Genomic DNA, 113497 nt, shown 5'->3' with positions numbered 1-113497 from the left:
GACCTGCATCAGCGCGACATCGCTGAGCGGGTCGCCGAGCGTGGACATCTCCCAGTCGAGCACCGCGCTGACCGTCAGGTCGTCGCCGATCAACACGTTGTCGAGCCGGAAGTCGCCGTGCACCACGGTGCCGTCGCCCTCGGGCACCTGCACCGCGAGCCGGGCGTGCAGCTCGTCGATGCCGGCCACGTCGCGGCTGCGGGAGGCGTCCAGCTGCTTCTTCCAGCGGCGCACCTGGCGCTCGTTGAAGCCCTGCGGCCGGCCGAAGTCGCCCAGCCCGATCGCCTGCGGGTCGAGCGCGTGCAGGTCGGCCAGGGTGTCGACCAGGTCGAGGGTGAGCGTGCGCATCCGGTCGGGGCCCAGCGCCTCCAGGTCGGCGACGTCCCGGTAGATCCGCCCGGTCGCGTGTTCCATCAGGTAGAACGGCGCGCCGATGACGTCGGCGTCGGTGCACAGCAGGACCGGCGCCGGGGCCGGGAAACCGGCCGCGGACAGGGCCGACAGCACCTTGTGCTCGCGGGACATGTCGTGCGCGGTGGGCAGCACGTGGCCCAGCGGCGGCCGGCGCAGCACCCAGCGGGTCTCGCCGTCGGTCACCGCGTACGTCAGGTTGGATCGCCCGCCGGCGAACATGGTCGCGGTCAGCGGGCCGGTCTTCAGGTATGCCTGCAGCGCGTCGAGGTCGAGACCCTTCACTCGATGCTCCGCTGGATCTTGTTCATCGCGGCCAGCCAGCGGTCGGGGTCGGCGGCCCGCCGCTGGGCGAACTCGGCCACCTCGGGGTGCGGCAGGATCAGGAAGCCGTCCTGCTGGACGCCCTCGAGCACCACCTCGGCGACCGCGCTCGGCTCCATGGCGCTCTGGGCGAGCAGGGCGCTGCTGGCCGACCGGTCGCCGCCGCGCGACATCATGTCGGTGCGCACACCCTGGGGGCACAACGCCTGCACCTTGATGCCCCGGTGGGCGTAGGTGGCCCGTAGCCACTCGGCGTAGGCCAGCGAGGCGTGCTTGGTCACCGAGTAGGTCGCGCTGCCCAGCAACGTGAGCAGCCCGGCCGCCGAGACGGTGACCAGCAGGTGGCCCTGGCCCGCGTCGAGCCAGCGGGGCAGGAGCGCGCGGGACGCGTACACGTGGCTCATGACGTTGACCTGGAAATCACGCTGCCACGCCTCGTCCGGCGTCTCGGGGCCGCCGCCGGTCAGCACGCCGGCGTTGGCGCAGAAGAGGTCGATCCCGCCGAGCCCGTCCCAGGCGGCGTCGATGAGGCGCGCGACGTCGGCCTCGCGCCCGGCGTCGCCCGGGACGGCCCGCCCCCCGATCTCGGCGGCCACCGCCGACGCGGCCGCCTCATCAAGGTCGTTCACGAACACCTGGGCGCCGTCGGCGGCGAACCGGCGGGCCATCGCGGCGCCGATGCCGCCGCCCGCCCCGGTCACCACGACCCGCTTGGGTGAGCTCACTGAACCGCTCCGGTCAGCGTCACGCCACCGTCGATGACCAGCGTCTGTCCGGTGATCCAGGCCGCGTCCGGTGAACACAGGAAGGCCACCGCGCCGGACACGTCCTCGGGGACGCCCAGACGACGGAGTGGGTACTTGGCCGACACCTCGGCCTCCCGCCCCTCGTACAGCGCGGTGGCGAACTTGGTCTTGACCACCGCCGGGGCCACCGCGTTCACCCGCACCTCGGGCGCCAGCTCGACGGCGAGCTGCTCGGTGAGGTTGATCAGCGCGGCCTTGGTGACGCCGTAGAAGCCGATGCCGGGCGCCGGGCGCACGCCGGAGACGGACGAGATGTTCACGATCGAGCCGCCCGCGCCGGCCAGCCCGCCACGCAGCGCCTCCTGCACCCAGCCGAGCGTGCCGAGCAGGTTGACCTCGACCATCTTGCGGGCGGCGTCCAGATCAAGATCTTCGAGCGGGCCGTACGCCGGGTTGATGCCGATGTTGTTGACCAGGGCGGTGATCGGGCCGAACCGGGCGGACGCGGCGGCCACGACGGCGGCGCGGTGTTCCGGGTCGTCGCCCTTGCCGGCCACGCCGATCGCCGTGTCCGGGCCGCCGAGCTCCTTGGCCGCGGCCTCCAGGGCCTCCGCGTTCCGCCCGGTGATGACCACCTTGATGCCGTCGGCGACGAACCGCTGGGCGATGGCGAAACCGATGCCTCGGCTGGCCCCCGTGACGACCGCGACGCTCATCCATGTCTCCCGTCAAGAATTTGCACTTAGACTGCAAACATTAGTCGCCCGCAGGCCCGCCGCCAACCATCTCCCGCGCGGCGACGGGCCGCAAGCATCCGGTCAGGACGTGGCCGGGATGCCGTTCGCCGGAGGAGTCGCGGGCGGCGTCGTGTACTCGTTGACCGGCCCGTCCTTCTCGTCCGTCTCGTAGGTGGGCCCGAAGTACTCGGCCTTGCCACCGGTGATCTTGGTCAGTCGCATGCCACCGTAACCCGAGTGGTCGTCCTTCGAGAAGCGCAGCGGGGACAGGCCCGGACCGCCGGTGAACCCGTTCTTCTGCACCGCCTCGATGATGCCCTCGCGGGTCAGATCCTTGCCCGCCGCCTGGAGCGCCTGCACGAGCAGGTACGCCCCGGACATGCCGTACACGATCAGGTTGTCGAACTCGGCATTGCCGTTGTGCTCGGCGTTGACCTTCTTGAACAGCTGGATCCACGGGTTGCTGTCGTCGTTGCTCAGCGGCAGGTAGCCGTCGGCGACCACGCCCTCGAGCAGCGCCGGCGCGCTCGCGCCCAGCGACCTGGTCAGCGTAGTCGGATCCGCGCCCACATTGGACACCACGAACTGCGGCTTGTAGCCGATCTTGGCCGCGGTGCCGAGCGAGAGGGCGGTGAAGCCCGGGATGGTGCCCAGCATGATGACCTCGCAGCCGGCCGCCTTGAACGCGCCGATCTGCGGGCCCACGTTCGGGTTGCTGGTCACGTAGGTCTGCTTGGCCGCCACCGGCGCGCCCAGGCCCTTCTCGAAGCCGAGCAGGCTGTCCCGGCCGAAGTCGTCGTCCTGGCCGAGGAAGCAGGTCTTCTTGCCGGCCCAGGTGGTCTTGACGTACGTGCCGAGGATCTTGCCCTCGACCGTGTAGTCCGGGTTGAAGCCGAACGTGCCCGGATACTTCTGCGGCTGGTCCCAGCTGTGGCTGCCCGAGCTGACGAACAGGTCGGGCACCCGGTTGGTCTTGAGGAAGTCGAGGACGCCGGTGTGGGTGGCCGTACCCAGGCCGTTGAAGATCGCGAAGACCTTGTCCTGCAGCACCAGTTCGCGGACCACCTGCTGGGTGGTCGCCGGGTTGTAGGTGTCGTCCATGACCTTGTAGTTGATCTTGCGGCCGTTGACGCCGCCGTTCGCGTTCACGTAGTCGAAGTAGGCCTTGCTGGCCGGCGCGATCTTCGAGTAGCCGGCCGCGGCCGGTCCGGTGAGCGGCATGTGCGTGCCGATCAGGATCTCGGTGTCGGTGACGCCGGGAGTGTTGCCCCCGCTCGTTGCTCCGCCTTGATCATCTCCGCCCGAGCAGGCGGCGGTCGCGAGGATCAGCGCGACGACGGCGACTGGCGCGATACGTCTCATCTTTTTCTCCTGAGGACTTTTGAAGGGAGGGAAGCGATCCCGCCGGGGAACGCGAGCATCACGACGATCAGCACCACGCCGAAGATGGCCAGCGGGAGGTTGCCCTCCAGGCGCTGGGCGACCGCGGCCGAGACGTCGATCGAGTCGGTGAGCGAGTGGGTGGTGGCCGGCAGCACGACCAGCAGCACCGCGCCCCACAGCGCGCCGGCCAGCCGGCCCAGGCCGCCGATGACGATGGCCATGACCAGGAAGAGGGACAGGGCCAGCGGGAACGCGCCCGGGCTGACGCTCTGCGAGAGCACGGCGATCAGCGCCCCGCCCAGACCCGCACAGGCGGCGCTGACGACAAAGGCCATCACCTGGGTACGCGCGACGTTGATGCCGGCCAGCCGGGCGGCGGCCTCGTCGTCCCGCACCGCCTTGAGGTTGCGGCCGAACCGGCTGCGGATCAGGTTGGCCAGGAACAGCAGCGTGAGCAGGGCGCCCGCCCAGGTCAGCCAGGCCTGCCAGCGTTCGTACGGGAAGTCGTAGCCCAGCGCCGGCGGCGGCGGATCGACCGACACCGACAGGCCCTGGTCGCTGTTGAACGTCGTGTCCCAGGTGCTGGTGATCGCCGGCACCACCACGGCGACCGCGAGCGTGAGCCCGGCCAGATACGGCCCCCGTAAACGCGCCGCGGCCAGTCCCACCACCGCCCCGACGGCCGTGGTCACCGCGATCGCGGCCAGCACCGCCACCGGCAGCGTCCACTGCCCGTTCCCGGCGAGCTCGTTCTGGGTCATCGCCAGCGTGTAGGCGCCGACCGCCATCAGGGCGCCGTGGCCCAGCGACAGCTGCCCGTTCAGTCCGGTGAGGACGGTCAGGCCCGCGGTCACACAGAAGTAGGCGCCGACCGTGGCCAACTGGTAGTTCCGGAACGGCGACAGGACATAGCTCAACGCCAGGATGATCGCGGCGCCGACGAGGATGAGCGCAACATTCCGCATGAGAGAACGAACGTTCTTTCGCTCTCCGGCCGGCGCCGCCGCGCGGGCCCGCCCGTCCGGGCCGGCCGCCGGCTTTCGCGTCGTCGCGGTGCCCTCGCTCATGCCACCCTCGCCTTCACCGAGCCGAACAGGCCACCGGGGCGGCCCAGCAGCACCACGAGCAGGAGGACGAGCACGGCGATCGGCGCCACGGTCGCGCCGAGATAGCCGCTGACGTACGAGAGCAGCAGGCCGACCACCACGCCCCCGACCACCGCGCCGACCGCGCTGTCCAGGCCGCCCACCACCGCCGCGGTGAACGCCGACACGAACACCACGTCCATGGCGTTCGGATGCAGCCCCAGCTCGGTCGGGATGACCAGCATCCCGGCCAGCGACCCGACCGCCGCGGCCAGCGCCCAGCCCAGCGTCAGCATCCCGCCGACGTTCACGCCGAGCAGCCGGGACACGTCCGGCGCGAAGGCCGCCGCCCGCATCCGCAGCCCGACCGCGGTGCGGGTGAACAGCAGCACCAGCAACGCCACCACGGCGAACACCGCGCCGAACACGAACAGGTCGAAGCGGGACAGCAGGGCGATCCCGCCGACCACGAACGCGTCCCGGTCGAACGGCGCCCCGGCCGGCCGGAACTCGTTGCCGTAGATCATCCCGAGCACCGCCTGGATCACCAGGACCAGGCCGAGCGCCACGACCACGCCGTTCAGCGGCGACGAATGGTCGACGAAGCGCATCACCACCCGTTCCACCCCGGCGCCCAGCACCAGGCCGCCGACCAGCGCGACGGCGAAGCCCAGCCAGTACGAGCCGGTCGCGTTGGCCACCGAGTAGCCGGCGTACGCGGTCGCCACGGCCATCGCGCCCTGGGCGAAGTTGACGATCCGCGCCGCGCGCCAGATCAGCACCAGGGAGAGCGCGAACGCGGCGTACACCGCGCCGCGGCTCAGCCCGTCGAAGGTGAGGAAGATGAAGCGGTCCACTCGGCCTCCTCAGAAACCCAGGTACGCGTGCCGGAGTTCGTCGTCGGTCCGCAAGGTCGCCGCGTCGTTGCGGGTGACGATGCGGCCCAGCGACATGACGACGCCGATGTCGGCGATGCTCAGTGCGCTGCGGACGTTCTGCTCGACCAGCAGCACGGTCATGCCGCTCCGGTTCCGCAGGTCGCTCAGCAGCGTCATGATCTGGGCGATGACCCGCGGCGCCAGGCCCAGGGACGGCTCGTCCAGCAGCATCAGGCGCGGCCGGCCGATCAGCGCCCGGCCCACCGCCAGCATCTGCCGCTCGCCGCCGGAGAGCTGATGTCCCGGGTGGCGCTTGCGCCGGGCCAGCGGCTCGAACAGCTCGTAGACCTCGTCCAGGGCCTTGCGCGCGTCCGCCTTGTCGGAGCGCCACAGGCCGCCCAGCCGCAGGTTCTCGTCGACGGTCAGCTCGGTGACCACGCCGCGGCCCTCGGGCACGTGCGCGACGCCGCGGCGCACCATCTGCTCGACCTTGGTGGCGCGCAGATCGGCGCCGTCCAGGCGTACCTCGCCCTTGGTCGGCTTGACCAGGCCGCTGAGCGTACGCAACAGCGTGGTCTTGCCCGCGCCGTTCGCACCCATCACGGCGACGATCTGCCCCTGCTCGATGCTCAGATCAAGGTCATGGAGTACGGGCGCAGCGCCGTAACCCGCGGTCAGTCCCGTGACTTCCAGCAACGCGGTCATGCTGTGCCCACCTTTGGCATGCCCTTCTGGCCCTCGCCTGCGATGCCGTCGGCATGCGCCGGCTGGTGCCGCTCGGTGCAGGCGGTCATGCCGCCTCCCCGAGGTAGGCGTCGGTGACCGCGGCGTTGGTGCGGATCTCGGCCGGCGTCCCGAAGGCGACCGGCTTGCCGAAGTCGAGCACCAGGATGTCGTCGCAGATCTTCATCACCAGGTCCATGTGGTGCTCGACCAGCAGCACGGCACAGCCCAGCCCCTTGATCAGCTGGCCCAGCTCGGTGATCTCCTCGGCGCCCAGCCCGCCGGCCGGCTCGTCGAGCAGCAGCAGCCGCGGCTTCGCGACCAGCGCGCGGGCCAGCGCCACCCGCTTGCGAACGGCATAGGGGAGGCCGCCCGGCAGCACGTCGGCGTACTCGGCGACCCCGCAGATCCGCAGCGCCTCCATCGCGTCGTCACGCAGCCGGCGTTCGTCCCGATCGGAGCGCGGCAGCCCGAACAGCGCCGCCGCGAAGCCCGCCCGGGCCGCGTGGTCGGTGCCGGCCAGCACGTTGTCCAGGACGGACAGGCCGCCGAACTGGCCGACCCCCTGCAGCGTGCGAGCGATCCCGATGCGGGTGAGCTGATGTGGTTTCGGCCGCAGCGGCCGGCCGTCGAGGGTGAGGCTGCCGCTGGTCGGCGGTACGAACCCGCACACCACGTTGAAGAGCGTGGTCTTGCCGGCGCCGTTGGGCCCGATGACCCCCACGGTGCGGCCCGGCGGTACACGCAGCGACACGTCGTCGAGCGCCACCAGGCCGCCGAACCGCACGCCGATGCGATGAAGGGCCAGGCCCTGATTGTCGTCGTCGGGATCGTGCTCGGCCATCGACCCACCGCCTCGGCTCTGAGGGCGTTTCCGTGGTACGCCGTTCCGCGATACAGAGCGTCCACAGAGGAGAACGCTCAGTGGCAAACTAATTACACTGAGAGTGTAAGTTTCTCGAACCTCTTGTCAATGGTCTTGCGTCGATGTTTCGTCCCGGCCCCGTCATTCTGCGCCATCCATCGATCAATGGCGATGTATTGATCTTCCGATAGGGTCACGGGGTGGCGTCGAAGCGGCCCTTCTACTCCCTCTACGCCCACGCCTACGACCTGTTGATCACCGACCCGGTCGAGCCCTGGGTGGCCGCGGTGCACTCCTCGCTGGCCCGGCCCGCGGCGACCATCCTGGACGCGGGTTGCGGCACGGGCCGGCACGCCGCCGCCCTGATCGAACTCGGCCACCGCGTCGACCTGATCGATGTTTCGGTCGAGTTGCTGGCGCTCGCCGCGGCCCGATGCCCCACAGCCCGGACTTGGACGGCCGACCTCCGCGCGCTCGGCACTTGGCCGGCCGCCACGACGGCAGCCTCGGGCGATCTTGGGTGTGCCTATGACGCGGTGACCTGTCGCGGCGTGCTCAACGACCTGATCGATGACGACGAGCGGCTGTCCGCGATGCGTTCCCTGGCCGGCTGCCTGATCCCCGGCGGCGCGCTGTTCCTCGATGTCCGCGAGCGGGACGCATCGCGGCGACGCGCGGACGGCGTCCCACGCTCGAAGCGGGTCGACCTTCCCGGCGGCGGCTTGCTCACCTTTGCCGCTCGCACGACCTGGGACGACGGGCTGCTCCGAGTCGACGAGACCTACACGCTGGACGGGCGGGATTCGCACTACGACTTCGTGATGCGGCCATGGACAGAGCCGGAGTTGCGCGACGTTCTCGGCACCTGCGGCCTCCACGACGTGCGGATCAGCGCCGGGGCTGGTCGACGCACGCCCGACCGCCTCTTCGTCGTCGCGCGGTGACCGCCGTCGAGGGCGTTCGGATCGGGGCGGTGGTCACCGATCTCGACGGAACCGTGGTGCGGCGCGACCGGACCGTCAGCCCGGCCACGCTGCGCGCGGCGGCCGCGCTGGAGGCTCGCGGCATCCCGTTGATCGCGGCCACCGCCCGTACCCCACTCGGCCTGAAGTCCTTGTCGACGCTGGTTCCGCACCTCGCCTTCGCCGTCTGTTGCAGCGGCGCCGTCGGACACGTGCCGGCGAGCGGGGCGACAGCCTGGTTCGACGTCCTGCCCCGCGTCGTGATCGCCGACCTGATCCGAACCGTGAAGGCGGCGGCCGTTTTCGACGGCGACGAGTGGCGGATGACCGCCGCCTACCGAACGATGCGCCCGACCGGCCACCAAGGTCGAACCTCGGTGGTGGACGCCGCCGCGCTCACCGAGGTGGAGGCCTGCTCGATGGTGCTGTGCCACCCCCACCGAACCGCCGCCGAACTGGTGGCCGACCTGATCACCGCCGGATTCGGGCCGGAGCGGGTCACGCTGACCTATGCCGGCCCGCGATTCGTCGAGGTGACCGCGCCGTCGGTCGACAAGGCGAGCGGCGTGGCGCGGGCGCTCCGCACCATCGGCGTGCCGCCGGCGCAGACCATAGCCTTCGGCGACATGCCGATCGACATCCCGATGTTCTCGGCCGTCGGGCATTCCGTCGCCATGGCCGACGCGCCGCCGGCGGTTCTCGCCGCGGCGACCTTCCATACCGAGAACGCCGAAAACGACGGCTTCGCCCACATGCTCACCCGCCTCGGCATCCTGCCCGCCTGACCCCGGCACCGCCCACAGCAGAACTCGGCGCCGCCCGACCGAAGCCATGTCGCCCGGCAGAACGCGGCACCACCTGGCGAAAGCCATGCCGCCCAGCAGAACCCAGCGCCGCCCGGCCGAAGCCGCGCCGCCGGCCGAAACCGCGCCGCCCAACGTCAGGCGACGCCGGCGGGGCGGAACTGGACGCTGACCCGGGGCCCGACCGGCCGGGCCGTCTTGGGGATGGCGTGTTCCCACGTGCGCTGGCACGACCCGCCCATCACGATCAGATCGCCATGCCCCTGAGGAAGGCGCAGGGTGTCGTGGCCCCCGGCGCGCGGGCGCAGCATCAGATTGCGGGGTGAACCGAACGACACGATCGCGACCATGGTGTCGTGGCGCGCCGAGCGGCCCAGCGTGTCGCCGTGCCAGGCGACGCTGTCGCGGCCGTCGCGGTAGAGGCACATGCCGGCGGTGACGAACTCTTCGCCCAGTTCGTCGGCGTAGTAGGCGTTGAGCCGGGCTTGAGCCTCGGTCAGCGTCGGGTGGGGCAGGTCTTCGCGAGCCGAATACCACCTGAGCAGCCGCGGCACGTCGACCACGCCGTCGTACATCGGCCGGCGCTCGGCCCGCCAGTCGACGTCGGCCAGCAGTGTCTCGAAGACGGTGTCGGAGCCCTGGACGAAGCCGGGCAGCACGTCGACCCACGCGCCCGCGGTCAGGGTGTGTCGAACGAGACGGCCCGGCAGCGGCTCGATCGCCGCGGCCGGGCCGCCCATCAGGTCGAACATCGACGGCTGGTAGGCGGTCACGCCGCCACTCTACGCCGCCCTCGTACGTCTGTGCTAATGGTCGTCCTTCTCCGGCTCCGGGTGGTGGTAGGTCACCCGGTCGGTCGGCAGCGGGAAGACATGGTCGTCACCGAACGGCGACGGCCCGCCCTGCTTCTGCGACAGGATCTCGGCCACGTCGAGCTTGCCGTCGGGGCCGAGGTCGGGCGGCTCGGGCAGGCGGGCGCTGGAATACGGCGTGGTCGTCCCGGAGGCGACGCCGGTGACGCCCATCGTGTTGCTCGGCGCCATGTTCTCGCTGCGGGAGGCCGGGGCGTGCTCGCGGTCCTGCTTCTCGAGCTCGTCCCGGCGGAAGATCTTGCGGCCCAGCCAGACCAGCGGGTCGTACTTGTTGTCGACCACGCGTTCCTTCATCGGGATGATCGCGTTGTCGGTGATCTTGATGTGTTCGGGGCAGACCTCGGTGCAGCACTTGGTGATGTTGCAGTAGCCCAGGCCCTGGTGGTCGCGCGAGTAGTTCTTGCGGTCGGTGCGCGCGTCGAGCGGGTGCATGTCGAGTTCGGCGGCCCGGATGAAGAACCGCGGCCCGGCGAAGGCTTCCTTGTTCTCCTCGTGGTCGCGGACCACGTGGCAGGTGTTCTGGCAGAGGAAGCATTCGATGCACTTGCGGAACTCCTGGGACCGCTCGACATCGACCTGCTGCATGCGGTATTCGCCGGGCGCCACGCCGGAAGGTGGCGCGAAGGCCGGCGTCTCCCGGGCCTTCTCGTAGTTGTACGACACGTCGGTGACCAGGTCGCGGATGACCGGGAAGGTCCGCAGCGGCGTGATCGTGATCGTCTCGTCGTCGGTGAAGGTGGACATCCGCGTCATGCAGCCCAGCTTGGGCATGCCGTTGATCTCCATCGAGCACGACCCGCACTTGCCGGCCTTGCAGTTCCACCGGCACGCGAGGTCGGGGGTCTGCGTGGCCTGCAGCCGGTGGATGACGTCGAGGACCACTTCGCCCTCGTTCACCTCGACGTCGAAGTCCTGGATCTCGCCGCCGGACGAGTCGCCCCGCCAGACCTTGAAGTGGCGCTTGGTGCCCATTACTTCGCCTCCCCAGACAGGGCGTCGTACGCCGCCAGCTCGTCGTCCGTCATGTACTTCGACAGCTCGGTCCGGTCGAACAGCTGGATCAGCTCGTCCCGCATCTTCGGGACCGCCTTGCGTTCCAGGTGCACATCGCCCCCGGAGTCGAGGGAGCAGATCAGGTTGAGCAGCCGCCACTGCGGGTTCATCCCGGGGAAGTCCTCGCGGGTGTGGCCGCCGCGCGACTCTTCGCGCTCCAGCGCCGCCTTCGCCGTGCAGATCGACACGATCAGCATGTTGCGCAGGTCGAGGGCCAGGTGCCAGCCCGGGTTGTACTTGCGGCCGCCGATCGCGCCGACGTTGGCCACCCGCAGCTTGAGTTCTTCGAGCCGCTTCAGCGCGTCGGTCAGCTCGCCCTCGCGGCGGATGATGCCGACCAGGTCACCCATCACCGCCTGGAGGTCTTGCTGCAACGTGTACGGGTTCTCCCCGCTCTGCCGGCTCAGCGGCGCCAGCGCCGTGTCGACCGCCTGCTCGACGTCCGCGGTCGCGACCTTCGGCCGCTTGGGCAGAGCTTCCGTGTACGCGGCCGCGTGTTCACCCGCGCGCTTGCCGAACACCAGCAGGTCGGACAGCGAGTTGCCGCCCAGCCGGTTGGAGCCGTGCATCCCGCCGGACACCTCGCCCGCCGCGAACAGCCCCTCGACATCGCCGAAGGCCGCGCCCGAGTCGGGGTCGACCTCGACGCCACCCATCACGTAGTGACAGGTCGGCCCGACCTCCATCGGCTCCTTGGTGATGTCGACGTCGGCCAGTTCCTTGAACTGGTGGTACATCGACGGGAGCCGGCGCTGGACCTCTTCGGCGGGCAGCCGGCTGGCGATGTCGAGGTAGACACCGCCGGCCTTCGAGCCCCGGCCGGCCTTGACCTCGCTGTTGATGGCCCGCGCGACCTCGTCCCGGGGCAGCAGCTCGGGCGGGCGGCGGTTGTTGTCCGGGTCGCTGTACCAGCGGTCCGCCTCCTCCTCGGTCTCCGCGTACTGCTTGCGGAAGACGTCGGGGACGTACTCGAACATGAACCGCTTGCCCTCGGAGTTCTTCAGCACCCCGCCGTCGCCCCGGACCGACTCGGTGACCAGGATGCCCTTGACGGACACCGGCCAGACCATGCCGGTCGGGTGGAACTGCAGGAACTCCATGTTGATCAGGGTGGCCCCGGCGCGCAGGGCCAGCGCGTGCCCGTCGCCGGTGTACTCCCAGGAGTTCGAGGTGACCTTGTAGCTGCGGCCGACGCCGCCGGTCGCCAGGATCACCGCAGGCGCCTCGAGCAGCAGGAACTCGCCGGATTCGCGGTAGTAGCCGAACGCGCCGGCCACCCGGTTCCCGTCGAGCAGCAGCTCGGTGATCGTGGTCTCGGAGAAGACCTTGATGCGGGCGTCGTAGCTGCCGAACTCGCGCTTGTCCTCCTGTTGCAGCGAGACGATCTTCTGCTGCAGGGTGCGGATCAGCTCGAGGCCGGTGCGGTCGCCGACGTGCGCCAGCCGCGGGTATTCGTGGCCGCCGAAGTTGCGCTGCGAGATCTTGCCGTCCTTCGTACGGTCGAACAGCGCCCCGTACGTCTCCAGCTCCCAGATCCGCTCCGGCGCCTCCTTGGCGTGCAGCTCGGCCATCCGGAAGTTGTTCAGGAACTTCCCGCCGCGCATGGTGTCCCGGAAGTGCACCATCCAGTTGTCGCGGCTGTTCACGTTGCCCATCGCGGCGGCCGCGCCGCCCTCGGCCATGACGGTGTGCGCCTTGCCGAACAGGGACTTGGAGATGATGGCCGTCCGCTTGCCGGCGAGCCGGGCCTCGATGGCCGCCCGCAGGCCGGCGCCGCCGGCGCCGATCACGACGACGTCGTAGTGGTGTCGTTCGATTCGTGTCGTCACGTCAGGTCGTCCCTCAGCCAACGAACCGCAGGTCGGAGTACCAGCCCGCGGACAGGCCCATGATGTAGAAGTCGGTCAGCGCCAGCGTGCCCAGGGTGATCCAGGCGAGCATCATGTGCCGGGCGTTCAGCTTGGACACGAAGGTCCAGAAGCGGTAGCGCACCGGGTGCTTGGAGAAGTGCTTGAGCCGGCCGCCGGCGATGTGCCGGCAGGAGTGGCAGGACAGCGTGTACGCCCACAGCATCACCACGTTGCCGACCAGGATGATGTTGCCCAGCCCGAACCCGAAGCCGTCGCCGCTCTTGAAGGCGATGATCGCGTCCCAGGTGTTGATCAGCGAGATGATCGCGGCGGCGTAGAACGCGTACCGGTGAAGGTTCTGCCCCAGCAGCGGGAACCGGGTCTCGCCGGTGTACTTCTTGTGCCCGTCCGGCACCGCGCAGGCCGGCGGCGACAACCAGAAGGCCCGGTAGTACGCCTTCCGGTAGTAGTAGCAGGTGAGCCGGAAGAGCAGCAGGAACGGCAGTGTGAAGGCGGCCTCCGGGATCAGCCAGAAGCTCGGCAGCGGGGTGCCGAAGTGAGCCGCCTCGGGGATGCACCGGTCGGTGATGCACGGCGAGTAGAACGGCGTCAGGTAGCCGTACAACTCGACGAAGTACCACTTGTGCATGAAGACGCGAACGGTCGCGTAGGCGACCCAGGCGCTCAAACCCAAGAACGTGATCAGTGGTGCGACCCACCACCGATCGGTACGCAACGTCTTCGCCGCGATCGCGGCGCGCGCACGCGCCGAGCCCGGCCTCGTTGCCGTCGTCGTCATTCCCATCTCCCTGACCTCGCCCAGAACTGCTCCACGCTGGGGGCGCGCAGATCAGCGCAGCCGCCGGGCGTCCACGTGTGTGGCACACGTTACGCCGAGGTTCCGGAACGCACCCGCTAAGGTCTGCCTCGGTTCGTCACATTCGCCGTTTCCGCAGCTCGGGGCCGCTTCAGCCGCTCGCGTTACCGGTCAGGTTCCAGCTGGCCAGGTGCAGGGCGGGCGCGGTGATGCGGTGGCCGGCCCAGCGATCCGGGATCGGGACGGCCTCGGCCCCGATGCCCAGCACCTGACCCGGGCCGAGCGCCTGCGGGTAGTTCTGGGTGAACCGCATGTTGCTCACCGCGGCCACCACCTCGCCGTTCTCCACCAACCAGACGCCGTTTCGGGTCAGGCCGGTCATCACCAGGCTCTTCTGGTCGAGCACCCGGGTGTACCAGAAGTCGGTGATGAGCAGCCCGCGTTCCAGGTTCGCGACGAGCGGGCGCGCGGACGGCGCCGTGGGGCCGCCCTCCACCGCGGCCGTGGCCGCGGCCGGTCCCGGCCGCATCGCCGGCTGGTGGGCCATCGGGCCCCAGACGAACGAGATGGCCGACGAGTGACCGGTGGTCGACGCGCCCGCCTCGGCGGCCGACCGCCGGTCGTGCGTGACGCTCGTCGTGGTCCCCGCGTCGACCAGGGTCAGCGGCCGCAGCGGCGTGCCGTCCAGGTCGAACGGCAGCAGCCCCGAGGGGTCGTCGACGATCGTCACGGCCGGGTCGAACTGGGCCTCGCCGAGCCGCGCGAAGGATTCGCCGTGCGCGAACGACCGGCCGTTGAAGCCGTACATCGCCAGGTTGTTGAGCAGGTCGCTGACCGCGTCGGGCTCGAGCACCACCGGGTAGCGCCCGGGCGGGAGCTCGATCGCCGCGCCCGCCGCCCGGGCCTTGGCCGCGGCCCGGGCGCCCAGTGTGGCGCCGTCCAGGGTGGCGAGGCGCTCACCGGCCAGCCGGGCCACGCCGTCGACGCCGTTGTCCCGGGCGATGCCGTCCATGTCGGCGCCGGCCGCGCGACCCGACACCGACTGGCCGGCCGTGTTCGCGAACGCGCCCGAGCGGTAGAAGGTGCGGCAGTAGCCGGCCGTCTCCAGGCCGCCGGCCGCGTCCACGAACGCCCGGACCCGAGCCGCCCGCTCGTCCGGGCCGGCGCCCGCGGTGGCGTCGTCGAAGCCGTTCTCCGAGCCCAGCGGTGACGGCGGGGTCAGGCCGGCCCAGCCCTCGTCGACCGGGGTCAGCCGGGCCGCCGCGACGGTGCGCTCCACAAGGGACGCCAGGCCGTCGGCGTCGGTGACCGTGGTCGAGCCGGTGGCGGTGCGCCCGTCCAGATGCAGTCGCAGCCGCACGGTGGTGGTCGCGTCGGCCACGTTCTGGTGGATCGCCGAGTTCGCGAACCGGGTCAGCGCCTCGGCCGAGTGGTGCACCAGCGCCTCCGCCTCGGCCTCGGCTCCGGCCGTGGCCCGGACCAGGTCGAGGACCCGGCTCGCGGTGGAGAGTTCGCTCATCCCCGGACCCCCACGCGCACGTTGGTGAACCGGGCCGGTGCGGCCGGGTGGCCGGTGTGCCCGACCTGACCGGGCTGGCCCTTGCCGCAGTTGGGCGTACCCCAGGAAACGATCTCCGACGAGAGCATGTCCATGGACTGCCAGAACTTCGGCCCGATCCCGGTGTAGGTCGGGTTGCGCAGCATCCGTCCCCGCCTACCGTTCTTGATCTCCCAGCCGATCTCGCAGCCGAACTGGAAGTTGAGCCGGCGGTCGTCGATCGACCAGGAGCGGTTGTTGTCCATGAACACCCCGTCGTCGGTGGCCGCGATGATCTCGTCGAGCGTGTGGGGTCCCGGCTCCAGGCCCACATTGGTCATCCGCACCATCGGCAGCCGCGACCAGCCGTCGGACCGCACGCTGCCGGCGTAGTCGAGCCCCGCCATCGCCGCCGAGTCGCGACCGGCCAGCACGCCGACCCACCGTCCATTGCGGACGGCGTCCCGTGCCGCCGCGGGGGTGCCCTCGTCGTCGTACCCGAAACTGCCCAGCGCGCCCGGGATCGTCGGGTCGATCGTGATGTTCATCAGGTCCGAGCCGTACCGCAGCGTGCCGAGCTGGTCGAGGTCGAGCCAGGACGTGCCCGCGAACGCCGCCTCCCACCCCAGGATCCGGTCGAGCTCGATCGCGTGCCCGACCGATTCGTGGATCTGCAACGCCATCTGCTCACCACCGAGCACCAGCGTCGTCTCACCGGACGGGCACAGCGGCGCGGTCAGCAGCGCCCGCGCCTCCTCGGCCATCCGCGGCGCGTTCTCGACCAGGGCCAGCTCGTTGACCAGTTCCCAGCCGCGGGTGCCGTACTGCCCCCGATGGGACGGCCACGACCGCCGCTGGATCTCGCCGTCGCCGAACGCGCTGGCCGTCACTCCCGCGCCACACTCGCGCAGATGTTGGTCGATGCGGTGCCCGTCGCTCGACGCGAACCACTTGCGCGTGTCCCACACCTGGTAGAGGCCCTCGGCCTGGTCGGCGCCGGCCTCCTTGGCCACCTTGGTCGCCTCGACCAGCAGGTCACCCTTGTCGGACAGCGGCACCGACAGCGGGTCGATCTCGCACGGACTGGCCCACGACGCCTCGCCCGCGCCGGTCGGCACCAGGTCGATCGGCGGCCCCGGCACCGACGCGCTGGCCGCCGCGATCTGCGCCGCCCGCCGCCCCGCCGCCCGCGCGGCCGAGTCGCTGAGATCGGGCACCGCGTAGAAGCCCCACCCCGACCCGACCAGCGCGCGCACGCCGATTCCCGCACTCTCGTCCGAGGTCAGCCCTTCGACCTCACCGTCGCGAGCGCTCATCGACTCGGTGCGCCGCACCATCACCCGCGCATCGGCATAACGCGCCCCGGCATCGAGGGCGGCCTGAACCGCCGCACACGCCGCGTCGAACTCAGTCATCCCGCGACCCTATGCGCAACCCTCCATCCCCACACTGTGGGCCTCTCCTCAAGATCAAGTTCAAGGGGATCCTCTTGAAGATCAAATTCAAGGGCCGGTCGTAGCGGGGTGGTGGGTTCAGACCGCTGCTCCCGCCGAGGTCGGTCCGGCGACCGCACGCTCCGCTTCCGCGGCCGCCTCCCTGCGACGTGAGTGGTCCCGCCCACCGCTGTCGCGGCCCCAACCCCGCCCGGACGGCTAACGTGGCGCCAGTTCCGACCAGGCGGACAGGTGGCGTCGCGGTGGTCCGCCAGGAAGAGCGGCTCCGGCATCGAGATCTCCACTGTCAGATGGCAGGGTGAGCGGGTGACGGTGGAGCTGCGGGCGGCGCGGGACGGTGACGCCGAGGCGGTCGGGACGATCTGGGCGGCCGCCTGGCGGGACGGGCATCTCGGGCACGTGCCGGACGAGCTGGTCGCCGTGCGTGCCCAGGAGACGTTCTTGAGCCGGGCCGCCGAGCGGGTCGCGGACACCACGGTGGCCGAGGTCGACGGGGTGGTGGCCGGGTTCATCATGGTCCACCGGGACGAGGTCGAGCAGGTCTTCGTCGACGCGCGACACCGGGGGAGCGGCGTCGCGGCCGCCCTCCTCGACGAGGCGGAACGGCAGGTCGCCGCCGACGGTCACCCGCGGGCCTGGCTGGCCGTGGTCGAGGGCAACGCGCGGGCGCGCCGCTTCTACGAGAGGGCCGGCTGGCGGGACGACGGTCCGTTCCAGTACGCGGCCCGCCACGGCGACACGAGCATCCCGGTGCCGTGCCGCCGGTACGTCAAGGAGCTCTAGCGCCGGACGACGCGGCGGGGCTTGGTGGCGCGGGACTGGGCGAAGGCACTGAGGGAGCGGGAGCGGTAGTCGCGGCCCAGTGCGGTGGCGATCCAGTAGCCGAGCAGCGTGCCCACGATGGCGAAGCCGCCGTAGAGCCAGATCTGGGAGAAGAAGTTGCCGGCGCCGCCCGCGAACGGGCCGTCGCCGCTGATGAACGGGCCGACCAGGATGGTCAGCAGCATGCCGATGACGGCCGCGGCGGCCAGGTCGGGGAGCCACTCGGCGGGCCGGTGGCGCTGGGACCGGAGGAACGTGATCACGGCCAGGGCCAGGCCGATGACGCCGAACATCACCAGGGAGACGCTTCCCTCGGCGGCGTCGTCACCGTCGAACCAGAGCCGGATGATCAGCCGTGCGACCACGTTGATCGCGAACAGCACGACCGCCACCAGCGCGATCGTCATCCACCGTCGCTTCACCGCTACCTCCCCGTACCCATCAAGATTGTGACCCTGAGGCGCCACACACCAACCGTGGCTCGGGATCGTACTTCCAAGTGAACTTCACCCGCTCGACCTCTTCGCCATCCTTGCGGATGACGCGCCAAGCGTCCTGGGTGAAACCTGGGAGTCCGCTGGTCGCGATGCGGGAGTTACAGCTGGGTGCGGCCGAGGATCATGCGGTACGCGAAGACCGCGAAGGACAGGCTGCCGACCAGGATCATCACCAGGGCGATCCAGTCGCTGCCGCTGAGCAGGTAGTCGCCCTCCTCGGTGCGGGCCCCGGCCGCGAACAGCATGATCACGGTCCACAGCACCCACGGCAGGCCGACCGACCAGCGCCGCCGCGTGGTGTGCAGGACGAACCAGGCGAGTGCCCAGTTGGCCACCACGGCGAAGAGCACCGAGGCGCCGATCGGCACGCCGGCGATCCGCAGCGGGGTCAGGTAGAGCTCGACGATCGCGGTGACGACGGTCGCCACGACCGTCACCACGAGCCCGGCCGCCCGCACCAACCCGCTGTCCGACGGTGGTGGTGGCGGCTCGGGCGACTCCTGCGTCGGGGCCAGGGAAACGGACACCGTCATCGACGGTCCGACGCGAACAGGCCGCTGAACAGGTCACGCTCCCAGGAGTGGGTGCCGCTGACCTCGCCCCGCTCGCCCTTGGCCAGGGTGAAGTACTCGATGCCCATGAACTCGCCGCCGAAGTCGCCGGCGATGCCGTACAGCCAGGAGTTGTCCGGGATCTGGGTGGCGTGCGCCCGCATCGCGGCCACCTTCTTCTCGTACTGGTCGGTGCCGTCGATCTGGGCCGCGATCTCCTCGTCCGGGTGCCCGAAGGGCAGATCTTCGACCTTCTCGACGTCGGCGAACGGGTTGTTGTCGAGCCCGCGGAACGCCTCCATGCCGCCCTGCAGGACGCTGCGCGGCATCGCGGTGAAGTAGATCTTCGCCGGGGCGGCGTCGCCGGCCAGTTCGGCCGCCCGCATCGCCACGCGGTGGGACATGATGTGGTCGGGGTGGCCGTAGAAGCCGTTGTCGTCGTACGTGATCATGACCTGGGGGCGTACCTCACGCATGATCTCCACCAGGTAACCCGCGGCCTGGTCGAGGTCGGCCTGCCAGAAGCAGCGCGGGTGGTCGTTGGTCGGCAGGCCCATCATCCCGGAGTCGCGGTAGCGGCCGGCCCCGCCCAGGAACCGGTGGTCGGTCACGCCGAGCGCGGCACACGCCCGCTCGAGCTCGGCGATCCGCCAGCCGCCGAGCTGGTCGGCCTGCTTGGCCTCGAGCTGGGCCAGCTCGGGCACGTGGATCTCGCCTTCTTCACCCAGCGTGCACGTGACCAGGGTGACTCGCGCACCCTCGGCCACATAGTGGGCCATCGTGGCGCCGGTTCCGGTCACCTCGTCGTCGGGGTGCGCGTGCACCAGGAGCAGGCTCCGGGGGTCTTCCTCCATCACCCGGGCAACTCTACGGGCAACACTGCGCAAGGACGGGCGCGGAGGGCCCTTGATCAGGGATGCTGGTTGCCGTGGACTTTCCCGATCTCGCGGGGCGCACGGGGGGCTTCCGGCACGGCGCGCCGCACGACGTGGTCGTCGGCGGCGACGGCGCCCGCGTGGTGTTCCGGCGCTCGGCCGGCCGCTTCGACGCGGCCGCGTCACTCTGGGTGCTCGACGTCGCCGGGGGCGTGGAGCAGCAGGTGGCACCCGGCCCGGTCGAGCGGTTCGGCGCCGATCGAGACGCCACGGTCGCCGCGTACGCGATCGACGGCCGGCTGTTCCGCGCCGACCTGCGCACCGGCGACGTCGAGGCGGTGGCCACCGCCGAGCCGGTCATCGACCCGTGCCCCGACCCGGCCGGGGTGTCCATCGGATACGTCACTCCGGGCGACTGCCTGCGCATCGCCGGGCCCGACGGCACCGACGAGCTGCTGGCCGGTGAGCCCGCGGGCAGCTCCTGGCGAGACCCGGGCGGCGTCCGGTGGGGCGTCACCGACCCGGCCGGGCGCGAGTTCGGGCGGCGGCGGGGCTGGTGGTGGTCGCCGGACGGCGCCCAGGTGCTCGCCACCCGTACCGCCGGATCGGTCTCCCTGCACCTGCTCGACCTGGACGGCGGCTGGGTCGACGTGCACTGGGACCGGGAGACCTATCCCTACCTGGTCGACGTGCAGTGGGCGGACGGCGGCACCCCGCTGATCACCGTGCTGCGCCGGCTCCAGCAGCACGGGCTGGTGCTGTCGGTCGACCCACGCACCGGGGAGACGCAGGTGCACGCCGAGCTGGCCGACGCGCGCTGGGTGGAGCCGATCCCCGGCACACCCCGACATCTGCCGGACGGCCGGGTGCTGGTCGGCGGCGAACTGGCCCACGACGGCTTCGACGCGCGCTGCCTGTTCGCGGACGGCAGCCTGCTCACCCCGCCCACGCTCTACATCCGCCGGGTGATCGGGGTGGTCCCGCGGGCCGACCTGATCGTCGAGGCGACCGAGGGCGACCCGTCGACCCGCGACATCTTCCGGGTGCGGGCGTCGCTCGGCGGGGGCGGCGCCACGGCCACCCGGCTCGGTCCGGCCCGGCCCGCCGCGGTCGGCGGGGACGTGCTGGTGATCGGCGACGAGGTGCGGCGTGGCGACGAGGTCGTGCACCAGCTGCGGTCGTACGCGGAGCCGCTGCCGTACTTTCCGCAGCCGATCCTGGCCCGCGTGACCGACCGGCGCCTGCCCGCGGCCGTCCTCTACCCGCCCGACCACGTGGACGGGACGCGGCTGCCGGTGCTGCTCACCTTCGGTGACGGTCCCGGCCGGCAGCAGGTGACCCGGGACGCGGCCGGGTGGCAGGAGCGCGCCTGGTGGGCGGGTTGCGGTTTCGCGGTGGTCAGCGTCGATCCGAGGGGTACGCCCGGAGTGGCGCCCAGCTTCGAGAAGGCGGTGCATCGCCGGCTGGCCGACGTCGTGCTCGGCGACGTCCTCGACGCGCTCCAGGACCTCACCGGCAAGCACCCCGACCTCGACCTGGCCCGGGTGGCCGCGCACGGCACGGGACTCGGCGGCTGGCTGGCCGGCCTGGCCGTGACCCGCCGCGCCGAGGAGGTCCGCTGCGGCGTGGCCCGCGACCCGATCACCGACTGGCACGACGTGCCGGTCGCGTTCGCCGAGCGCTACCTGGGCCGCGCGTCCGACGCCCCCGAGATGTACGCCCACCACGCCCTCGCCCCCGACCTGCCACACCCGGCGCTGCTGGTCTCGGCCGGCGCCGGTCTGGACGCGGAACTGACCTTCATCCGGGAGCTGCTGGCATGAACGAGATGTGGGACGGCAACGTGGTCGTCCGCCCCGGCCCGAGCCCCCGCCACCAGCTGATCATCGAGGCGCTGGCCGGCGCGCTCCGGGTCGGCCGGAGCGACCTCAACGTCCTCGTCGGCGTCACGGTCCGGCTCAGCGACCAGCGCATCGTCGTCCCCGACATCGTGGTCACCGGCCCGATCGACATCGACGACCCGATCGTCGACGCCGCCGCCGTGCACCTGGTGGTCGAGGTGGTCTCACCGGTCAGCACGTCCCTCGACCACACCCTCAAGATGCACGGGTACGCCGAAGCCGGCATCCCGTGGTACCTGCTGGTCGAGCAGGACAGCAACGCCCTCCGAGGCCACTACCTGGTCGGCGGCGTCTACCAGGAGCGCTCGGTCCTCCAGCTGGAGCAGATCCTCACCGGTTGACCCGTTCCCCGACCTCGCCCGAGTCCCACAGGGCCAGCAGGCGCAGGTTGTCGTGCGACTGGCTGCCCGGGTCGGTGGTGTAGACGAACAGGGTCTGGTCCTCGTCGCCGGGCAGGGCCAGCGCCTCGTAGCGGATCATGATCGGCCCGACGGCCGGGTGGGTCATGCGCTTGGTGCCATGGGTGCGCTCATGGACCTGAAGACCGTTCCACCACGTACGGAACTCAGCGCTCTTGATCGTCAGCTCGCCGACCAGCTCGGTCAGCCGGGCGTCGTCCGGGTGCCGCCCCGCATAGAGCCGCAGCGTGCCGACCACTTCGGCGGCGACCGTGGGCCAGTCCAGGAAAAGCTCACGCGCGGCCGGGTCGAGGAAGACCCAGCGGGTGTAGTTGCGGTGCTTCGGCGGCAGCCGCGTCCAGTCGGTCATCAGGGCGCGGGCCAGGCTGTTCGACGCCAGCACGTCGGTGCGGCGCCCGACGATGAAGGCCGGGTGGTCGGTCATCGAGGCGATCATCTGGTGCATGGCCGGCCGCACCCGCTGCGGCGGCACCTGCTCGGCCCCGCGCCGGACCGGGCGGGCCAGGTCGCCCAGATGCGCACGGCCGGCGGCGTCGAGCCGGAACACCCGCCCCAGCGCGTCGAGCACCGCCTCGGACGGGCTGGCGTGCCGCCCCTGCTCCAGCCGGGTGTAGTAGTCGACGCTCACCCCCGCGAGCAGCGCCACCTCTTCCCGGCGCAGCCCCCGGACGCGCCGGCCCGGCTGCGGACCGAGGACGCCGGCCGCCTCCGGGCTGGTGTCGGCCCGGCACTTGCGAAGAAACTCCCCCAGGTCGGCGCGCATGCGTCCATGGTCGCTCGCCCACCCCCGGCGCGGGTAGACCTTGGGTGGGCACACCGTGCCCAGTCACGCCGCCGGCCCTGTGGGTCAGCGCCGGGCCGGCCGGCCCCGGCCACATGCGAGCGCACCCAGCCCTGACCGGGCGGAGCTAGCTGTCGAACTCGCCGTCCTTGGCGCCGCCGACGAAGGCCGCCCACTCGGCCGCGGTGAACCGCAGCTTCGGCCCGTGGGGGTCTTTCGAGTCGCGCACGGCCACCTCACCGCCGGCGAGAAACGCGACCTCAACGCAGTCTCCGTTGGCCCCGCTGCGGGTGCTCTTGAACCACTTGGCGTCCGGGAGATCCATCTACGCCGCCTCCTCGATGATTTGCTTCGACATCTCGATGCTCACAGCCTGGGCGGTCAGCCGGTGGAAGTGATCGCGGTAGCGGACGACGTCTTGTTCGGCCTCCAGGAACAGGCCGCCACTCGCGTTCTCGGTGTAGACCATCGGCGGGTCGGGCTCGGCGAACTCACCTCCTGCCGCAGCAACCGCACCTCGATCCGGGCCGCGATCTCCTCGTCGGTCGGCGACGTCATCGAGCACCACCTCGGCCGCGTCGTCACCGACGACGAGGCCGCGAGGCACAGAACGCTGCTGGACCGGTTCGTCGCCGATCTCCACGCGGGCCGGCCGCGCTCGGGCGCGGCGGCGATGGTCTGGGCAGTGGTAGGGCCGCGTTAGCGGCGGGCGCGCCTACTCACGCACGTCGCAGGGAGGGCGGCCGCGGAAGCGAAGCGTGCGGCCGCCCGGACCGGCCTCGGCGGGAGCAGCGGTCAGCACCACCCACCCCGCTACGACACGAGGCTCTTGATCTGCAAGAAGAGAGGATCGGGAGCAGCGGTCTGTACCACCCACCCCGCTACGACCGGCGTTTGATCTTGATCGTCAGCGCACCTGGATGGAGCGGATGGAGTTGTTGTGGCGGGTGCTGGCGATCGTCGACGTCGCCGTGGCCGGATCGTCGGCCGCGCCCAGCGTGAGCAGCAACGGCACGTAGTGGTCGGCCGTCGGGTGGGAGATGTGCGCGGCCGGCGCCTTGGCCTGGAAGTCGGCCAGCGTGTCGACGTCGCCGCGGGTGAGAGCGTCGTCGGCCCACTCGTCGAAGGCCCGGGTGTAACCGGCCAGCGCCGGATTCCGCATGGCGGCGAAGCTGTGCGTCATGAAGCCCGAGCCGATCACCAGGACGCCCTCGTCGCGCAGCGCCCGCAGGCGGCGGCCGAGGGTGAGCAGCGCCGACGGGTCGAGGCTGGGCATCGACACCTGCACGACCGGGACGTCGGCGGCGGGATACATGGCCATCAGCGGGATGAAGGCGCCGTGGTCGAGGCCGCGGCCGGGGTCGTGGTGGACCGGGCCAAGCGTGCTGGCCACGCGGCGGGCCAGGTCGGTGGCGTCGGGGGTGGCGTACGGCAACGTGTAGTAGCGCTGGTGGAAGCCGCCGAAGTCGTAGTAGAGCGGGGTGCCGGCCGCGGCGCCGCAGATCGTGACGGGGGCGTTCTCCCAGTGGGCCGAGACCACGACGATCGCGCGCGGTTTCGGCATCGAGCGGCCCCAGGCGTGCAGGTCGTCGAGCCACTGCGGGTCGTCGAGGGTGGGCGGGGCGCCGTGGCTGACGAACAGCGCCGGCAGCGGGCCGTCGGCGGGCTCCCAGACGCGCTGGTCACGGGCTTGGGGCAGGACGCGGGCGAGCAGGGCGTCGTAGGCGCCGGCGGGTCGGGTCATGACGGGGCTCCTTGAAGTCTCAAGTAAGCCTAAACCGGTTCCTCGCGGGTGAGGTAGGTGTGGTGGGTCGCGAAGCCGAGCTTGCCGTACAGGGCGACGGCCGCGGCGTTGCGCTCCTCGACCTGCAGGTAGGCCTTGGTCGCGCCGTGCTGGGCGGCCCACTGGGCCATCGCGCGGACGACATGCGCGGCCAGGCCGGTGCGTCGGGCGGTGGGCGCGGTCTGCAGCAGCGCCACGCCGTGCCAGCGCTGCACGCCGGTCACGGTTCCCCGTGCGACCGCGAGAAGGTCACCCTGAGCGTCCCGGACCTGGGCGAAAACCGTTTCGGGTACGCCCGTGAGCACGCGTTTCGCCGCCGTCGGCAACGTGCCCTTGTGGTCGGCGACCATCGCGTACCAGTCGTCGGACGGGCTGTCGGCCAGCGCGACCGGCGGCAGATCGAGGCGCACCGGATCGGTCAGCAGCCGGGCCAGCGTGGCGGTCTGCACCAGCGTGAGCGGCCGCGCCGACCACCCGCGCTCGTCGAGGGCGGCGTTCACCGGCGACGCCAGCGGCATCGGCGCGTTGATCAGCGCCCGCTGGCCGTGGTCGGCGTACCACCGCACGACCGCGTCGATGGCCTCCTCCAGGGTCCGGTCGGGGTCGCCGACGGCCAGCGCCGAGTTGGCCCGCCCGGTCCAGTTGTCGGCCGCCCGCAGGATCCAGCTGCCCAGCCTGGCCTGCACCGGAGCGGGCCAGGCGTCGTTCGCGGCGAGTTCCAGCCCGATGACGTCGGCGGCCGGCGGGCGGCGTGCGGCGGGCACGCGCTTGGCCCGGTGGACCTCGTGCAGGGGTACGCGTACGGTGCCCTGGGCGGTCGCAATGGTGAGATCCGTCTCGGTCAGGTCCACAAGCTCCCCGAGGGCGTCGGAGAACAGCGTCCTATCGGCAGAAACGCCTACAATTCGGCGCACCACCACCCGGTGTCCCACATCCTGCCGTCGGAGCACGCGCGACCTCCCTCCGGCGAGATACTAGGCTTTGCATTGCTGCCGCATCGCCCGCGGCTGGGTTGCCGAAGGGCCAGAAGGGAAATCACTGCCGTGACCTACATCATCGCTGAGCCCTGCGTCGATGTGCTCGACAAGGCGTGCATCGAAGAGTGCCCCGTCGACTGCATCTACGAGGGCAATCGGATGCTCTACATCCACCCCGATGAGTGCGTGGATTGCGGCGCCTGTGAACCGGTCTGCCCGGTGGAGGCCATCTTCTACGAAGATGACGTCCCGGAGCAGTGGAAGGACTACACCAACGCCAACTACGAGTTCTTCGAGGACCTGGGCTCGCCCGGTGGCGCCTCGAAGACCGGCAAGGTCGAGAAGGACGCGACGTTCGTGGCCGCCCAGCCGGCCGGCCTGAACGGCGAGCACTGACCTTGCCGCTGTCGTCGAAGCTGCCGGATTTCCCCTGGGACCTGCTCGAGCCGGCCAAGAAGGTCGCTTCCGCACATCCCGGCGGCCTCGTCGACCTCTCCATCGGCACGCCGGTCGACCCGGTGCCGCCGGCGATCCGGGCCGCGCTGGCCGGGGCGTCGGATGCGCCGGGTTACCCGCAGACCGCCGGCACGCCGGCGCTGCGGGAGGCGATGGCTTCCTGGGTACGCCGTTCGTGTGCCACCACGGCGCCGGTCGGCGTGCTGCCCACGATCGGCTCCAAGGAGCTGGTCGGGTGGCTGCCGACCCTGCTCGGCCTCGGCCCCGGCGACGTGGTGGCCATTCCGGAGGTCTGCTACCCGACGTACGAGGTGGGTGTGCAGCTCTCCGGGGCCACGGCGGTCCGGGCCGACTCGCTGACCGCCCTAGGACCCGATCCGCGCGTACGCCTGCTCTGGATCAATTCGCCGTCGAACCCGACCGGCAAGGTGCTGCCCGTCGCCCACCTGCGCAAGGTGGTCGCCTGGGCGCGTGAGCGCGGCGTGACCGTGGTCAGCGACGAGTGCTACCTGACGCTGGGCTGGGAAACCGTGCCGGTGTCGATCCTGGCCGACGAGGTGTGTGACGGCGACGTCACCGGGCTGCTGGCCGTGCACTCGCTCTCCAAGCGGTCCAACCTGGCCGGTTACCGCGCCGGGTTCGTGGCCGGCGACCCGGCGCTGGTCGGCGAGCTGCTCGCGGTCCGCAAACACGCCGGAATGATCATGCCGGCGCCGGTCCAGGCCGCGATGGTGGCCGGTCTCGGCGACGAAGACCACGTGGCCGAGCAGCGCGCCCGGTACTCATCCCGCCGGGTGATCCTGCGCGAGGCGCTGCTCGGTGCGGGATTCCGCATCGATCATTCCGAGGCCGGGCTCTACCTCTGGTCGACCCGGGACGAAGACTGCTGGGCGACCGTGCAGTGGCTCGCCGAGCGGGGCGTTCTCGCAGCTCCTGGGGCGTTCTACGGCCCGGCCGGTGCCCGTCACGTGCGGGTCGCGCTGACCGCCTCGGACGAGCGGGTCGCCGCCGCCGCGGAACGTCTCGCCCCCTGATCCACCGGGTTATCCACAGTGGGCCCGGCACGGGTACCCACACCTTCCACGCTGCGGTTACCCTCGATGCGTTGCCAGCTAGACGGCGATCACGGGGAGGCAGCGATGAGTGATCCCTCCATCAATGTGGAGACCGGCGAACTCAACAACTTCGCCAAGGACGTGCGGTTCGAGGCCGACGAGGTGTTCCGTCCGGCGGTGAGCCGCGCGGCGACGACGCTGTCCGGCGTCAACTTCGGGCAGAAGAACGCGAGCGGCGCCGTGCACGCGGCGAAGACCCGCTATTCCCAGGCGATGAGCACCCACATCCGCAATCTGAACGCCTACGTCGAGGCCGCCGGCATCATGGCCGCCGCGGCCGAGATCGTGGCCCGCGAGTTCGACGCCGTCGACGCCAACAACGCCGAGGCCGCCGCACGGGTCAACGCGATGTTGCGCTCGGCCACCGACGAGGCCCACCGTAAGGCGTTCGAGCAGTTCAAGGGCATCGAGGGGGCAGTGTGAGCGACGCGCCGCTGACCTCGAGCTGGTGTACGGCCTGGGGCTCGTTCAACACTCCCCGCCTGTGGGCGATGGTGGCCGAGGAAGACGACCCCGACGCCTGGCGCCAGGTCGCCACCTGGGGTGACATCGCCACGGCGGTGAAAGACCACCGCAGCCGCCTGCTCGCGGCCAAGGAGGCGCTGATCGCCGCCTGGCCGCCGGAACAGAACCTGTCGGCCGACGCGTTCGTCAACGAGCTCGACAACCTGCTCAGCAAGATGGATGGTGCCCGGCAGGACGCCGACGCCACCGCCGACGGGCTGGCCAACATCCTCGAGGCGCTGCGTCAGGCGAAGAACCAGATGCAGCCGCTGTACGACGAATATCGGGAGAAGAACGACGACTGGGTCCCCGGCTGGTTCGACAACGCCGAGGACGAGATCGACGAGAAGGCCCGCCGGGTCATGATCCAGGCCGAGCAGGTCGTCGAGCAGAACGTGCCGTCGATCAAGGTGCCCGACGAATACAAGATGGACCCGACCGCCAAGTCCGGCTACACGCCGCCTCGCGAGAACACCGCGGGCGACGGGAACACGCGCTTCAGCCCGGTCGGCAGCGGCGGCGGTTCCGGCTCGGTCGGTTCGTCGGGCGGCAGTTCCGGCTCCGGTTCCGGTTCCGGTTCCGGCCATTCGGATATTCCGGTGCCACATGACCCGGTGCCGCCGATGCCGGGCATGGATCCCATTGATCCGAGCGGCGGTTCCGGCTCGGGCTCCGGCCCCGGTGGCGGTGGTGGCTCTGGCGTGGGCGGCGGTTCCGGTGGGCCCGGTGGCGGCGGCCCCGACCTCGCCGGCGTCACGCCCCTGCCCGGTCCGCCGCCGATCGCCCCGCCTCCGCCGCCTCCGCCGCCCGGTGTGCCGCCGATCATCGGCCAGCCGCTCCCGCCGGGCCCGCCGCCGCTCCTGCCCGGGCCGCTTCCCGGTGGCGTGCCGCCGTCGATCTCCGGCTCCGGCCCCACCACCGGCGGCACCAAGCCGCCGATGTCGACGAACTTCCAGAGCGTGGGCCGCGGCGGTGGCCGTGGCGCGCTGCCCTCCGGCGCGGTGATCGGCGAGAACGTCGGCCGCAGCGGTGGGGGAGCGGGTCGGGCCGGCAACCTGCCGGCGGGCAACGTCGGTCGCAGCACGGCGGCCGGCGCCCGCACCGGTCAGAAGCCGCCGCGCCCGTCCTGGTTGCCGCCCGACGAGCCGAACGGCGGCCGGAACGTGTCGTCGCAGAACGCGCTGTCCGGCTCCCGCCGCGGCCACCGCGAGGAGGACGGGCCCGAGGGCAAGCGCTTCGACCCCGACAACCCGTGGGAGGTCGAGTCCGGGGTGGCGCCGGTGATCAAGCCGGAGACCGGCACCCCGCGCCACGACCCCGGCCCGAACGTGATCGGCGGCTACCGCGGGTGATTCGTTCGGTACGCCGGCCCGGCGCCGCCCTGGCCGCGGCGGCGCTGGTCCTGGCCGGTCCGGCGCCGGCCCGGGCTGATTCGGTCCGCGACAAGCAGTGGTATCTCGACACCCTGAACGTGGCGGCAGCCCAGCGCATCAGCAAGGGCGCCGACGTGGTGGTGGCCGTGCTCGACACCGGCGTCGACGCGAAGCACCCCGACCTGAAGGGCGCGGTGCTGGCCGGCAACAACACGACCCGCCCCGGCGCCAAGGGCAACGCCGACACCGAGGGCCACGGCACCGGCATGGCCGGCATCATCGCGGCCCGCGGGCGCGGCACCCGCGGCCTGGTCGGCATCGCCCCCGCCGCCAAGATCCTGCCGATCCGCCCCGCCACCGACCCCGAGTTCGCCGCTGACGGCATCCGCTGGGCGGTGCGGAACGGCGCCCAGGTCATCAACATGTCCTTCGGCCTGCCCGACTCGGAAACCCTGCACTCGGCGATCCGCGAGGCCGCCGAGGCCGACGTCGTCCTGGTGTCGTCCGTCGGCAACACCGGCGACAAGGGCAACGCCCCCGACTACCCAGGCGCCTACCCCGAGGTGATCGGCGTCGGCGCGATCGGCCGGGACGGCAAGGTGGCCAAGTTCTCCCAGCACGGCGCCCAGGTCGACCTGGTCGCCCCCGGCGTCGACATCGAACAGGCCGGCGTGGCCGGCTCCTACCGCAACGGCTTCGGCAGCAGCAACTCAGCCGCCGTGGTCTCCGGCGCGGCGGCCCTGATCCGGGCCAAATACCCCGACCTGAAGGCCCAGCAGGTGGTCGACCGCCTGACCGGAACCGCCGACGACAAGGGCGACAAAGGCCGAGACGACTTCTACGGCCACGGCGAGATAGACCTGGTCAAGGCCCTGACCGCCCCCCAGCCCGCGTCGTCGTCGCCAGCGTCCCCACCCGCCGGCGCTCCCGCCGCGGCCCCGCCCGTGCAGTCAAGCGACACCGACGAGGGCGGCATCCCGCCCCTGGTCTTCATCGCCGCGGGTGTGCTCCTGCTGATCATCGCGGGCGGCGCGGTCACGATGGCGGTCCGCCGCTCCCGCACGTGACCGGCCCGGCCGTCGCCTTCACAGACCCCGCCCCGGCGACGTAGCTGACGAGACCCCGCCCCGGCGACGTAGCTGACAAGACCCGTCACCGGGTTCGCGCCCGAGCCCGCGACTCGTGAGCAGAGCCGGCCGGTCCGGCGGCGGGGATGTCATTTGTTCCAAGCCGATCGACGGGCTACGACCGGGACAGAGGCGGGACCGGCCGGGACGACCCGGCGGCGGGGCGCGGAGAGCTTGGATCTCCTGGCCCGCCTCGATGACAGGGCTTTGCTGTGCACGTACTCATACCGGGTTTGGCCTTTGCTGGTAGAAGACGGCCTTTGCTGGTAGAAGACGGCCTTGGCGTGGGGAAGAAGGAGCCCCGGTAGGTTCGGGGGATGGCGGAGAGAGCGGGCGACCAGGCGACCGTGACGGTTCGGGGCGAAGCGATGCGGGAGGTGCCGCCGGAGCAGGCGGTGGTGTCGGTGATCGTGTCGGCGCGGGAGAGCAGCCGGGAAGTTGTGTTGCAGCGGCTGACCGAGCGAGCCGCTGAGCTGCGGAGTTACTTGGATGACGTCGGCGAGGCGATTGAGCGGCGTGAGTCGGGCAGCGTGCAGATTCATCCGGAGCTCAAGCGTGGCGGTGGCAAGGTGGTCGCGTTTCAAGGGGCGGCCACGACGACGGTGACCGTGACCGACTTCGCGGCGCTCGGTGATCTGCTGCTGCGGCTGGGGCGGCTGGAGTCGGCCAGCGTGTCGGGGCCCTGGTGGCAGCTCAAGCCCGGGAGCCGGGCCGGCGCCGATGTGCGGGCCGAGGCGGTGGCGGATGCGTTGCAGCGGGCGCGGGAGTATGCGGCGGCGGTCGGCGCTCGGGTGGACCGGCTGGTCGAGATCGCTGACGAGGGCGCCGGCGGGGTTCAGCCGATGATGCACCGGAGTTTGGCGTTCGCGGCCAAGGCCGAGTCGGCCGATCTGGAGCTTGAACTCGACCCGGCGGTGCAGACCGTGCAGGCCTCGGTCGTCGTCCGGGTCACGATCACCGAGCCGACGGCCGTGCACACCGAGCCGTTGTCCGATTAGGATCAGAAACTACGTGATCACTCTCGGTTGATGTTGTGACCGTTCCGTGACATCTCGGGTGGCACCTTCCGGCCGGTGGACGAGGGTGGCACAGATCGGGCCAGAGCTGCGAAAACGGGCCCCTGAATCAGGGGCCCGTCAGCACGGCGCAGCTCGCCAGAGCGGTCAGACCGCCGTTCAACAGAGCGTGGGCAGGCGATGCGCCGGAGCATATAGTAGCGCCTTGATGCAACTTGCGTTAAGTCCGCACGGGGTTCTGATTCGCCAGACGTTCGACCGGACGTTCGGGCTGTGTCGACATGTGGCGGTATCGAGGCTTATAAGCCGCCACATTGTCGCGGAGCACTGATCGCGCCCGCTCGGTGGCCATCTCGTTGAGCTGTTCGTCCCGGGTGGCCGCGTCCACGCCGCCGGCCACCACGCGCATCGTGGCCTCGCCGTACACCCGCGCATCGGCGACCCCACGCTCGTAGGCGATCAACGCAGCGTGCTCGCGCTCGCGGGCCAGGCGGGCCTCGGCCCGCTCGTACGCGTTGCCCCGGGAGACGAATTTGAGCCCCACCGCCGCGCAGTCCAGGGCGACCAGGAGCAGCGCGATCCCCAGGTAGAACACGCCGATGCCCCAGAAGTCGCTGGTCACCAGGTGGGCCATCGCCTTGGTGCGGGCGCCGAAGCCGGCGTCGGCCCGGATCGCGGCCGCGTTCCGCTCACGCTGGTCGGCGATCAGGCGGGTGAGCGAGACCAATTCTTCGGTACGCGCGTCCCGGCCCGGTTGCTGGCTCACCCGGAGCGAGGCCGCTTGCTTGTCCAGGGCCGCCGCCTGATCGTCCAGGGCGCGGGACCGGCGTACCAGGGTGTCGCAGTCCCCGCCGGCCGGGCAACCCGCCTTGCGCGAGATCCCGTCGCCCTCGGAATCCGCCAGGGCCTGCCGGTACAGCGCCCGGGCGTCGCGGCGCTTCGCGACCGCCTGCACGGTCAGCTTCGCCACCGCCGCGTCGTCCTCGGCGGCGCGCTGCCGCAGCGAGGCCAGCCGCTGGTCGTACGCCCCGAGCGCACCCGACGACGACATCGCCAGGATCTGCTCGTTGTGCACCCGGTTCAGATGCGCGTCGATCTCGCCCCGGTAGCGCGCCAGCATCAGCGGCTCGGTGATGATCACCGCGAACAGCAGCGCCAGCCCGACCCGGCCCAGGTAGAGCCCGATCGTCGGCCGCTTCAACAGGTGGCGCGGGTCGGCCGAGTCGAGGTTCTGGTAGCTGATCGACACCCGGCCGACCACCGCGCGGTCGTAGGCCACCACGCCGACCGCCACCAGCGGCCCGACCAGCCACTGCCACCACGGGTGCGTGTAGTTGGCGCTGGCGTCCACGAACGCCGCCCCGCCGACCGTCGCGTACACGAAGTAGAGCAGCACAAACACGCCGATCGCGCTGTAGAGGACCCGGTCGGAGTGGGTGTTCACGCTGTCCGGGTTGACGTTGGCCACCCGGAGGAGCACGTCCCGGCGCCTCGGCATGCACCCGAGTCTTACCGATTCCCGGTGCGTCCGTCCCCGATTCGGGTAGACGGAGAACATGACCACTGACATCCCGACCATCACCCTGAACGACGGCCGCACCATCCCACAGCTCGGGTTCGGGGTGTTCCAGGTGCCACCCGACGAGACCCGCGACGCGGTCACGATGGCGATCGACGCCGGCTACCGGCACTTCGACACCGCACAGATGTACCGCAACGAGAAGGGCGTCGGCGAGGCGATCGACGCGGCCGACCAGGACCGGGCCGACTTCTTCATCACCAGCAAGCTGAGCAACGCGGCCCACCGGCCGGACGACGCGCGCCGGGCCTTCGACGGCACGCTGAGCGCGCTCGGCACCGACTACGTCGACCTGTTCCTGATCCACTGGCCGCTGCCGACCCTCTACGACGGCGACTTCGTGCAGACCTGGCGCACGCTCGAGGAGTTCTACCGCGAGGGCCGCGCCCGCTCGATCGGCGTCTCCAACTTCACCCCGCACCACCTGCGCCGCCTGCGCGCGGAGACCGACATCCGCCCCGCGGTCAACCAGATCGAGGTGCACCCCTACTTCACCAACGACGAGACCCGCGGGTACGGCGCCGAGAACGAGATCGCCACCGAGGCCTACTCGCCGATCGCCCAGGGCGAGGTCCTGACCGACCCGACCATCGAGTCCATCGCCCGCGAGGTGTCCCGCACGCCGGCCCAGGTCGTCCTCCGCTGGCACATCCAGCGCGGCGACATCATCTTCCCCAAGAGCAAGACCGAGTCACGGGTACGCGAGAACGCCGCGATCTTCGACTTCGAACTCGCCACAGCCGACATGGCGGCCATCACGTCCCTGGACAAGGGCGAGAAGGGTCGTACCGGAGGCAACCCCGACACCAACGCCTGGCTGCCTCCCGCCTGACAGAAGCGTTCGCGCGAAGCATCTTTCAGGGGACGCGGCCGCCGTTCCGGCTTACCCCATTAGGGAGCAAGCAGAGAATTTGGCGTGTCGCGTCCCTTTGATCTGTTCGACTTTCGCCGTGATCGCTTCACACAAAGCTAACGCCGAACCCCATTTTCGTGGTGTTCCCATGATCTTCCCAGCCGCCTCGTGTTGAGAGTGGCGGCCAAACCTGATAGCCGTGCGTTTCCCCAGCCAGCAGGTCTGTGGTTGGGCTCGTGCGGCCTGCCCGGGAATCGATCTTCACCAGCCCGGCCGATGGGTCTTCACCCGGCCGGGCTAAGCCGTGTGGAGCGGACCATCCAACCCACGTTTGCCACAGGGCAAACGGAAGCACTATCGCCAGCGCATCGGGAATTCCGCCATCTTTGTCGCAGCGCCGCACCGATCACCGGGTCGGCGAACACCAACAAGCGAGTGCACCGAAACGCCAGCTTCCCGCTGCGTTCGCGGGAAGCACGAACCCGGTTCCTGGAGGAACTCAGATGCGCAAGATCACCAAGCGGGCCGCTGCCGTTGTCGCCGCGTCGGTCATCGCTGTGGGTGCCGGCGGTGCCGCATTCGCCTACGCGGCCGGCTGGTTCAACGGTTCCGGCACGGTCGTCGCCACGTCTTCCACGATCCAGCCCGTCACCGCGTCGATCAACATCGGCAGCTCCGACTCCACTCGCCTCTTCCCCGGCAAGACCATCGCCGTTACGGCTCCGAGTGTTGTCAACAACAACGACTACCCGGTTCAGATCAACAACGTCACCAGCTTCACCCTGACCTCGACCAAGGCCGCATGTGGCGCGGCCGAGGCTGACCTCTCGTTCGCCGACTTCCCGGACGCGACGGTCCCGGCGCATAGCACGGCGAGCAACGTGAACTTGGGTTCCATGACGATGGCGCAGACGGCTGACCCGGCTTGCGCCGGCGCGGTCTTCACCGTTTCCGCCGTCCTGGGCGGCGAGATTGGGCAGGCGCCGGCCGCTAATGGTGGCGGCCGCTCGTGATCTTGGCGGTCAGGGCGGGCCAACCCGGCCTGACCGTCTTTGCTTCTGCAGATAGAGACGATGATGAGAAGCTGGCGTGATGTCGTGGCGACCCTGGTGATCGGTGCTGTTGCCTCGACCGCCCTGTCCGGTTGTCGTAGCGGGGCCACGGAAGAGATGGTCCTTTCCGCGCACGGACAGAGCTACGGAAAGCTCAGCTTCGAGCTCGAAGGCGGCTCGCTGACGGGCCTCTTCCCGGGCGCGCGGCGACGGATCAGCGTGACGGTGGTCAACAAGTTGGAGCACCCCATCCGCCTTCGCAGCCTGGACGGCCGACTCAAGTCGTCGTCGCGCCGTGAATGCCCGGCCACCTCGGCCAACCTGAACATCGGCGGCTATGACGGCGTCCTGCCGGTGACGGTCAAGGCTCACGCGCGGGCCAAACTCGATGGGGCGGTCCCGGTGACCATGCCGAAGAACGTCTCACCGAAGTGCTCCAGCACGCGGTTCTCCATCGTCCTGTCGGCGACCGGATCGCAGGCGGCCCGATGAACGCCCAACGTAAGGTCGTCTTCGCGGTCGTCACCGCCGGTCTTGTCGCGGCCGGCACTGTCGCCGCTCAAGCGGAGTGGGCGATCCCCGTGTCGGCGTCGGTCAAGGCTCGGGCGGCGACGATGCCGCAAGGCGTGACGCCGAGCGTGGAGAAGGACGGCAAGGCCGCGGTCGTCAGCTGGAGCACCCAGGAGATCGCGCAGGGCGCCGACATGACCGCCTACGTCATCACCGCGCACAGCGTCAACAAGCCTCCGCTGCCCGACGTGGTCCATGAGGTCACCGGCACGAGCAAGAACTCGCAGTCGGTGAAGTTCAAGGCCGCCGAAGTCGCGGGCGGCAAGTGGAAGTGGACGGTCACCCCGAAGTTCCACGCCTGGGTCGGCCCGGAGAGCGACCGCAGCGACCCGCTGGACTTCCCCGGCGCTCCGGCCACGGTTGCTCCGGGCGAAGCCGCACTGGTGGTGGCCGTTCCCGACCCGGCGACAACGCCCGCGACGGTGGCTCCGACAAAACCGGCCGAGACGGCCGACGTGAAGCCGCCGACGACCGTCGCGAGCCTGCCGACGAAGGAAGCAACCACGGCGCCGCCGCCGGTGGTCAAGGAAGAAGAGCCGCCGTCGGCCGAGATCGAGCCCAGCCCGCCCGACGTTCAGGAGACTCCGGCCTCGCCGGGGACCGCGCCACAGACCCCATAGAGACAAAGAGCCCCATGGCGCCGGGGGCTTCGTCGTGTCGAATTCCTTTCACCATCGACACGGACGAGGTAATCCGGTGCGGTAGCCATAACCGTTCAAAGCTCAAAGACCCCCGAACACTCGCCTGATTCCATTCATCCCGGCTCGCGGGCATCATCCGTAGACCGGCAGGTGCGCATGCAAGTGCGGCCGATAAAGAGCCACCTGGCAGTTTGAGCGGGACCGCCCAAAGTGCTAGGCAAGGCCTTTCCGCAGCGTGCCTGGCCTGCGGAAACGGTCTGTCGTGGGCGGCGCCGCCGGTTTCATGTTCGGGATCCTCCCCCGTTGGGGTTAGGCCGGTCAGTTCGCGACGACTGCGATTGTGCGGCCTACTGCGGACGTAATCCCGATCAACAAAGCGGGCCCCATCAGGGAATCTGGAGTCTGCCGCTGGTGCACATCCCTCGCCGGGCGGCGTCGTCTCAGGAAAATCGGAACCGGAACGCAGGAGGAACTCGCCGTATGCGAAATGTCAGCAGCCGGCCTGCGACCACGACGACCGTCCACCAGAGCAATGACATGGCGGTGGTGCCGGAACTGGACGAGCCCACGTGGGAAGTCAGGCAGCCGAATTCGGGACGGTCGGGAATGCGCAGGTTCGACGGCCGTACGCGGTCGATCCTCACCGCGGCGGCAGTGGTCGCCATCGTGGTGAACGCGGGGGTGGCCTGGGCGTACTGGAGGATCACCGGCTCGGACACCGGGGCGCGGGTCGGTGTGGAGCTGAGGCTGCGGGGGCGGTCCGACTTCAACCGGCCGCTGGGTGCGGGTGAGACCGGGAATCTGACCGTCACGCTGACCAACGACTACGACTTCCCGATCCGGATCACCAACGTGAGGCCGGCCCCGGGCGGCGCGGTGGCCGACGACGAGCATCGGGACGCCGGTTGCAAGGACCCGAAGGTCACGATGACCCGGGACATCTTCGACGTCGAGTGGGACGTGCCGCGCAACACGATCGGCGCGTTCACCATCCCGGCGGGCCTGGCCCTGGCCCTGGGCGAGCCGGCCGCCTGCCGTGGGGCCACGTTCACGGTCCCGTTGCAGGTGAGCGGCTTCAGCCAGGGGGAGTAAAAGGGGCGAAGCCGGCACGTGATCAAGGAAAGCCCACTAGCTTTCGGGGCGTGAAAAAGCTGCTGCTCAGCCTGGCTCTCGTCCTGCCGATCCTCGCGCTGCCGCAAGCGGCCGCCCAGGCCGCCAACACGGGGGCGAAGGCGAAGGCCGCCCGGGCCGCCGACCAGGCGGCGAAGGCGCCCGGGAAGGTCACGGTCACCCCGTCCACGGTCCTGCCCAGGGTCGCCCCGTGCAGCGGCGTCAACGACTTCACGGTCAGCGGCAAGGGCTTCAAGCCGTACGAGATGATCGATCTGACCGTGGGCGGCCTGGCCTACGACAGCTTCCAGGCGGACGCGGCCGGCGCCTACGAGCAGGAGAACGAGATCAAGGCGGTGCCGTCCGGCTACCTTCCGGTGAAGCTCACCGGCAACAAGGGCACCAAGGCGCAGGCCGAGATCCGGCTCGGCTGGGCCGGCTGCTGGATGCGCTCGCACGGCGTGCTGACCGTGCGCGGCGCCGGCTTCGCGGCCGACGACCAGATCGACGTGATCCTGGACGGCGAGATCGTCGAGGTGGCCGAGAGCGACGCGCGCGGTCGGTTCGAGGCGAAGGTCGACTGCCCGGCGGGCGATCCCACGCTCGAGGTGGAGGGCGAGAAGCGCAGCCTGACCTTCAAGACCGTCGATTGTTGATCGAGGACTTGACGGCGCCGTTATCGCGGCGTAACCAGAGCGTGCCTGGGAACACGCACAACTGCGGCCTAATCTCGACCGACGTCTGGATACCGTCATACGGTGCAGACGATTCCCGAGTATGACGAGCTGATCGGCGAGGCCGACGGCGTACCCCTGGTGGGCTGGGAGTTCGGCTGGCAGGACGGCCGTGCGGTCGGCTTCGACCCGTCCTGGTCGTTCCCCGCTCTGGCTCGTCCGCTGGTCAGGCGGGCGAGCAGCCTGCTCGACCTCGACACCGGCGGCGGTGAGCTGCTCGCCGAGCTGGCGCCGCTGCCTCGACACACGGTCGCGGTGGAGACCTGGGCGCCGAACACGCCGGTGGCCCGCGACCGGCTGACCCCGTTCGGCGTCTCGGTGCTCACCGAGCTGCCGGGCGGCGAGAACGAGTTCGATGTGGTGCTCAGCCGGCACGGCCGGCTCCCGGCCGACGACATCGCCCGGCTGCTGGCCCCGGGTGGCACGGTCCTCACCCAGCAGGTGGGCAGCGACGACCTGGCCGAGCTGAACGCCGCGCTGGGCGCGCCGGCGCCGTATTCGAAGCGCTGGACGGCCGAGGTGGCGGTCGCGGCGCTGGAGTCGGCCGGGCTCGAGGTGACCGATGTCCGCGAGGAGCGCCCCGATGTGGCCTTCCACGACGTCGGCGCGATCGTCTACCAGCTCCGCGCCGTGCCGTGGCAGGTGCGTGACTTCTCCACCCAACGGTACGACCGCCACCTGCGCCGGATCGACGCGCTGATCCGCACGACCGGCCAGTTCAAGGCAACGGCCCATCGCTTCCTGGTGGCGGCCAGGCGCCCTTGAGCGGCAGTCCGAAGGACACGGGATCCGCGCCGAGGAAGGAAACCACCTCGACGATGGATGAGCCCGAGAACCGCAGCACGTCCACCGAGATCCACACCCATTCGCCGTCCTGCCACCAATAGGTGCCGTGCGCGAGCTGCCCGTTCGCCCGCGCCGGAAGAAATCGCCACCGATTTCGCATCGGTGACGACAGCAACCACGCCCGGATGGCGTCCGGACCGCGGTAGAACTCCGGCAGCGGCGGCATCGAGTAGGTCGCGTCCGCGGCGAGCAGCCCGACGATCGCCTCGACGTCGGCGGCTTCCCACGCGGCCGCGTACCGATCGGCAAGGTCTTTGGTCTTGGGATCTTGCAAGGCGATCTGCTGGCTGACCGCGGGCCGGCGTGCGTCGAGCGTGTGCCGGGCGCGCTGGAGCCCGCTGTTGACCGCCGCGACCGTGGTGTCGAGCTGCGACGCGACCTCGGCCGCGGAGAACCCGAGCACCTCACGCAGCACCAGCACGGCGCGCTGCACCGGCGACAGATGGTGCAGCGCCGCGACGAAGGCCAGCTCGACGCCCTCACGCTGCTCGGCCGTGGCCGCCGGATCAAGAAGATCAGTGGGGTACGGCGTGAGCCACGCCACCTCGGCCAGCGGCGCGCCGGGGCTGAGGTCGGCCGGCAGCTCCCGCCGCGACCGCTTCGCCAGCATGGTCAGGCACCGGTTGGTGGCGATCCGGTAGAGCCACGGCCGGATCGGCCCGCGCCCGTCGAAGCTGTCCAGGCTCTTCCACGCCCGGACCAGCGAGTCCTGCAACGCGTCCTCGGCGTCGTGCACCGACCCGAGCATCCGGTAGCAGTGCGCGAGCAGCTCTGATCGGTGTGCCGCGACCTGCTGCTCGAAGTCCACGGCGGAAAGCCTACGAGCTGGTCAGCCAGGCCAGGGTCTCGGCGATGAACGACGGCTTGTGCCGCAGCGTCGCGCTGCCCACCGACAGTTCGGTGCGGATCACGTCCGGGTCGCCGGTTGGCTCGGCCCGCGGCCACACCCAGAAGCGCTGCTCGTCGGCGAGCTGCTTGGCCCGCGCGGTGTACGCCTCCAAGGTGGTGTCCAGCAGCAGGTGCATCATCGGCGTGTGGGGCGGGTCGGGCACCACGCGCACGGTCGGCGCCTCGGCCAGCGCCGCCGCGATGGCCCGCGCGTGTTCCATCCGGGCCGGCATCTCGGCCAGCGCCCCGGGCAGCAGGTTCAGGGCGGAGGCGGCGGCCGGCCACAGCCCGTAGAGCGTGCCGCCGAGCCGGTGCCGCCATTCGCGCACCTCGGCCATGTCCTGCTCACGGCCGGCGAGGCAGCACCCGGACAGCGCGCCGACGCCCTTGTAGAACGAGACGTACACGGTGTCGAAGAGCGCCGCGATCTCGGCCGCCGGCCGGCCGTACCCGGCGCTCGCCTCCCACAGCCGGGCGCCGTCCAGGTGGGCCGCCGCGCCGCGGTTCTGGGCCCAGGCGGTCTGCGCGACCAGCTCGTCCCAGGCCGGCAGCTGGCCGCCGAGGTCACGCTGGGGCAGCTCGAGGACCAGGGCGGCGACCGGCTCGGCCACCCCGTTCAGGTCACCCGAGGTGAGCACCTTCTCACGGGCGCCGGCCGGCCGGCCGACCAGTTGGTGCAGCCGGGCGTACGCGCCGTTCTCGTGCTCCTGGACGTGGCAGTACGGGTGCCAGACCACGGTCCGGGTGGTGCGCCGGTCGGCGTGCACCCGCAGCATCGCCGGTTGGGCCATGGTGCCGCTGGGCAGGAAGACGGCGGCGGGCTTGCCGAGCAGGCCGGCGACGTGGTGTTCCAGGTCGGTGACCGCGCCGCCGTCGCCGTACACATCCTCGATCGTGTCCGGCGGGATGGACCTCAGCAGGTCGGCGGGGCGCTGCAGGCCATTCCCGTGGAAGGAGTCGGTGCAGTGGGCACGTCGCAGCGTGATCTCGTCGTCCACCGCACCAGTCTGTCAGTGTCGAACCGGCATCAATAGCGAAAACTGATCACCTTCGGGCACCCGGACGGCCAGGGGGTGGATCGGCCCGTCGAGTTCCAGCCGGAGCTGTCCGGCCCCGCCCGCGTCCAGCGCCTGGAGCAGGAAGTCCCGGTTCACCGCCACGTGCCCGTCCACATCGGCGGCCCAGTCCGCCACGGTGGCGAGCTCGACCCGGTCGCCGACATTCAAGATCACCAGGGGGTACGGGGATCCTTCGTATTCCCGCATCACCACCGGCTGGGCCTCGACCGCCGCACGCAGCTCGGCCACCTCGACCGTGACCGCCGGGCCGCTGGGCGAGCGGACCAGCCGCCGGAAGTCCGGGTAGTCGCCTTCGATCGGCGTGACCTCGACCCCGTCGACCGTGACCCGGCCCGGTTCGAGGGTCACCGTCCCGACGTCGTGGTGAAGGGCCGAGGCCGGCACCACGGCCCGGGCCGGTGGCCCCTTGACCTCGGCGGTCGCGGTGGCGACGGCCAGCCGGAAGCGGTCGGTGGCGACCAGGGTCAGCGTTCCCTCGCCGGCCTCGACGAGGATGCCGCCGAGCAGTCCGGCGTCGGCCGGGCCGACGGCGAAGCGGACGGCGTCGACGAGCCGGGCGAACTTGTCGGCCGGCAGGGTCACAGTGGTCATCGGAACCTCCAGGTTCAGCAGGGCGCGGGCGTGGGAGAGTTCCCGGCGGGCGTCGAGCAGACCGTCCTCCAGCCGGCCCAGATGCCGGTCGATCAGCGCGGTGACCGCCGCGGCGTCGGGCAGCGCGCGTACCGCGGCCGTGATCTCCGTGATCGGCATGCCCACCCGCCGCAGGCTGGCCACCAGCCGCGCCGCCCGCACCTGCTCGTCGGCGTAGCGCCGATAGCCGGTGAACGGGTCGACCTCGGCCGGCACCAGCACCCCGGCGCTGTCGTAGAATCGCAGCGCGCTGACGGTCAGCCCACTGACCCGGGCCATCTCGCCGATCCCGCGCATGTCCCTCTCCACCCCGATCACGCTGCCGCCTCGACCAGGTCGAGGGTCAACTCCGCAGTGCGGTCGCGGCCACCTCCTTGACCGCCGCCGTGAGGTCGGTCAGGACGTCGGACTCTATCCGCCAGCGCTGCCAGTAGAGGGGCACGTCCAGGTGCTTGCCCGGGGTGAGCTCGACGAGGCGGCTGTCGGCGCGGGCGATCTGTTCCGGCACCAAGGCCCAGCCCAGGCCCAGGCGGACCGCGTCGACGAACGAGGCCGCCGCGGGGACGTAGTGCACCGGCGGATCAACACCGGGACCCATGAACCGGTGCTGCAGCTCGTCCTTGCGGTTGAGCAGGATCACCGGTGTGGTCGCGAAGCCCTGGAAGTCCAGCGACGGCGCGGCCACCGCGAGATAGCGCATCGCGCCCAGCCGCTCGACCCGGCAGCCCTGCACGGCCACGTGCTGGGAGGTCACCGCGGCCATCACGGTGCCGGCGCGCAGCAGGTCGGCGGTGTACTCCTGGTCGTCCTGATGCAGGTCGAAGACGAGGTGGGGAAGCCGGGCCAGCGCCGGCATGAACCAGGTGTGCAGCGAGTCGGCGTTCACCACCACCGAGACGCGTACGCGGGAGCCGGCCAGCCCGCCGCGCGCCGCGGCCAGGGCCTCCCGCTCGAGCAGGCCGACCTGACCGGCGAAGCGGACCAGCGCCCGCCCGGCCTCGGTCGGCTCGCACGGCTTGGCCCGGCGCACCAGCACCTGACCGACGTCCTGCTCCAAGGCCTTGATCCGCTGGCTGACCGCGGACGGGCTGACGTGCATCGCCCGCGCGGCGGCGTCGAAGCTGCCCGCCTCGATCACGGCCTGGAAGGTCGCCAGCTGCATCGCATCCACGTAAGCAATGCTAATGGCCGGTAAGAAACCTTAGCTGTCCTTACGGCAGGCGAGACCGTAGCTTCGGGTACGTGCTCAGTTCCGCCCTCGCCGGGTTCGTCGCCGCCGTCGCCCTGATCGTCGCCATCGGCGCGCAGAACGCCTTCGTCCTGCGCCAGGGCCTGCGCCGGGAACATGTACTCCCGGTGGTTCTGACCTGCGCTCTTTCCGACCTGGCCCTGATCCTGGCCGGCATCGGTGGCCTCGGCGCGCTGATCACCGCCCACCCCGCCGCGGTGAGCGTCGCGCGCTGGGCCGGGGCGATCTTCCTGTTCGCGTACGCGATCCTCGCCGCCCGCCGCGCCTGGCGCCCGGTCGCGCTCAACCTGGCCGACCAGGCCCCGGCCACCCTGCGCGCGACGCTGCTGGCCTGCCTCGCCTTCACCTACCTGAACCCGCATGTCTACCTGGACACGGTCTTGCTGCTGGGCTCGGTGGCCCAGCAGCACGACCACCGCTGGCTCTTCGGGATCGGCGCCGCCGCCGCGAGTCTGACCTGGTTCACCGCGCTCGGCGTGGGCGCCCGCAAGCTCGCCCCGATCTTGGCGCGCCCGGCCGCCTGGCGGGTGCTCGACGGCCTCATCGCGGTCGTGATGGCCGCGATCGCCGTGACGTTAGTCGTTGGCGTGCAGGGCTGAGTTCAGCACGATGCCGGTTCCCTTGCGGGGGCGGGCCTCGAGCGCGCCGGTCACCGAGTTGCGCCAGAACAGCAGGTTGTCGACCCCGGCCAGCTCGCGGGCCTTGACCACCCGGCCGTCGGGCAGGGTGATCTTCGACCCCGGCGTGATGTACGTCCCGGCCTCGACCACGCAGTCGTCACCCAGCGAGATGCCCACGCCGGCGTTCGCGCCGAGCAGGCTGCGCTCGCCGATCACCAGCTTGTCCTTGCCGCCGCCGGACAGCGTGCCCAGGATCGAGCTGCCGCCGCCGATGTCCGAGCCGTCGCCGACCACGACGCCCTGCACGATCCGGCCCTCGACCATCGACGCGCCCAGCGTGCCGGCGTTGAAGTTGACGAAGCCCTCCTGCATGACCGTGGTGCCGGTGGCCAGGTGGGCGCCCAGCCGGACCCGGTCGGCGTCGGCGATCCGCACGCCGGCCGGGATCACGTAGTCGGTCATCCGCGGGAACTTGTCCACCCCGAACACGGTCAGGTGGCGCCCGGCCGCCCGCTCGATCACCCGCAACTCGTCCACCCGGGCCGGCGGGCACGGGCCGGCCGAGGTCCAGGCCACGTTGGCCAGGTGGGCGAAGATGCCGTCCAGGTTCAGCTCGTTGGGCCGCACCAGGCGATGCGACAGCAGGTGCAGGCGCAGGTACGCGTCCGAGGCGTCCTTGATCGGGTCGGCCAGAGAACCGATCACCACCTGCACGGCGACCGTCTCGAGCCCGACCAGCGGGCCCGGACCGGTCAGGCCCGGAGGCAGCGCGGTCTCGGCGTCGGCGGGCGCGTCGCCCAGGCCCAGCGAGCCGGCCGGGAACCAGGTGTCGAGCACCTGACCCTCGGTCACGGTGGCCAGGCCGATGCCCCAGGCGGGCGAGGTCGAGATCTCGGGAGTCACGAAACCGACCCTACCGGTCATCACGAGAGCGGTTCATCCACGGCCGGTATCGTGCGGCCCATGGCCAACCCGCTTACCCAGGACGTCCTGGTCGACCCGGTGGTGCTGACCCGCGCCCTGGTCGACCTCCAGTCCGTGTCCCGCGAGGAGAAAGAGATCGCGGACTGCGTCGAGGAGGTGCTCCGGCAGTCGCCGCATCTCAGCGTGGACCGGCTCGGCCACACCGTGATGGCCCGCACCGACCTGGGACGTGAACAGCGGGTGGTGCTCGCCGGCCATCTCGACACGGTGCCGATCAACGACAACTTCCCGTCCACCGTGCAGGACGACCTGATCTTCGGCTGCGGCGCCTCGGACATGAAGTCGGGCGTCGCGCTGGCCCTCCACCTGGCCGCCACGCTGCCCGACCCGCGCTACGACCTGACCTACCTCTTCTACGAGGCCGAAGAGATCGACTCGCGGTTCAACGGGCTCCGGCTGGTCGCCGAGGCCCGGCCCGACTGGCTGCGGGCCGACTTCGCGCTGCTGCTCGAGCCGACCTACGGCATCGTCGAGGCCGGCTGCCAGGGCACCCTGCGCGCGCTGGTCCGCACCACCGGCCGGCGGGCGCACACCGCGCGGGCGTGGCGGGGAGTCAACGCGATCCACGCGATGGGTGCCGTTCTGCAGCGCCTCACCGATTACCGTCCGCGCACGGTCACCATCGATGGGTGTACGTACCGTGAGGGGCTCAACGCGGTCCGGATCGCCGGCGGCGTGGCCGGGAACGTGGTGCCCGACGCCTGCGAGATCGAGGTCAATCTGCGGTTCGCGCCCGACCGGACCGAGAAGCAGGCGCTCGAACACGTGCACGAGGTGTTCGACGGATTCGACGTGGAGCTCACCGACTCGGCCGCCGGGGCGATGCCCGGGCTGAGCGCCGCGCCGGCCCGGGAGTTCCTCACCGCGGTCGGCGAACAGCCCGAGGCCAAGCTGGGCTGGACCGATGTGGCCCGATTCGCGGCGCTGGGCATCCCGGCCCTCAACTACGGTCCGGGCGACCCGCTGCTCGCGCACGCGCCGGACGAGCACGTCGAGATCGGGAAGATCCGCGACGGCGCGGCCACGCTCCACCGCTGGCTGGCGGCCACGGACTAGGACCGGCCCGGCCGGTCCGGCCGGGCGGACGGGTCCTAGACGATGGGCAGCTTCACGCGACCGATGGCGCGCGGGCGGATCTCGATCGTCCTCTCGCTCTCCAGGTCGGTGCGTGGCGTGGACATCGCCATGCGGCGTTCCTCCACCACCAACCGGATGCGCCGTTGCATGCGGCGCTGTTCCTTGATGCGTTCGTATCGCGTCGTCACGGTGGCTCCTCTGCCGGCCGGCCGTGGGTTTTAGTTTCCCCAATCTGGCAAAAAGGTATCGGCGCCGCAATCCTCTTACCGAAACACGTCTACTTATTCACCGGGTCATGCACCCTCGCACTACCGTTGGTGCCATGACTGACAGCACCAACGGGCGACCCCGAACGGCACCGGAGCGTCATCGCGGCGCGGTCACTCTGCGGCGCGAATCGATACCGCCGAGCACCGCCGACGAGAAACTGCTCGACTCCCATCACCGCGGTGAGTGGAAGACGAAGGACGCCTGGCGCGCGCTGCGCATCCTGTCCGAGTTCGTCGAGGGGTTCGACACGCTCGCCGACCTGCCGCCCGCGGTCAGCGTCTTCGGCTCGGCCCGCAGCAAACCCGACAGCCCCGAGTGCGAGCTGGCCGCCGACCTGGGCGCGGCGCTCGCCGAGGCGGGCTACGCGGTGATCACCGGCGGCGGCCCCGGCGTGATGGAGGCGACCAACCGCGGCGCCACCGAGGCCGGCGGGATGTCCGTCGGCCTGGGCATCGAACTGCCGTTCGAGCAGGGCCTCAACGACTGGGTCGACATCGGGATCGACTTCCGCTACTTCTTCGTACGCAAGACCATGTTCGTCAAGTACGCGCAGGCCTTCGTCGTCCTGCCCGGCGGCTTCGGCACCCTGGACGAGCTGTTCGAGGCCATCACCCTGGTGCAGACCAAGAAGGTGACCCGGTTCCCGGTGATCCTGATGGGCTCGGCCTACTGGGGTGGCCTGCTCGACTGGGTGAAGCGCACGGTGCTCGACGACGGCAAGATCAGCGCGGCCGACCTCGACCTGATCCAGGTCACCGACGACGTGGACGAGGCCGTGCAGATCATCGTCGACGCGGCCCCGATCTTCTCCTCGAACTCCGCGGTTCTGGAGGAAGACTGAGTGGCCCGGATCTGCGTTTTCTGCGCCTCATCGACCCGCGTCGACCAGCGCTGGCTCGACCTCGCCACCGAAACCGGCAAGGAACTCGCCGCCCGCGGTCACACCCTGGTCTCCGGCGGCGGCAAGGTCGGCATGATGGGCACGGTCGCGGCCGGCGCCCGCGCGGGTGGCGCGTACACCTTGGGGATCATGCCGCAGGTCCTGGTCGACTGGGAGGTCGCCGACATGGACTCGGACGAGATGATCGTCACCGAGGGCATGTCGGCCCGGAAAGACCTGATGCTCGAGCAGTCCGACGCGTTCCTCACGCTGCCCGGCGGGCTCGGCACCCTCGACGAGCTGTTCGAGGTCTGGACCACGGCCACCCTGGCCCTGCACACCAAGCCGATCGTCGTGCTCGACCCGGACGGTTTCTACACCGGCCTCTTCGGGTGGCTGGCCGGCCTCACCGACGACGCCTTCATCCGTCGCGAGGCCCTGACCATGGTCACGGTCGCCGGCTCCGTCCCGGCCGCCTTCGACAGCATCGAAGCGGCCCTCGATCACCCCTGATTGAAACGCCCGGAACGTGGAACACTGCGTCCATGCCGCCCCAACGGCCGACTCTGATCCAGGTCGCCCAGCGAGCCGGTGTGTCCCGGAGTACCGCCTCGTTCGTCCTGGCCGGACGGCACGTCGACATGCGGATCTCCGAGGACGCCCGGCAACGCGTGCTGCGCGCCGCCCAGGAACTCGACTACCGCCCCAACCTGATGGCGCGCAGCCTGCGCACCAAGGTCACCAAGACGATCGCGCTGGTCTCGGACACGATCGCCTCCGACCCGTACGCCGGCCGCGCCATCCACGGCAGCCTCGCCGCCGCCGTCGCCCACGGCCATCTGCTCTTCATCGGCGAGACCGAGGGCGACCCGGTGATGGAGGAGAAGCTGATCTCCGACCTGCTCGACCGCCAGGTCGACGCCTTCGTGTACGCGAGCATGTCCACCCGCTACGTCCGGCTGCCCAAACTGCTGCGTGGCCGCAAGGTCGCGCTGCTCAACTGCCTGACCCGGGCGGCCACCCCCGCGCAGCACACGGTCATCCCCGACGAGGTCGCCGCCGGCTGGAGCGCCGCGCAGGTGATCGTCGAGGCCGGCCACCGCGACGGCATCCACCTCGTCGGCCGCCTCGCCGAGCAGGTCTTCGCCGGCCGGGAACGGGTCGCCGGCCTCCGCGAGGGGCTCGGGCAGGCGAAGGCCCGGCTGGCCGGGACGATCGACTGCGACTGGTGGCCCGAGCCGGCCTACGAGGCGGTTCACGCGGCACTGACCGGCGGGCTGCGGCCCCGGGTGCTGATCTGCCTCAACGACCGCATCGCGCTGGGCGCCTACCAGGCCCTGGGCGAGGCCGGGCTCACCGTTCCGGATGACGTGTCGGTGCTCTCTTTTGATGACTCCGACCTGGCCGCGTGGCTCCGGCCACAGTTGACCAGCATCGCGCTGCCGCATTACCAGATGGGGTGGCAGGCGGTGGAGCTGCTGCTCAGCCCCGAGGCGGAGCCGGCCGTGGTGCGGGTGCCGATGACCGTACGCAGCCGGGCATCGGTCGGTCGGCCGGTCGACCTGACCTAACGGGCGAGGGACACCCCCCATCGACGGCACTACGGTCCACTGTGATTCAACTACCTCCTTGGATCGGTGGTGCCCGGCGTGACCCAGAAGCGCGTACTCCTCATCGGCGCCGTCCTGGTCGCCGCCGGGATCGGCGCGCCGGCCACGTCGGCCATCATGTCGCCGCACAACGCGGTCGAGCACGAGGCGCCGGCCGCGCCCGCCCAGCCGCCACAGACCAACGCCGAACTGGTCGAACCCGGGCTCGAGCCGGTCGTCGCCGGCACTCCGGCGCCGACCTCGAACGCGCCGGTCACCCAGGACGACGTGCCGGTCCAGGTCGCCGAGCAGCCGGTCGCACCCGCCGAGAACGCACCGGCCCCGCGACCGGTCAGGACGGTCGCGCGGCCCAAACCGCGGCCGGTCGAGAAGCCGATCGACAACACGCCGGCGCCGCCCGCCGCCCCGCGCCCGACCGTCACCCACCAGGCGCCGATGCCGATCTCCAGCGACGACGACGAGCCGATCCCCGGGCAGTGAGCAGGGCTGTCGTACCCGCGTGGTCTCATTGACGCCGTGAGTACCCAGGCGACTTCCCCGGCGGCCCGTCGCCCGGCGTTTCGTCTGGTGCGCCGGCCGCCCGCCGCGGTTCCCGTGCTGCGCGCCGACCCGCTCCAGCAATACGTGATCGGCCACACCGACGGCCCGCTGCTCGTCCTCGGCGGCCCCGGCACCGGCAAGACGACCACGCTGGTCGAGGCGGTCGCCGCGCGGATCGCCTCCGGCGTCGACCCCGAACGCATCCTGGTCCTCACCTTCGGCCGCCGGGGCGCGGCGTCCCTGCGCGACCGCATCGAGGCGCGCACCGCCGGCGACGAGCGACGCATCGTGCACGAACCACTGGTCAGAACCTTTCACGCGTACGCCTTCGGCCTGCTCCGCCGCTCTGCCGCCGAACGCGGCGAACCGTCCCCGCGCCTGCTCACCGGCCCCGAACAAGACCTGATCATCCGCGAGCTGCTGGCCGTCGTCGGCGAGGAACCCGACCCGTACGGCTGGCCCGACGGCCTCCGCCCCGCCCTGCCCACCCGGGCCTTCGCCCAGCAGTTCCGCGACCTGATGCAACGCGCGGCCGAACGCGGCGTCGCCCCCGTCGACCTGGCCCGCCTGGGCGAGCGCCTGGGCCGCGACGACTGGCCCGCCGCGGCCCGCTTCATCCGCGAATACGTCGCCGTGCTGGCCCTGCGCGACGTCACCACCAGGGGCTCGACCGCCTACGACCCCGCCGAGCTGGTGCGCGCCGCGTCCGGCCTGCTCACCGACGACCCGTCCCTGCTCGAGGCCGAACGCCGCCGCCTCTCCTATGTCTACGTCGACGAGCTGGCCGACACCGACCCCGCCCAGATCGAGCTGCTGTCCCTGGTCGCCGGCGGCGGCGTGCCCCTGGTCGCGTTCGCCGACCCCGACTCGTCGATCTACGGCTTCCGAGGCGCCGACCCCGCCGTGGTGCAGTCTTTCCCCCACCTTTTCCGTACGCCGTCAGGCGCCCTGGCCGAGACCCTGACCCTGCACACCAGCTACCGCGCAACCACCCCCCTCCTGACCGCCACCACCAACGTCACCACCCACATGCGCGGCCCCCAACGCCACCGCCACCTCCACACCCCACCCCCCGCCACCTCGCCCGAAGCCGCCCCACCCGGCGCGGCCTCGCCTGGAGCCGGTGCGGCCTCGTCGTTGCAAGGCGGTGCCACGGCGCCTGCTCGCATTCCGGGCCAAAGCACCTCACCAGCGACCGACGATCTCTTTCCCTCGGCCGTCACCTCTTCTTCTGCACCCAGCGATGCCTCTGCGGCCACGCCTCCCTCCGCGACGCCCGGCCCTGAGACCGGGGCGGACGCAGGTGACGCTGGTGATCAGACTGCGGCGAGTCCGAGCGGCCCGAGCGTGGCAACTGCTGGTGGCGAGGGTGGCGCGTCGATCGCCCAGGGAGCGTCCGACGCGGCGGGTGGCGCGACGTCGGGTGCGGCGGCGGAAGTGCGGACGTTCCGGTCGCCCAGCAGCGAGACCGGGTACATCGCGCATGTTCTGCGTGAGGCGCACCTCATCCATGGGGTGCCCTGGTCGCGGATGGCCGTCCTGATGAGATCGACCTCGTTGCAGCTGGCTTCGTTGCAGCGGGGGTTGACGGCCTCGGGGGTGCCGACCGTCACCCACGCCGAGGATCTGCCGCTTCATCTGCAACCCGCGGTGGCGCCGTTCCTGCTGCTTCTGCGCTGTGCGCTCGACCCGGCGCTCCTTGACGAAGAGGCGGCGGTCGCCCTGTTGCACTCGCCGCTGGGTGGGGCCGATCCGCTGGCCGAGCGGCGGCTCCGCCAGGGGCTGCGCGCGCTGGCGCTGGCCGCGGGGGACCGGCGACCCTCCGGTGAGCTGCTGCTCGACGCCGTCCGCGACCCGGCCGGCCTGGACATGGTGGAACGCCGCTGGGCCGCGCCCGCCCAGCGGGTCTCGCGCCTGCTGGAGGTGGCGCGGGAAGCCGCCGCCGAACCGGGCGCCTCGGCCGAGCAGGTGCTGTGGACGGTCTGGCGGGCCAGCGGCCTGGCCGACCGCTGGTACGGCCTGAGCACCCGCATCACCGCGATCGACCCGGCGGCGGACGGCGGCCGGGCCCGGCAGTGGCGGGCCGAAGCCGCCGACCGCGACCTCGACGCGATGGTGGTGCTGTTCGACGCCGCGGCCCGTTTCGTCGACCGGCTCCCCGGCGCCCGCGCCGAGGTGTTCCTCGACCACGTGCTCGCCCAGGACCTGCCGGCCGACTCGATCGCCCCCAGCGCCGACCGTGGCGACGCGGTCCGCCTGCTGACCGCCCACGCCGCCAAGGGCCTGGAGTGGGACGTCGTGGTCCTGGCCGGCGTCCAGGAGGGCATCTGGCCCGACCTGCGTCTCCGCGGCAGTCTGCTCGGCTCCGAACGTCTGGTCGACTACCTGGCCGGCCGCGCCGCCTCGGGCGCCGAGGCCGTGGTCGGCCAGACCTCGGCCCTCCTCGACGAGGAACGCCGCCTCTTCTACGTGGCCGCCACCCGCGCCCGCCGCAAGCTGGTCGTGACCGCGGTCGCCTCCTCCAGCGTCGGCAACGCCGACGGCGAGGAACAACCGTCCCGCTTCCTCACCGAACTGGCCGGCCGCCCCGAGGCCCCGCCCCCGGACGACACCACCCCACCACCGATCGACCCGGACGACCCCGGCCCACCCGAACCCCCGGCCCCCGAAGACGGAGGCCCCGACACCCCGGATCCCGACGACCGGGGCCCCGACGCAAAAGACCCCCAGGCAGAAGACCCCCACGCAAAAGACCCCGACGACCGAGGACCCGACGCAGCCGGCGACCCGACACCGGCCGACACCGGCGACGACGCCGTGACCGACGACACCGTGTCCGGGTTCTCACCCGCCGCGGCCTGTGGACAACCGACGAAATCGTCGGAGTCGACGGCTACGTTGGCGCCCACCCAGTGGAAGGGTGGGGGAGGTGGCGGTGCGCGCGCGGCGGATCTTTCCGGCGACGAGCACGACGAGCACGACGAGGGCTCAGAACAAAGAGCGGTCGAGGTCGGGGCGGGCCAGGCGCCACGGGCGCTTACGCTGGCGGCATTGGTGGCTGAGTTGCGTACCGTCGTGGTCGCCAAGGACCAGGCGCCGAGCCGGCGCCGCGCCGCGGCCGAGCAGCTCGCCAAGCTGGCGCGGGCCGGAGTGCCGGGCGCGCATCCGGACGAGTGGTGGGGCCTCAAGGGCCTGTCCGACGACCGGCCGCTGGTCGACCCGGGCGAGCCGGTCAAGGTCACACCGTCGTCCATGGAGTCGGCGTTGCGGTGCAGCCTGCGCTGGCTGCTGGAACGGCATGGTGGCGCGGCGCCGCCGGGCCCGGCTCAGGGGGTCGGCAACCTGGTGCACGCGGCGGCCATGCTGGCTGAGGACGCCAACGTCGATCGGGAGCGGCTGGTCGAGTATGTGTCGGCGCGGTTCGACGCGATCGAGCTGGCCGCCCGGTGGCTGGCGGGGCCGGAGCAGGAACGGGCCCAGGGCATGGTGGACAAGCTGCTGCGCTGGCTGGCCAAGAATCCGCGGCGGCTGCTGGCCATCGAGCATGAGTTCACCGTGCGGCTGGATGACCCGGAGCGGCCGGTCCAGCTGACCGGGCGGGTCGACCGGCTCGAGGTGGACGAGCACGGGCGGCTCGTGGTGATCGACCTGAAGACCGGTAAGTCGACCGCGGTCACCGCCTCCGACGTGGCGGGGCACGCCCAGCTGGCGGGCTATCAGGCGGCCGTGGACGCGGGGGCGTTCGACGGGGTGCACGAGAGCCGGGAGAGTGGCGGCGCCGCGCTGGTGCAGCTCGGGCCGAGCAAGGACGCGCGCGAGCAGATGCAGGTGCCGCTGGCCGAGGCGGACGATCCGGAGTGGGCGTACGCGATGGTCCGCCGCACCGCCGACACGATGGCCGCGTCCACCTTCTCCGCGGTGGCCAACAACCGGTGCCGGGTGTGTCCGGTCCAGACCAGCTGCCCCATCTCGGGGCGGGGCAGACAGGTAGTAGAACCTTGACCCAACCGTCCCTGTTCACCGAGGGGCCGCCCCGCCCGCGACGCCAGGCCGACGCCGGACCCCGCTACACGCCGCTCGAACTGGCCCGCCTGTTGCGCCTGCACGCGCCGACGTCGGAGCAGACCGAGATCATCTCGGCCCCGGTGGAGCCGATCCTGGTGGTCGCCGGCGCGGGCTCGGGCAAGACCGAGACGATGGCGTCGCGGGTGGTCTGGCTGGTCGCCAACGGGTACGTCCACCCGGATCAGATCCTCGGCCTGACCTTCACCCGGAAGGCGGCCGGCGAGCTGGCGCACCGCATCCGGACCCGGCTGGGTCAGCTCGTGCGCCGCCTGGGCCGCGACGACGCCCTGGCCGGTGAGGCCACCGTCGCCACCTACCACTCGTACGCCGCCCGGGTCGTCACCGAGCACGGCCTGCGCGCGGGCTTCGAGCCGTCGGCCCGGCTGCTGACCGAGGCGGCCCGCTGGCAGATCGTGGATTCGCTGGTCCGCTCGTACACGGGCGAGATGACCGGCCTGAACCGCGCCCCGGGCACGGTGACCGACGATGTGCTGGCGCTGGCCGGCGAGATGGCCGAGCACCTGATCGGCCCGGACGAGCTGGCCGCGTGGACCGGCCGGTTCATCGGTGAGGTGCGGTCGCTGCCGGGCCGGGTCTACAAGGACGTCACCGACATGCTCCAGCGGCAGCTCAACCGGCTCACCCTGCTGCCCCTGGTCCGGCGCTACGACCAGCGCAAACTCGACCTGGAGGCGATGGATTTCGGCGATCAGATGGCCCGGGCGGCGCGGGTGGCCCGAGACCATCCGGAGGTCGGCGAGATCGAGCGCGGCCGCTTCCGGGTGGTGCTGCTGGACGAGTACCAGGACACCAGCCACGCCCAGGTGGTGATGCTGAACGCGCTGTTCGGCGGCGGCCACCCGGTGACCGCGGTGGGCGACCCGTGCCAGTCGATCTACGGCTGGCGGGGCGCCTCGGCGGGCACCCTCGACCGGTTCCCGGGCGAGTTCGCGCGCACGGACGGCCGGGACGCCCGGGTGCTGACGCTGAGCAAGTCGTGGCGGAACCGGCCGGAGATCCTGGACGTGGCCAACGCGTTGTCCGAGCCGTTGCGCGCGGCCGGCGCCCGGGTGGCCGAGCTGGTTCCGGCGCAGCGGACCGCCGATGGCGTGGGCGGACGGACGGTGACGTGTGCGCTGCTGCCGACGTACGTGGACGAGGCCGAGTGGATCGCCGACTCGATGCTGACCGCGTGGCGGATCGCCGCCGGTCGGCGGGACGCTCCGGCCGCCGAGATCCCGGTGGAGATGCGGCCGACCAGCGCGGTGCTGGTGCGGGTGCGCAGCCAGATCGCGGTGCTGGAGGAGGCGTTGCGGGCGCGGGGCCTGCCGGTCGAGGTGGTCGGCCTGGGCGGTCTGCTGGACACCCCCGAGGTACGCGACGTCGTGTGCACGCTGCGGGTCCTGGCCGATCCGGCCGACGGCGCGTCGCTGCTGCGCCTGCTGACCGGCGCCCGCTGGCGGATCGGACCGCGTGACCTGGTGGCGCTGCACCGCCGCGCCCGGTCGCTGGCCGCGGCCCGGGCGGCGGCCACCGCGAAGGAGGAGGACGAGATCGTCGGCGATCGGCTGGACGACGCCACCCTGGTCGAGGCGATGGCCGATCTGGGGGCGGCGCAGGTCTACTCGGCCGAGGGCTACGCGCGGCTGCGGGCGTACGCGAGGGAAATGGCCGAACTGCGCAAGCGCCTCGACCAGCCCTTGCCCGACCTGGTCGCGGACATCGAGCGGACGATCGGCCTGGACGTCGAGGTGGCGGTCCGCGGCTGGCAGGCGGGCGACGCCGGGCTGGCCCGCGGTCACCTGGACACGCTCGGCGACGTGGCGGCGCGCTACGCGGGCGACTCCGACGGCGGCACCCTGGCCGGCTTCCTGGCCTTCCTGGCCGCGGCCGAGGAGGAGGAACGCGGCCTGGAGCCGGGCCAGGTCGACGTGGTCGAGGGCGCGGTGCAGATCCTGACCGCGCACGCCGCCAAGGGCCTGGAGTGGGACGTGGTCGCGGTGGCCGGCCTGGGCAAGGGCATGTGGCCGGGCCTGGTCCGCAGCTCGGACCACTACCTGATGGGCATCGGCGTGCTGCCGTTCCCGCTGCGCGGCGACTCGGACGGGCTGCCGCGGCTGGACCTGTCCGAGGCGGTCGACCAGCGTGGCGCCGCGACCGCGCTGGGCGCCTTCGCGGCGGATTGGCGCGAGCACGACGAGCGGGAGGAACGACGGCTGGCGTACGTGGCGGTGACCCGTCCCCGCCGGCTGCTGCTGTGCTCGGCCTACTGGTGGGGCGACGGCGTGAAGAAGCCGCGCGGCCCGTCGGTGTTCCTCGACGAGATCCGGGAGAGCTGCCTGGCCGGCGCCGGGGTGGTCGACGTGTGGACGCCGGAGCCGGCGCCGGACGCGACCAATCCCAGCGCCGAGCTGGTGCCGTCGGCGGAGTGGCCGGCCGACCCGCTGGGCCTGCGCCGCCCGGCGATGCAGGCGGCGGCCGACCTGATCCGCCGGATGATCACCAACCCGGAGGCGGACGCGGCCACCGCCTTCGCCGAGCTGGCCGAGGCCGACCCGTCGATCGCCGAGCGCGCGGGGCTGGCGGCCGACATCGTGGGAATTCCCGACAAAGACGGGGGAACTCCCGAAAAAGCCGACAGCGCGATCGAGCGTTGGCGCACCGAGGCCACCATGCTGCTGGCCGAGCAGAGTGAGCGGGCCCGGCAGGACGGCCCGTTGCCTGTCGCCGTGCCCCCGCACCTGTCGGTGTCCCAGCTCGTGGTGCTGCGCCGCGACCCGGAGCAGCTGGCCCGCTCGTTGCGCCGCCCGCTGCCGCAGCGGCCCACCCCGTACGCCCGCCGCGGCACCGCCTTCCACGCCTGGCTGGAGCAGCGGTTCGGTTCGATCCGGCTGATCGACTGGGACGAGCTGCCCGGCGCGGCCGACGACGACGCGGCCGGTGACGAGGAGCTGACCGCCCTGCAGGACGCGTTCCTGGCCGGCGAGTGGGCCAACCGGACGCCGGTCGAGGTCGAGGTGCCGTTCGCCACCACGGTCGCCGGTGTGGTCGTGCGGGGCCGGATGGACGCGGTGTTCGCCGACCCGGGCGGCCGGTTCGACGTGATCGACTGGAAGACCGGCCGCCGCCCGGGACCGGCCGAGGCGGCCGCCTCGGCCGTGCAGCTGTCCGCGTACCGGATCGCCTGGGCCTCGCTGGCCGGCGTGCCGGTGACTCATGTGCGGGCCGGCTTCCACTACGTCCGGGAGGGCGCCACGGTCCGCCCGGCCGACCTGATGGAGCCGGCCGAGCTGGCGGCGCTACTCGAAGACCTCCCCGAGCAGGCCTAGCAGCGCGGCGGCGTAGGCCTCCTCGGCGGAGGGCCCGGTGAACACCTCGGTGGTCCGGACCGAATAGCCGTCGTCCGTACGGTGAAGGCTCCGGAACGTCCCGCCGAGCAGATCGCGCAACTGGTCCTCGCGCGGGAGCCAGACCGTTTCTTCGAGCTCCACGTCGTCCAAGGCCCACTCGGTGGTGCCGTTGAATCCGATCACCCGTCCCTCGGGCACCTGGTGCACCTCGATGGTCATGTCGCTGAGCACGAACACCTCGTCGTCGAGGTCTCGATCGGGGATGGTGAACCGGTCGCCGGGGCCCGGTTTCCACTCCAGGCCGGCCTCTTTGAGCTGCTGTGCCATCTGCACGCCGATCATCGGACGGCTCCCTTCACCGTGTTACGCTCGCCCCGTTGTCAGTTTGGTTCCCAAGTACCTAGGAGCGCCTGTGGGGATTCTGCCCCAGGTGCTCTTTGTCGTAACCCGGTCTTCCGGTGCGGGCGATCAGTACGACAGCACGAGACTCACGAGGTGTGGGTCTTATTACCTTCGTCCTCGCTAACTTGGAGCTGCGAGGGCGATCGACCGTGGAGGACACGATCATGGTTACAGGCGTTGTGAAGTGGTTCAACGCGGACAAGGGCTACGGGTTCATCACCCCGGAGGACGGCGGCGCTGACGTCTTCGCCCACTTCTCCGCGATCCAGAGCAACGGTTACCGGAGCCTGGACGAGAACCAGCGGGTCGAGTTCGAGGTGACCCAGGGCCAGAAGGGCCCGCAGGCTGCCAACATCCGCCCGCTCTGACCCTTCAGACGAGCAAAACCCCAGGTCGGCGCCGTCTCCCCAAGTGGGGGCACGGCGCCGCTTGCATTTGTTCGCAGTCAGAGGCAACCAACCGCCTCGCTGCGGCGTCATAGGGGTATGCAGACCGCACGCCGTGAGTTGACCTTCGTGCTCGGCCTCGCCCTGTCGGGCGTGACGCTGGTGATGCTGGTGGCTTTTGCCCCCTGGTACAACCTCGTGCTGAGCTGATTAACCTTCGTGGTGTTCACTGGACGACGTGAGTGACGGCACGACACCCCTTGGTCCCTGGCAACGGTCAGGTTCTTCGTGGGCTTCGGGCACGGTCACCGCGCCCCCTCCACCGCCTGACCTGCCGCCGCCGCCCGCTCCGCCGAAGCCCGGCGGCAGCGGCCCGGCCCGGCGCAAGCGCCAGATGCTCATCTTCGGCGGTGTCGCCGGTGCCATCCTGGCCGTCGGCCTGACCATCATCCTGATCGCGGCGTTCTCCGGCTCCAGCAGCCCGTTCGGCGGGGGCAAGGCCGACGCGCCGACCGACGTACGCCCGCCGCTGGCCCAGATGTGCCCCGCGCCGACCGTGCAGCCCAGCGACCCGCCCCCGGCCGGCCCCAGCGCCGCCCCGCCGGCGCCGGCCGGGCCGCGCACGGTCGACGAGGAGGCCGGGATCTCCTACAACGCGTACGGCGCGCCCTGGGAGCGCTGGCACGAGGTGTGGAAGGCCGGCACGCTCGAGGTGCCGTACAAGGTCGGGCAACACTTCGTGACCGAGGAGTACTCGGCCGGGCAGTACCACGCGTCGATCCTGTCGGCGGCGGTCCCGGCCGCGGACAACGACGCGGTGACGTTCAACCTGGAGTGCGTGGGCAAGCAGGTGGCGGCCGACGTACGGGCCGAGTACTACCCGCAGCCGAACACCATGGATCCGCTGCGCGACGGGCTGACCCGGCTGGGCGGCCGGCCGGCCTACGTGGCCGAGTTCCGGTTGCACTTCTCGGCGGCCGGGCTCCAGGCCAAGGACGAGCGGTCGGCGGTCGCGGTGATCGATGTCGGCAAGCCGACCGCGGCCGTGCTCTACATCTCGATCCCGGGCACGCACAAGCAGTTCGACTACGTCATCGACGACGTGCTGAAGTCGGTGCGCCCGCTGTAGCGAACCTCAGGCGGCGGTGAAGGCCTCGGCGGCCTCGTGCAGCGCCTTGACGGTCGCCGGGTCGCCGCTCGACTCGCGCAGCGCGCGGGCCGGAACCACCCCGGCCGGGCCGACCTCGCGCAGCCAGAACGCGGCCTGGGCGGTGCGGTTGACGGTGTGGAAGAGGCTGATCAGCTCGGCCGCGGCGGCCACCCGGCGCGCGGCGGTGTCGCTGCTCAGGACCGGCCCGGCGGCCCAGGCCCGGAACTCGCCGACCGAGTTGGCCCCGGCCAGGTAGGCGGTCAGGTCTTCACCGAGCACCTCGTCGCAGACCTCGACATTCGCCGAGACCTCGCTCGCGCGGAGCGACGGGCGCAACAGCGAAGGGCGTAACGCGGTCGCAGTCATGCCGTCTACGTTATCTCTCCGCGACCATCCGGGCGAGCGCCCAGAAATAGATCATTGACGTGGTCGGCCAGCACGTCGAGGGCCGGTTTGCCCATCTCGATCGCCGCCACGAAGGCCGCCCACGAGTCCAGCGGGAAGTCGTCGACCCGCGGCATGGTCGCCGAGGTCAGATAGACCGGCAGCAGCATCGCGTTGTGGAACAGCCACGGCACGTAGCTGCCGTCCGAGTCCCAGCCGTGCAGCTCGCGCGTGCGGTAGAGGTGTTCCCGCAGCTCCTCGCGGCTGGACCAGCTCAACATGTGCGCGTCGTGCTTCAGGTTCTTGATGTACGGGTTGAAGAGGTGCCCGGGCCCGAAGCCGAACGTCTGCCGCCACGACGCCCAGAGCAGCGCCTCGTCCCGGCCGCCGAGCGTCAGCACGTCGCCGGTCTGGCTCTCCAGCAGCATGCTGTTCAGGTACGGCCACAGGGTCAGCGGGATCAGCAGCCGGCTCGCGTCGGTCCGCAGCATCGCCTGCACGATCGGCCACGCGTTGGCCTCCAGCGCGTCCCAGTCGGCCAGGTGTGGCACCGCCTTCACCGCGGCCAGCATGCTGTACAGCGACGGGTTCCGGTCGCTGTAGAAGAGGCGCCGGGCCACCCCCCACGGATCGGTCGGCCGGAGCAGAGATTCCGGTGATGGGGTACGCGGCAGGCGCTGGCTCTGCTCGACGAACTCGCCCAGGCTGACGAACCGGACCCCGGCGCCCTGCGCGCTGTAGCCGATCCAGCGTTGCAGGTCGGCCCGGAAGCCATCGGGCGACTCGGCGGTGCGGGTGCCCACGTCGTCGAGCACCATCCGCACCTCGACGCCGAGCCGGGCCAGCGACCCGGCCACGAAGGCCTGCACCATGTGGATCACCGAGGCGCGCGGGCGCAGCCGGACCGGCCACAGCACCCGGGCCGGCCGCCGGGTGCCCTGCTGCTGGTTCACCCAGCCGAACCGCCGCTCGAGCTGGAGCAGCAGCCCCGGCACGTCGGCGGGCGGCGCCGAGTCGGGCTGGGTGACCAGCTGCCGCTCCCACTTGTGGTGCCGGATCATGTGCCGCCGCCCGGCGACCCGGGCCGGCACCAGCACCCCGGCGCGGTCGGCCAGCGCCGGGAACAGCCGCTCGGTGTCGATGCCGGGGAAGCACTCCACGTCCGTACCGGTCAGCGCCTTCAACCGCTCGCCGACCCGCAGCGCCTGGTCGGGGTCGGCGTCGAACAGGCCCCACAGCACCCGGATCCGGCGGCGCCGGGCGACCAGCGCGATCGCCGAGGCCAGGGTGCCGGCCCAGTCGGTGCTGCCGAGCACGCACACGGTGTCGCCGCGGATCAGGCTCGCGGTGCCGTCGACCAGGTCGGTGGCGGCCATGATCCGGGCCGGGTCGTGCAGCAGCCGCGGACCGCGGACGTGCAGCGTGGGCCGCCAGAACCCGTGCACGTGGAAGACCCGGATCGCGCCGTCCGCGCCGGCCGACGCGCCGTACCCGCCGCCCAGGTCCAGCGGCAGGCTGACCGCCAGGCCACCGGCGTGCCGGACGGCCAGCTCGATCAGCGGGTCGAAGTTGGTGGTGATCACCCGGTTGTCGAAGGCCACCGCGGTCTGCGCCAGCAGGTGTCCGAGCGCCTGCACGCCGCGCGGCAGCTGCCAGCCGTAGCGCTCGTTCTCCAGCGCCTCGCCGACGCCACGCTCGACGCGCTGGCCGAGACCGCGGGTGGCCAGCGGCGACTCCATCGGGTCCTCCGGCGCGTACGCCTTGAGCACGGCCTGCTGCGCGATCACGTCGAAGGCGCCGGCCGAGACCCAGTCCGAGAAGACCCGGCGGTACGCCCGGTAGATGTCGATCGACGGCGCGTTGCCCAGCCGCGCCCGGGCCTGGGCCAGCGCCCGTTGCAGCGAGCCCTCGTCGTTGCGGCCGGCCGCGTACTGGTCGGCGATCTCCAGCAGCCCGGGCACCCGCGGTACCACGCCGGCCGACACGCCCGAGCCGAGCATCAGCGTGATCTGCTCGGAACCGGTCAGGCTGGCCGACAACCGGGCCAGCAGCAGCGCCTCGCCGGTGCTCAGCTCCTCGTCCGGGCCGTCCACGCCGGTCATCGGCCCGCCTGCAGGTTGTGCCACAGCTCGCCGGGCCGTTCGGTGAACACCTGCCGGGTCGGCCGCCGGCTGACGATCAGCTCGCCGCGCTCGAGGTGGTCCTCCAGCTCGCCGGGCCGCCAGCCGAGATAGCCGACGAACACGCGCATGGTGTCGACGGTGTCGGCCAGGTCGTCCGGCGCCTCGGACAGCGCCATCGTGCCGAGCCGCTCGTCGGAGTCACGCTCGCGCAGCGGGGTGAACCGCAGCGGGTGCGGCGCGCCCGAGCGCAGCATGGTCAGCACGATGTAGCCGTCCCGAGCCACCGGGCCACCGTGGAAGAGCATCGCCGGGGTGCTGATCAACGAGCGCCAGGCGGCCGGGAACTCGGGCGGGACCTCCCGGTCGGGGCGGGTCAGGCAGACGCCCAGCGCGCCGGTCGCGTTGTGCCGCAGCACCAGGATGGCCCGCTGCCCCAGCTCGTCGTCGATGAACCAGGGCGCCGCGTAGAGCACCGTGCCGGCCAGGTCACGCCGGGGCAGGCGAGCATTGTGCACCAGCGCGATGGCGGCGCCGTAGTCGCGGGCGCGCATCTCGGGGCGTTCGAAGCCGCGGCGCAGCATCGAGTCGCGTACCGAACGCCAGATGGTCTCCACGGTCAGAGCCGGCGGCGTCGCCTCCCGCGGAGCGGGCTGGTAGCCCTCACGCAGGAACCGCAGCAGCTCGCCGGTGAACGCGGTGTGGATCTCGCCGTGCGGCGCCCGCGCCCGCCGGTTGGCCGGCGCCGAGACCACCAGGCAGGTGCCGTCGGTGGCGGCCTTGTCGGCCACCGCGTCGGTGCCGGTGAAGCCGGTGCCCAGCTCGGCGTCGGCCCGCCCGGAGTAGCAGCAGTCCAGGATGACCAGCCGGCGCCGGGCCCGGGTGCCGGCCACCGCCCAGCGGATCCAGTCGTACGGCAGCCCCTCCTCGTGCGGCGCGTCCGGGTCGCAGGCGGACAGCGCGAGGATCAGCTTGTCGTCGTCGGCCGGGTCGACCAGCCCGTGGCCGGAGAAGTAGACCAGCAGCAGGCCGTCCCGCTCGGTCGCCGCGGCGGCCTCACGCACCACCCGGCTGACCTCGCCCGGGCTGGCCGGGTCGAGCAGCACGTGGCAGTTCTCCGGCGGCACACCCCAGTAGTCCACGTCCTGCAACAGGTCGCCGAAGCCGGCCACGTTGTTGCGCACCGCGGGCAGCTGCGGCAGGTGCTGATAGCCGGACACGCCGATGAGGACGACCTGGGACAGCGCCGGATTGGCGACCTCGCTCATGACCTATGCCCGCTCCAGCTCCCGAAGCGCGGTCTCCAGCGCCTCCGGGGTGGACGCCTCGATGCGGGTGGTGGAACCGTCCGGGTGAACGTGGGTGACCACCAGCTCGGGCGGGCGCGGCCGGGACTCACGCCATTGTTTGATCGCGAGCACCAGCTGGGCGGCCGAGAACCCGGAGCCGATCACCAGCGTGAGCACGTCGATCAGCGGGCCGAGTTCCTCGGCGTCGTCGTTCTCGGCGCGGGCCAGCCGGCCGTCGGCACGCGCGCCCGGCTCCTCGCGCAGCCATCGGAACAGCGACTCGGCGTCGGCCTCGGCATCGCACGTCAACTGCAGCTGAACTGCCATCGAGAAATTGAACCCCTTCGTTGCCTGGACCCAGCGAAAGTTAGCACCGCGGTTCCAGGCACTTACGTGGCCCGCCGCCGGCCGGGCTAGATTCATGGTGTGGTGCGCAAAATGAAGATTCCCGCGACCAAGTATCCGGTCGAACGACTCACCCTCGACAACGGTCTGCGGGTGGTTCTGTCACCCGATCGCAGCGCTCCGGTGGTCGGTGTGGCCGTGGTCTACGACGTCGGCATCCGCTCCGAACCCGAGGGGCGCACCGGATTCGCGCACCTCTTCGAACACCTGATGTTCCAGGGGTCGGGCAACATCGACAAACTGGAGCACGCCCGCCATGTGCAGGGGGCGGGCGGCAGTTTCAACGGATCCACCCATCTGGACTACACCGACTACTACGAGGTGCTGCCGGCCGGCGGGCTCGAGCGCGCGCTGTTCCTCGAGGCCGACCGCATGCGCGGGCCCCGGCTCACCGAGGAGAACCTCCGCAACCAGGTCGACGTGGTCAAGGAAGAGATCCGGGTCAACGTCCTGAACCGGCCGTACGGCGGCTTCCCCTGGCTCAAGCTGCCGCCGGTGATGTTCTCGACCTTCCCCAACGAACACGACGGGTACGGCTCGTTCGCCGACCTCGAGAGCGCCACGCTGGCCGACGCCGAGGAGTTCTTCGAGCGCTACTACGCCTGCGGCAACGCGGTGCTGTCGGTGGCCGGCGACTTCGACCTGGCCAAGGCGACCGAGCTGGTCAAGAAGCACTTCGGTGACGTGCCGGCGCGGCCGGCCCCGGAGCGCCCCGACTTCGACGAGCCCGACCTGACCGCCGAGCGCCGCGAGGACTACACCGACCGGCTCGCGCCGCTGCCCGCGGTGGCCAGCGGCTGGCGGGTGCCCGACCCGATCGGCGACTTCGCCGGCTACCTGCCCTACGTGGTGCTCGCCGAGGTGCTCACCGACGGCGACGCCTCGCGCCTGGTCGACCGGCTGGTGCAGCGCGACCGCACGGTCACCAGCATCGGCGGCTACCTCGGTTTCATGGGCGACGAGTACGCCGTCCGCAACCCGACCGCGCTGCTGCTCCAGGCCCATCTGCCACCCGGCGGGGACACCGAGAAGGTGCTGCGGACCGTGGACGAGGAGCTCGAACGGCTGGCCGCCGACGGGCTGCGGCCGGGCGAGCTGGCCCGTACCCAGGCCCGCATCGCGACCCACCACCTGCGCGAGGTCGACGGCGTGCTCGGCCGGGCCCAGCCGATGGCCGTGCTCGAGCAGCAGCGGGGCCGGCCCGAGCTGATCAACGAGGTGCCGAAACTGATCGGTGAGGTGACCGAGGAGCAGGTCGTGGCGGCCGCCGCCACCCTGCGCCCGGAACGCCGCGCCACCATCGAGGTCAAGCCGGGAGCCGGAGCATGAGCGCGCACGATTCCTCGACCAGGCACAGCCTTCCCGGCCTGGCGGCGGACGCCAAGATCAAGCTGCCCCGGTCGGCCGAGCGCACCCTGGCCAGCGGCCTGACCGTGATCGCCATCCGGCGGCCCGCGGTCCCGCTGGTCGAGCTGCGCCTGCGGGTGCCGTTCGGCCGGGCCCCGCTGCCCCGGGCCACGCTGCTGTCCCAGGCCCTGTTCACCGGCACCGGCGACATGTCCAGCGTCGAGATCGCGGCCGAGCTCCAGGCGGTCGGTGGCGGGCTCTCGGCCGGCCTCGACCCCGACCGGCTGCTGATCACCGGCAACGCGCTGGCCGCCGGCCTCGACCGGACGCTGGAGATCCTGGCCCAGGTGCTGACCGACCCGGCGTACCCGGCCGACGAGGTGGGCACCGAGCGTGAGCGGCTGGTCGACCACATCCAGGTCGCCCAGAGCCAGCCGGGCCACCTGGCCCGGACGGCGCTGCTCAAGCGGATCTACGGCCGCCACCCGTACGCGGTGCAGACGCCCGAGCCCGAGCAGGTCCGCGGCGTACGCCCGGCCCAGCTCCGCGCCCTGCACGCCGACCGGGTCCGGCCCGACGGCGCGGTGCTCGTGCTGGTCGGCGACATCAACCCGGAGAAGGCGATCGACGCCGCCGACAAGGCCCTGGGCAGCTGGACCGGCCCCGGCAAGGACGGCAACGTGCCGCCCATCCCGGCGTTGGAGACCGGGCCGCTGCTGCTGGTCGACCGGCCCGGCTCGGTGCAGTCGTCGCTGCGGATCGCGCTGCCCGGCGTCCCGCGCACCGATCCCGACTACGCCGCGCTGCTGCTGGCCAACCTGGTCTTCGGCGGCTACTTCTCGTCCCGCTGGGTCGAGAACATCCGGGAGGACAAGGGCTACACGTACGGGCCGGCCAGCTCGATCGAGCACTTCGTGGCCGGGTCGTCGCTGGTGGCCGCGGTCGAGGTGGCCACCGAGGTGACCGGGCCGTCGCTGCTGGAGACGGTCTACGAGCTCGGCCGCATCGCCAGCCTCCCGCCCGGCGAGGACGAGCTCGAGCAGGCCCGGCGGTACGCGCTCGGCACGCTCCGGCTGGGCATGTCGACCCAGGCGGGCCTGGCCGGCCTGGCCAGCATGTACGCCAGCTTCGGCCTCCGTCTCGACTACCTGGTCCAGCACTCGGCGGCGCTGGCCGCGGCCACGCGTGAACAGGTCGCCGAGGTGGCCTCGCGTCACCTGGCGCCGGCCCGGGCGGTCACGGTCGTGCTCGGCGACGCCGACCGGGTCGAGGGCCAGCTCGCCGCCCTGACCACGGTGGAACGCGGGGCCTGATGACGCCGCCCTCCGCCGACCACCGCGGCGAGCGGATCCCGCCGCTGGCCCGCACCACGCTCGACCGGGCCGCCCATCACCGGCGCGACCCGGACTGGCTCGCCGCGGCGGCCAAGTCCGGGCTGGTCCTGGTCGTGGACACCGCGGCCGGCGGGCGGGCGCTGGCCCAGGACAACCCGGACGGCTCGGCCTCCCTGGTGCTGCTCGACCCGGCGACCGCCCCGGACGGCGACCGGTACTTCCTCGGCGTCGACCCGGACGGCACCCCGCTCTTCACCGTGGACGCGCCGCTGCCGGCGATGACCGAGGCCAAGGGCGTGACCCTGCGCGACGTCGGGCACCGGCTCGACGACCGGGACGCGGGCCTGTTCAGCGCGGCCGCGGCCCTGGTCAACTGGCACGTCTCCCACCTGTTCTCGCCGAGATCGGGCAAGGCGACCGAGGTCACCGAGGCGGGCTGGTCACGCACCGACCCGGACGGCAAGCAGATGTGGCCGCGCACCGACCCGGCGATGATCGTGCTGATCCACGACGGTGTCGCCGGGCCGGGCGGGCGCTGCCTGCTCGGCCGCAACGCCCAGTGGAAGTTGCCGGACGGCAGCCTGCGCTTCTCGACGCTCGCCGGGTTCGTCGAGCCGGGCGAGTCGGCCGAGGCCGCCGTCCACCGCGAGGTGCTCGAGGAGGTCGGGGTCAAGGTCCGCGATCTCCGGTACGAGGGCAGCCAGGCCTGGCCGTACCCCGGCTCGCTGATGCTGGGCTTCACCGCCCGGGCCGACGCCGCCGATCCGATCGTCGTCGACCCCGACGAGATCGCCGAGGCACGCTGGTTCACCCGCGAGGAGATAGCCGCGATGCGTGCCGACGAATACCACGACCCGACGACCGGAGCGCCCGTCCGGTTGCCGATGAGCGCTTCGATCGCGCTCTATCTGATCGAGACCTGGCTGGGCGGTTTCGACCGGTAGGGGAACCTGTTGATGGCGGTATCCCGGTCCTGATCCCCCGAAGTCCGTAAAGTCCGCTATGTGATCTCGACTTCGGCTGGTCAGCTGGTGCTGACCTCACTGCGGGACGAGGACCGGGCGCCCGTCCAGGCCCGCCCCGGCCCGGCCCGGCTGATGCGTGAGGTGTTCGCGGTCGCGGTCCGGCGCTGCTTCGCCGGCCGCGACCCGCGGGACGTCACGCCGTACGTCCGGGGACTGCTCCAACGGCGGGACGTGCGGACCGACGGGGTGACCGCCCGCGAGCTGGAGGCGGTCATCCGCTCCGTGCTCGGCGACGCCGACCTGGTCGCCGGCATCCCGGACGAACGCCGCGTCGGCATGATGATCATGGTGGTCGGCGACCTCGCTCAAGGCGCGGTCGCGGACGGTGCGATCAACGACGCCGAGCTGCTGGAAGCGCTGGTGGCTCAGGCCGAGACCCGGGTGGCGCGCTTCGACCCGCCGGCCGACGGCCGTCCCTGGCGCCGGAGCGCGGTCCGATGACCGCTCTGGCCTTCCTCCGCGCCACCGCCACCAACACGGTCGCGCCCGAACCGCCCGGCGAGCACGCCGACGAGATGTTCGCCGCGGCCTTCCGGGCGGCGGTCAAGCTTCGGTTCCGTACGGACGCGCCGCTGGCCGCGGTCACCGGCTCGGTGCGGGCCGCCACCCGCCGGCACGGTGAGCTGGTGCCGGTGCGGGAGGCGGAGATGTTGATCCGGTCGGCGCTGGGCGAGCAGGTGCCGATCGCGGAGATCGACCGGTCGTCCACGGTGCGGACACACGTGCTGCTCTTCGCCGCCCTGGTCGAGGAACTCGCCCTGACCGACGACGAGCTGGACGAGTTGCTGGCCGGCCTGTGAGGTCTCTAAGCCGCCTTGATCGCCTCGAGGTGCTTCTTGACCTCGACGATGCTGGGGTTGGTCAGCGCCGAGCCGTCGTCGAACTTCAGCGTCGGAACCGTCTGGTTGCCGCCGTTGACGCCCATCACGAACTCGGCGGCGGCCGGGTCCTGCTCGATGTCGACCACGTCGTAGGCGATGCCTTCACGGTCCAGCTGCGTCTTCAACCGGTAGCAGTAGCCGCACCACGTGGTGGAGTACATGGTCAACATCGGTCGGTCTTCCCTTCGGCCAACTCACTCGGAACGGTGCCTTCCGGGAGAACGTCGTACCCGGGTGCCATGATTCCCGACTGTGACAGCGGAACGTGTGCTCGCCGGGCTCGATCCCGATCAGCGTAAGGCGGTGACCGCTCCCGCGGGACCGGTCTGCATCCTGGCCGGCGCGGGCACGGGCAAGACCAGGGCGATCACCCACCGCATCGCCTACCGGACGACCACCGGCGAGATCAGCGGCCGACACGTTCTGGCCGTCACCTTCACCGCGCGGGCCGCCGCCGAGATGCGGGCCCGGCTCACCGGCCTGGGCGCCGCCGGGGTCCAGGCCCGCACGTTCCATTCGGCCGCGCTGCGGCAGGTGCGCTACTTCGCGCCGCGGCTGCTCGAGGGCCGGGCGATGCCCGAGCTGCTGGAGAGCAAGGCTCGGCTGGTCGCGCTGGCGGCGGCCCGGGTCAACGTCCGCGCCGACCGCACCGGCGCCCGCGACCTCGCCTCCGAGATCGAGTGGGCCAAGTCGTCGCTGGTCGAGCCCGGTGAATACGCGGTGGCCGCGGCCAAGGCGCTGCGCGAGCCGCCGTACGACCCGGCCAAGGTCGCCGACGTCTTCTCCGCGTACGAGGACATCAAGCGCCGCCAGGGCGTGATCGACTTCGAGGACATGCTGCGCGCCGCGGTCTGGGGCATCGAGGAGCACTCCGACGTCGCCGAGCAGATCCGCGCGCAGTACCGCCACTTCGTGGTGGACGAGTACCAGGACGTGAACCCCCTCCAGCAGCGCCTGCTCGACACCTGGCTGGGCGGCCGCGACGACCTGACCGTGGTCGGCGACGCCAGCCAGACCATCTACTCGTTCACCGGCGCCACCTCGGCGTACCTGATCGACTTCCCCCGGCAACGGCGTGACGCCGTGGTGGTCCGGCTGGTCCGCGACTACCGCTCCACGCCCCAGGTGGTCGGCCTGGCCAACGCGGTGATCAAGCAGGCCCGGGGGAGTGAGGCCAAGCTCCGGCTGGAACTGGTCGGGCAACGGCCGCCCGGGGCCGAGCCCGAGCTCAAGATCTTCCCGGACGAGCCGGGGGAGGCGGTCGCCGTCGCCCGCCGCTGCAAGGAGCTGATCGGCACCGGCACCCCGGCCAGCGAGATCGCGGTGCTGTTCCGCACCAACGCGCAGTCCGAGACGTACGAGAAAGCGCTGGCCGAGGCCGAGGTGCCCTACGTCGTCCGGGGCGCCGAGCGGTTCTTCGAGCGGGCCGAGGTGCGCCAGGCGATGGTCGCGCTCCGGTCGGCCACCCGGTCCACCCCCGGCGAGACGCCCCTGGTGCTCGCCGTGGTCGAGGGGCTCTCCGCGCTGGGCTGGGCCCGCGACCAGCCGCCCGCCGGTGGCGCCGCCCGCGAACAGTGGGAGGCGCTGGCCGCCCTGGTGGCGCTGGCCGAAGACTTCGCCAAGGCGCCGGCCATCCAGCAGGTCGGTGAGGCCGTGGCGATACAGCGCGACCCCTCGCTCACCGATTTCGTGGCCGAACTCGCGCGCCGGGCCGAGCAACAGCACGCGCCCACCGTCGAGGGGGTGACGCTCGCCTCGCTGCATTCGGCCAAGGGCCTGGAGTGGGACGCGGTGTTCCTGGTCGGGCTCTCCGACGGGACGCTGCCGACCACGTACGCGAAGACCAACGAGCAGGTCGAGGAGGAAAGGCGCCTGCTCTACGTCGGGGTCACGCGGGCGCGGCAATGGCTCTGGCTCTCGTACGGGCAGACCCGCTCCGGCGGCGGCCGCGCCCGTCGCCCCTGCCGTTTCCTGCCCCAGCTGGAGCGTCGCGGCAGCGGCGGACCGGAGCGCGCCGGGGTGTCCAGCGTGAGTCGGAAACCTGACCGCCGATCCAAGGTCTCGACCTGCCGGATCTGCGGCGCGACCCTGCTCGCCGGCGCCGACCGCAAGCTCGGCCGCTGCCCGACCTGCCCGTCTGACATCGACCAGGATCTATACGATCGGCTCACCGAGTGGCGCACCCGAATGGCGTCCGAACTGCAGGTTCCCAAGTACGTGGTGTTCACCGACGCCACCATCGTGGCCCTGGCCGAACGCAAGCCCTCGACCCCACCGGAACTGCTCGCGATCGCCGGTATCGGCCCCCGCAAGCTCGGCCAGTACGGCGCCGCTGTCTTCGCTCTGGTGGCTGGTCGGAGCCCCGATGATCTTGCCCAGGAAAACTTTGAAAACTAGTCCGTTAATTCGTTTGCTCTCGCTGCTACGCGAGGCATAGCCTCAGTGCACACCTTGAGGAGCGCACCTGCTCCATGGGGTTCCAGAAGTCAGATCGAGCGCAACACATTGGAGGAGGTGGCACTGATGGAGACCTACACGACTGGACGACCGTCCGTGTTGCTGGCTCCTGCTTGCGCTTGGTCGCCCGTGTCTGCTTCGGCATTCCGGGCTCCGCTTTCGCAGGTGCACCAGGTCCAGATCCAGGCCGAGCTGGGTCAGGCCATGCGGCGCGACGAAGGCATCAGCAACAAGGTGACCCTCAAGGGTCGCAATGGGTTCGTGGGCAGCAATGGGTCCTCTGTCGTGAAGACGGATGGTGCCAGCGGTGTCCCGCCTCGAGGAAGGCCGGTCTGATCCACAGACCTAGCCGGCTCACCTCGAGGCCGCGGAACCCGATTACCGGGATCCGCGGCCTTACTTATTTCCCGGCCCTACAACCGGGATGCCACACCTGTACGGCGATCCAGAAGATCGATCGAAGAGAGAGGTGACCGGGCTTTATGAGTCTGGCGCTGGCCCCGCTCGACGTGAGCGTCGAGATCGAGGCAAACCTGCCCTGTCGGAAGTTCGACCCGGACCTTTGGTTCTCCGACTCACCCGCCCAGCTTGAGCTGGCCAAGTCGCTCTGCGGGGACTGCCCGCTGCGCGTCGAGTGCCTGGCTGGTGCGGTCGAGCGTGCGGAGCCCTGGGGTGTCTGGGGCGGCGAGATCTTTGAGCGTGGCGCCGTGGTTCCGCGCAAGCGGCCCCGTGGTCGTCCGCGTAAGGCGGACGTCGCTCGCGACGCCGAGCTCAAGGCACAGACCGAGGAGCGTCTCGCGGCCAACGGCCTCGAGCGCGACGCCGTCCGACTGGCGGCATGACGACATGACCACGACCACCATCCACACCCCGACCCGAAAGACGACTGAGATGACTTCGAATGGATCCGCGAAGATGAGACTCATCCAAGAAGCGCTGTCCCGAGCCCGAATGCGTCGGCCTCAGGCCAACCCTGAGGCGCACCGCTCCGCTCGCCGAGTAGCCATGGAAGCGCGTCACCGCGCCGCTCGGGAGCTGGGTGGTCGTCCGTTCTGATCGACAGCTCAAGCTTCACCCACAGGAAAGGCCCCGTCGGCACGGACGGGGCCTTTCCCCATGCCCGCCCTTCGAGTGCCGCCGGGCCTTGGCGTGCCGCCGGGCCTTCGCGTGCCTCGGCTCTACAGCGTCCGCCCGGCTTCGCGTGGCGCCTGGCCGACACCCATGACGCCGGCGGCGGCTGAACCGGGGCGGGCGCCTAGCTGGGTTCGCAGCCGGTTGGGCTGCTCCACCCCGAATCCTGACCGCGCCGAGGACTCATCGCGTCAGTGGCTCGTTCTTCGGCGGGCGGATTTCCGCGGCGTTCAGGCGACCGGGGCGAAGCCGGGGAGCCACTTCTGCAGGATGGCCCGGTAGGGGGCCTTGGCCTCGAGTTGGGACAGGACGCCGATCGAGCCGATCGTGACCCGGTGGATCAGGAGGTAGGACGGCGGCAGGTTGAGTTTGCGGCTCAGCTGAAAGGCCGGCGACCGCGGGTTGGACAGGCGTTGCGCCTCGCCGCGCATCCAGGCGCGGGTGAAACGGAACTCGTCGACCGCGACCGGCTCGATCATCGGCCGGAGGAAGGTCAGCACCGCCTCGGCGTCGATGTCGTCGTCCGGTTTGATGAAACCCTCGTCGCGCAGCCCGTCCGCGACGCCCTGCGCGTCACCGGCCAGGGCCAGCCGGACCAGCCGCCCGATGGGTTCCGGATGGCCGCCGGGCAGCCGCGCCACCGCCCCGAAGTCGATCACGCCAAGCCGCCCGTCCGGCAGGATCCGGAAGTTGCCCGGGTGTGGATCAGCGTGCAGCAGCCCGCAGCGGCCCGGCGCCGAGAAGTGGAGCGTGGCCATCAACCGGCCCGCTTCGTCCCGCTCCTCCTCGGTGCCGTCGCTGATCACTTTCGCCAACGGCGTGCCATCGACCCACTCGGTGACGAGCACCCGCTCGGCATGGGCCAGAACCCGCGGTACATAGATGTCATCGTCGCCCGCGAACGCCTCGGCGAAGATGGCCTGCGATTCCGCCTCCATCGCGTAGTCGAGCTCTTCGACGATCCGCGCACGCAGCTCGTTGACGAGTGGCTTGATGTCCATGCCAGGCTGGATGATCTTGAACATCCCGGCCAGCCGGGACAACTGCTTAAGGTCGGAGACCAGCGCCTCGGCCGCCCCCGGGTATTGGATCTTGACCGCTACCGGCACCGTCTTCGGCTTGGCGCCCTTCCGGCTGGGCGGCAACTTCCAGACCGCCCGGTGCACCTGCCCGATGCTCGCGGCGGCCGCCGGCGAGTCGTCGAACTCGGTGAACCTCTCTCGCCAGTCGGCCCCGAGCTGCTCGGCGAGCGCCTTGTGCACGTTCGCCACCGGCATCGGCGGCGCCGCCTCCTGGAGCTTTGTCAGTGCCTGCCGATAAGGCCCCGCCATCTCGTCGGGCATCGCGGCCTCGAGCACGGACAGCGCCTGCCCGAACTTCATCGCCCCGCCCTTGAGCTGCCCCAACACGCTGAACAGCTGCTCGGCCGTCCGCTGCTGAATGTCGGCCGAGATGACATCGGCCGCAGCACCCACTGCCCGCTTGCCCAGCCCCAGAGCAGTCCGCCCGGCAAACCCGAGCGGCAGAGCGGCCAGCCTGGCAGTACGGGCAGCCGCCCGCCGAGGTATATCGCTCATCCGATCATTGTTACCGACCAGCAGGGCATCGTCCGCCCGGTGCGCTCTATATGCCGTCTCCTAACCCAAAAGTCCGTTTCACCCAGTGCCGTTCGGGGCAACCGATCAGGCCAGGCCGAGGCCACGCCGCCCGGTCGGGTTGAGGTCGGCCTCCTGGAAGCGGTTGGCCCAGGTCTGCTCGTAGTGTTCGGCCGGGAAGTCGCTGGGGCTCTCACCCGAGGCGAAGGCCGCGCGGACGTTGGCGGCGTAGGTCTCGTTGCGCGGGCACCACGGTGCCGCGGGGATGTACATGACGTTGCCCCAGCCACGCTGGTTCTGGACCGGAGCGACGCTGTGGATCATGTCGCAGTGCCACCAGACGGAGTCGCCGGCGCGGACGTCGGGGATGCCGGACAGGGCTTCCATCAGGAGCGGGTGCCACTTGTCGTTCGCCGGGAAGACCTGGTTGACGGTCACGCCGCACATGTCGTCGTCGGGGACGTCGCTCAGCAGCGGGCGCAGCATCAGGTAGGCCATCGCGCCCGGGATCGGCACCGTGTGCAGGACGCCCTGGTCATGGTCCATGTCGGACAGGGCGGTCCACCCCTGGAAGGTGCGGAACGCCGAGCACATGGTCGAGCCCGGGTACTGCGGGCCGGTGGTCCGGTGGGCGGCGTCCCACGGGTCGTACTGCTCGACGCTGCCGTCGAACAGGTGACGGAACGTCTTCTGATAGGCCTCGGTCATCCACAGGTCGAGCGTTCCCGGGTCGAGGTGAGTACCCAGGCCCTGGGAATCAGCCCCCTCGGGGCGCCGGCGGATGCGGTCGGGGTAGAGCGAGTCGCGCTCGGGGTCGAACCACCGCACACCCTCGGACTCGTGCTTCCACTGCGAGTTCAGGAACGCCTGGACGGTCGCCATCCGGTCGCTCTGCCGCGCCTGCATCTGGGCCGGCGACCAGTAGATCGGGTAGATCTCGGGCTTCGACCCGACGCTGCCGAAGAAGTCGTCGCCGGGGCCGCGGTAGTTCTCGAAGAACCGGTTGCTCTCGACGTAGTCGACGATGTCGCTGTCCCAGCCCAGCGCCTGCTCGCGCGCGAAGTGCCCGCGCACCACCAGGCAGCCACGCCGCCGCAGCAGCGCCACCTGGTCTGCCGTCACCGCGCCGGAGGCGATGTCGGCGTAGTCGATCACCGGCCAGACCGTTTCGCCGCGCTCCCGCGCCGCCCGGATGTCGTCGACCTCGGCCCGGACGCGCTCCTCGACCACCGCGAAGATCTCGTCGACCGTGCGGCCGGACGCGGCGATGCGCGCCCGCAGTGCCGTCTTGATCTCACGGATGGCGGCCTTCAGGTCGGCCGGTGTCTCTTCCCAATGAGGCAGGGCGGGCAGGGTCATGGTCGGCGCGGCCACGGCGGTCAGCTCCTTCTGGTCAAGGCTCTTTACTTGAAAGGAGCATACGGGGTGGCGCACTTTCTAGGCAAGGGTCCTGTCTAGAATCTCCGGCATGGATCCGGTGCGGGCTCAGACCGACGAGAGCGTCCTGCGGGCCCTCACCCAGACCCGCCGGGTGACCAGGGCCGAGCTGGCCACCTCGATCGGCATCTCCAAGCCGACGGCGGGCGAGAGCGTGCGCCGGCTGACCGAGCGTGGCCTGGTGATCGACACCGGCGAGCGCACCGCGGGCGGCCGCGGCAAAGGTCGCGTCGGCTCCTACTACGCCCTGTCCCCGTCCGCCGGAACGGCCCTGGCCATCAGCATCGCGTCGGCCGGCGTGACGGCCGAGTGCCTTGATCCGTACGGCGACACGATCGCCCGCGCCGTCCGCGAGATCCCCCACCCGTCCCAGGTGTCGTCGACGCTCCAGGCCGCGGTGACCGAGGTGGTCACGGCTTCGGGCGTGATCTCGGTCGCCGGGGCAACCCCGGTGCCGCTGCCGGCCCCTCGGCGCCCCCGGCTGGCCGTGGTCAGCGCCGCCGACCCGGTCGACCGGGCGACCGGGCGGCTGGTCGAGCTGCCGGATTCGCCGTTCCTGGTCGGCGCGCTCGACCCGGTCGCGGTGCTGGCACCCTTCGTCGACGGTCCGGTGATCGTCGACAACGACGTCAACTGGGCCGCCCGGGCCGAGCGTGGCCGGGCCGGCGCCGACTTCGCCTACCTCTTCCTGGGCGAGGGCCTGGGCTGCGCGATCGTCAACGACGGCGAGATCAGACGGGGTCGCGGCGGTCTGGCCGGCGAGATCGCCCATGTGATCACGACCGGGCCCGGCGGCCGGGCGGTGTGCTTCACCGAGGTCTTCGCCGACCTGGGCCTCCGCCGGCCGGGAACCGCCGCGATCGACGTGCCCCGGCTCCTGGCCGCCTGCGCCGGCCCGACGCCGGCCCGAGCCGCCCTGGCCGAGGCCGTCACCGGCGTCGTCGCCGCGGTGGTGGCGTTGACCGACCCGGCCCAGATCCTGATCGGCGGCGCCTGGGGCCCGGCCCTGATCGACCCGCTCCGCGCGGCGGTCGCCCAGACCCCGCGCCCGGTCCCGCTGACCCCGGCGACGGCCACCCCCGACCCACCCTTCGCAGGCGCCCGCGGCGAAGCCCTCACCCTCTTGCACGCGGCGATGGTCATCGCAGGAGTTGCCTCTCCTGAGAACACTGGCACGCCGGATGGGGCGACCAGGAGCGCCGGCGGTGGTGGCCCGGCCGGCTGATCTCGACCGCCGCGCCCAGGGATTCCGGCGTGCCGCCGTCCAGGAAGGTCAGGGCCTCGGCCGCCGCGTAGGCCGTCGCGGCCAGGATCACGGCCACCGTGGCCGGCTCGGAGGTCACCGTGGGGTCGGCCCACTCGGGGTCGCGGTCGTGGCGGTGCAGGTCGACGCAGCGCAGGCACGGGCCGCCCTGCGCGGGGACGAAGGGCCCGATCACCGCCACCCCCTCGCGGAGCCCCAGCTGCAGGTGGGGGCGCCGGCGCCGGGACAGCGACGCCGCGAGCAGGCCCACCGGCTCGCGGTAGCGGAGCTGGAGCTGGAGATCGATCGCTCTGTTGCGTACCCGCGTGGTGTTGATCTCTGGGGACGCACGAAGCAGGGCCGAAGCGACCGCCTCATCCCGCGACCGGCCGAGATCGGCCGCGCTCAGCGGGCCGCCGGGCAGCTCCGCGGCCGTCACCTCGCCGGGCAGGTCGGTCTCCACGTGGCCGATCCCGGCCGAGGCCAGCGCCACCGCCACCCCGGCGCCGAGGCGGCCCTCGCCGGTGACCCGCACCACGGCTCGCGCCCGCCGCCGCAGCACCGACGCGGGAGCGGGAACGCCGTGATGGGCCAGCGCCGCCGCCTCACCCGCGAAGCTCACGACGTCTCGTGGCAGCACCGGGACCAGCAGCCCGTTGTCGGCCAGCGTCTGCAGCAGCGCTCGCGTGGTGGCCGGCGCGAGCCCGAGGCGGCACGCGTGGTGGACGACGAGGCGATCGGTGCGGGTGCCGTCGACGAGGTCGAGCACGGCCGCCGGATCGACGCCGGGTAGCTCGATCACCACCGGCCGGGACGTGCCGAGCTGCAGGCCGTGGGGGCCGCGGCGGAGGCGAGGGACACCGGGGATCAGAACCGGACGCTGCGGGGGCATGAGTGACAGGGTGTCACTGAGCCGTTGCGGTCAGAGGAGTTATCCACAGGGCGATGGCCACCCTACGCACGGTTGTCCACAGCTGTGAGCAAGTTATCCACAGGGCTGTGGCTACTTACTCAACGTGTGCGCGTGACCACAAGTTACGCCTCCAACGAGTGAGGGGCGGCCGAAGCCGCCCCTCGCCAGTCGGTTACCTGGATCAGGCCTTGGCCTTGCCCAGGATGCGGTTGACGGTCGTGCCGCAGACCGGGCACTTGCCCTTGGCCATGTTCATGCCCGTCTTCGAGACCTCCACGGTGCCCTGGAAGTCGCGCTTCTCCTTGCACTTCACGCAGTAGCCGTTGTACGTGTTGTCGGCCACGGTTCCTCCTCGTCATGTATGCCGGCCCGGCCGGCCCGGTGCCCGGCTCGCGGCGTGTCGCCGCGACCTGTGTTCGGCGCTGGACCGCTCCGCGACCACGGGATGCGGCCGCCTTTCCGCGGCGGACGATACCCAGGTCAGGCCGTTTCCATGTCAGCGCAACGTCGGCTGAGTTGCCGACAGCGAGAGTGTGCGTCGCGATCACGCCCTTTTTAGGCAGATATGCCGGGACACGCCGGGGAATACGCTCAGAAGCTCCCAAACGGGACGATGACCATGTCCGGTGATCCGATTTGTGGTGGGGTACGGCCTACCCTGTTGCGTTCTGGAAAAATCTTTTCGGTCACTCGGGTACGAAGCTCGTTTTTCCGGCGCGTGTCGTTCGCCGTACCCTTGCGGTGACATGGGTCTCACGGATTAGCGTCTTTACGTGAACCCGAATCTGGGCCCCGCGAGCCGGTGATGGCCCGGACACGCAAGCCTGTCGTCGAGGTGCGCCGAAGTCAGCGCAGGCGCCGGACCGTGTCCGCCTACCGCGACGGCGAGCGCGTCGTGGTGCTCATCCCCGACCGCTTCTCCCGCGCCGAGGAGACGGAGTGGGTCGAGCGGATGCTCGCCCGGCTGGCCGCCCGCGAGGAGCGCGTACAGCGTAGCGACGACGAGCTGGCCGCCCGCGCCCGGCGTCTGACCGTCCGCTACCTGCCCGACCACGCCCGTCGCGTCGACCCGGCCAGCGTCCGCTGGGTCACCAACCAGAACGGCCGCTGGGGCAGCTGCACCCCCGACGACGGCACCATCCGCATCTCCCACCGCATCCAGGAGATGCCCGACTGGGTGCTCGACTACGTGCTCCTGCACGAGCTGTCCCACCTGGTCGTCCCCAGCCACTCGGCCCGCTTCTGGGACCTGGTCAACCGCTACCCGAAGGCCGAGCGCGCCCGCGGCTACCTCGAAGGCATCAGCGCCGCCACCGGTCTCGTCCTCGGCGACGAGTAGATCAAGATCCAGATCAAGGGCCAGATCCAGATCAAGGGCCGGTCGTAGCGGGGTGGGTGGTGCAGACCGCTGCTCCCGCCGAGGGTCGCTCCGCTCCACCTGCGTAAGTGGTCACCCTCGGGCCGCTGACGCGGTCACCCTCGGGCCGCTGACGCGGTCACCCTCGGGCCGCTGACGCGGTCACCCTCGGGCCGCTGACGCGGTCACCCTCCGGCCCGCAGATGCGGTCACCCTCGGGCCGCAGATGCGGTCACCCTCCGGCCCGCAGACGCGGTCACCCTCGGGCCCGCAGACGCGGCCCACCTCGCTGGAGGGTGGGTTGCGCTGCGCGACGAGCCGCCGCCTCCCCCACCCCGGCACTGGGTGGGTCGGAATGTAGCGCGCCGGTGTGACGAGACCGGGAAGTTATCCACAGGCGGGCGGAGGTAGCCTCGCCGCGTGGTGCGTCGTGTGGTGGTGGCTCTGCTGGTGCCGGTGACCTGGTCGCCGCCTGGTGTTGATCCGGGTGCGTGGCGGGCGGCGCTGGCCGAGGATGTGGTCGATCTGCTGGCCCGGCTGGCCGAGGCCACGCCCGCGATCGCGGCCACGCCGGCCGACAAGGCGCTGGCCGAGGAGATCGCCTGGCCGGGGACGGTTGTCTACGAGGTGGCGACGGCCACGATCAGGCCGGTGTTGGAGGCCGCCGCCCGGGACGGCTTCGATCAGGCCGCGGTGATCGCCGCCGACGCCCCGGACGTGCCGGGGATGCTCCTGGGCAAGCTTCTGCGCCCGCTGGAGCGCAAGGCGGTGGCGGTCGCGCCGGGGCTGGGGGTGGCCGCCCAACTGCCGCCGCCGGAGTGGCTGACCGATCACGACATGGACGGCGCCACGCCGATGGCTCTGCGCCGGACCGCGCCGCAGCCCAGCGACGTCGAGTCGACTCCGGAGTGGCGCCGGCTGCGCGGCCCGGCCGACCTGGCCACCCTCGACCCGGCCCTGGAGGGCTGGGAGAACACCCGAGCCCTCCTGGGCGGCTGACCTAAGCCACGACATGCGCGGCTGTCCGAAGCCCACGACATGCGCGGCTGACCTAAGCCCACGACACGCGCGGGCGACCTGTAGCCACGATGCGGCGGGTTGACGGGACGCCACGATGTGGTGGCGGACCTGCGCCTGCGACGCGGCCGGTCGACCTGTGGAGAGGGGGCGGTTGAGCTCGGCGGGACCTCGCCGAGACTGTGGAGAAGCCCAGCCCTCACGCACGCCGAGCCGTCGCCGGAGGCGAGGCGACCTCGGCGGGAGCTGCGGTCCGCACCACCCGCCGAGCTACGACCTCGATCTTAGGCTTTGGGTTCTTCGTCCGGTTCGTCAGAGGAAGACGGGCCATCCAGCTCGGAGATGTCCCAGTCGAGCTTGGCCTCGGCGAACGCCGCCGGGTTGGCGAAGTCTTCGTCGGTCGGCAGCAGGTCGGGGTGGTCCCAGAGCGCGTCACGGCCCGCGATGCCGCGGTGTTCGGCGACCGCCGCCCACAGCGCGCCCGCCTCACGCAGCCGCCGCGGCCGCAGCTCGAGGCCGACCAGCGCCGCGAACGTCTGCTCGGCCGGGCCACCCGCCGCGCGCCGGCGCCGGAACGCCTCGCCCAGCGCGATCACCGACGGCAGCCGGTCACCCGCGGCCGTGTCGACGACGTGGCCGACCCAGCCCTCGACCAGCGCCAACGCCGTCTCGAGGCGGGCCAGGCTGGCCTTCTGCTGTGGTGTGTCCTCGGGCGTGAAGATGCCCTCGAGGGCCATCGCCTGCATCGACTCGGGGTCGGACGGGTCGACGCGGCTCATCGCCTCTTCGATCGCCTCGCGGTTGACCGTGATGCCCGCCGCGTACGTCTCGACCGCGTTGAGCACGTGGGCCCGCAGCCACGGGACGTGCTGGAAGAGCCGCTGGTGGGCCGCCTCGCGCAGCGCGACATAGAGCCTGACCTGGTCTTCCGGGATCTCCAGGCCCTCGCCGTAGGCCTTGATGTTGGCCGGGACGAGCGCCGCCGTGCCGGCCGGGCCGAGCGGCAGGCCGATGTCACCGGCCGACAGCACCTCGGCGGCGAGCTGGCCGAGCGCCTGCCCGAGCTGGCCGCCGAACAGGGCGCCGCCCAGCGTGGCGACCATCGACTGCATCGGGCCGAGCTGGGACTTCGCCTCTTCAGGGACGAGGTCGCTCATCGCGCCCACCATGCGGCCGGCGATCGGGTCGCACAGCTTCTTCCACACCTCGAGCGTGTTGTAGATCCACTCGTTGCGGTTCCAGCCGGCCATCGCGCGGACGCCGCTGGGCATCGCGGACACCGGGTCGAGCCAGAGGTCGGCGAGCCGTAGGCTCTCTTCGACCTGGTTGCGCTCGACGATGGTCACGGCGGGGTCGCCGGAGCCCTGGAGCTGGCTCGCCGCCACCTGGCGGGCGAGGTCCCAGTTCACCGGGCCGCTTCCGCCACCGGCGAACATCTGCTGCAGCTGATTCATGAACTGCTGCATCTGCTGCGGATCGGAGGGATCGGGCGGCTGGGCCCCCGGCAGGGAGAAGCCGAACGGGATATCAGGCACGTGGTCAACGGTACGCGCGAATTGGGTTCCCGGTACCTATGCAGGTGTCAGCTCAGAGAGAACTCAGGGTGGGTGGGTACGCTCACGCGCATGAGACGTCGCGGTGTCACGGTAATCCTCGGCGCCCTGATCACCGCGCTGCTTGCCATCGGGGTCATGGCCGTCCCGATGCCGTATGTCGTGTTGAAGCCCGGTCCGACGGTGAACACGCTCGGTTCGGACAACGGCAAAGAAGTGATCCAGGTGACGAAGGCGACCACGTCGACGTCCAAGGGGCAGCTCCGGCTGACCACCGTCGGGGTGCAGAACGACGTCGAACTGGTCTGGGCGATCCGCGGCTGGTTCAGCAACGACCAGGCGGTCGTGCCGCGCGACGTCATCTACCCGCCGGACCAGACCGAGGAACAGGTCGAGGAGACCAACAAGCAGGAGTTCCAGGGCTCGCAGTCCAGCGCCGAGACGGTCGCGCTGCGCAAGCTCGGTTACCCCATCCAGACGTACGTCGCCGACGTCACCGCGAACGGCCCGTCGGCCGGCAAGCTGGTCAAGGACGACATCCTGACCTCGGTGGACGGCACCACGGTGACCAGCCCCGCGAAGCTGACCGAGCTGATCCAGGCCAAGCCCGCCGGCACCGAGCTGACGCTGGGCTACACCCGCGCGGGCAAGCCGGCCACCGTCAAGATCAAGACCGCGGACGACAAGGGCACGCCGCGCGTCGGCGTGCAGATCGACAAGAAGCAGCCGCACCCCTTCGACGTCACGATCGACCTGACCGAGATCGGCGGCCCCAGCGCCGGCCTGATGTTCACGCTCGGCATCATCGACAAGCTCGAGCCGGAAGACCTGACCGGCGGCAAGATCATCGCCGGCACCGGGACCATCGACGACGAGGGCAACGTCGGCCCGATCGGCGGCATCCCGCAGAAGCTGGTCGGCGCGAAGGCGGCCGGCGCTCAGATCTTCCTGGTCCCCAAGGACAACTGCGCCGAGGCGCTCCGCAACGCGGTGACCGGGCTGCCGATGGCCGAGGTGGCCACCGTGGACGACGCGCTCACCGCGCTCAAGACCTTCAATACCGGTGGCACACCCAAACCGTGTACCGCTGGCTGACAATGCGTTGCAAACGAGTGGGTGGAGTTTACGTTGGTAATGCGTAACAGTCCCCTGCCGAGGATGAGCCGGCGCGGTCGCGTCACGGTCGGCGTCCTGGTCGGGGTCTTTCTTCTTTTCACATTGCTGGGCTGGGGCATCGACCAGTACACCGATCTCCTCTGGTTCCGCGAGGTCGAGTTCGCCAACGTCTACACCGGCGTGCTGTTCACGAAGGTGTTGCTGTTCCTGGCGGTGGGCGCGGCGATGGCGCTTCTGGTGGCGGGCAACCTCTACCTCGCGTACCGGCTCCGGCCACTGCTCCGCCCGCATTCGGCGGAACAGGCCACGCTGGAGCGCTATCGAATGGTGCTGGCCCCGCGGCTGGGCACCTGGATCGCCGTCCTCTCGATCATCGTCGGCTTCTTCGCCGGCGTGAGCGCACAGAACCGCTGGAAGGAGTGGATGCTCTTCCAGAACGCGCAGCCGTTCGGCGTCCGCGACCCCCAGTTCAACGTGGACATCGGCTTCTACGTCTTCGACTACCCGCTGTGGCGCTACCTCCTCGGGGTCGGCTTCACCGCGATCGTGCTGGCGGTGATCGGCGCGCTCGCCGTCCACTACATCTTCGGTGGGGTACGCCTGCAGGGCGTCGGCGACCGCATGACACCCGCCGCCCGGGCCCACCTGACCTCGCTGGTCGCGGTGTTCGTGCTGCTCAAGGCGGTCGCGTACATTCTCGACCGGCGCGCGCTGCTGCTCGAGCAGCATGTGTCACCCGGTCTGTACGGCGCCGGGTACACCGACGTGAACGCGTTGTTACCGGCCAAGGAGATCCTCGCGTACATCTCCATCGTGGTCGCGGTGGCGATCGTCGTGTTCTCCAACGCGGTCATGCGCAACCTGGTCTGGCCGGGCGTCTCGCTGGCCCTGCTGGCCATCTCGGCGGTCGCGATCGGCGGCATCTACCCGCTGGCCGTGCAGAACTTCACCGTCCAGCCGAGCCTGCAGGACAAGGAAGCGCCCTACATCCAGCGGTCGATCGACGCGACCAGAGCGGCCTTCGGCATCGCACAGACCGATATACGCCCGTACGCCTCCGGCAACACCAGGGCGCCGGCGAACCTGTCGTCGAACACCAGCGCCCAGAACGTGCGGCTGATCGATCCACAGCTGGTGTCCGAGGCGTTCACCCAGTCCCAGCAGGTGCGCGGTTTCTACGACTTCGGCGCCAAGCTGGACGTGGACCGCTACACCGTCGAGGGCAACACCCGGGACTACGTGGTCGGTGTCCGCGAGATCAACGACCAGCAGCTGACCGCGCAGCAGCGCAACTGGCTCAACCGGCACACCGTCTTCACCCACGGGTACGGCCTGGTCGCCGCGCCCGCCAACCAGGTGTGCAGCGGCCTGCCGCACTTCGTCTCCGGCTTCCTCGGCGAGCAGAAGGCCGACCCCAGCCAGGACGCCGCCTGCGCGCCGTCCGAGCAGATCAAGGTCGAGCAGCCGCGCGTCTACTACGGCGAGCAGGCCACCGAGTACGCGATCGTCGGCCAGGCCGACAAGGACCGCAACGTCGAGTTCGACCGCCCGCAGCCGGGCGACAGCAACGCCGAGGAGCGCTACACCTACGAGGGCAAGGGCGGCGTCCCGATCGGGTCGTTCGGCCGCCGGCTGGTGTTCGCCATCAAGAACACCGAGAGCAACTTCGTCCTGTCCGACGCGGTCAACAACAGCAGCAGGCTGATGTACGTACGGAATCCGCGCGACCGGGTCGAGAAGGTCGCCCCGTTCCTCACCATCGACGGTGACCCGTACCCCGCCGTCGTCGACGGCCGCATCCAGTGGATCCTCGACGGCTACACGACCAGCAACAGCTACCCGTACTCGCAGCAGGTCAACCTGCAGACCGAGACCCGCGACGAGACCACCAACCAGGGCACCTTCGCCCTGGAGCGGGACAACGTCAACTACATGCGCAACTCGGTCAAGGCCACCGTCGACGCGTACGACGGCACGGTGAAGCTGTACGAGTTCGACGGCCAGGACCCGGTCCTGAAGGCCTGGAACAAGGCCTTCGGCGGCAACCTGATCGTCCCCAAGAGCCAGATCCCCGAGTCCCTGGAAGCGCACTTCCGGTACCCCGCGGACCTGTTCAAGGTGCAGCGCAACCTGCTGGCCAGCTTCCACGTCACCAACGCCGGCGAATACTTCTCCGGCCAGGACTTCTGGCAGGTCCCCAACACGCCGGACGCGCCCCAGGAGGGCGTCAAACAGCCGCCGTTCTACCTGAACGTGCAGCTCCCCGGCCAGGACAGCACCAGATTCCAGCTCACCTCGGCCGTCACCCCACGCAACCGCGACAACCTGGCGGCCTTGATCTCCGGCAGCTATGTCGACGGCCAGCCCAAACTGGAAGTCCTCGAACTACCCGACCAGACCGCCATCCCCGGCCCCGTCCAGGTGCATCAGCGGATGGCCAACAACGCCGAGGTCAGATCCCAACTGACCCTTCTGTCCACCAGCACCCAATCCACGGTGCTGTACGGAAACCTGATTTCCTTGCCGGTGGGCGACGGCATGCTCTACGTAGAACCCATCTACGTCAAAGGCACTCAGGCCAACGCCACCCCGCTGCTCCAGAAGGTCCTGATGTCCTTCGGCGACGGCAGCCAGTACGTAACCCTGGCCAACAACCTGGAAGAGGGTCTGGCCGACCTGATCAAAAAGGGCCAGGCCGCCGGCACCGGCAACAACCCGCCGGCCAACACCGAGAAGCCGCCGACCACCGGCACCAACCCGCCGGCGACGGGCCCCGTGGCCCAGGCCGCAGCCGAACTCGACACGGCCATCAACAACGCCCGGGACGCCCAGAAGAGCGGCGACTTCGCCCGCTACGGCCAGGCCCTGCAAAACCTCGACAGCGCCATGACCAAGTACCAGGACGCCGTCCGAGCGGCCGGAGGCACCGTCACACCCAACGCCTCCACGCCACCCAGCCCATCAGCAAGCGCCCCCGCGCCCAACCCAAGCCCCAGCGGCTGACGGATTTCGTGGCCCGCCCCCTGTGGGGCGGGCCACGCCCACCCGTTTTGCAGGTAACTGAGCCCCTGCGCTACTGTTAACGAGCCGACGCGGGGTGGAGCAGCTCGGTAGCTCGCTGGGCTCATAACCCAGAGGTCGCAGGTTCAAATCCTGTCCCCGCTACAGAGATGGGAGACCCCTGTCCAGCCCTTCGGGCTTGGACCGGGGTCTCTTTCGCTATTCCGCGATGGGGGCCGAGCCCCCAAACCCCCACGGTGCGGTGGTTGCGGTTTTCGGGGTTGGTTTCTGGTGGGTGGGCTTGTTGACCTTCGGCCTCACCTCTTCGCTTGGCCTTCGGCCTTTGCTTGAGTTTGGGTGCGGTGGGGCTTTGGGCGCGCTTCCTGAAGCGTTGTTTGGGCTGGTCGGGGGTGTGGTGGCGGGGGAATGGGTGTGCCGGGTGCTGGGGGGCGGGCGGGCTGCGGTAGGCTTTGTGAGGCGACGCGGGGTGGAGCAGCTCGGTAGCTCGCTGGGCTCATAACCCAGAGGTCGCAGGTTCAAATCCTGTCCCCGCTACGACATGAAGAGGCCCGGTCCAGCACTGCTGGATCGGGCCGCTTTGTGTTTGCGGTGGGCGGGCAGGCCTGGGCCAAGCGTGAGGTGATCTCACGCCTCGAGCGCGAGGGCCGTGACTGACAACGGCAAGGCCTCGGGGCAGTGAGGGTGATTGGCTGGCCCCCGAGCCCCACCACGAAGCCGCACTGCGAGTGCCGGCGCGCCCCACCATTGGAAGCCTTCGCAGTGCCCCGGGTTTGACCGAAACCGCACCCCAAACGGCAGCCCGCCGCTGGGAGTCCAAGCCGGGCCCCGCGCCTGCACCCTCCCCTCCCGCCGGTGAAGGGTTTGACCTCGCCGGAACATCCAACGGGGGCGTGGGCGGCCTGACGGCTCGGACGGCAGCACCAACCGACGGCCCGGTGTCCTATGTTTTGACCTTCTGGAACGAGACGACGGCGGCCTGATTCGCGGTGTGTCAACCTTCCGCTCCGACCTGGTAGCGGTGCTGCATGACGTTGTCGCCGATCAGCATGTACGGGCGGCCGCTGTTTCCCCATGTTCCGATCTGCGGCAGCTGTCGATGGCCCGGTGTCCTCGTGACCTCGGCCTCGGCACGCAGTGCCGCCGATGGCCGGCCGTTGAGCTTGAGCTCGAAATTCCGTTGCGCCTTCCTGGGACCCCGTTACCTTGGTCCCTAGGGACCACGACGGGGGGAGTGCTATGACTGAGGCGGCGAACAAGATCGAGCGGGTTCAGCTCGGTGTGCGGCTGGAGGCGCGGCTGGTGAAGGTGCTTAAGGGCCTGGCCGAGTTCAACGATGAGACGCTCGGGGAGCTGCTCGAGAAGATCATCCTGCATTCCTTCGAGCCGGTGCCGGGAGACGAAGGGGAGTCCAGCGCGAGCCCCCACAGCAAGGCCCAGCTCAAGGCGATCGAGGACCTCAAGAAGGTCTACGGCCTCGACTACGAGACGCACGGCGCACGAGACTTCCCCAAGCAGTCCGTAGCCGGCTGACGCCTTCGACGTCAAGGCTCCGACCCGCGTTGACCAAGACGGCGCCGTTGGCGCTGATCAAGGACCCCTCCGGGCCCCAGCCGGCGGGCCGGCTGGAGGGTCGGCAGGCTTGCACTCGTCGGCGGGGACGTCACCGGCGGCTCGTGAGTTATGACCGCGTTCCCCACCGCGCCGGCCGGCGATGAATCAGCGGGTACTCCGGCCGGATCCAGCGAGCACACTGCACCGGCCTGGCAGCGCTCGGCGGGGAGTGTCAGGCCGGTACCAGCCCTGTGTGCGTTCCCTGCCAGCCGCGCCCACCAGGCTCGACGGCATGACGATCACCCTGCGGCCGGGCACCACCGTGATGTTCACCGGCGACTCGATCACCGACCTGTGGCGACCCGACGGCGAAGGCCGGTGCGGCTACCCGCTCCTGGTCGCCGGCGAATGGTGCTTCCGGCACCCGGACCGGCCCATCACCTGGCTGAACACCGGGAACGCCGGCGACAAGGTCAGCGACCTCGAAGCCCGCTGGCAAGCCGACGTGCTCGACGCACGCCCCGACCTGGTGTCGATCCTCGTCGGAGTCAACGACAACAGCTGGCACACCCTGGACCCGAGCGGCCACGAGATCTCGGCGGACGAGTTCGCGGCGGGGTACGGCCGCCTGCTCGCTTCCCTCGCCGGGACGGGCGCCGAAATCATCCTCATCGAGCCGTTCCTCCTGCCGATCCGAGGCGTCGTCGAAGCCGGGATCCACCGCGACGGCGAATCCGGCGCCGTGCTCATCGACGACGACGTCCGCCGCGCATGGCGCACCGGCCTGAACTCGAAGATCGCGGCCGTCCGGCAACTCGCCGTCGAGTACGGCGCGCACCTGCTCGCCGCCGACGGCATGTTCGCCGGCCTCGCCGCGAGGACCGGACCGGAACACTGGTCCGAAGACGGGGTGCACCCGACGCCGGCGGGCCACGCCGCACTCGCGGATTCCTGGCTACGCCTGGTGGCGTGACTCCGCCTGTCTTAGCGGGTGCCGGGGAGGATGGCGGCGCTCGCGTTCGCGGCGCGCGTGACTCGAAGGCGGGGTCAGGGGCGCCCGCCCCAACCGCAGGTCACGGCCAGGTAGAGGTTGGCAATGAGGTTCGATTGCAGACAGCGCTGTCAACGCTGTTTCGGCTGTTGGGCGCGCTCCCAGCCACCCCGAGACCAGGAAAGAACGACCTGCCCATTGACAGCGCTGTCTAACCCGGCGCAGGATCGGCCCAGGGCCGATGTTTCGGGCGTGTTAATGGGATGACGCCCCTGTCCAGGAGGTGGGTCGAGCATGACTGAGCTTCCTGCGGGTCGCCCCACCGTCTATGACGTGGCGCGGGTGGCCGGGGTCTCCATCAAGACTGTTTCGCGGGTGGTCAATCAGTCCGCGGGGGTCTCGGACAAGACGCGACAGCTGGTTCTCGGTGTGGTCGAAGAGCTGGGGTACGTCGTCAATCCGGCGGCGCGCAGCCTGGTCACCGGGAGCAGCAGCACGATCGGGGTGATTGTCGACTCGATCGCCGACCCGTTCTTCGCCTCGCTGGTCAGCGTGGTCGAGGTGCGGGCGCTGGCGGCCGGGTTCAGCACCCAGGTGGCGTCGACCTGGCGGGATCCGCAGCGGGAACGGGACCAGCTGCTGCGCATGACCCGGGAGAATGTCAGCGGGCTGATGCTCGCCCCGACCATGGGGGATCACAGCTGGTTCGCGGCCACGGTGGGGGATGTGCCGGCGGTGCTGGTCGACCGTGGGTGGCCCGGTTCGGGGCTGGACATGGTCGGGGTCAACGACCGGGCGGGCGCGAAGCACGCGGTCGAGCAACTGCTGAAGGCGGGGCATACGCGGATCGCGTTTCTCGGTGACGACACGGAGCTGACGACGACCGAGCACCGGCGGGAGGGATATCTGGCCGCGATGGATGCGGCCGGAGTGCCCGTCCCCGAGGAACTGGACCGGGGGTCGCTGGCCATGACCGATCCGGGCGTGGGGGCCGTGACCGAGTTGCTGGAGCTGCCCGATCCGCCGACGGCGTTGTTCTCGTCGAACGCACGGGCCAGCCTGGGCGCGGTGCGGGCGTTGCACATGACCGGGCGTACCGATGTGGCGCTGATCAGCTTCGGGGACTTCGAGCTGGCGGACGCGCTGCAGCCGGGAATCACCGTGGTGGATCACGATCCGGCGCTGATCGCCGCCACGGCGGTCGAGCGGCTGCTGGCCCGGATCGGCGGGGCCCAGCTGGTTCCGGCCGAGATTCTGTTGCCGACACCGCTGGTGAAGCGGGGATCCGGAGAGGTGCCATGCAACCGGTCTTGATGCCGCCGAACATCATCGATCACTTCTACCGGGGTGGCGACCGGCTGACCGCCTTCCGGGGCGTGCCGCAGCATTCGCCCAGGACGCCGGAGGAGTGGCTGGCGGCGACCGTGCACCGGGCCGGCGAGCCGGAGGTGGGACTGAGCCGGTTGGCCGACGGGTCGCTGTTCGCGAAGCTGGTCGAGGCGGATCCGGAAGGCTGGACGGGGTTCGAGCACGGCGGCCCGGGCGCGGGTCCGGCCGACACGGGCCTGCTCGTGAAGTTTCTGGACGCGGGGCAGCGGCTTCCGGTGCACGTACACCCGACACGATCTTTTGCTATAGCAAATTTGCACTCTTGCTATGGCAAAACCGAGGCGTGGCACATCCTCGACGTTCGCGGTGACGATCCGGCCGTGTGGGTCGGGTTCCGCGAGGACGTCGACGAACGCGAGCTGGCGGCGCGGGTGGACGCTCAGGACTCGGAGTGGCTGCTCGGGCACATGAACAAGATCTCCGTACGGCCGGGCGACGGGATTCTGGTGCCGGCGGGGCAGCCGCATGCGACCGGCGCGGGCATCTTCCTGGTCGAGGTGCAGGAGCCGACCGACTTCTCGATTCTGCTGGAGTGGTCGGTCACCACCGCCACGCGCGACGAGTCGCACCTCGACCTGGGGTTCGAGACGGCGTTGCGCGGGGTGAGCCATCGGGCGACAGGCGCCGACGAGCTGGCCTCGCTGCTGCACCACCTCGATCCCGGCACGCGCGACGGCGGTCTGCTCAGGGCGCTGCCGGCCGCGGCGGATCCGTTCTTCCGAGTCGATGTGGCCGCGCCGGGCGCCAGCGACGAGGCCGGCGGTGCGAAGGCCGAGAGCGAGGCGGCCGGCGGCGAGAAGGTCGGCGGCGAGAAGGTCGGCGGCGAGGTCGGCGGTGCGAAGGCCGGCTGCGAGGTGGTCAGCGTGCCGCGCGGCTTCGCCGTCGCGATCGTGCTGGCTGGTCAGGGTGAGCTGGGCTGGTCCGGGGGTGGCGTGGCGATCAAGAGCGGTGAGGTGTACGCGATCCCGGCCGGCCTCGGCGACTGGACCGTGACGGGCCCGGCCCGGGTGGCGATCTGCCGGCCCGGTGTGGGGTGGCCCGACCTGACGTGATGCGTGAGTTTTCCCCCCGACGGAGGTGCAACATATGACAACGGTTCTCAGAGCCGAGGGCCTGTCCCGGTCCTTCGGGCACGTGATGGCCCTCAACGCGGCCGATTTCGACATTGATCAGGGCGAGGTGGTGGCCCTCATCGGTGACAACGGCGCGGGCAAGTCGACCCTGGTCAAGGCGCTCACCGGCAACCTGCAGCTGGACTCCGGCCAGATCGAGTTCGAGGGCCGGCCGGTGACGCTGGAGTCGCCGACGGCGGCCACCCGGCTGGGCATCGAGGTGGTGCACCAGGACCTGGCCCTGGCGCCGCACCTGAGCCCGGCGCAGAACATGTTCCTCGGGCGGGAGATCTCGGCCAAAGGTGTGCTCGGCTGGCTGGGCTTCATGGACAACAAGGCGATGCGCGACCAGACGCGGCAGCGGCTGGCCGATCTCGGCGGCACCGTACGGGCGCTGAACTCGCCGGTCGGCTCGATGTCCGGCGGCCAGCGGCAGCAGATCGCCATCGCCCGGGCGATCGCGTGGGCCGACAAGGTCGTCTTCCTGGACGAGCCGACGGCCGCGCTGGGCGTGGTGCAGACCAAGAACGTCCTCGACTCGATCAAGCGGGTGCGTGACCGCGGCATCGCCGTGGTGCTGATCTCGCACTCGATGCCCGAGGTGCTCGAGATCGCCGACCGCGTCCAGGTGATGCGGCTCGGCCGGCGGGTCGCCACCTATCGGGGTGCGGACACCAACGTCGAGGAACTGGTCGGCGCGATGACCGGCGCCCTGGACTTCAAGGAGGCGGCGGCGTGACCACGGCGGCTACGACCAAGGTGGAGAACGCCCGGGACGAGGACGACGAGTCGGGCACCCTGCTCCAGCGGCTGGCCGGCACCCAGGCGGTGTGGATCCTCGGCGTGCTCGTGGTGATCATCGCCTTCTTCTCGATCGCCGGCGGCGACCGCTTCCTCTCCGCGGCCAACTTCTCGCTGATCAGCCAGAACCTGGCCGTGCTGGCGGTGCTCGGGGCCGGGATGACCTTCGTGATCATCACCTCCGGTATCGACCTGTCGATCGGATCGGTGCTGGTCTTCTCGTCGGTGATCTCGGCCAAGCTGATGGATTCGATGGGCGGCGACGGCGCCGGCGTGGTCCTCGTGGGCATCCTGGCCGCGGTGGTGGCCGGCGCCGCCTGGGGCTGGCTGAACGGCTTCCTCATCGCGTACGCCAAGATCCCGGCCTTGATCGTCACCCTCGGCACGTTGTCGGCGGCTCTCGGCCTCGCCTACGTGCTCAGCAAGGGCATCAACATCACGGTGAGCGCGGAATCGCTCACCGACTTCGGTATCTACACGCGGTTCGCCGGGCTGCCGGCGCTGCCGCTGGTGGCGCTGGTGATCGTGGTGATCTTCGGCATCGCGCTGCACCGAACCCGGTTCGGCCGGCACACCTACGCGATCGGCTCCAACCAGGAGGCCGCCCGCCGGGTGGGCATCCGGGTCGACCGGCACCTCATGCTGGTCTACCTGATCACCGGTGTGCTCGGTGGCATCGGTGCGGTGATGTACCTGGCCCAGTTCGGCACCACGACGATCGGCGGCCAGTCGCTCACCAACCTCAATGTGATCGCCGCCGTCGTGATCGGGGGAACCTCGATCTTCGGCGGCTACGGCTCGATGTTCGGCACGATCGTCGGGCTCTTCATCCCGGCCATCCTGCAGTCCGGCTTCGTGATCATCGGCGTCGACCCGTTCTGGCAGGGCGTCGCCGTGGGCGCCGTACTCATCGCCGCCGTCTATGTCGACCAGACCCGTCGCGCTGCCGCGCAGCGTGGCGCCCCCCGTGCAAAGCAAGCAAAGGAAGGTACCAAGGAATGAGAAGAGGGAATGTCCTCGGCGTCATCACTCTGAGCGCCGCGGTCGTGGTCTCCGCGTCGGCCTGCTCGTCCACCAAGGACGACTCGGCCGGAGGTGGCACCGGTGTCGTCACGCAGCCGTCCAGCTCCGCCTCGTCGGCCGCTCCGGAGATCCCGCTGCCGACCAAGGCCAGCAAGAACTACAACATCACGTTCATCCAGGGTGTCCAGGGTGACGCGTTCTACATCAGCATGCAGTGCGGCATCCAGGAGGAGGCGGCCAAGCTCGGCGTCACCGTCAACACCCAGGGCCCGCAGAAGTTCGACCCGACCCTGCAGAAGCCGATCTTCGACTCGGCCCTGAACGCCAAGCCGGACGCGATCCTGATCGCGCCGACCGACGTGAAGGCCATGCAGGCCCCGCTGCAGACGGCCGCGGCCTCCACCAAGATCGTGCTGGTGGACACCTCGACCGAGGACCCGTCGTACGCGGTGTCGCAGATCGCCTCGGACAACGAGGGCGGCGGCAAGGCGGCCTTCGACGCGATCAAGCAGCTCGCCCCGCAGGGCGGCAAGGTGCTGGCGATCTCGGTCGACCCCGGTATCTCCACCACCGACGCCCGGGTGAAGGGCTTCTCCGAGGCGGCGGCCGCGGACGGCAAGTACCCGTACGTCGGCGTGCAGTACTCGCACAACGACCCGGCCACCGCCGCCCAGCTGGTCACCGCGGCCCTGCAGAAGGACCCCGACATCGTCGGCGTCTTCGCGGCGAACCTGTTCGCGGCCCAGGGCTCGGCCACCGGCATCCAGCAGGCCGGCAAGAAGGGCAAGGTCAACGTGATCGGCTTCGACGCCGGCCCGGACCAGGTCAAGGCCCTGAAGGACGGCACGGTGCAGGCGCTGATCGCGCAGCAGCCGGGCTACATCGGCAAGGTCGGCCTCGGTGAGGCCGTGGCCGCGCTGGACGGTGGCCAGGTGACCAAGGAGGTCCAGACCGGATTCTCGATCATCACCCAGCAGAACGTCGACGGCGACCAGAAGGACGCGGCCTACAAGGCCAGCTGCTGACGATGGCGCCCGGGGTCAGCGGTCGCGGTTGCCGCGGCCGGTGATCCCGGGCTCCTGGTCGGGGGCGCGGCGGGAGCCGATGCGGCCCCGGCCGGAGTTGGCGGCCATCCGCGCGGCGGTGCGGCGCATCGACTCGGCGCGGGCCGCGAGGTTGGTGGTCGGCAGGTCACCGAGATTCCGCGCGGGCGCCTCGCCGGAGCGGGGCTCGGAATGCAGCGGCATCCGCAGCGGCAACTCGATCACGACGGCGGTCGGCCCGTCGTCATCCGGCTCCGACACTGATTCCGGCGACGAAGGCAAAGACGCGGGCGAAGGCGCAGGCGCGGGCGACGAAGAAGGCGCAGGCGGCGGAACGGCGGAGCTGACCATGTTCGCCACCCGGGCGGCCAGGTCGGCGGCCCGCGAGGCGATGTCGGGCTCGACGAGCTGAGCCTCCTGCTCGGCCCGCTCGGCCATGATCGCCCGAGCCGCGTCGGCGGCCCGGCCGGGACGATAGTTGATCAGGCGGGTGCTCTCGGCGCGGTCGAGCAGCGTCGGCTCGGGCGCCGCGGCCGGACGGTTGACCAGCAGCGAGCCCAGGATCGAGACGGTCTGACCCTCGCCACCCTGGTGATTGCGGAACTCGGGCCCGATCAGCAGCCGCGACAGCATGCGGACCTGGTTGGCGTCGATGCCCAGCCTGCCCGCGTTGTCGATGCGGAAGCGGGTGATCGACTGGCGGATCATGTTGGCCACCCGATCGGCGTCGCCGGCCGTGGCCAGGTCGCCGCCCGCGAAGACCAGCGCCGGGAACGAGCCGTCGGCACCGCCGCAGACCAGCTGGATCTGGGTGGCCGCCGCGCCGCGGTCGTCGCTGCGGGCGCCCGGCTGCACACGAAGATGTTGGGGCCAGAGCCAGCGCAGTTCGCCCGAGCGGACCCGCTCGCCGTCCTGGGGACGGTGCGCGTAGATCACGCGGCGGTCGGTGACCAGCACGTCGGTGGCCTCGGGCAGGGTCCACCGGGGCATCGAGGCGGCCTCGTCGAACGCGTATTCCGCCACGCCGCAGCGCCCGCGCCACATCGGCCGCTCGCCGCCCTCAAGGGGCCCGACCACCTCGTCGCCGGCCGAGAAGCCGGCCGGCCCGGCCGAGGAACCGGCGGAACCGGAGGAGCCGGCGCCGGCAGACGCGGCCGAGGAACCGGCCGAGGAGTCGGCATCGGCCCAGGAGGAGGCCGGCACAGCCGAGGAGGAGGACAGGAAGTGCTGTTCGAACATGCGCACGCCTCCCGTCGGCGCCACGATCCGGATCGTCGTGGCCGCATCGATTACATCGGTGCGACATCGACGACGACAAGTCCGCGCGCCGGTATTTCGCGTGTTGGCGGATAGATGACACTTGAGGACTGGCGAACTGGCACTTTCGGACGATAAAGTCCGCGCCTCCCGGCTGATCCGGCGCGTGAAGCGGTCAGGGACGGACGCTGAACAGTCCCGCCGGAGGCTCGGGGGAGGCGACCGCGTCCGCATCGGTCATCGCGGCGGCGCCACCGGCAAATCGGTCCAGATCAGACTCCACGCGTCCCGGGAACCAATCGCCCGCCGCGCGCCGGGACAGCGCGGCCACCGGCGGCGGGGTCGTCCCGGCCACCACGACCAGGTTGCCGAAGCGGCGGCCGCGCAGCACCCCGGCGTCCGCGATCAGGCAGGCCTCGGGCAGCGCGGTCCGGATCGTGGCGACCTGGGCCCGGGCGTGCCGCAGCGGCGGCCCGTCGGCGATGTTGGCGATCAGGAAACCGGCGCCCAGCACCCGGGCCACCTCGGCGAAGAACTCGGCCGAGGCCAGGTGGGCCGGGGTGCGGGCGCCGGCGAAGACGTCCAGCACGATCACGTCGTACCCGCCGCTGGTGGCCCCGCCGACGACCTCGCGCGCGTCGGCGACGCGTACCCGGATCTTGGCCTTGGTGTCCCAGGGAAGCTCGCGCCGCACCAGCTCGACCAGGTCGCCGTCGATCTCCACCACCCGCTGCGGCGAACCGGGCCGCGTCGCGGCCAGGTAGCGCGGCAGCGTCAGCGCGCCGCCGCCCAGGTGCAGCGCGCGCAGCGGTTGCCCGGGCGGGGCCAGCAGGTCGAGCGCGGTGGCCATCCGGCGGACGTACTCGAAATCCAGGTGGGTCGGGTCGGCGAGGTCGACGTACGACTGCGGGGTGCCGTCGATGCGCAACGTCCACGACGAGGACCGGTCCGGGTCGGCCACCAGCTCGGCTCGACCCGACCTGATCACCTGTTGTCGTCGGGGCATCGGGTAAGTATCGGTCAGCTCTACCGTGATCTGATGTTGACCCGGGCCCGAGTGGCCACCTCGATCATGTTCGCCGTGCACGGCTCGGTGACCGGCACGTTCGCGGCCCGCCTGCCGTGGATCGCCGACCACGTCGGTGTCGAGGTCGGCGGCCTGGGTGTGGCGCTGCTGATGCCCGGTGTCGGCGCGCTGCTGGCCATGCCGTTGTCCGGGCGGCTGGTCCACCGGTACGACCTGCGGACGCTGACCCGGCTCCTGATGCTGTGCTGGTGCCTGGCGCTGGTGCCGACGGCGCTGGCCGGCTCGCTGCCCCTGCTGTGCGCGGCCCTGGTCCTGTACGGCGCGACCGCCGGCGTGGCCGACGTCGCCATGAACGCGCACGCCGTGGTGGTCGAGGAGCGTCTCGGCCGGTCGGTGATGTCCGGCTTCCACGGATTCTGGAGCCTGGGCGGGCTGGCCGGCTCGTCGGTCGCCGCGCTGGCCGCGAAGTTCGGCGTGGACGGCCGGGTGCACTTCGCCGCCGCGGCCGCCGTGCTGTGCGTGATCGCCGCGGTCGGGGCGACCGGGCTGCTGCCGCACCGCCCCGAGCCGGAGGTCGACGAGCCGCCGGCCTTCGCGCTGCCGTCCCGGGCGGTGCTGCCGATCGGGCTGGTCGGCCTGTGCGCGGTGTTCGCCGAGGCGGCCGGACTGGACTGGTCGGCCCTGTACGTGCGGAACCTGCTCGACGGCTCGGCCAGCACCGCCGCGCTGACCGTGGCCATCTTCTCGGTGGCCATGGCGCTGACCCGGTTCGCCGGGGACGCGGTGGTGCGGCAGCTCGGCGCGGCCCTGACCGTACGGATCGCCGCGGGCTGCGCGCTGGCCGGTGCGGTCGTCGTGGTGCTGGCCCGGGTGCCGGTCGTCGCCATCGTCGGGTTCGGGCTGGTCGGGGTGGGCATCGCGGTGGTGGTGCCGCTGGTCTTCGCGGCGGCCGGCCGGCTCGATGATCAGCCGGGGCGCAACATCGCCGGGGTGGCCGGCATCGCGTACGGAAGCAGTCTGATCGCACCCGGCGTGCTCGGCGGCATCGCCCACCTCTCGTCCCTGACGATCTCGTTCATCCTGGTCGCGATCCTGCTCGCGGCCATGGGCGCAGCCGCGGGGGCGCTGCGCGCCCGCAACGCCTAGGGTGGGGCGGGTGAGCGTGAAGAGCCTGACCCAGACCGAAGCCGAGGAGCGCGCCGCGCTGCTCGCCGTGGAGCGGTACGACATCGCGGTGGACCTCACCGACCTGCCGACCGGCCCACGGGTCCGCAGCAGGTCGACGATCACGTTCACGTGCACGACCCCGGGCGCCGAGTCGTTCGTGGACGCCGCCGCGACCGTGGTCCGGGCCACCCTGAACGGCCGCGAGCTGGGCCCCGCCGCCGACGGCCGGCTGCCGCTGCCCGGGCTGGCCGCGAGCAACACGCTGGTGGTCGAGTGTGAGCAGCCGGACACCCAGGACGGCGCCGGCGTGCACAAGGCGGTCGACCCGGGCGACGGCGAGGTCTACCTCTGGATGTCGTTCGAGCCGGACGAGGCCCGCTGGGTGTGGGCCTGCTTCGACCAGCCCGACCTGAAGGCGCCCCACGCGTTCACCGTCACCGCGCCGGCCGGCTGGACGGTGACCAGCAACTCGGGCCACGCCCAGGTCAGCGCGTCCGGGTCGTCGCAGGTGTGGGCGTTCCCGGCCACGCCGCCGCTGTCGCCGTACAACACCGTGATCAACGCCGGGCCGTTCTACGAGCTGCGGCGTCAGATCGACGGGTACGACCTGGGCCTGTACTGCCGCCGGTCGTTGGCCGCGGTGCTCGACCGGGACGCCGACAAGCTGTTCACGGTGACCGAGCAGGGCCTGCGCTTCTACGGCGAGCAGTTCGGCATGCCGTTCCCGCAGCCGCGCTACGACCAGGTCTTCATGCCCGAGTTCGGCGGCGCGATGGAGAACTACGGCTGCGTGACCTGGGCCGACACCTTCCTGCGGCGGGCCGAGCCGACCCCCGCCGAGGACGAGCTGCTGGCCAAGGTGCTGCTGCACGAGATGGCCCACATGTGGTTCGGCAACATCGTGACCATGCGCTGGTGGAACGACCTGTGGCTGAACGAGGCGTTCGCCGAGTTCGCCTGCAACTGGTCGGCGGCCGAGGCCACCGCGTACACCGACGCCTGGGCCGGGCATCTCGCCGACGACAAGCTCGACGCGTACGTCGCCGACCAGGGCCCCACCTCGCACCCGATCCACCAGCGGATCACCAACGTGGCCGAGGCCGCGTCGATCTTCGACGCGATCACCTACCCCAAGGGCGCGTCGGTGCTCCGCCAGCTCCAGGTCTACGTCGGTGAAGAGGCGTTCCGCGTCGGCATGACGGCATACTTCGCGCGTTTCGCCTGGCAGAACACCACCCTGCAAGACCTGATCGACGAGCTGGCCGCGGTCAGCGGCAAAGACCTCAACGCCTGGCGGGACGGCTGGCTGTCGCTCGCCGGCACCGACCGGCTGACCCTGGTGTCGGCCGGCGACCAGATGGTGCTCGAAGGTCGGGGTCCGGCCGGCCCGCCGCGCCCGCAGGTGCTCGCGGTCAGCGCCTACCAGAAGCAAGATCAGGCTTTGGTACGCACCAAGCGCGCGCTGGTCGAGGTGCAGTCCGAGCGGACCCCCGTCGACCTGCCCGTGGGCGCCGACTTCTACCTGGTCAACGACGACGACCTGACGTTCGCGACGACCCGCCCCGCGGCCCCCGAGATGGCCGCCGCGCTGCCGACCGCCATCGCCCGCGGGGTGGCCGTGGCGACCCTGTGGGACGCCCTGGTCACCGGCGAGGCGACCGCCGCCGAAACCGCCGCCGGCCTGGTCTCGGTGCTCGACGTGGAGACCGCGCCCGCGGTGATCGAGCCCTACCTGCTGCTGGCCGGCGACGTGGCCGAGTACTGGTCGCCGCCCGCGGCCCGGGAGGCGATCGCGGCCGAGGTGGCCGACGTCTGCCGCCGCCTCGCCGCCCAGCCCGGCAAGAGGCGGATCGCGCTCCGGACCCTGGCCCGGGTCACCACCGACGCCGACGCCCTGCTCGAGGCGGCCGGCGACGACGTCGACCTGCGCTGGCGGGCGCTGATCAAGATGTCCGAGCTCGGCGCCGACACGTCGGTCCTGGTCGCCGACCTGCTGTCCCGCGACACCGACCCCGACGCCAAGTACCGCGCGCTGACCGTGCGGGCGGCGGCGCCCGACGCGGCGGCCAAGGCCGAGATCTGGCAGGCCCTGGCCCTCGACCGCACCGTGCCGATCGGCGCCACGAACGCGGTGACCACCGCCTTCTGGCGCCCCGGCCAGGACGAGGTGCTCACGCCGTACGCCGACAAGTATTTGACCTTGCTTCCCGCCCTGCACCGCAGCGGCATGATCGTGGCGATGCACTACACCCGCCGCCTGTTCCCGGTCTTCACCAGCGACGAGGCCTACCTGACCCGGGCGCGCGAGGCGGCGTCCGGTGACGTCGCGCCGGTGGTGCGAAAGAGCTTGATCGAGCGCGCGGACCAGATCTCCCGCATGCTCCGCACCCGCTCCCTGACCAAGGCCTGACGTCGACATCGAGGGCTCCGAGCTCCGCCTCCTAGAGTCGTCGGACGAGCGCGAGCCGGCCGGCGTGTGACGGACGGCCGGCGTGTGACGGACCGCTAGCGAGCCGGGACGAAGCAGCGGCCGTCGGCGACGCGCTCGTCGTGGGCCTCGTGCGCCTCGTGGAGCAGTTCCATCAGCTCCTGCTCCTGGCGGACGCGCAGACGGTATTTCGGTGGGAGCTGGCGGATGTTCTCCTCCTCGGTGAGGAGCTTGTGGTAGATCTCGTCGCAGTACGCCGGGTCCTGCTCGATGTTCAGGAACTCCCTGGCGTGGCGGCGGGCCGCCGACACGTACGTCTGGGCCCGGCCCTTGGGGCTGAGCAGTGACGCCACCACCGTGACGACCAGGACGGCGACGATGAAGCCGAGGGACGCGCCGGTGCTGATCTCGACCACATCGATGTGCTCGCCACCGTTGATGAACGGCACGTTGTTCTCGTGCATGGCGTGCAGGACCAGCTTGACGCCGATGAACGCGAGGATCGCGGCCAGCCCGTAGGACAGGAAGACCAGGCGGTCGAGCAGGCCCTCCAGCAGGAAGTAGAGCTGGCGCAGGCCGAGCAGCGAGAACGCGGTGGCTGTGAAGACCAGGTAGACGTCCTGGGTGAGGCCGAAAATGGCCGGGATCGAGTCGAGCGCGAACAGCAGGTCGGTGCCGCCGATCGCCACCATGACCAGCAGCATCGGGGTCATCACCCGCTTGCCGTCCTGGAGGGTGAAGAGCTTGTCGCCGTCGTAGGTGTCGGAGGTGCGCAGGAAGCGCCGGGCGACCCGGATGATCAGGTTGTCGGCCGAGCGTTCCTCCCCGTCGTCCTTGTTCCTCAGCAGGTTGCCCGCGGTGACCAGCAGGATCAACCCGAACGCGTAGAACACCCAGGCGAACGAGTTGATCAGCGCCGCGCCCAGGAAGATGAACCCGGTCCGGGCGATCAGCGAGAACACGATGCCGAAGAGCAGCACCTTCTGCTGGTCGGCGCGCGGCACCTTGAAGCTGCCGAGCAGGATCAGGAAGACGAACAGGTTGTCGACCGAGAGCATCGCCTCGGTCACCCAGCCGGCGAAGTACTGCGCGCCGTGGTCGGGTCCGGCGAAGATCAGGACGCCGAGCCCGAAGAGCACGGCGATGCCGATGTAGATCGACGACCAGATGGCCGCTTCCTTGATCGAGGGGATGTGCGCGCGGCGGACGTGGAAGACGAAATCGAAGAGCATGAGCCCGGCGATAGCGACCACAGTCAGCACCCAGACCAGCCCGGACACCTGCATGAGCCCCATGCTAGGGGGAAACAGCGGTCCGCGCCGAGCGCAGTTGCGAGGCGGTCAGGAACAGCGCGCCGCGAAGATCAGCTTCGCGCAGGTCGGCACCCCGGAGATCGGCGCCGGTGAAATCGGCCCTCCGCAGATTCGCCCCCCGAAGATCGGCGCCGATCAGCCGCGCGCCCCGGAAGTTGGCGCCGCGCAGGTCCATTCCGCGCATCCGGCGGCCGATCAGGTCGGCGCCGCGATGGTCGGGTCGTGGCCCGGCGCCGGCTCGGGCCAGCTCACTCGCCCGTTGCAGCAGCGGGTTCACCCGGCGCCGGTGCGCGTCCAGGTCGAGGGCGGCGAGCTCCGCCGGCGTACCCATGGTCAACTGCTCGGTCTGGTCGAGCGCTGCGCGCAGCTTGTCGTGTACGCGCGCGGCGGCGTCCAGCTCGAGCGCCTCGGTGACGTACCAGAGCAGCTCGTGCAGCTGCCGCATCACGGGCAGGGTGGCGAACATCGCCCCGGCCAGCTCGGGCGCCGACCGCCAGTCGCGGCCGCCGAAGGTGTGCTGCGTCACCTGCTGACCGGCGCCGAAGCAGTCGAACACCACGCACCCGCGGAAGCCCCGATCGGTCAGCTGCTGGTGGATGCCGCACCGGAAGTCGTCGGCCAGGTTGGGGCAGGGCCGGCCGGCCGGCTTGTCGATCGCGAAGTCGGATGACCTCGCGAACGCCGGCGCAACACAGCAGAGTCCCGCACATCGGGCGCAATCGGCCACGAGTTCTACCGGCTTTGAGGGCATGAGTCCAGGTTTAGCATTTAACGCTCCGTACTGTCGATCCGGTTGCAACACCTAGTACGACCAGCTAAAAAGGCTGGCCGCCCCGGATGATCAATACACAGGGTAGTTACTCATAGGCTCGCGGCATCGACCCGAGCGATGGAGATCTGTGATGCGCGTACGTTCACCGCGGCTGGTTGCCGCGCTGGCGGCGGCGGGGATCGGGCTGGGCAGCGCGCTGCTCGGCGCCGGCCCCGCGATGGCCGCCACCGTGCCGACCTTGACCGGCCCGGCGAGTGTGGTCGGCTGGAACTGGGCAACCCTGCACGGCAAGGCCGACCCGGGCGCCACCATCCGGTTGCGGGAGGCCGCCTACGTCTACCGCGACGACATGTACTACTCGGAGGCGTTCTTCCCGGAGGACGTCGTCACCGCGACGGCCGACGCGAACGGCGACTTCACCCTGCGCCGCCGGCTCGACTCCGGCTTCGTGTTCGTCGCCGAGGCCAACAACACGGTCGCGCTGCGTTCGGCGCCGCTGTACGTCGGCATCGTGCCGAAGCCGACCCTCGAGCTGAGCGTCTCCGGCACCAACGTGTCGGTGCGCGTCGTGTCCGAGCCGGGCCAGGCGTTCCTGCCGGTCAAGATCCAGCGGCAGTCGGGCAGCACCTGGCAGACGCTGGTCGAGGGCCAGACCGAGACCGAGGGCGTCTACCAGACCGTGCTGACCGGTCAGAGCGGCGCGCAGAACTACCGCGCCTCGGTCGGCCCGGACGACGCCAACCGGGTCCTGGTCGGCAACTCGGTGGTGGTGGGCATCAACGGCGGCCAGCCCAACCCGCCCACCGACCCGACCACGCCGCCGACGACGCCCACCAAGCCGCCGACGACCACCCCGACCAAGCCGCCGACGACCTCGCCGACCAAGCCGCCGGTGAAGCCGGCGCCGGCTCCGCTCGTGGTCAAGCCCGGTGACGTGCGCTTCTCGCTGATCGTCTTCGACCCGGCGGGCAAGGACACCACGAGCAAGCTGAACCAGGAGTACTTCCGGATCACCAACTACACCTCCAAGACCTTCAACCTGAAGTACTGGACGGTGAAGGACCGGGCCGGGAACACCTATCGGTTCACCACGGACTTCTACCTGCGCGGGAAGAAGAACGTGTACATACCGACCGGCAAGGGCACGAACGGCAGGCCCTCGAACTACCGGTACTGGGGCCGTAAGGGCTTCATCTGGGACAACGGCGGCGATTCGGCCTACCTCCGGACCGGCACCAGCAAGCTGATCGACAGCTGCCGGTACACGAAGAACAGCAAGGGCAAGACCTACTGCTGATCGGGTACGGCACACCAGCACCGGCCTCTCGGGTTCCCCCCAACCCGAGGGGCCGGTTCGTCGTTGGCGCTGCTCCACACGTTGGCGCTGCTCCACCGTTGGCGCGGGCGAAGCTGTCCGCGCCGGGCGAAACTATCGGCGCAGGGCGAACCGGGCCCGCGTGACCCCGCCCGCGGTGGTGACCGAGAGCGCGTCGCAGATCTGGCCGACCAGCCACAGGCCCATGCCGCCGACCACGCCGGGCACCGGGGGCAGGTAGCCGGCCAGCGGGCCCGGCGGGTGTGGCCCGTCGTCGGCGACCTCGCACACCACCGCGCCCGGGTTGAGCCAGACGCGCAGCTCGCGGTGGGCGCCGCCGTGCCGGATGCCGTTGGTGGCGAGCTCGCTCAGGGCCAGGATCAGCACCTCGACCCGGTCGGGCGGGAGCCAGCCCTCGGCGGTGGCCCGGTTGCGCAGGTGGGCGCGCAGGTCGGCGACCGAGTCGGCGATCGGCACCTCGACCAGGGGCTCGCCGGTGGCCGGGTAGGGCGGCTCCTCGATGGTGGCCAGCAGGGTGCGGGGCTCGACGAACTCGTCGCTGCGGGTCCAGCCGCCGTCGTAGAGGACGTGGTGGGTGCGGCGGGCGGCCTCGATCAGCTCGGGCGCCAGGGCGCTGCGGTCGTACGGGCACAGCAGGTGCCCGTTGAGGCCGGCCAGGGAAGCGTTCGTCGCGGACTCCGCGCGTACCCACGAGGGATCTTGACCTTGGAAGTCGATCTCGTTGATCAGCCGGGCCGACGGGCGCCCCGCGGTGGCCGCCGTGCGGAGCAGCCGGGACCACACGCCGATCGAGCGGACCGGCCGGATGTGCCAGTCTTCGGTCGGCTGGAAGCGCACCTGGCCGGCGTCGGCGCCGAGAGCCTCGCGCACCAGGGCGACCCGGTCGGCGCCGGCGGCCATCGCGATGGCGTCGCCGTGCTCCACCCCCTCGCGGATGAAGCGCACGAGGAAGTCGCGGTAGTCGTCGGGGGAGTCGTACAGAAAGGCCGAATGCGAGAAGCGCATCGTCGAAGCGGCCGGCTCAGAGGGCCACGTGACATGGATGGATGTCTCGTTGCGCACGTCCGGCACCTCCGCGCGACAACCGTAGCATCGGCTTGGGGCGGATCGCCGCCGGCGACCGATGCGGGTGAATACCACCTGGCTTTCGCCAAAACGGTCATCGTGCCCGGATCGTCCCGCCACACTGGCCACACGGGACCCGTCGGCCACGGACGGGACGGACAGGAGGGGTGCCACCGTGTCGGGCTCTAGCAGTGTGCTGGCCGAGTTCACCGGGCGTCCCCTCGGGCCGCCACCGGCCGACGCGATGGCCGAGATCCTGGCCGCGGCGGCCGCCGAGCACAGCCGCTCCCGGCCCGCGCTGCGGATCCGCCGGCACGACTCGGACGAGGGACCCGCGTACTGGCGCTGGGACTGCGTCCGCTGCGGCGAATACGGCGGCGGCCGGCATCACCCGGACGCGATCACCCGGGCCCTGCGGCACTGCGGCGAGCACCCGGAGCACCGGTCGTCGCTGCTGCCGCCGACCCGGTGCCGCGAGCGCTCGGCGCAGCCCGTGGCCCACCCGATGTTGTTCGCGGTCGACGACGACCCGCCGCCGCCACCCCTCTAGGGGCGGGTGTCGCCCTCGCCGGTGCGCTTCTGCGCCTCGTCGACGCCGCGGTCGATCTGGCCCGAGTACTTGTGGCCGGTCCGCTTGTCGACCTCGTCGCCGACCTTCTCCAGCACCTGGTCGACCTGCTTGTCGTGCTTGTCGGCGAATTCCTTGGCCTTGTCCAGGAAGCTCATCTCGCACCCTTTTTCGCGCTCAGCACGCCGGCGATCCGCCGGACGCGTGGGTCCACCACGATCTGCTCCAGGCTAGTGGTGATCGGCATCCGCCAGTTCGGGTACTCGTCCGTGGTCCCGGGAAGGTTCGGCTGGTCCAGCACCCCCAGCACGTCGTAGAGCGACGCGGTCACCAACCGGCACGGCGTACGCGCCAGGAACTCGTGCATGGCCACCACGATCTCCTCCGAGCTGCTGTCCGGGGTGATCAGGCCTTCCTTGGTCAGCGCCAGCAGCAACTGCGCCCGGTCGGCGTCGGCCGCGCGCTGCTCGTCCTCGACCGTGCCGGCCAGCTGGCCCAGCCGCGCGCGGACCCGGACCTGCTCGCCGGTCAGGAAGCCGGCCGCGGTCGGCAGGTCGTGGGTGGAGACGCTGGCCAGGGCGTTGCGCGGATAGTCCTCGGCCGGCACGAAGACGCTGTCCGGGTCGTCCCAGTCCCGGGTGAACCAGAGGACCGCCGAACCCAGCATGTTCATCCGTTCGAGGCCCTCGGTGACCGCCGGCTGCACGGTACCGAGGTCCTCGCCGATCACCACGGCGCCGGCCCGGTGCGCCTCCAGCGCCAGGATGCCGAGCATCGCCTCGGGGTCGTAGTGCACGTAGGTGCCCTCGGCCGGGCCCAGGCCCGGCGGCACCCACCACAGCCGCCACAGCCCGGCCACGTGGTCGACCCGCAGCCCGCCGGCGTGCCGGAAGATCCGCCGCAGCATGTCCCGGTAGGCCGCGTAGCCGGTTTCGATCAGCCGGTCGGGCCGCCACGCGGCCAGGCCCCAGTCCTGCCCGAGCTGGTTGAACGCGTCCGGCGGGGCCCCGGCGTGCACCCCGGCGGCCAGCACGTCCTGGAGCAGCCAGCCGTCGGCGCCGTTCGGGTCGATGCCCACGGCCAGGTCGAGCACCACCCCGACCGGCATGCCGGCGGCCGCCCGGTTGGCCGCTTCCAGTTGTTCCTCGACCAGGCGCTGGACCCAGATGTGGAAGGCGACCCGGTCCTCGTCGGGTCGGCCGGGGTCGGCCGGCCAGGTCGGCCAGTTCGGGCCGTGCCGTTCGGCCAGCGCGCAGAACTCGGCGAACTCGGTGAGCCCCGGATCGGCGTCCCGATCGACCTGGCCTTTCCCGGGGAAGAGGAGTTCGAGGGCGGCCCGTTTGGCCTCCCACACCGCGGTGTAGTCGATCAGCTCGGTGTCGGCCGGCCGTAGGGCGTCAACCTGTGCCTTGACGGCCGGGCTAGCCGACTTGTATTGGTTTATGTCGGAAATGCGCAGGTAGAGCGGATTGGCGAACCGGCGGCTGGACGGCGAGTACGGCGAGGCCGGCACCGGCGTGGTCGGGGTGATCGCGTGCAGCGGGTTGAGCAGGACCAGGCCCGCGCCGTGGCTGTTCTCGATGAACGTCCGCAGGTCGCCGAGGTCGCCCATGCCCCAGGAGCCGGCCGACCGCAGCGCGTACAGCTGGAGCATCCAGCCCCAGGTCTCCGGCGGCTCGGGCAGCTCGACCGGCACCACGACCAGCGTGACCTCGCGGTCGCCGTGGCGCAGCCGGTGCCAGCCCAGCGGCAGGTCGGCCGGGACCGCGGTGACCTCCCGGACGGCGCCGTCCTCGCAGGTGATCCGGGACGGGCCGGGCAGCGGGCGGGTCGTGCCCTCCCGCACCACCACGGTGCCCGGGAGGTCCTGCTTGGCCGGGACTGCGGCCAGCGCGGCCCGCACCGCCGCCGGGGTGCTCGCGTCCACGCCGAGCAGGCCCAGAACCCCGATCACCGACTCGGGGGCGACCTCGCGTTCTTCGCGGTGCCAGTCCTCGTACGAGGTGGCCACCCCATGCGCCGCGGCGAGCGCGCTCAGATCCACATCCATGCCCCCAGCCTCTCAGCCATTGCCCCGATGGGTCACGATGGGTCGCATGTCCACAGCTCTGAAGTGGTGGTCGCGGGCTTCCGCCGCGGTCACCGGTCTCGTTCTGACCCTGGTCATCCCGGTGCACGCGTGGGCGGCAAGCACCGGCGTGGCCGATGTCGCCGTCGAGGCGGCCAAGTCGCGCCGGGGGCGCGGCGGCTTCCTCCCGATCATCGGCGGCCTCTGCTGCCTGCTCGTGGTGGGCGGTGTCATCCTGGCCATCGTCCTCATCTCCCGGCGTCGCAAGCGCTGATTTCCCGCTTTCTCCGCGAACCCGGGCGCGGCCGACCTAGCGTGGAAGGCGTGGCGATCAGGGCGGGGGCAGTGGCGTTCGGCACCGGTGTGGCCGCGCTGCTGACCGTCCCGCTGGTCGTCACGGTCACCGCGGACGCCGCCAGCGACATGGCGCTCTCCCCGGGCCGCGGGGTGATGGCCTCGGCCGGATCCGGCGCGGCGGCCGCGGTCGACGGAGACCTCGGCACCGCCTGGACCACGCCGGCCGTGCTCGGCAGTCAATGGCTGCGGATCGATCTGGGTGCGCCGCTCCGGGTGGTGCGGGCCCGCCTGACCTGGGACAAGGCGTACGCCTCGGCGTACCGCGTACAGATCTCCGCCGACGCCGCGTCCTGGACCGATCTGGCCGTGGCCGGCGACGGTGACGGCGGCACCGACGATCTCAAGCAGCTCGGCGGCGCCGGCCGCTACGTCCGGGTCCTCGCGCTCCGCGGCGGCGGTTCCGGCTTCGCGTTGCGCGAGTTCCAGGTGTACGGGCCCGGTCCGGCCGTCCCGGCCCGCGCCGAGTCCGGCATCAACCCGGCCGCGCCGCTGACCGACGTGAAGCCCAAGGAGATCGCCCAGCAGCTGGTCTCGTCGGCCGAGAACTCGTCGCTGAACTGGCGTGGCCAGTACGGCTACCTCGAGGACATCGGCGACGGCCGCGGCTACACCGGCGGGCTGGTCGGCTTCACCTCGGGCACCTCGGACATGCTCGCGCTGGTCGAGGAGTACACCCGCCGGAAGCCGGACAACCTGCTCGCCCGCTATCTGCCCGCCCTGCGTGCGGTCGACGGCTCGGACTCGCACGCCGGCCTGGACCCGGGTTACCCGGGGGCCTGGAAGAAGGCCGGCACCGACCCGGTGTTCCAGAAGACCCAGGAGGACGAGCGGGACCGGATGTACTTCGGCCCGGCCGTCACGATGGCCCGCGCCGACGGGCTCCGCGCCCTGGGCCAGTTCGCCTACTACGACGCGGCGGTCATGCACGGGATGTCCGGCCTGCGGGGCATCCGCGAGGCCGCGACGGCCAAGGCGAAGACGCCCAAGCAGGGCGGCGACGAGATCACCTGGCTGAACGCCTTCCTCGACGCCCGGGTGCGGGCCATGAAGACGGAAGAGGCGCACAGCGACACCACCCGGGTGGAGACCGCTCAGCGCCTCTTCCTCAAGTCGAGCAACCTCGACCTGAACACGCCGCTGACGTGGAAGGTCTACGGCGACCGCTTCTCGGTCAAGTAGCTCAGGTCCGCGTCCACTTCTGGTTGGTGGTGCCGGCGCAGTCCCAGAGCTGGAGCTGCGCGCCGTTCCCGCTGTTCCAGTCCTTGACGTCGACGCACCGGTTGGCCGAGACGTTCACCAGGTCGCCGGCACCGGACAGGGTGAACCGCTGCACCGGGTTGCCGTTGCAGGTGACCAGCTGGATCGGGGTGCCGTTGGCGAGCGCGCCGCCGGCCGGGTCCATGCACTTGCCCATCGCCCGCAGCGTGCCGTCGCCGTTGAACGACCACTGCTGGGCGTTGCTGCCGTTGCAGTCGTAGAGCTGGAGCCGGGCGCCGTCGACCGGGTTGGCGGCCGGGATGTCGATGCACCGGTTGCTGAAGTTCGACCGCAGGCCGCCGGTCGGGGACGGGGTGCCGCCGTCGGTCCAGGCCGAGACGCGGACCCAGTCGACCAGCATGGTCTGCGGGAACACCGTGCTGGCGTCCGGGTAGCCCGGCCAGTAGCCGCCGACCGCCACGTTCAGGATCATGAAGAACGGGTGGTTGAAGACCCACTGGTTGCCGTTGATGTTGGACGGGGTGATCCGGAAGAACTCCGAGTTGTCCAGGTACCAGACGATCAGGTTGGGTGACCACTCGACCGCGTACTGGTGGAAGGCGTCGGCCAGTGGCGCGCCGATGGTGCGGCCGCCGCCGATGCCGCCGGCGCCGGAGTAGCCCGGGCCGTGCACGGTGCCGTGCACCGTGTTGGGCTCGAAGCCGACGTTCTCCATGATGTCGATCTCGCCGTCGGCCGGCCAGTTGCCGCCGCCCAGCATCCAGAAGGCGGGCCAGATGCCCTGACCCCGGGGAATCTTGAGGCGGGCCTCGAAGCGGCCGTAGGCCTGGGAGAACTTGTCCGCGGTCAGGATCCGGCCCGAGGTGTACTCGCAGCGCCCGTAGTGGCACTGGTAGTTGTTCGGGTTCTCCTGGCGCGCGGTGATCGCCAGGTTGCCCTGACCGTCGTGCACCACGTTGCTGGTCGAGTTGGTGTAGTACTCGCGTTCGTTGTTGCCCCAGCCGCCGCCACCGATGTCGAACTTCCACTTCGACTGGTCCAGCGGCGTGCCGGCCGGTTGGTTGAACTCGTCCTGCCAGGTGATGGGCCCGACGGCGGCGTCGGCGACATCGTTGCGTGAGGTCGCTACCAGTCCGCCCGTGAGTGTGACCGCCACGGTCGCGACGGCGAGCAAGAGCCTTGTCCTGCGCATGGGGATCCTCCGGGGAGAGGTGCCGTTAACTTTTAGTAGTCTTTATAGATTGACCACCATCAGTCAAGACAGCTCGGTTCCGGAACCACCTTCTACTGCGCCTTGAACAGCTCCGGGATGGCCGTGGGCTCCCAGCCGGGCAGCGAGGTGTGGGTCGACAGCACCTCGTACGTGACGCCCTTGAACTCGACCTTGGTGCCGGCCGTGTAGAGGTGGAACGGCTCCCAGGCCTCCGCGGCCGGGGGCTGCTCGGCCGGGGGCTGCTCGGCCGGGGGCTGCTCGGCCGGCGGTTCTTCAGCCGGCGGTTCTTCGGCCGGCGGGGCGCTGGGCTCCTCCGAGGCTGGGGGCTCTTCCTCCTCGGGCGCGGCCGTCGAGACCCGCACGAAGTCGACCAGCATCCGCCGCGCGGTCCGGTCGCGGTCGACCTCGCCCGCGGTCACCTCGAGGGCCACCGCGAACGGCTCGTCCAGGTCGGTCTTGGTGCGCAGGAACTCCCGGTCGTCGATCGTCCAGATGACCTCGCCGAACGACCAGGTCACCGCGTACGAGTGGAAGTCGGCCGCGAGCGAATGCTCCGACTCCAGCTGCCCGTCGACGTCGGCGCCGAACGACCCGCGCAGCACCTTGGAGCGGTTGCCCCGGTTGTCCATGACGTCGAGCCGGGAGTCGTCGGCCCCGAGCATCCGGAAGACCGAGCGCACCGATTCGCCGTCGGCGACCCGGACCCGCGCCTCGACCTTGCCCGCCGCGGCCTGGAAGGTCTGCTTGGTCTGCACGCCCGCGTCGGCGGACCGGTCCCGCCGGCCGGGCCGCGCGAAGATCGCCACGTTGCCGTCGCCGTCCAGGCGCACGCCCTGGCCGTCGGCCGACCACTTCGCCGCGTCGGGGTCGTCGCCGCGGGCGCCGTCGAACTCGTCGGCGAACACCGGGACGAGGGTCGGGGTCGACTGGGCCGCGTCGGCCCGGTCGAATCGGGTGGGCAGCCAGACGGCGGTCGCGAGCCCGGTCGCCGCGACCGCCAGCGTCACCACGGAACGTGTGCGCAGGGTTCGAGACGGAGCGGAGTGGCGGGCGACGAATCGACGATCGCGTTGCATGGGACGAAGGTCCTCCTTGTCGGCGGCCTCCTGTAAAGGCAGAAGAACTTTCGGATATTGCCGGGCCGGGCGCAAGCTCGCCTCTGATACTTAAAGATTCCTTAAGAAGACCGGGTCGAGACGCGAACCCTCGTCCCTTCTGGACTCGTGTTCAGCCGCAGGTCATCGGTCAGTTCGGCGGCCAGCCAGAGCCCCCGGCCGCCCGGTTCGTCGGCCCGCGGGCGATGGGGGTGATTAAGCGTCGGTTCAGAGATGCCGGGCCCTCGATCGGAGACCTCGCAGACCACCGACCCGGTCTCCCGCCACAACGCAACGTGACCGTGCCCGCCGCCGTGGCGTACCGCGTTGGTCAGCAACTCGTTCACCGCGACCACAAAATCGTCCAGCCGTGACCCGCTGAGACCGGCCCGTCCGGCACAGGACGCGACGGCGTGCCGCAGGCCGGTCACCCGGTCGCGGTCGAAGGCCTCCGACAGGAGGATCTCGGCGCCGATGCGTCGACCGTATTCCAGCGCTGATCATTCCGCAGGACACGGGGCCCACCGCCGGTGTGGGAAGGTCGGCGGGTGAGCGTCGCGGAAAGACGGCCGAGCAGCCCGCTGACGCCGCTCTGGCGGGCCATCGCGGTGTTCCGGATCGCGGCGCTGGTCTACGTCGCCGTGCTGGTGGTGAACGACGTCCCCGAGTACGCGCGGCCGATGCTCGCCTGGCCCGTCCTGGGCGTGATGGCGACGTGGACGATCGTCACCACCTACGCGTACGCCGACCGCACCCGGCGCCGCCCGCCCCTGCTCACCGCCGACCTGCTGATCACCATGGCCGTGCTGGCGGTCAGCTTCTGGGTGGTCGGGCGCCCGGCCCTGGCGGACGGCACCGCCACGCTGGCCGTGGCCTGGCAGACCGCGCCGGTGCTGGCCTGGACGGTCGCCCGGGGCCGCCGGGCCGGCATCGTCGCCGCGCTCGCCATGGGCGCCGTCGACCTGCTGATCCGCGCCCGCAGCAACCAGGCCACCACGGGCACGGTGCTGATGGTGCTGGCCGCGTTCGCGGTCGGCTACCTGGTGCGCCTGACCGAGGAGTCGCACGCCCGGCTCCAGCGGGCGGTCGAACTGGAGGCGGCCACCCGGGAGCGGGAACGGCTGGCCCGGGACATCCACGACTCGGTGCTGCAGGTGCTGGCGCTGGTGAAGCGGCGCGGGGCGGGACTGGACGGCGAGGCCGGCGAGCTGGCCCGGCTGGCCGGGGAGCAGGAGGTCGCGCTGCGGGCGCTGGTCGTCGGCCCGTCCACCGGCCCGGCCGGCGAGGTCGACCTGATGACGCTGCTCGCCGGGCACGCCTCGACGACCGTGTCGGTGGCGGCGCCGGCCGGGGCGGTGCTGCTGCCCGGGAACGTGGCCCGGGAGGTGGCCGGGGCGGTCGCCGCCGCGCTGGACAACGTGACCCGGCACTGCCCGCCCGGCACCAAGGCGTGGGTCCTGGTCGAGGACGAGCCGGACGCGGTGACGGTCAGCGTGCGCGACGACGGCCGCGGGATCGGGCCGGCGCGGCTGGCCGAGGCCGAGGCGCAGGGCCGCCTGGGGGTCGCGCAGTCGATCAAAGGCCGGGTGGCGGCCCTGGGCGGGCGGGCGTCGGTGCAGAGCGGCCCGGCCGGCACCGAGGTGGAGCTGGTGGTCCCGCGTGCCCAACTACCCTGATCACGTGGTGCGAGTGATGGTGGTGGACGACCACCCGATGTGGCGCGAGGGCGTCAGCCGCGACCTGACCGCGGCCGGGTACGAGGTGGTGGCCACGACCGGCGAGGGCCGGCAGGCGGTGCGCATCGCCGCCGCGGCGCGGCCCGACGTCGTGGTGCTCGACCTCCAACTGCCGGACATCTCCGGGGTCGAGGTGATCAACGGGCTGCTGGCGGCCGTTCCCGGCGTACGCGTGCTGATGCTGTCCGCGTCCGGCGAGCAGCAAAGCGTCCTGGACGCGGTGAAGGCCGGCGCCGGCGGCTACCTGCTCAAGTCGGCGGCCCTGGACGAGTTCCTGGACGCGGTGGCCCGGACCGCGGCCGGCGGCACCGTCTTCACGCCCGGGCTGGCCGGGCTGGTGCTCGGCGAGTTCCGTCGGCTGGCCGGGGAGCCGCCCGCGCCGGCCGGCCCGAGCGCCCCGAAGCTGACCGAACGCGAGACCGAGGTGCTGCGCCTGGTCGCCAAGGGGCTCTCGTACCGGCAGATCGCCGAGCGGCTGGTCCTGAGCCACCGCACGGTGCAGAACCACGTGCAGAACACGCTGGGCAAGCTCCAGCTGCACAACCGCGTGGAACTCACCCGCTACGCGATCGAGCAGGGCCTCGACTAGACCCTGCCTACTCGTAGGCCGGCGGGCGGGTCTCGTGCATCGCCAGTTCCTCGGCCGAGGCTCCGCCACCGGCGGCGCCCGCGTCGTACGCGACGCTGTCTTCCTCGTTGTCGAAGCCGCCGCCCTCGTCCGGGGCGACCAGGCGGCCCACCGTGGCCGGGTCGTCGTCGTCGAGCTGGCCGTCGTCGTAGAGGGAGACCTCCGAGTTCGGGTCCGAGGTCGGGCCGGCGCCCCACTCGTCGGCGAGCCGGTTGCGCTCCTCGGAGCTGTCCACGGTCTCGTCGTTCGGGTCGCGGCGCGCCGGGATCGGGTCTTCGGCGCCGACGTCCGGCTCCTCCTGGCGCAGCCGCCGGTCGAGCCCCTCGCCCTGCCGGGCCTCCTCGGCGGTGTCACCGAAGCGGTTCGAGCCGCCCGGGCCCACGCCGGCCAGCGCGGCCGGGTCGGCGCCATCGGCCCAGCGGGGGCTGTTGACCTCGTCGTACGCGCTCGAGTCGTCGTCCGCGGTGTCCGGCAGTCCGGAGGCCTCGGGATCGGTCACCTCGGCCGGGTAGTCGTTGTCTCGCATGAGCGAAACCTACCCCCGCGGAGCGTCCGGTATGCGTTCCGCGGCCTCCGACAGCTGGGCCCAGACGATCTTGCCGTGGGGCAGGGCCAGGCTGCCCCAGCGGTCGGCGACCGCGTCGATCAGCAGCAGGCCGCGACCGCCGTACGAGGTGGGCGCCACCGGCCCGGTGAACCGCGGCGTGTGGCCGGACCGGTCGCGGACCGCCACCCGGATCGTCCGGCCCTGCCGGGACAGCAGCACGGTCATCGGGGTGCGAGCATGCGCCACCACGTTGTTGACCATCTCGGTGACGACGATGGTGGCCGAGTCGGCCAGGTCGGCGCAGCCCCAGCCCGTGCACGCGGCGGTGACCAGCTCGCGGGCCCGGCGGGCGGCGCCGGTCACCGGCTCCAGGTCGAGCTCGCGGCGGTCGTCCGGGTGGGCCGGGCCCAGCGTGTCGAGGGCGTCACCCCGGTCGGCGTAGAGCGGCAGCCCGGTGTCGGCCCAGCCGTCGGCGCCGTTCACGGCCAGCACCATCCGGGTGGCCGGCCAGGCGGCGTTCTCGGCGGCGACCTCGGTCAGCACTCCGGCCGACCCGGCGTCGGCCGGTCGCAGGCGCTCGACGTCGACCACCAGGGCCTCGGGCTGCCCGGCCAGCACGTCGATCAGCGCCGAGCGGACTGCCGGGGCGGCGGCCGGATCGAGCACCCCGGAGAGCCGGATCACCGGAAATGTCTGATCGGTGTCCACCAGGTGTGCAACCTCGCTCGGCATGATCGCTCCATTGTGCATAGGGCCGCTCTTCCCCGCCTATTCGGAGCAAGGACCCCATGACCGATTAGTACCGAATGTGAGTTATGGGCCAATCGTGCGGTAAAGGGGTGAACGCCATGCTCATGCCAATACCCGCTGAGCGTGACCTCATACACGCGAACGGAGCTCAGCGCGAGCTACGCGAGCTTCCTTCACCTTCACCGCCGGGGCGGTGGCGTGGTGGTGCTGCGGTTCGGCGTACCTGGTCAGGCCGATCACCGAGGCCAGCGTGGCCACGAAGCCGACACCGGCCAGCCACTCGCGACCAGGGAAGATCTGGTCGCCGAGCAGGAGCAGGCCGACGATCGCCGCCGGCACCGCGCCCGCCGCGTCCATCGCCGCCACCGCCGCCGTGGTCGACCCGCGCTGCATCGCCAGGCCGAGCAGCAACTGCCCGATGATCGAGTGTGCGATGAGGAGGTAGAGCAGCGGGTTGGAGCAGAACCCGCCGACCGAATGCTCGCCGGCCAGCGGGCGGGCGGCGATCGCGGCCGCCGAGAACGCGATCCCGGCCAGCGACCCGAGAACCACCGATCCCATCGCGCCGTGCAGGCGTACCGCGAAGAAGCCCAGCGCCGCGATCACCGCGATCGCGACGGCCAGCCCGACCACCCCCGCGGTCCCCATCGGCCGCGAGTGTGCCGGCTGGGCCGACAGGACCAGCGCGGTGATGCCGCAGAGCAGCAGCGCGAGCAGGCCGATCTCGGCCCGGGGCAGGCTCCACTTGAGGATCACCACGCCGAGCAGAGCGGTCACACCCAGCCCGGCCGCCACGCTGGCCTGCACCAGGAACAGCGGCAGGTCGCGGCGGGCCAGGAAGGCGAAGACGAAGCCGAGCACCTGGCAGCCGAGGCCGAGCAGGTAGGTGCGGTGGCCGGCCAGCCGGAGCAGCAGACCCGGGTCGAAGGTGTGGTGCACGGTGGTGCGGGCGATCGCCTTGGACTGCAGAAGGTTGGCAACCCCGTACGCCGCGATCATCGCGGCGAGGAAGAACCAGCCCGGGGACACCACGGGAGCGAGGATAGACCAGCCGGGTAGCGGGTAGGCCGCGTCCCGTGGACCCGGCCTATCCGTCCTTCCGGTGCGTCAGGCGCCCGAGCAGCTCATCGTGCAGCAGACCGTTGGTGGCGATCGCGCTGCCGCCGCCCGGCCCGCCGGCGCCGTCCAGGTCGGTGAACCGCCCGCCCGCCTCGGAGACGATCGGGATCAGCGCGGCGACGTCCCACAGCGACAGCTCTGGCTCGACCATCGCGTCCACGGCGCCCTCGGCCAGCAGCATGTAGCCGTAGAAGTCGCCGTAGGCCCGGCTCCGCCACACCTGCAGGATGATCTCCAGCATCGGGTCGAGGCGGCCGCTCTCGGCCCAGCCGGACAGGCTGGAGTAGCAGAAGCTGGCGTCGGCCATCCGGTTCACCTTGGAGACGGCCAGCCGGGTGGCGGCGCGCTGGTGCTTCCCCGCGTACGCGCCGTGACCGACCGCGCCCCACCAGCGTCGTCCCAGGGCCGGCGCCGAGACCAGCCCGGCGACCGGCACATCACCCTCCATCAGGGCGATCAGGGTGCCCCAGATGGGCACGCCGCGGACGAAGTTCTTGGTGCCGTCGATCGGGTCGATCACCCACTGTCGCGTTCCCTTGGCCGGGGAGGTCACGCCGTACTCCTCGCCGAGCACGCCGTCGCGCGGGCGGGCGCGGGCCAGCGTGGCGCGGATCGCCTTCTCGACCGCGGTGTCGGCGTCGGAGACCGGGGTCAGGTCGGGCTTGGACTCCACCCGCAGGTCGAGCGCGCGGAACCGGGCCATCGAGATCGAGTCGGCCGTGTCGGCGAGCAGGTGGGCGAGCGCGAGATCATCGGCATAACCGGCCATTCAGGGAGATACCTTTCAAGATCAAATTCTTGTCGCGCCTTGGTGGGTGGTGCTGACCGCTGCTCCCGCCGAGGTCGCCTCGCCTTCGGCGACGGCTCGGCCTGAGTGAGTGGTCACCCTTCTTCTTCTGTCAGCCCCGAGCCGGCGGGCTCACCCGCTCGCGTCTTCCTCGGTCAGCCCCGAGCCGGCGGGCTCACCCGCTCGCGTCTTCCTCGGTCAGCCCCGAGCCGGCGGGCTCACCCGCTCGCGTCTTCCTCGGTCAGCCCCG

109 protein-coding genes and 2 tRNA genes (1 of these 111 cut by a window edge) are annotated in these 113497 nt (G+C 71.1%); 57 read left to right on the top strand and 54 right to left on the bottom strand.

Annotated features, from left to right (window positions below):
* The 8 genes from AB0M54_RS02115 to AB0M54_RS02080 all read right to left on the bottom strand — a co-directional run.
* Positions 1-696: the 5' portion of a phosphotransferase family protein gene (locus tag AB0M54_RS02115; RefSeq protein WP_364314264.1), read on the bottom strand. Its footprint begins 288 nt before the window's first position; 696 of the gene's 984 nt are visible here — the first part of the coding sequence; it begins with the start codon at positions 694-696; its stop codon lies beyond the left edge, outside the window.
* Positions 693-1460, bottom strand: coding sequence for an SDR family oxidoreductase (locus tag AB0M54_RS02110; RefSeq protein WP_364314266.1), 768 nt, complete (start codon positions 1458-1460; stop codon positions 693-695). Before AB0M54_RS02110 ends, AB0M54_RS02115 begins: the two co-directional genes overlap by 4 nt.
* On the bottom strand, positions 1457-2197 hold the full coding sequence (locus tag AB0M54_RS02105) for an SDR family oxidoreductase (protein ID WP_364468665.1): 741 nt from the start codon (positions 2195-2197) through the stop codon (positions 1457-1459). Before AB0M54_RS02105 ends, AB0M54_RS02110 begins: the two co-directional genes overlap by 4 nt.
* Before the next feature lie 102 nt (positions 2198-2299).
* Positions 2300-3580 carry an ABC transporter substrate-binding protein gene (locus tag AB0M54_RS02100; RefSeq protein WP_364468663.1) on the bottom strand — a complete coding sequence of 427 codons (1281 nt, stop codon included), beginning with the start codon at positions 3578-3580 and terminating at the stop codon, positions 2300-2302.
* Positions 3577-4566, bottom strand: coding sequence for a branched-chain amino acid ABC transporter permease (locus AB0M54_RS02095; protein WP_364468661.1), 990 nt, complete (start codon positions 4564-4566; stop codon positions 3577-3579). Before AB0M54_RS02095 ends, AB0M54_RS02100 begins: the two co-directional genes overlap by 4 nt.
* Positions 4567-4664: 98 nt before the next feature.
* Complete coding sequence (locus AB0M54_RS02090; RefSeq protein WP_364468659.1) at positions 4665-5543, bottom strand: branched-chain amino acid ABC transporter permease; 879 nt, start codon at positions 5541-5543, stop codon at positions 4665-4667.
* A 9-nt stretch (positions 5544-5552) separates the two neighbouring features.
* Entirely contained in the window at positions 5553-6269 is a 717-nt protein-coding gene (locus AB0M54_RS02085; RefSeq protein WP_364468657.1) for an ABC transporter ATP-binding protein, read from the bottom strand.
* 85 nt (positions 6270-6354) lie between these two features.
* The gene (locus tag AB0M54_RS02080) at positions 6355-7131 is read right to left on the bottom strand and encodes an ABC transporter ATP-binding protein (protein ID WP_364468656.1); all 777 of its coding nucleotides are present in this window, start codon (positions 7129-7131) and stop codon (positions 6355-6357) included.
* Positions 7132-7352: 221 nt separating this feature from the next.
* Here AB0M54_RS02080 and AB0M54_RS02075 point away from each other — a divergent pair, with 221 nt between their 5' ends.
* Both AB0M54_RS02075 and AB0M54_RS02070 read left to right on the top strand, forming a co-directional pair.
* Complete coding sequence (locus AB0M54_RS02075) at positions 7353-8096, top strand: class I SAM-dependent methyltransferase (protein ID WP_364314283.1); 744 nt, start codon at positions 7353-7355, stop codon at positions 8094-8096.
* Positions 8093-8899, top strand: coding sequence for an HAD family hydrolase (locus tag AB0M54_RS02070; RefSeq protein ID WP_364314286.1), 807 nt, complete (start codon positions 8093-8095; stop codon positions 8897-8899). Before AB0M54_RS02075 ends, AB0M54_RS02070 begins: the two co-directional genes overlap by 4 nt.
* 155 nt (positions 8900-9054) lie before the next feature.
* Here the strand turns inward: AB0M54_RS02070 and AB0M54_RS02065 are convergent, their stop codons facing one another.
* From AB0M54_RS02065 to AB0M54_RS02040, 6 genes are all read right to left on the bottom strand, one after another.
* Entirely contained in the window at positions 9055-9669 is a 615-nt protein-coding gene (locus AB0M54_RS02065) for an alpha-ketoglutarate-dependent dioxygenase AlkB (RefSeq protein ID WP_364317059.1), read from the bottom strand.
* A gap of 54 nt (positions 9670-9723) precedes the next feature.
* Positions 9724-10761, bottom strand: a complete 1038-nt coding sequence (locus tag AB0M54_RS02060; RefSeq protein WP_364314288.1) for a succinate dehydrogenase/fumarate reductase iron-sulfur subunit — start codon at positions 10759-10761, stop codon at positions 9724-9726.
* Positions 10761-12671 carry a fumarate reductase/succinate dehydrogenase flavoprotein subunit gene (locus AB0M54_RS02055; RefSeq protein WP_364314290.1) on the bottom strand — a complete coding sequence of 637 codons (1911 nt, stop codon included), beginning with the start codon at positions 12669-12671 and terminating at the stop codon, positions 10761-10763. The genes AB0M54_RS02060 and AB0M54_RS02055 overlap by 1 nt, the downstream gene beginning before the upstream one ends.
* A gap of 13 nt (positions 12672-12684) precedes the next feature.
* Complete coding sequence (locus tag AB0M54_RS02050) at positions 12685-13491, bottom strand: hypothetical protein (protein ID WP_364314293.1); 807 nt, start codon at positions 13489-13491, stop codon at positions 12685-12687.
* Between the two features lie 169 nt (positions 13492-13660).
* Positions 13661-15028, bottom strand: coding sequence for a metallopeptidase TldD-related protein (locus AB0M54_RS02045; RefSeq protein WP_364468654.1), 1368 nt, complete (start codon positions 15026-15028; stop codon positions 13661-13663).
* Positions 15025-16461: a TldD/PmbA family protein gene (locus AB0M54_RS02040; RefSeq protein WP_364468652.1), complete on the bottom strand. Its 1437-nt coding sequence runs from the start codon at positions 16459-16461 to the stop codon at positions 15025-15027. Before AB0M54_RS02040 ends, AB0M54_RS02045 begins: the two co-directional genes overlap by 4 nt.
* Positions 16462-16806: 345 nt before the next feature.
* On the opposite strand from AB0M54_RS02040, the gene AB0M54_RS02035 reads away from it, so the two are divergent.
* Positions 16807-17283, top strand: coding sequence for a GNAT family N-acetyltransferase (locus AB0M54_RS02035; RefSeq protein WP_364468650.1), 477 nt, complete (start codon positions 16807-16809; stop codon positions 17281-17283).
* On the opposite strand, the gene AB0M54_RS02030 is transcribed toward AB0M54_RS02035, so the two are convergent.
* The 3 genes from AB0M54_RS02030 to mshB all read right to left on the bottom strand — a co-directional run bounded on the left by AB0M54_RS02030 (position 17280) and on the right by mshB (position 19224).
* Positions 17280-17729, bottom strand: a complete 450-nt coding sequence (locus AB0M54_RS02030) for a hypothetical protein (RefSeq protein ID WP_364317062.1) — start codon at positions 17727-17729, stop codon at positions 17280-17282. The two genes, AB0M54_RS02035 and AB0M54_RS02030, sit on opposite strands and share 4 nt — an antisense overlap.
* A 188-nt stretch (positions 17730-17917) precedes the next feature.
* On the bottom strand, positions 17918-18352 hold the full coding sequence (locus tag AB0M54_RS02025; protein ID WP_364468648.1) for a hypothetical protein: 435 nt from the start codon (positions 18350-18352) through the stop codon (positions 17918-17920).
* Positions 18349-19224 (bottom strand): N-acetyl-1-D-myo-inositol-2-amino-2-deoxy-alpha-D-glucopyranoside deacetylase, encoded by an 876-nt coding sequence (gene mshB, locus AB0M54_RS02020; RefSeq protein WP_364317065.1) that lies wholly within the window; start codon positions 19222-19224, stop codon positions 18349-18351. Before mshB ends, AB0M54_RS02025 begins: the two co-directional genes overlap by 4 nt.
* A gap of 74 nt (positions 19225-19298) precedes the next feature.
* Here mshB and AB0M54_RS02015 point away from each other — a divergent pair, with 74 nt between their 5' ends.
* The gene (locus AB0M54_RS02015) at positions 19299-21068 is read left to right on the top strand and encodes a prolyl oligopeptidase family serine peptidase (RefSeq protein ID WP_364468646.1); all 1770 of its coding nucleotides are present in this window, start codon (positions 19299-19301) and stop codon (positions 21066-21068) included.
* The gene (locus AB0M54_RS02010) at positions 21065-21487 is read left to right on the top strand and encodes a Uma2 family endonuclease (RefSeq protein WP_364314308.1); all 423 of its coding nucleotides are present in this window, start codon (positions 21065-21067) and stop codon (positions 21485-21487) included. Before AB0M54_RS02015 ends, AB0M54_RS02010 begins: the two co-directional genes overlap by 4 nt.
* Here the strand turns inward: AB0M54_RS02010 and AB0M54_RS02005 are convergent.
* The 5 genes from AB0M54_RS02005 to AB0M54_RS01985 all read right to left on the bottom strand — a co-directional run bounded on the left by AB0M54_RS02005 (position 21477) and on the right by AB0M54_RS01985 (position 25079).
* Positions 21477-22328: a helix-turn-helix transcriptional regulator gene (locus tag AB0M54_RS02005; protein WP_364314311.1), complete on the bottom strand. Its 852-nt coding sequence runs from the start codon at positions 22326-22328 to the stop codon at positions 21477-21479. The genes AB0M54_RS02010 and AB0M54_RS02005 overlap by 11 nt on opposite strands.
* Before the next feature lie 145 nt (positions 22329-22473).
* The gene (locus tag AB0M54_RS02000) at positions 22474-22671 is read right to left on the bottom strand and encodes a DUF397 domain-containing protein (protein ID WP_364468644.1); all 198 of its coding nucleotides are present in this window, start codon (positions 22669-22671) and stop codon (positions 22474-22476) included.
* Entirely contained in the window at positions 22672-22989 is a 318-nt protein-coding gene (locus AB0M54_RS01995; RefSeq protein ID WP_364468642.1) for a Scr1 family TA system antitoxin-like transcriptional regulator, read from the bottom strand.
* A 264-nt stretch (positions 22990-23253) separates the two neighbouring features.
* On the bottom strand, positions 23254-24090 hold the full coding sequence (locus AB0M54_RS01990; protein ID WP_364468640.1) for a class III extradiol ring-cleavage dioxygenase: 837 nt from the start codon (positions 24088-24090) through the stop codon (positions 23254-23256).
* 29 nt (positions 24091-24119) lie between these two features.
* Positions 24120-25079, bottom strand: coding sequence for a GNAT family N-acetyltransferase (locus AB0M54_RS01985; protein WP_364314320.1), 960 nt, complete (start codon positions 25077-25079; stop codon positions 24120-24122).
* Positions 25080-25172: 93 nt separating this feature from the next.
* Between AB0M54_RS01985 and fdxA the strand changes: the two genes are divergently transcribed.
* The 6 genes from fdxA to AB0M54_RS01955 all read left to right on the top strand — a co-directional run bounded on the left by fdxA (position 25173) and on the right by AB0M54_RS01955 (position 30679).
* Entirely contained in the window at positions 25173-25502 is a 330-nt protein-coding gene (fdxA, locus tag AB0M54_RS01980) for a ferredoxin (RefSeq protein WP_364314322.1), read from the top strand.
* A gap of 2 nt (positions 25503-25504) precedes the next feature.
* Positions 25505-26596, top strand: coding sequence for a succinyldiaminopimelate transaminase (gene dapC, locus AB0M54_RS01975; protein WP_364468638.1), 1092 nt, complete (start codon positions 25505-25507; stop codon positions 26594-26596).
* 105 nt (positions 26597-26701) lie between these two features.
* Entirely contained in the window at positions 26702-27100 is a 399-nt protein-coding gene (locus AB0M54_RS01970) for a hypothetical protein (protein WP_364314326.1), read from the top strand.
* A complete protein-coding gene (locus AB0M54_RS01965; RefSeq protein WP_364314329.1) occupies positions 27097-28533 on the top strand; it encodes a WXG100 family type VII secretion target in 1437 nt (478 codons plus the stop codon). Before AB0M54_RS01970 ends, AB0M54_RS01965 begins: the two co-directional genes overlap by 4 nt.
* Complete coding sequence (locus AB0M54_RS01960; protein ID WP_364468636.1) at positions 28530-29621, top strand: S8 family serine peptidase; 1092 nt, start codon at positions 28530-28532, stop codon at positions 29619-29621. The genes AB0M54_RS01965 and AB0M54_RS01960 overlap by 4 nt, the downstream gene beginning before the upstream one ends.
* Positions 29622-29998: 377 nt before the next feature.
* Complete coding sequence (locus AB0M54_RS01955) at positions 29999-30679, top strand: SIMPL domain-containing protein (RefSeq protein WP_364468634.1); 681 nt, start codon at positions 29999-30001, stop codon at positions 30677-30679.
* A gap of 238 nt (positions 30680-30917) precedes the next feature.
* On the opposite strand, the gene AB0M54_RS01950 is transcribed toward AB0M54_RS01955, so the two are convergent.
* Positions 30918-32195, bottom strand: a complete 1278-nt coding sequence (locus AB0M54_RS01950; protein ID WP_364468632.1) for a DUF4407 domain-containing protein — start codon at positions 32193-32195, stop codon at positions 30918-30920.
* Positions 32196-32253: 58 nt separating this feature from the next.
* On the opposite strand from AB0M54_RS01950, the gene AB0M54_RS01945 reads away from it, so the two are divergent.
* The 7 genes from AB0M54_RS01945 (at position 32254) to AB0M54_RS01915 (ending at position 38001) form a co-directional block, all read left to right on the top strand.
* Complete coding sequence (locus tag AB0M54_RS01945; RefSeq protein WP_364468630.1) at positions 32254-33108, top strand: aldo/keto reductase; 855 nt, start codon at positions 32254-32256, stop codon at positions 33106-33108.
* Positions 33109-33632: 524 nt separating this feature from the next.
* A complete protein-coding gene (locus AB0M54_RS01940) occupies positions 33633-34142 on the top strand; it encodes a hypothetical protein (RefSeq protein WP_364468628.1) in 510 nt (169 codons plus the stop codon).
* Between the two features lie 84 nt (positions 34143-34226).
* Positions 34227-34673: a hypothetical protein gene (locus AB0M54_RS01935; protein ID WP_364468626.1), complete on the top strand. Its 447-nt coding sequence runs from the start codon at positions 34227-34229 to the stop codon at positions 34671-34673.
* Positions 34670-35371 (top strand): hypothetical protein, encoded by a 702-nt coding sequence (locus tag AB0M54_RS01930; RefSeq protein WP_364468624.1) that lies wholly within the window; start codon positions 34670-34672, stop codon positions 35369-35371. The genes AB0M54_RS01935 and AB0M54_RS01930 overlap by 4 nt, the downstream gene beginning before the upstream one ends.
* 627 nt (positions 35372-35998) lie before the next feature.
* Positions 35999-36484, top strand: coding sequence for a hypothetical protein (locus tag AB0M54_RS01925; RefSeq protein ID WP_364468622.1), 486 nt, complete (start codon positions 35999-36001; stop codon positions 36482-36484).
* A gap of 50 nt (positions 36485-36534) precedes the next feature.
* On the top strand, positions 36535-37158 hold the full coding sequence (locus AB0M54_RS01920) for a hypothetical protein (RefSeq protein WP_364468620.1): 624 nt from the start codon (positions 36535-36537) through the stop codon (positions 37156-37158).
* 102 nt (positions 37159-37260) lie between these two features.
* A complete protein-coding gene (locus AB0M54_RS01915; RefSeq protein ID WP_364314354.1) occupies positions 37261-38001 on the top strand; it encodes a methyltransferase in 741 nt (246 codons plus the stop codon).
* Here AB0M54_RS01915 and AB0M54_RS01910 read toward each other — a convergent pair.
* From AB0M54_RS01910 to AB0M54_RS01895, 4 genes are read right to left on the bottom strand one after another with little or no spacing between them, the layout of a single operon-like run.
* Positions 37955-38890, bottom strand: coding sequence for an RNA polymerase subunit sigma-70 (locus AB0M54_RS01910; RefSeq protein WP_364314357.1), 936 nt, complete (start codon positions 38888-38890; stop codon positions 37955-37957). The two genes, AB0M54_RS01915 and AB0M54_RS01910, sit on opposite strands and share 47 nt — an antisense overlap.
* A gap of 10 nt (positions 38891-38900) precedes the next feature.
* A complete protein-coding gene (locus AB0M54_RS01905) occupies positions 38901-39968 on the bottom strand; it encodes a beta-eliminating lyase-related protein (RefSeq protein ID WP_364468618.1) in 1068 nt (355 codons plus the stop codon).
* A gap of 12 nt (positions 39969-39980) precedes the next feature.
* Entirely contained in the window at positions 39981-40976 is a 996-nt protein-coding gene (locus AB0M54_RS01900) for a MerR family transcriptional regulator (RefSeq protein ID WP_364468616.1), read from the bottom strand.
* Between the two features lie 46 nt (positions 40977-41022).
* Positions 41023-41841 carry a LysR family transcriptional regulator ArgP gene (locus tag AB0M54_RS01895; RefSeq protein ID WP_364469174.1) on the bottom strand — a complete coding sequence of 273 codons (819 nt, stop codon included), beginning with the start codon at positions 41839-41841 and terminating at the stop codon, positions 41023-41025.
* An 80-nt stretch (positions 41842-41921) separates the two neighbouring features.
* Between AB0M54_RS01895 and AB0M54_RS01890 the strand changes: the two genes are divergently transcribed.
* Positions 41922-42527 carry a LysE/ArgO family amino acid transporter gene (locus AB0M54_RS01890; RefSeq protein WP_364314364.1) on the top strand — a complete coding sequence of 202 codons (606 nt, stop codon included), beginning with the start codon at positions 41922-41924 and terminating at the stop codon, positions 42525-42527.
* Here AB0M54_RS01890 and dapD read toward each other — a convergent pair.
* Positions 42504-43472: a 2,3,4,5-tetrahydropyridine-2,6-dicarboxylate N-succinyltransferase gene (gene dapD, locus AB0M54_RS01885; RefSeq protein WP_364468614.1), complete on the bottom strand. Its 969-nt coding sequence runs from the start codon at positions 43470-43472 to the stop codon at positions 42504-42506. The two genes, AB0M54_RS01890 and dapD, sit on opposite strands and share 24 nt — an antisense overlap.
* A gap of 39 nt (positions 43473-43511) precedes the next feature.
* Between dapD and dapE the strand changes: the two genes are divergently transcribed.
* Positions 43512-44588, top strand: coding sequence for a succinyl-diaminopimelate desuccinylase (gene dapE, locus AB0M54_RS01880; RefSeq protein WP_364468612.1), 1077 nt, complete (start codon positions 43512-43514; stop codon positions 44586-44588).
* Between the two features lie 35 nt (positions 44589-44623).
* Here dapE and AB0M54_RS01875 read toward each other — a convergent pair whose 3' ends face one another.
* Positions 44624-44797: a hypothetical protein gene (locus tag AB0M54_RS01875; protein WP_364314372.1), complete on the bottom strand. Its 174-nt coding sequence runs from the start codon at positions 44795-44797 to the stop codon at positions 44624-44626.
* Positions 44798-44931: 134 nt separating this feature from the next.
* Between AB0M54_RS01875 and AB0M54_RS01870 the strand changes: the two genes are divergently transcribed.
* From AB0M54_RS01870 to AB0M54_RS01845, 6 genes are all read left to right on the top strand, one after another.
* Positions 44932-45720: a TIGR00730 family Rossman fold protein gene (locus tag AB0M54_RS01870; protein ID WP_364468610.1), complete on the top strand. Its 789-nt coding sequence runs from the start codon at positions 44932-44934 to the stop codon at positions 45718-45720.
* The gene (locus AB0M54_RS01865; RefSeq protein WP_364468608.1) at positions 45721-46272 is read left to right on the top strand and encodes a TIGR00730 family Rossman fold protein; all 552 of its coding nucleotides are present in this window, start codon (positions 45721-45723) and stop codon (positions 46270-46272) included.
* A 32-nt stretch (positions 46273-46304) separates the two neighbouring features.
* Entirely contained in the window at positions 46305-47330 is a 1026-nt protein-coding gene (locus AB0M54_RS01860; RefSeq protein WP_364314377.1) for a LacI family DNA-binding transcriptional regulator, read from the top strand.
* A gap of 78 nt (positions 47331-47408) precedes the next feature.
* Positions 47409-47849, top strand: coding sequence for a hypothetical protein (locus tag AB0M54_RS01855; protein ID WP_364468606.1), 441 nt, complete (start codon positions 47409-47411; stop codon positions 47847-47849).
* An 87-nt stretch (positions 47850-47936) separates the two neighbouring features.
* Complete coding sequence (locus AB0M54_RS01850; protein ID WP_364469172.1) at positions 47937-51911, top strand: ATP-dependent DNA helicase; 3975 nt, start codon at positions 47937-47939, stop codon at positions 51909-51911.
* Positions 51908-55303 carry an ATP-dependent DNA helicase gene (locus AB0M54_RS01845; protein WP_364468604.1) on the top strand — a complete coding sequence of 1132 codons (3396 nt, stop codon included), beginning with the start codon at positions 51908-51910 and terminating at the stop codon, positions 55301-55303. The genes AB0M54_RS01850 and AB0M54_RS01845 overlap by 4 nt, the downstream gene beginning before the upstream one ends.
* Here the strand turns inward: AB0M54_RS01845 and AB0M54_RS01840 are convergent.
* A complete protein-coding gene (locus tag AB0M54_RS01840) occupies positions 55274-55666 on the bottom strand; it encodes a pilus assembly protein CpaE (protein ID WP_364314384.1) in 393 nt (130 codons plus the stop codon). The two genes, AB0M54_RS01845 and AB0M54_RS01840, sit on opposite strands and share 30 nt — an antisense overlap.
* A gap of 224 nt (positions 55667-55890) precedes the next feature.
* Between AB0M54_RS01840 and AB0M54_RS01835 the strand changes: the two genes are divergently transcribed.
* The gene (locus tag AB0M54_RS01835; RefSeq protein ID WP_364314386.1) at positions 55891-56094 is read left to right on the top strand and encodes a cold-shock protein; all 204 of its coding nucleotides are present in this window, start codon (positions 55891-55893) and stop codon (positions 56092-56094) included.
* A gap of 256 nt (positions 56095-56350) precedes the next feature.
* The gene (locus AB0M54_RS01830; protein WP_364468602.1) at positions 56351-57241 is read left to right on the top strand and encodes a hypothetical protein; all 891 of its coding nucleotides are present in this window, start codon (positions 56351-56353) and stop codon (positions 57239-57241) included.
* Positions 57242-57247: 6 nt separating this feature from the next.
* On the opposite strand, the gene AB0M54_RS01825 is transcribed toward AB0M54_RS01830, so the two are convergent.
* The 4 genes from AB0M54_RS01825 to AB0M54_RS01810 are packed head-to-tail and all read right to left on the bottom strand — an operon-like array spanning position 57248 to position 61382.
* Positions 57248-57628 carry a hypothetical protein gene (locus AB0M54_RS01825; protein WP_364314390.1) on the bottom strand — a complete coding sequence of 127 codons (381 nt, stop codon included), beginning with the start codon at positions 57626-57628 and terminating at the stop codon, positions 57248-57250.
* A gap of 5 nt (positions 57629-57633) precedes the next feature.
* Positions 57634-59748 (bottom strand): hypothetical protein, encoded by a 2115-nt coding sequence (locus tag AB0M54_RS01820; RefSeq protein WP_364314392.1) that lies wholly within the window; start codon positions 59746-59748, stop codon positions 57634-57636.
* Positions 59745-61034 carry a YqgE/AlgH family protein gene (locus AB0M54_RS01815; RefSeq protein ID WP_364314395.1) on the bottom strand — a complete coding sequence of 430 codons (1290 nt, stop codon included), beginning with the start codon at positions 61032-61034 and terminating at the stop codon, positions 59745-59747. Before AB0M54_RS01815 ends, AB0M54_RS01820 begins: the two co-directional genes overlap by 4 nt.
* Positions 61035-61037: 3 nt before the next feature.
* Positions 61038-61382, bottom strand: a complete 345-nt coding sequence (locus tag AB0M54_RS01810; RefSeq protein WP_364314398.1) for a hypothetical protein — start codon at positions 61380-61382, stop codon at positions 61038-61040.
* A 111-nt stretch (positions 61383-61493) separates the two neighbouring features.
* On the opposite strand from AB0M54_RS01810, the gene AB0M54_RS01805 reads away from it, so the two are divergent.
* Genes AB0M54_RS01805 through AB0M54_RS01785 form a run of 5 tightly spaced genes read left to right on the top strand, consistent with a single transcriptional unit; the run spans position 61494 to position 65966 of the window.
* Positions 61494-62789: a pitrilysin family protein gene (locus AB0M54_RS01805; protein ID WP_364468600.1), complete on the top strand. Its 1296-nt coding sequence runs from the start codon at positions 61494-61496 to the stop codon at positions 62787-62789.
* Complete coding sequence (locus AB0M54_RS01800) at positions 62786-64120, top strand: pitrilysin family protein (protein WP_364468598.1); 1335 nt, start codon at positions 62786-62788, stop codon at positions 64118-64120. Before AB0M54_RS01805 ends, AB0M54_RS01800 begins: the two co-directional genes overlap by 4 nt.
* On the top strand, positions 64120-65085 hold the full coding sequence (nudC, locus tag AB0M54_RS01795) for an NAD(+) diphosphatase (RefSeq protein WP_364468596.1): 966 nt from the start codon (positions 64120-64122) through the stop codon (positions 65083-65085). The genes AB0M54_RS01800 and nudC overlap by 1 nt, the downstream gene beginning before the upstream one ends.
* A gap of 60 nt (positions 65086-65145) precedes the next feature.
* Positions 65146-65607 carry a hypothetical protein gene (locus AB0M54_RS01790; RefSeq protein WP_364314409.1) on the top strand — a complete coding sequence of 154 codons (462 nt, stop codon included), beginning with the start codon at positions 65146-65148 and terminating at the stop codon, positions 65605-65607.
* Positions 65604-65966 carry a hypothetical protein gene (locus tag AB0M54_RS01785; RefSeq protein ID WP_364314411.1) on the top strand — a complete coding sequence of 121 codons (363 nt, stop codon included), beginning with the start codon at positions 65604-65606 and terminating at the stop codon, positions 65964-65966. The genes AB0M54_RS01790 and AB0M54_RS01785 overlap by 4 nt, the downstream gene beginning before the upstream one ends.
* A gap of 5 nt (positions 65967-65971) precedes the next feature.
* Here AB0M54_RS01785 and AB0M54_RS01780 read toward each other — a convergent pair whose 3' ends face one another.
* Positions 65972-66217 carry a mycoredoxin gene (locus AB0M54_RS01780; RefSeq protein WP_364314414.1) on the bottom strand — a complete coding sequence of 82 codons (246 nt, stop codon included), beginning with the start codon at positions 66215-66217 and terminating at the stop codon, positions 65972-65974.
* Between the two features lie 82 nt (positions 66218-66299).
* Between AB0M54_RS01780 and AB0M54_RS01775 the strand changes: the two genes are divergently transcribed.
* On the top strand, positions 66300-68444 hold the full coding sequence (locus tag AB0M54_RS01775; RefSeq protein WP_364468594.1) for an ATP-dependent DNA helicase UvrD2: 2145 nt from the start codon (positions 66300-66302) through the stop codon (positions 68442-68444).
* 542 nt (positions 68445-68986) lie between these two features.
* Positions 68987-69346 carry a WhiB family transcriptional regulator gene (locus AB0M54_RS01770; RefSeq protein WP_364314422.1) on the top strand — a complete coding sequence of 120 codons (360 nt, stop codon included), beginning with the start codon at positions 68987-68989 and terminating at the stop codon, positions 69344-69346.
* Positions 69347-69865: 519 nt separating this feature from the next.
* On the opposite strand, the gene AB0M54_RS01765 is transcribed toward AB0M54_RS01770, so the two are convergent.
* The gene (locus tag AB0M54_RS01765) at positions 69866-71212 is read right to left on the bottom strand and encodes an AarF/ABC1/UbiB kinase family protein (RefSeq protein WP_364468592.1); all 1347 of its coding nucleotides are present in this window, start codon (positions 71210-71212) and stop codon (positions 69866-69868) included.
* A 105-nt stretch (positions 71213-71317) separates the two neighbouring features.
* Positions 71318-72604 (bottom strand): DUF1479 domain-containing protein, encoded by a 1287-nt coding sequence (locus AB0M54_RS01760; RefSeq protein WP_364468590.1) that lies wholly within the window; start codon positions 72602-72604, stop codon positions 71318-71320.
* A 94-nt stretch (positions 72605-72698) separates the two neighbouring features.
* Between AB0M54_RS01760 and AB0M54_RS01755 the strand changes: the two genes are divergently transcribed.
* Complete coding sequence (locus AB0M54_RS01755; protein WP_364314429.1) at positions 72699-73892, top strand: ROK family transcriptional regulator; 1194 nt, start codon at positions 72699-72701, stop codon at positions 73890-73892.
* Here the strand turns inward: AB0M54_RS01755 and AB0M54_RS01750 are convergent.
* Both AB0M54_RS01750 and AB0M54_RS01745 read right to left on the bottom strand, forming a co-directional pair.
* Positions 73807-74802: a hypothetical protein gene (locus tag AB0M54_RS01750; RefSeq protein WP_364314431.1), complete on the bottom strand. Its 996-nt coding sequence runs from the start codon at positions 74800-74802 to the stop codon at positions 73807-73809. The two genes, AB0M54_RS01755 and AB0M54_RS01750, sit on opposite strands and share 86 nt — an antisense overlap.
* A gap of 202 nt (positions 74803-75004) precedes the next feature.
* Complete coding sequence (locus AB0M54_RS01745) at positions 75005-75166, bottom strand: DUF5679 domain-containing protein (RefSeq protein WP_015625326.1); 162 nt, start codon at positions 75164-75166, stop codon at positions 75005-75007.
* 462 nt (positions 75167-75628) lie between these two features.
* Between AB0M54_RS01745 and AB0M54_RS01740 the strand changes: the two genes are divergently transcribed.
* Entirely contained in the window at positions 75629-76162 is a 534-nt protein-coding gene (locus AB0M54_RS01740; RefSeq protein WP_364468588.1) for a M48 family metallopeptidase, read from the top strand.
* Positions 76163-76600: 438 nt separating this feature from the next.
* Positions 76601-77179: a hypothetical protein gene (locus tag AB0M54_RS01735; RefSeq protein WP_364468586.1), complete on the top strand. Its 579-nt coding sequence runs from the start codon at positions 76601-76603 to the stop codon at positions 77177-77179.
* Positions 77180-77481: 302 nt separating this feature from the next.
* Here AB0M54_RS01735 and AB0M54_RS01730 read toward each other — a convergent pair whose 3' ends face one another.
* Positions 77482-78732, bottom strand: a complete 1251-nt coding sequence (locus tag AB0M54_RS01730) for a zinc-dependent metalloprotease (RefSeq protein ID WP_364314439.1) — start codon at positions 78730-78732, stop codon at positions 77482-77484.
* Between the two features lie 90 nt (positions 78733-78822).
* Between AB0M54_RS01730 and AB0M54_RS01725 the strand changes: the two genes are divergently transcribed.
* From AB0M54_RS01725 to AB0M54_RS01675, 11 genes are all read left to right on the top strand, one after another.
* Entirely contained in the window at positions 78823-79845 is a 1023-nt protein-coding gene (locus tag AB0M54_RS01725; RefSeq protein ID WP_364314442.1) for a PDZ domain-containing protein, read from the top strand.
* A 63-nt stretch (positions 79846-79908) separates the two neighbouring features.
* Positions 79909-82869 (top strand): UPF0182 family protein, encoded by a 2961-nt coding sequence (locus AB0M54_RS01720; RefSeq protein WP_364468584.1) that lies wholly within the window; start codon positions 79909-79911, stop codon positions 82867-82869.
* A gap of 88 nt (positions 82870-82957) precedes the next feature.
* Positions 82958-83031, top strand: a tRNA-Met gene (locus AB0M54_RS01715).
* A gap of 316 nt (positions 83032-83347) precedes the next feature.
* Positions 83348-83421 (top strand) — tRNA-Met (locus AB0M54_RS01710).
* Between the two features lie 702 nt (positions 83422-84123).
* Positions 84124-84417, top strand: a complete 294-nt coding sequence (locus tag AB0M54_RS01705) for a hypothetical protein (protein ID WP_364468582.1) — start codon at positions 84124-84126, stop codon at positions 84415-84417.
* Positions 84418-84730: 313 nt separating this feature from the next.
* Positions 84731-85411, top strand: coding sequence for an SGNH/GDSL hydrolase family protein (locus AB0M54_RS01700; protein WP_364468580.1), 681 nt, complete (start codon positions 84731-84733; stop codon positions 85409-85411).
* Positions 85412-85723: 312 nt separating this feature from the next.
* Entirely contained in the window at positions 85724-86743 is a 1020-nt protein-coding gene (locus AB0M54_RS01695) for a LacI family DNA-binding transcriptional regulator (RefSeq protein ID WP_364314453.1), read from the top strand.
* Positions 86728-87870 (top strand): class I mannose-6-phosphate isomerase, encoded by a 1143-nt coding sequence (locus tag AB0M54_RS01690; protein ID WP_364468578.1) that lies wholly within the window; start codon positions 86728-86730, stop codon positions 87868-87870. The genes AB0M54_RS01695 and AB0M54_RS01690 overlap by 16 nt, the downstream gene beginning before the upstream one ends.
* Before the next feature lie 34 nt (positions 87871-87904).
* On the top strand, positions 87905-88669 hold the full coding sequence (locus AB0M54_RS01685) for an ATP-binding cassette domain-containing protein (protein WP_364468576.1): 765 nt from the start codon (positions 87905-87907) through the stop codon (positions 88667-88669).
* On the top strand, positions 88666-89733 hold the full coding sequence (locus tag AB0M54_RS01680) for an ABC transporter permease (protein ID WP_364468574.1): 1068 nt from the start codon (positions 88666-88668) through the stop codon (positions 89731-89733). Before AB0M54_RS01685 ends, AB0M54_RS01680 begins: the two co-directional genes overlap by 4 nt.
* Positions 89730-90779, top strand: a complete 1050-nt coding sequence (locus AB0M54_RS01675) for an ABC transporter substrate-binding protein (RefSeq protein ID WP_364468572.1) — start codon at positions 89730-89732, stop codon at positions 90777-90779. Before AB0M54_RS01680 ends, AB0M54_RS01675 begins: the two co-directional genes overlap by 4 nt.
* A gap of 15 nt (positions 90780-90794) precedes the next feature.
* Here AB0M54_RS01675 and AB0M54_RS01670 read toward each other — a convergent pair whose 3' ends face one another.
* Both AB0M54_RS01670 and AB0M54_RS01665 read right to left on the bottom strand, forming a co-directional pair.
* Complete coding sequence (locus tag AB0M54_RS01670) at positions 90795-92060, bottom strand: translation initiation factor 2 (RefSeq protein ID WP_364468571.1); 1266 nt, start codon at positions 92058-92060, stop codon at positions 90795-90797.
* 169 nt (positions 92061-92229) lie between these two features.
* The gene (locus AB0M54_RS01665; protein ID WP_364468569.1) at positions 92230-93060 is read right to left on the bottom strand and encodes a fused MFS/spermidine synthase; all 831 of its coding nucleotides are present in this window, start codon (positions 93058-93060) and stop codon (positions 92230-92232) included.
* A 33-nt stretch (positions 93061-93093) separates the two neighbouring features.
* Between AB0M54_RS01665 and AB0M54_RS01660 the strand changes: the two genes are divergently transcribed.
* Together AB0M54_RS01660 and pepN are read left to right on the top strand one after the other, a co-directional pair.
* Entirely contained in the window at positions 93094-94227 is a 1134-nt protein-coding gene (locus tag AB0M54_RS01660; RefSeq protein ID WP_364468567.1) for an MFS transporter, read from the top strand.
* A 10-nt stretch (positions 94228-94237) separates the two neighbouring features.
* Positions 94238-96658, top strand: coding sequence for an aminopeptidase N (pepN, locus tag AB0M54_RS01655; RefSeq protein ID WP_364468565.1), 2421 nt, complete (start codon positions 94238-94240; stop codon positions 96656-96658).
* A gap of 95 nt (positions 96659-96753) precedes the next feature.
* Here pepN and AB0M54_RS01650 read toward each other — a convergent pair whose 3' ends face one another.
* Together AB0M54_RS01650 and AB0M54_RS01645 are read right to left on the bottom strand one after the other, a co-directional pair.
* Complete coding sequence (locus tag AB0M54_RS01650; RefSeq protein WP_364468563.1) at positions 96754-97962, bottom strand: TerC family protein; 1209 nt, start codon at positions 97960-97962, stop codon at positions 96754-96756.
* Between the two features lie 10 nt (positions 97963-97972).
* Positions 97973-98740 (bottom strand): pentapeptide repeat-containing protein, encoded by a 768-nt coding sequence (locus AB0M54_RS01645; protein ID WP_364468561.1) that lies wholly within the window; start codon positions 98738-98740, stop codon positions 97973-97975.
* Between the two features lie 151 nt (positions 98741-98891).
* Between AB0M54_RS01645 and AB0M54_RS01640 the strand changes: the two genes are divergently transcribed.
* Positions 98892-100058: a lamin tail domain-containing protein gene (locus AB0M54_RS01640; RefSeq protein ID WP_364468559.1), complete on the top strand. Its 1167-nt coding sequence runs from the start codon at positions 98892-98894 to the stop codon at positions 100056-100058.
* Between the two features lie 132 nt (positions 100059-100190).
* On the opposite strand, the gene AB0M54_RS01635 is transcribed toward AB0M54_RS01640, so the two are convergent.
* Positions 100191-101159 (bottom strand): anti-sigma factor RsbA family regulatory protein, encoded by a 969-nt coding sequence (locus tag AB0M54_RS01635; protein WP_364468557.1) that lies wholly within the window; start codon positions 101157-101159, stop codon positions 100191-100193.
* Positions 101160-101337: 178 nt separating this feature from the next.
* Between AB0M54_RS01635 and AB0M54_RS01630 the strand changes: the two genes are divergently transcribed.
* Positions 101338-101712 carry a hypothetical protein gene (locus tag AB0M54_RS01630; RefSeq protein WP_364314488.1) on the top strand — a complete coding sequence of 125 codons (375 nt, stop codon included), beginning with the start codon at positions 101338-101340 and terminating at the stop codon, positions 101710-101712.
* On the opposite strand, the gene AB0M54_RS01625 is transcribed toward AB0M54_RS01630, so the two are convergent.
* Both AB0M54_RS01625 and AB0M54_RS01620 read right to left on the bottom strand, forming a co-directional pair.
* Positions 101709-101888 carry an antitoxin gene (locus tag AB0M54_RS01625; protein ID WP_364314491.1) on the bottom strand — a complete coding sequence of 60 codons (180 nt, stop codon included), beginning with the start codon at positions 101886-101888 and terminating at the stop codon, positions 101709-101711. The genes AB0M54_RS01630 and AB0M54_RS01625 overlap by 4 nt on opposite strands.
* Positions 101885-103780: a 4-alpha-glucanotransferase gene (locus AB0M54_RS01620; protein WP_364468555.1), complete on the bottom strand. Its 1896-nt coding sequence runs from the start codon at positions 103778-103780 to the stop codon at positions 101885-101887. Before AB0M54_RS01620 ends, AB0M54_RS01625 begins: the two co-directional genes overlap by 4 nt.
* A 46-nt stretch (positions 103781-103826) precedes the next feature.
* Here AB0M54_RS01620 and AB0M54_RS01615 point away from each other — a divergent pair, with 46 nt between their 5' ends.
* Complete coding sequence (locus AB0M54_RS01615; protein ID WP_364314496.1) at positions 103827-104072, top strand: hypothetical protein; 246 nt, start codon at positions 103827-103829, stop codon at positions 104070-104072.
* A gap of 50 nt (positions 104073-104122) precedes the next feature.
* Positions 104123-105334, top strand: coding sequence for a chitosanase (locus tag AB0M54_RS01610; RefSeq protein WP_364468553.1), 1212 nt, complete (start codon positions 104123-104125; stop codon positions 105332-105334).
* 1 nt (position 105335) lies between these two features.
* On the opposite strand, the gene AB0M54_RS01605 is transcribed toward AB0M54_RS01610, so the two are convergent.
* From AB0M54_RS01605 to AB0M54_RS01595, 3 genes are all read right to left on the bottom strand, one after another.
* Positions 105336-106565, bottom strand: a complete 1230-nt coding sequence (locus AB0M54_RS01605; RefSeq protein WP_364468551.1) for a family 16 glycosylhydrolase — start codon at positions 106563-106565, stop codon at positions 105336-105338.
* A gap of 92 nt (positions 106566-106657) precedes the next feature.
* The gene (locus AB0M54_RS01600; protein WP_364468549.1) at positions 106658-107662 is read right to left on the bottom strand and encodes a carbohydrate-binding protein; all 1005 of its coding nucleotides are present in this window, start codon (positions 107660-107662) and stop codon (positions 106658-106660) included.
* Positions 107663-107763: 101 nt separating this feature from the next.
* The gene (locus AB0M54_RS01595; protein ID WP_364469170.1) at positions 107764-108174 is read right to left on the bottom strand and encodes an ATP-binding protein; all 411 of its coding nucleotides are present in this window, start codon (positions 108172-108174) and stop codon (positions 107764-107766) included.
* A gap of 54 nt (positions 108175-108228) precedes the next feature.
* Here AB0M54_RS01595 and AB0M54_RS01590 point away from each other — a divergent pair, with 54 nt between their 5' ends.
* Positions 108229-109356 (top strand): DUF5931 domain-containing protein, encoded by a 1128-nt coding sequence (locus AB0M54_RS01590; protein WP_364314505.1) that lies wholly within the window; start codon positions 108229-108231, stop codon positions 109354-109356.
* A 16-nt stretch (positions 109357-109372) separates the two neighbouring features.
* Positions 109373-110005, top strand: coding sequence for a response regulator transcription factor (locus AB0M54_RS01585; RefSeq protein WP_364317075.1), 633 nt, complete (start codon positions 109373-109375; stop codon positions 110003-110005).
* Between the two features lie 7 nt (positions 110006-110012).
* Here the strand turns inward: AB0M54_RS01585 and AB0M54_RS01580 are convergent, their stop codons facing one another.
* From AB0M54_RS01580 to hisN, 4 genes are all read right to left on the bottom strand, one after another.
* Positions 110013-110570, bottom strand: coding sequence for a DUF5709 domain-containing protein (locus tag AB0M54_RS01580; RefSeq protein WP_364314508.1), 558 nt, complete (start codon positions 110568-110570; stop codon positions 110013-110015).
* A gap of 9 nt (positions 110571-110579) precedes the next feature.
* Positions 110580-111323 carry an ATP-binding protein gene (locus tag AB0M54_RS01575; protein WP_364314511.1) on the bottom strand — a complete coding sequence of 248 codons (744 nt, stop codon included), beginning with the start codon at positions 111321-111323 and terminating at the stop codon, positions 110580-110582.
* 147 nt (positions 111324-111470) lie between these two features.
* On the bottom strand, positions 111471-112340 hold the full coding sequence (locus AB0M54_RS01570; RefSeq protein WP_364317078.1) for a hypothetical protein: 870 nt from the start codon (positions 112338-112340) through the stop codon (positions 111471-111473).
* An 88-nt stretch (positions 112341-112428) separates the two neighbouring features.
* Positions 112429-113229, bottom strand: a complete 801-nt coding sequence (gene hisN / locus AB0M54_RS01565; RefSeq protein WP_364314514.1) for a histidinol-phosphatase — start codon at positions 113227-113229, stop codon at positions 112429-112431.
* Positions 113230-113497: the final 268 nt, after the last annotated feature.

The organism is Actinoplanes sp. NPDC051470 (genome assembly GCF_040682035.1).
Classification (GTDB): domain Bacteria; phylum Actinomycetota; class Actinomycetes; order Mycobacteriales; family Micromonosporaceae; genus Actinoplanes.
This window is presented reverse-complemented; position numbering and strand designations above follow the sequence as displayed.

What these genes read in the sequence shown, in the direction of transcription:
- AB0M54_RS02105 (WP_364468665.1), bottom strand. Translation starts at nt 2,197, where the DNA reads ATGAGCGTCGCGGTCGTCACGGGGGCCAGCCGAGGCATCGGTTTCGCC.
- AB0M54_RS02100 (WP_364468663.1), bottom strand. Translation starts at nt 3,580, where the DNA reads ATGAGACGTATCGCGCCAGTCGCCGTCGTCGCGCTGATCCTCGCGACC.
- AB0M54_RS02095 (WP_364468661.1), bottom strand. Translation starts at nt 4,566, where the DNA reads ATGCGGAATGTTGCGCTCATCCTCGTCGGCGCCGCGATCATCCTGGCG.
- AB0M54_RS02085 (WP_364468657.1), bottom strand. Translation starts at nt 6,269, where the DNA reads ATGACCGCGTTGCTGGAAGTCACGGGACTGACCGCGGGTTACGGCGCT.
- AB0M54_RS02080 (WP_364468656.1), bottom strand. Translation starts at nt 7,131, where the DNA reads ATGGCCGAGCACGATCCCGACGACGACAATCAGGGCCTGGCCCTTCAT.
- AB0M54_RS02065 (WP_364317059.1), bottom strand. Translation starts at nt 9,669, where the DNA reads ATGTTCGACCTGATGGGCGGCCCGGCCGCGGCGATCGAGCCGCTGCCG.
- AB0M54_RS02060 (WP_364314288.1), bottom strand. Translation starts at nt 10,761, where the DNA reads ATGGGCACCAAGCGCCACTTCAAGGTCTGGCGGGGCGACTCGTCCGGC.
- AB0M54_RS02050 (WP_364314293.1), bottom strand. Translation starts at nt 13,491, where the DNA reads ATGACGACGACGGCAACGAGGCCGGGCTCGGCGCGTGCGCGCGCCGCG.
- AB0M54_RS02045 (WP_364468654.1), bottom strand. Translation starts at nt 15,028, where the DNA reads ATGAGCGAACTCTCCACCGCGAGCCGGGTCCTCGACCTGGTCCGGGCC.
- AB0M54_RS02040 (WP_364468652.1), bottom strand. Translation starts at nt 16,461, where the DNA reads ATGACTGAGTTCGACGCGGCGTGTGCGGCGGTTCAGGCCGCCCTCGAT.
- AB0M54_RS02030 (WP_364317062.1), bottom strand. Translation starts at nt 17,729, where the DNA reads ATGACGATCGCGCTGGTGGCGGTCGTGCTGTTCGCGATCAACGTGGTC.
- AB0M54_RS02025 (WP_364468648.1), bottom strand. Translation starts at nt 18,352, where the DNA reads ATGACGGTGTCCGTTTCCCTGGCCCCGACGCAGGAGTCGCCCGAGCCG.
- mshB (WP_364317065.1), bottom strand. Translation starts at nt 19,224, where the DNA reads ATGGAGGAAGACCCCCGGAGCCTGCTCCTGGTGCACGCGCACCCCGAC.
- AB0M54_RS02010 (WP_364314308.1), top strand. Translation starts at nt 21,065, where the DNA reads ATGAACGAGATGTGGGACGGCAACGTGGTCGTCCGCCCCGGCCCGAGC.
- AB0M54_RS02005 (WP_364314311.1), bottom strand. Translation starts at nt 22,328, where the DNA reads ATGCGCGCCGACCTGGGGGAGTTTCTTCGCAAGTGCCGGGCCGACACC.
- AB0M54_RS02000 (WP_364468644.1), bottom strand. Translation starts at nt 22,671, where the DNA reads ATGGATCTCCCGGACGCCAAGTGGTTCAAGAGCACCCGCAGCGGGGCC.
- AB0M54_RS01990 (WP_364468640.1), bottom strand. Translation starts at nt 24,090, where the DNA reads ATGACCCGACCCGCCGGCGCCTACGACGCCCTGCTCGCCCGCGTCCTG.
- AB0M54_RS01970 (WP_364314326.1), top strand. Translation starts at nt 26,702, where the DNA reads ATGAGTGATCCCTCCATCAATGTGGAGACCGGCGAACTCAACAACTTC.
- AB0M54_RS01955 (WP_364468634.1), top strand. Translation starts at nt 29,999, where the DNA reads ATGGCGGAGAGAGCGGGCGACCAGGCGACCGTGACGGTTCGGGGCGAA.
- AB0M54_RS01950 (WP_364468632.1), bottom strand. Translation starts at nt 32,195, where the DNA reads ATGCCGAGGCGCCGGGACGTGCTCCTCCGGGTGGCCAACGTCAACCCG.
- AB0M54_RS01945 (WP_364468630.1), top strand. Translation starts at nt 32,254, where the DNA reads ATGACCACTGACATCCCGACCATCACCCTGAACGACGGCCGCACCATC.
- AB0M54_RS01940 (WP_364468628.1), top strand. Translation starts at nt 33,633, where the DNA reads ATGCGCAAGATCACCAAGCGGGCCGCTGCCGTTGTCGCCGCGTCGGTC.
- AB0M54_RS01930 (WP_364468624.1), top strand. Translation starts at nt 34,670, where the DNA reads ATGAACGCCCAACGTAAGGTCGTCTTCGCGGTCGTCACCGCCGGTCTT.
- AB0M54_RS01925 (WP_364468622.1), top strand. Translation starts at nt 35,999, where the DNA reads ATGCGCAGGTTCGACGGCCGTACGCGGTCGATCCTCACCGCGGCGGCA.
- AB0M54_RS01900 (WP_364468616.1), bottom strand. Translation starts at nt 40,976, where the DNA reads ATGCGCGGGATCGGCGAGATGGCCCGGGTCAGTGGGCTGACCGTCAGC.
- AB0M54_RS01895 (WP_364469174.1), bottom strand. Translation starts at nt 41,841, where the DNA reads ATGCAGCTGGCGACCTTCCAGGCCGTGATCGAGGCGGGCAGCTTCGAC.
- dapD (WP_364468614.1), bottom strand. Translation starts at nt 43,472, where the DNA reads ATGACCGGTAGGGTCGGTTTCGTGACTCCCGAGATCTCGACCTCGCCC.
- dapE (WP_364468612.1), top strand. Translation starts at nt 43,512, where the DNA reads ATGGCCAACCCGCTTACCCAGGACGTCCTGGTCGACCCGGTGGTGCTG.
- AB0M54_RS01870 (WP_364468610.1), top strand. Translation starts at nt 44,932, where the DNA reads ATGACTGACAGCACCAACGGGCGACCCCGAACGGCACCGGAGCGTCAT.
- AB0M54_RS01860 (WP_364314377.1), top strand. Translation starts at nt 46,305, where the DNA reads ATGCCGCCCCAACGGCCGACTCTGATCCAGGTCGCCCAGCGAGCCGGT.
- AB0M54_RS01840 (WP_364314384.1), bottom strand. Translation starts at nt 55,666, where the DNA reads ATGATCGGCGTGCAGATGGCACAGCAGCTCAAAGAGGCCGGCCTGGAG.
- AB0M54_RS01835 (WP_364314386.1), top strand. Translation starts at nt 55,891, where the DNA reads ATGGTTACAGGCGTTGTGAAGTGGTTCAACGCGGACAAGGGCTACGGG.
- AB0M54_RS01825 (WP_364314390.1), bottom strand. Translation starts at nt 57,628, where the DNA reads ATGACTGCGACCGCGTTACGCCCTTCGCTGTTGCGCCCGTCGCTCCGC.
- AB0M54_RS01820 (WP_364314392.1), bottom strand. Translation starts at nt 59,748, where the DNA reads ATGACCGGCGTGGACGGCCCGGACGAGGAGCTGAGCACCGGCGAGGCG.
- AB0M54_RS01815 (WP_364314395.1), bottom strand. Translation starts at nt 61,034, where the DNA reads ATGAGCGAGGTCGCCAATCCGGCGCTGTCCCAGGTCGTCCTCATCGGC.
- AB0M54_RS01810 (WP_364314398.1), bottom strand. Translation starts at nt 61,382, where the DNA reads ATGGCAGTTCAGCTGCAGTTGACGTGCGATGCCGAGGCCGACGCCGAG.
- AB0M54_RS01805 (WP_364468600.1), top strand. Translation starts at nt 61,494, where the DNA reads ATGAAGATTCCCGCGACCAAGTATCCGGTCGAACGACTCACCCTCGAC.
- AB0M54_RS01800 (WP_364468598.1), top strand. Translation starts at nt 62,786, where the DNA reads ATGAGCGCGCACGATTCCTCGACCAGGCACAGCCTTCCCGGCCTGGCG.
- nudC (WP_364468596.1), top strand. Translation starts at nt 64,120, where the DNA reads ATGACGCCGCCCTCCGCCGACCACCGCGGCGAGCGGATCCCGCCGCTG.
- AB0M54_RS01785 (WP_364314411.1), top strand. Translation starts at nt 65,604, where the DNA reads ATGACCGCTCTGGCCTTCCTCCGCGCCACCGCCACCAACACGGTCGCG.
- AB0M54_RS01780 (WP_364314414.1), bottom strand. Translation starts at nt 66,217, where the DNA reads ATGTTGACCATGTACTCCACCACGTGGTGCGGCTACTGCTACCGGTTG.
- AB0M54_RS01770 (WP_364314422.1), top strand. Translation starts at nt 68,987, where the DNA reads ATGAGTCTGGCGCTGGCCCCGCTCGACGTGAGCGTCGAGATCGAGGCA.
- AB0M54_RS01765 (WP_364468592.1), bottom strand. Translation starts at nt 71,212, where the DNA reads ATGAGCGATATACCTCGGCGGGCGGCTGCCCGTACTGCCAGGCTGGCC.
- AB0M54_RS01755 (WP_364314429.1), top strand. Translation starts at nt 72,699, where the DNA reads ATGGATCCGGTGCGGGCTCAGACCGACGAGAGCGTCCTGCGGGCCCTC.
- AB0M54_RS01750 (WP_364314431.1), bottom strand. Translation starts at nt 74,802, where the DNA reads ATGCCCCCGCAGCGTCCGGTTCTGATCCCCGGTGTCCCTCGCCTCCGC.
- AB0M54_RS01740 (WP_364468588.1), top strand. Translation starts at nt 75,629, where the DNA reads ATGGCCCGGACACGCAAGCCTGTCGTCGAGGTGCGCCGAAGTCAGCGC.
- AB0M54_RS01725 (WP_364314442.1), top strand. Translation starts at nt 78,823, where the DNA reads ATGAGACGTCGCGGTGTCACGGTAATCCTCGGCGCCCTGATCACCGCG.
- AB0M54_RS01720 (WP_364468584.1), top strand. Translation starts at nt 79,909, where the DNA reads ATGAGCCGGCGCGGTCGCGTCACGGTCGGCGTCCTGGTCGGGGTCTTT.
- AB0M54_RS01705 (WP_364468582.1), top strand. Translation starts at nt 84,124, where the DNA reads ATGACTGAGGCGGCGAACAAGATCGAGCGGGTTCAGCTCGGTGTGCGG.
- AB0M54_RS01700 (WP_364468580.1), top strand. Translation starts at nt 84,731, where the DNA reads ATGACGATCACCCTGCGGCCGGGCACCACCGTGATGTTCACCGGCGAC.
- AB0M54_RS01695 (WP_364314453.1), top strand. Translation starts at nt 85,724, where the DNA reads ATGACTGAGCTTCCTGCGGGTCGCCCCACCGTCTATGACGTGGCGCGG.
- AB0M54_RS01690 (WP_364468578.1), top strand. Translation starts at nt 86,728, where the DNA reads ATGCAACCGGTCTTGATGCCGCCGAACATCATCGATCACTTCTACCGG.
- AB0M54_RS01685 (WP_364468576.1), top strand. Translation starts at nt 87,905, where the DNA reads ATGACAACGGTTCTCAGAGCCGAGGGCCTGTCCCGGTCCTTCGGGCAC.
- AB0M54_RS01675 (WP_364468572.1), top strand. Translation starts at nt 89,730, where the DNA reads ATGAGAAGAGGGAATGTCCTCGGCGTCATCACTCTGAGCGCCGCGGTC.
- AB0M54_RS01665 (WP_364468569.1), bottom strand. Translation starts at nt 93,060, where the DNA reads ATGCCCCGACGACAACAGGTGATCAGGTCGGGTCGAGCCGAGCTGGTG.
- AB0M54_RS01660 (WP_364468567.1), top strand. Translation starts at nt 93,094, where the DNA reads ATGTTGACCCGGGCCCGAGTGGCCACCTCGATCATGTTCGCCGTGCAC.
- AB0M54_RS01650 (WP_364468563.1), bottom strand. Translation starts at nt 97,962, where the DNA reads ATGCAGGTGTCCGGGCTGGTCTGGGTGCTGACTGTGGTCGCTATCGCC.
- AB0M54_RS01645 (WP_364468561.1), bottom strand. Translation starts at nt 98,740, where the DNA reads ATGCCCTCAAAGCCGGTAGAACTCGTGGCCGATTGCGCCCGATGTGCG.
- AB0M54_RS01640 (WP_364468559.1), top strand. Translation starts at nt 98,892, where the DNA reads ATGCGCGTACGTTCACCGCGGCTGGTTGCCGCGCTGGCGGCGGCGGGG.
- AB0M54_RS01625 (WP_364314491.1), bottom strand. Translation starts at nt 101,888, where the DNA reads ATGAGCTTCCTGGACAAGGCCAAGGAATTCGCCGACAAGCACGACAAG.
- AB0M54_RS01620 (WP_364468555.1), bottom strand. Translation starts at nt 103,780, where the DNA reads ATGGATGTGGATCTGAGCGCGCTCGCCGCGGCGCATGGGGTGGCCACC.
- AB0M54_RS01615 (WP_364314496.1), top strand. Translation starts at nt 103,827, where the DNA reads ATGTCCACAGCTCTGAAGTGGTGGTCGCGGGCTTCCGCCGCGGTCACC.
- AB0M54_RS01605 (WP_364468551.1), bottom strand. Translation starts at nt 106,565, where the DNA reads ATGCGCAGGACAAGGCTCTTGCTCGCCGTCGCGACCGTGGCGGTCACA.
- AB0M54_RS01600 (WP_364468549.1), bottom strand. Translation starts at nt 107,662, where the DNA reads ATGCAACGCGATCGTCGATTCGTCGCCCGCCACTCCGCTCCGTCTCGA.
- AB0M54_RS01585 (WP_364317075.1), top strand. Translation starts at nt 109,373, where the DNA reads ATGGTGGTGGACGACCACCCGATGTGGCGCGAGGGCGTCAGCCGCGAC.
- AB0M54_RS01580 (WP_364314508.1), bottom strand. Translation starts at nt 110,570, where the DNA reads ATGCGAGACAACGACTACCCGGCCGAGGTGACCGATCCCGAGGCCTCC.
- AB0M54_RS01575 (WP_364314511.1), bottom strand. Translation starts at nt 111,323, where the DNA reads ATGCCGAGCGAGGTTGCACACCTGGTGGACACCGATCAGACATTTCCG.
- AB0M54_RS01570 (WP_364317078.1), bottom strand. Translation starts at nt 112,340, where the DNA reads ATGATCGCGGCGTACGGGGTTGCCAACCTTCTGCAGTCCAAGGCGATC.
- hisN (WP_364314514.1), bottom strand. Translation starts at nt 113,229, where the DNA reads ATGGCCGGTTATGCCGATGATCTCGCGCTCGCCCACCTGCTCGCCGAC.